Origin of the sequence: Streptomyces sp. NPDC088124 (genome assembly GCF_040685895.1) — a bacterium.
Classification (GTDB): domain Bacteria; phylum Actinomycetota; class Actinomycetes; order Streptomycetales; family Streptomycetaceae; genus Streptomyces.
In genome coordinates this window covers 169,123-283,758 of the sequence record NZ_JBFBJB010000001.1, presented here as the reverse complement: position 1 = coordinate 283,758, position 114,636 = coordinate 169,123, and the positions used below count along the sequence as shown (strand labels likewise).

The following is a 114,636-nucleotide window of genomic DNA, read 5'->3' as shown; positions in this document are numbered from 1 at the left end:
GGCCCCTTTCGGGGCGGGGAGGACCTACCACGGAACAGGAAGCGATTGTCCCACCGGCTGAAGAGAGGGGACTGCCCGCCCTACGGGGGCCGCCGGGCCCCTACGCCCGACGTGTCCGCCGCATTACGCTGTCCCGACCATCGCGCGCACGCGTACGAACCCGTTGGAGAGCGAGCCTCCCTTGGCCTGTGACCTGTGGTTGGTCCCCCTCGTCGATGTGCTGTGCCACAGCCCCGACAATCCCTTCGCCGAAGAGATCGCCGCCTACGACAAGGCGCTCGGCGAAGCCGGGCTGCCGTCCGTTCCCGTCTTCGCCTACATGCCGGGCCTCGCGGGCGATGTCGCCCCGGTCGCCGGCTTCGACTACGACGCGCTGCACTTCCTGCGGCGCGCGTACCTGCTCCAGCTCTGCGGCCTCGCGGTGACGCCGGTCGGTGAACTGGGCGGCGACTACGAGCAGTTGCTGGAGATGTTCGAGTCGACCGCGAAGCAGTCGCACCTCGTCTGGCATTACGACCACGCGGGCGCGTACGTCCCCGTGGACTTCGACACGCCCCTCTCGAACGAGGAACTCCTCTCGGGCGGCGGCCCGTTGGGCTCGTCGCAGGGGCTGCTGCGCGAACTGGAGATCGTCGCCCCGGCGATCGGCATCGACCCGGCCAACCCCCCGTCGCCCCCGACCCCGCCGGACCGCCCCACGTCCCTGGAGGAACCGGCGGCCTCGATCCCCTACGACGACAGCCCGTTCGCCCGGGAGCGCCATGTGTGGCTGGGGCTGCACGCGGCGGCCACCAGGAGCCTGGCCCAAGGCTCCATGATCATCTTCAGCTGACGGGTACTTCGGCTGACCGGCATTCCAGCCGGCCGGTACTTCGGCGGACAGGCGCTCCGGTCCACGGGTTCAGGGGCCGACGAAACCATTCGGCCCCTGAATTCTCCCCTCTGTCGAGTTCTCGACATCCGGCGGACAGAAGTCGCCGGGGCCCCCGGCCCCGGGCATGCTCGGAGCATGGAGCACAAGCGGAAAGACGCGTCGCCCGGGGCCCCCGCAGCGCCCGAAGTGGCGGTCAGGGTCAAACGGGTGTATGAGGACTGGACCCCCGAGGACGGCACCCGGGTGCTGGTGGACCGGCTCTGGCCGCGCGGCCTCAGCAAGGAGGACGCACGGCTCGACGAATGGGCCAAGTCGGCCACCCCGTCGGCCGAGCTCCGCGCCTGGTACCACGAGCGGCTGGAGGAGCGGTACGAGGAGTTCTGCGCCCGCTACGAGGCCGAACTGGCCGAACCCGAGCCCGCGGCAGCCCTGCGGCGGCTCCGGGAGCTGGCCCGCTCCGGCCGCCCGCTCACCCTCCTCACGGCGGCGAAACGCCTGGGCCACACGCACGCGGACCTGCTGGCCCGCCTGGTGGCGGCTCCGTAAGGCGGCTCCGTAGGGCCTGTGGGCCGCGGGCCTACCGCGTCTCGGGCGGCCGCTGCCTGGGCATGTTCGGCCGGGCGCCCGGCGGCAGCGGGAAGCGGCCCAGGTGCGGCACCGGGCCCTCGCCGCGGACCCCGCCCATCGGCATCGACTGCATCACCAGCGGCGCCGGTCCCGAGCGGAACTCGACCATCCAGTCGGCGGTCTCCGCCCGTACCAGCTCCGTCACGTCCTCCGTGAACCGCCGCAGCACCCCGAGGCACCGTTCCGCCGCCTCGCTCGCCGTACCGTCCGTCGGGCCCAGCATCTCCCGTACGCACTCCGACGCCCAGTCGAACTGGAGCGTCTGCAGCCGGCGCTGCACCGCCTGCGCCGTGGCCACCGCCCGCATCCACCCGGACGTCAGCCCGAAGTACCGGTCGCACCCCACGCACGCCGCGCCCAGCAGCAGCGAGATGTACCCCCATCCCGCCGCCCCCGGCAGCACCCCCGTCAGATCCACCAGCGGCAGCGTCGCGCCCGCCGTCACCCCGAGCGCGGTGGCCGCGCGCAGGACGCGGGCGTAGCGGCGTTTGCGCACCCGGTCGGCGAGATACCAGTCGACCGTACGGAGCGCGCCCGTCTCGACCCAGCGGTACAGCTCGTCGAGGCGTTCCGCCGGCTCGCCCCAGTCGCCGAGGGGGAAGGGCCCGCTGATCAGGTCGCCGTACGGGGGGCCGCCCCCGGTGTCGCCGTCGAGGAAGCCGTCCCCGGGGGCCGCGCCCGTGCCCGTACTCGCGCTCCCGCCCGTGGCCGCGTCCGCGCCGGAGGAGGCGCCCTCCTCCCGGGCGGGGCCTCCGCTCTGCATATCCGGCTGGCTCACCGAGGCACTCCTCTACGGTCTGCTGGGCTCTACGCTCTGCTGGGCACTGGATGACACCGAGTGACGCGCATCACCCGCGGTGACGCACCCGCGTGCGTACATACGTGCGGGTATGCGTGCATGCGTACGAGGCGAACGGGACGATCCGCGCATGATGATGTGCTCGCAATTCCTACCGCCGAATGGTGGGCCGCGCGGCCGGAATCCCGGCGATTCCACCCATCTCAGGGGTGTGATCAGGTAGAGGAGCCGTAAGGGACTCACCCGAAAGAGTTGGTCCCGGTGGGGTGGGGCGCGGTGCGCGAGGACCACGTAGGCTCGGCTTACAGGTACATCGTCGTCGAAATGCCATGGAGTGCCCGTGATTCCCGGTGGTGGTCAGCCCAACATGCAGGAGCTGCTCCAGCAGGCCCAGAAGATGCAGCAGGACCTCGCGCGTGCGCAGGAGGAGCTGGCGGCGACCCTGGTCGACGGCCAGGCGGGCGGCGGGCTGGTGAAGGCGACCGTCAACGGCTCCGGTGAGCTGCGCGGCCTCGTCATCGACCCGAAGGCCGTGGACCCGGAGGCTGCGTCTTCCTTGCAGGAGCTTGGCGAGACGCTGGCGGACCTCGTCGTCGCGGCCGTCCACGCGGCGAACGAGAACGCGCAGCAGCTCCAGCAGGAGAAGCTGGGCCCGCTGGCGCAGGGCCTCGGCGGTATGCCGGGTCTGCCCTTCTAAGACTCACCGGTACCAACTAGCGTACGTACTCACGTTTCTCGGCCGTGGCAGGAAAGGCAATCCGTTGTACGAAGGCGTGGTTCAGGACCTCATCGACGAACTGGGCAGGCTGCCCGGCGTCGGTCCCAAGAGCGCGCAGCGGATCGCCTTCCACGTCCTCCAGGCCGAGCCGGCCGACGTCCGCCGCCTCGCGCACGCGCTCCTGGAGGTCAAGGACAAGGTGCGCTTCTGCGCGGTGTGCGGCAACGTCGCCCAGGAGGAGCGCTGCGGGATCTGCCGCGACGCCCGGCGGGACGCGGCGGTGATCTGCGTGGTGGAGGAGCCGAAGGACGTCGTCGCGATCGAGCGCACCCGCGAGTTCCGCGGGAAGTACCACGTACTCGGCGGCGCGATCAGCCCCATCGAGGGCGTCGGCCCCGACGACCTGCGGATCCGTGAACTGCTGGCCCGCCTCGCCGACGGTACGGTCACCGAGCTGATCCTCGCGACCGACCCCAATCTGGAAGGCGAGGCCACGGCGACGTACCTCGCCCGCATGATCAAGCCGATGGGCCTCAGGGTCACACGTCTGGCCAGTGGTCTCCCCGTCGGGGGCGACCTGGAATATGCCGACGAGGTCACGCTCGGGCGTGCCTTCGAGGGGAGACGACTTCTCGATGTCTGACGCAACGCTGCACGCCGTTGACCAGGATCCGGACGACTTCGCGGTCCAGATCGCCGACCAGATCGAGAGCTTCATCGTCGCCGTCACGGAAGTGGCGAAGGGCGACGAGCCGGACAGCGCCGTGCCCTTCCTCCTCCTGGAGTTCTCGCAGCTGATGCTGGCCGGCGGCCGGCTGGGCGCGCACGAGGACATCCTTCCCGACGAGCGGTACGAACCGGACCTGGGCCCCGAGCCGGACGTCGACGAGCTGCGCGAGCGCTTCGCGGTGATCCTGGAGCCGATCGACGTCTACTCCGAGGTCTTCGACCCGTACGAGCCGCGCAAGGCGCCGGTGCCGCACCGTATCTCCGACGACATCGCCGACGTGGTCACGGACCTCCGCCACGGCCTGGCCCACTACCGCGCGGGCCGCACCACCGAGGCGCTGTGGTGGTGGCAGTTCTCGTACTTCTCCAACTGGGGCTCCACCGCCTCCGCCACCCTCCGCGCCCTCCAGTCCCTGGTCGCCCACGTCCGCCTGGACCAGCCCCTCCCGGCGCTGGACGGCCTCGACACGGACCAGGACCTCACCGAAGCGGCGGAGGACGTCCTCGCGGAGGAGGCGGGCCGCGTCATGGCGGAGGAGATCGCGGGCCCCCTGGGGCTCCGTACGGTACGCACGGTCAGGTGACAGACCCCGCCCGGACCTTTCCACGGAACACGCCCCCTCCACACGGAGGGGGCGTTCTGCGTATCGGTGCCGTCGGTGCCGTCGGTGCCCTTCGGTGGATCCACCCGGTCCGTACCGGCGTCGCCGCAGGTCGTCCCGGGGCTTGAGCCCCGGGCTCCGGGCCTCGGGTTCCGAGCCCCTTCCCAAGGATTGGGCGGTTGAGGGAAACCCCACCACCCTCCCTCAACCCTCCACTGACGAGCGAATATGACTATCTGTGTTCGGGTTGCGTCAGAGCGTGGTGAGCGTTTAGGTTCGCCACGTAAAGCGGCTCCGGCGGTGCGCCAACACCAATCCGGAGCCTGACCAGCAGATCGAAAGAGAGTCGATCGTGGCTTACACCAACTCTAGTGCTGCCCTGCCAGCGGCCGCGCACCCCTTCGCCAATCCCGGTTACGGCAAGCGCTCCGCGCCCGACCAACGCCCGCGCGGCGAAGCCGACTTCGCACATCTGCGCACGAGGGAAGCGGCGATTGCCGCATACATCGATCGCCTGCCCGAGGGTTCAGCCATCGGCTACAAGGCGCTCGCCGCGAACGTCGCGGACTACGGTCAGCAGGCGTGCGGCAAGGCACTGCGCTTCCTCTCGGACGCGGGTCATCTGCGCCGGGTCAAGGAGCACTTGGCGTTGGAGGACAGCAGCTTCCGCTGGGTGACGCACACGTACTTCTCCCGCACGGCCAGGGACGACGAGTGGTGGAAGGCGTACGTCACCGGTCTGCGCGGGATCGACCTGACCGAGTTGGAGCGGCGGTTGCGGGAGGGGGCGGGGGCTGATCCGGCGCCGGGAGCGCATCAGGATTCCCGCGCGGCGGAGCAGCCGGTACGCGACGCGGAGCCGACGCCCCCGACACCCGACCCCGCGCCCGAGCCCTCTCCAAATGTCGAGCCCGCGCCCGCCTCGGTCGCGTACCGCACCCTCGCGCGCCTCGGCCGTACAGAGCCCCGTATGACCCTGTCCGCCGCCGAGTGCGCCGCGCTCGAAGCGCTGGCCGCCGAGTGGCTGGCGCGTGGGGCCACGCCGGACCACATCACCCGATCTCTGACCGCCGGGCTTCCGCATCCGCTGCACAGCCCCGGAGCGATCGCCCGTACCCGACTGGAGAGCAAAATGCCCCCTGAGCCGAGCAACACCAGCGCACCGGCGCGCATCACGCGTGCGCTGATGGCCTGCATCAGCTGTGAGAACGACGAGTCGACCGCGCTGCTGATCCGGGGCGTCTGCGTCGACTGCCAGGACGAGATGGCGGCGTACGACGCGGCCGAGGAGACGGGCCTGGTCATCGACGCGATCCCGGACACCTTCCGCGCGATCCCCGCCCAGGTCGACGTGGCCCGCCGCGCCGACGAACTGCGTGCCGCCGCCGGCCTGAAGGCCCGGCCGATTCCCGAGCCGGTCCACAGCGAGTACGTCCGTGCCCGGGCCACGACGGCCGGCAGCGGCGGAGGCACGTCGGCTCGGGCGGGCGCATGAGCCTGCGCGAGACCCTGGCCAAGGCACCATGGAGGGGAGGAGGCGACACCATGACCCCCAGGACCGCTGACTGGCCCGAGCCGCAGATGTCGATCGAGGAGTTCGAAGAGCTTGCCCGCCGAGCGCCAGAGATGGTGCGGCTGGAGTTCATCAATGGAAAGGTGCAGGTCAAGGCGGTGCCGGACGGTAACCACGACGAGATCGTCAAATGGCTGCAGAAGATGTGCATGCAGTTCCGGCCCGAGCTGTGGCTCTACGGAGAGCGAGGGCTGAAGGTCGAGTCGTACCGCAGCGGACGGGCCCGTCCGGACGGCGTGCTCGCCCCTGACGATTCGTTCGTCGGTGCCGGGGAATGGGCCGATCCGGACCGTGTCCTGATGGTGGTCGAGGTCACGTCCCACGACCATGATGCCGTCAGGCGCGATCATGTCGAGAAGCCGGACGGCTATGCCACCGCCCGCATTCCCGTCTACCTCCTGGTGGACCGCGACGCCTGCTCCGTGACCGTCCACGCCGAGCCCGAGAACGGCGTCTACCGGGCCGTCACCACGCGCCCCTTCGGAGCTGTCGTCGAACTTCCCGACCCGGTCGGCATCACGCTCGAAACGGAGAAGCTCAAGGATTACGCGGAGTGAGAGCGGATCCGGCACCGCGCGCATGACGCGTGACGTGGGCCACGTTGCCGCGTGTCACCGGCGAACGGGGGCATGCTTCCTCACCGAGCGGCCGTGAATGCCTCGGTGATCACGGAGTGAGCGGGACATCTCACGATGTGATATATCCGGGCCGTCCTGCGGCCGCTCGTTAAACTGAGCCGACAGCTGTGCTGTGCCGCGACGCGCGGCGCAGCAGCGATGGACTGAGCGAGGAGCGCACGTGGGCCTTGTCGTGCAGAAGTACGGAGGCTCCTCCGTAGCCGATGCCGAGGGCATCAAGCGGGTCGCCAAGAGGGTCGTCGACGCCAAGAAGAACGGCCACCAAGTGGTCGTCGTGGTGTCGGCGATGGGTGACACGACGGACGAGTTGATCGATCTCGCCGGGCAGGTATCCCCGATCCCTGCCGGGCGTGAGTTCGACATGCTGCTGACCGCCGGAGAGCGGATCTCCATGGCCCTGCTGGCGATGGCGATCAAAAACCTGGGTCACGAGGCCCAGTCGTTCACCGGCAGCCAGGCAGGCGTCATCACCGACTCGGTCCACAACAAAGCGCGCATCATCGATGTCACGCCGGGCCGGATCCGGACCGCCGTCGACGAGGGCAACATCGCCATCGTCGCCGGGTTCCAGGGGGTGTCCCAGGACAAGAAGGACATCACCACCCTGGGCCGGGGCGGCTCGGACACCACCGCCGTCGCGCTCGCCGCGGCGCTGGACGCCGAGGTGTGCGAGATCTACACCGATGTGGACGGTGTCTTCACCGCCGACCCCCGGGTCGTCGCGAAGGCCCGGAAGATCGACTGGATCTCCTTCGGGGACATGCTGGAGCTGGCCAGCTCCGGTTCCAAGGTGCTGCTGCACCGCTGCGTCGAGTACGCGCGCCGATACAACATCCCGATCCATGTCCGCTCCTCCTTCTCGGGGCTTCAGGGCACATGGGTCAGCAACGAACCGCAAGGGGACCGCACGGTGGAGCAGGCCATCATCTCCGGTGTCGCTCATGACACCTCCGAGGCGAAGATCACGGTCGTGGGCGTCCCCGACAGGCCCGGCGAGGCGGCGACGATCTTCCGCGTCATCGCGGACAACGAGATCAACCTCGACATGGTGGTGCAGAACGTCTCCGCCGCGTCGACCGGGCTGACCGACATCTCGTTCACGCTGCCGAAGACCGAGGGCCGCAAGGCCATCGACGCGCTGGAGAAGACGAAGGAGAAGATCGGCTTCGACTCGCTGCGCTACGACGACCAGATCGGCAAGGTCTCGCTCGTCGGCGCCGGGATGAAGACCAACCCGGGCGTCACCGCCGGGTTCTTCGAAGCGCTCTCCAATGTGGGGGTCAACATCGAGCTGATCTCGACATCCGAGATCCGGATCTCGGTCGTCATGCGGGAGGAGTCGGTCGTGGACGCCGTACGCGCCGTGCACACCGCCTTCGGCCTCGACAGCGACTCCGACGAGGCCGTGGTCTACGGCGGCACCGGGCGATGAACGGGCGGCCGACGCTCGCGGTCGTGGGAGCGACCGGGGCCGTCGGCGCCGTCATGCTCCAGATCCTGTCGCAGCACGCCGACGTCTGGGGCGACATCCGGCTGCTCGCCTCACCCCGTACGGGCGGCCGCGAGCTGTCCGTACGGGGCCGCGCCGTCGAGGTCGTCCCGCTCTCCGAGGAGGCCCTGGACGGCGTCGACGTCGCGGTGTTCCTCGTCCCTGACGACGTGTCCGCGAAGTGGGCACCCGTCGCCGCCGCCAAGGGCGCCGTCGTGGTGGACCGGTCGGCCGCCTTCCGGATGGACTCCGACGTACCGCTGGTCGTTCCTGAGGTGAACCCGGGCGCCGTCCGGACCCGGCCGCGCTCCATCATCGCGGGGCCCGGCTGCGCCACGCTCACGATGATCGTCGCGGTGGGCGCGCTGCACGCCGAGTTCGGCCTGCGGGAGCTGGTCGTCTCCTCGTACCAGGCGGTCAGCGCCGAGGGGCGGAGCGGTGTCGACGCCCTGCGCGACCAGCTCTCCCTGGTCGCCGGTACGGAACTGGGCACCCACCCCGGTGACGTACGGCGCGCCGTCGGCGATGCCACCGGTCCATTTCCCGCGCCGCTGGCCCTCAACGTCGTGCCGTGGGCCGGCTCCCCGGACCCGGCGGGCGACGGCTGGTCCTCGGAGGAGGCGGCGATCCGGGACGAGACCCGGAAGATCCTGAACCTGCCCGCGCTGCGGGTCGCGGCGACCTGCGTCCGCGTCCCCGTCATCACCGGGCACTCCCTCTCCGTACACGCGCGCTTCGAGCAGGAGGTCACGGTCGGCCGGGCGCACGAGATCCTCGCGACCTCGCCCGGCGTGGTGCTCTTCGACAACCCGGGGACGGGTGATTTCCCCACCCCCGCCGATGTCGTGGGGACGGACCCGACCTGGGTGGGGCGCGTACGGCGCTCGCTCGACGACCCCAGGGCACTGGAGCTGTTCGTCTGCGGCGACAACCTGCGCAAGGGCGCGGCGCTGAACACCGCCCAGATCGCCGAGACCGTCGCCGCCGAGCTGAAGAAGCGGTAGCGGCGGCCGGCCGGGCGGGGAAGCGGTAGCGGCGGGCCGGCCGGACCCATGGGGCGGTAGCGGCGGCAGTGGTGGCTGATCGGTCGTAGTCGGCGCAAATCAGTGGGCCGAGACGCGTCAAACCTTTGTAGGATCTGTGAACGCCCCATGGGCAGGCTGACCGGCTATGCCTCTTGAACTGGGGCGTTGTCATGTCCGACGATACTCATCCCACCTCTCCGTGAGTCTCCGCGCGAACGTCGCGCGAACACTGCAACCGCCGGATGGCTGGGAAGCGTCTCTGTGGTCGCCCCCATGAGGTGCTGCGGAATCGGGGCATAGGGGGAGATCGGGTACGCATGAGGGTATTCAGTGCAGCGTCAAATGGGGCGGCGTGCGCGTACAACCCTGACGGGGGGAAGCGTGTCCAACAGGCGTGGCAGCAGAGGTTCTCGACATCACGGCGGTTGTCCCGGTGCGCGGCACGGCAGTGCGTCCGCACCGGCGGACCCGCACGCCCGGCGGCATGCCGGTGATCGCCCCCATGCCGGCCGCCCGGCCCACCCGTATCCCCTCCCAGCGCGAGGGCGCTGAGGAGGCGATGGCGGCGGGTACCACCGTCGACCATCTCACCGAGACCTACCGCGCCCACTACCGGTCGCTGCTCGGTCTCGCCGCCCTGCTGCTCGACGACACGGCCTCCTGCGAGGACGTCGTCCAGGAGGCCTTCATCCGGGTCCACTCCGCGCGCAACCGGGTGCGGGAGCCGGAGAAGACGCTGGCGTACCTGCGCCAGACCGTGGTGAACCTCTCCCGCTCCGCGCTGCGCCGCCGCATACTCGGGCTGAAGCTGCTCTCGAAGCCGATGCCCGACATGGCGAGCGCGGAGGAGGGGGCGTACGACCTGCTGGAGCGGGACGCGCTGATCAAGGCGATGCGCGGACTGCAGCGCAGGCAGCGTGAGGTGCTCTCCCTGCGCTACTTCGCCGATATGACCGAGGCGCAGGTCGCCGAGACGCTCGGGATATCGCTGGGCTCGGTCAAGGCGTACGGCTCGCGCGGGATCGCGGCGCTGCGCGTCGCGATGGAGGCGTCGGGATGAGCGCGTGGCGCAAGGACCGGAGCGCCGCCGGGCGTGAGCACGGACCGGCGGGCGAACCGGACCATGGACAGGAGCGTGTACGGGGGCGGGAGAAGGATGGGCGGGGAACCCCCGACGTGCCGTTGAACGACCTGACTGGAAACGGAACTGTGAGCAACGGGCCGGAGAACGAGCTGAGCGGCCGCGCTGACGGAGAGGGCGCCGAGGCCGCCGCGGAGCAGGCGAAGGCCGGCGCGGCGGGCGCGGCCGAGGAGGCCGGGACGGCCGAGAAGGCCGACGAGGCCGAGGAGCCCGACGATGCGGGCCGCGCCACGGGTGACGCCCGGGATGCACGGGACGCGGGCGACGCGCGTGAGTTGCGTGAGGCGAGCGGTGTCCGTGATCTACGGGATGCCCGTGACCTGCGTGACGCCGCGAACCGGCGCCCCGACGGCGACCTGACGACGAAACTGCACGCGGATCTGCACGCGGATCCGGGTGCGGATCCGAGCGGGGATCTGAGCGGCGACCCCGCCGGGGCCCTGGACGGCGACGAGTTGGCGCTGCGCCGGCTCATGCACGGGGCCGTGGCGGACCTGCGGCCGTCCGACGGCGCGCTGGACCACCTGCGCAAGGCGGTTCCCGTCCGGCGGGCCAGGAAGCGGCAGGCCGTCGTGGGCATGGCCGCCGCCGCGCTGCTCCTCGGCACGGCGGTGCCCGCCTTCGTGCACGTCACGAACACCAGCACGGTCGCGGACGACCAGGCCATCTCCGCCGGCCATGGCGAGGAGTCGCGGAGCGGCGCGGACGCCGACAAGACCGACAAGGACAAGAAGCAGAACCCGGACGGTCCCTCGGACAAGGTGTCCGCCGACGAGGACGAGCCCGACAAGAAGGAGCGGCCGGACGCGGAGGCGACCGGCACGGCCGACGGCGGCAAGGGCGGTGCGGCCGAGAACACCGGTGGCTCCGGTGAGGTCACCTCCTCGCAGGTCTGCAGCGCCGGCCAGCTCGGCGGGGCCAGCGCCGAGGTGGGCACGGCCGACGCCACGGGCAAGGTGTACGGCACGTTCCGCGTCGCCAACGTCTCGTTCTCGCCGTGTACGGTCACCGGCCGCGGCACGATCGGCCTCGGGACCGTCGGCGCGGCCGACTCCGCCAAGGTCAGCCAGTCGGTGCACTTCGCGGGCGACGCGGCGACCGGGCTGCCGGACCCCTCCCAGGAGCTGCCGACGCTGACCCTGCCGCCGAGCGGCGCGTACCTGGTGAAGTTCGCCTGGGTGCCCTCGGAGACCTGCCCGACGGTGAACCCCTCACCCGATCCCTCACCGACCGGTGACACCTCGGCGGGCGCGACCACCGGCGCCACGACCGGCACCGGAGAGACCGGCACGGACAACGGCGGAACCGGCACGGAATCCCAGCTCCTCACCGACGGCACCACCGAGGACGGCAGCGTCTCCGTCTCCTACACCGCACCGGCGGGCGCCCCGAACGTACAGGCCACGATCCCCAACGCCTGCGCGGGAACCGTCTACTGGACGGGCGTGCTCAGCGGCTCGTAGGGCGTTGCACCACCTGATCGCGCGGTGGCGGCGGTCAGGCCCGGTGGTCAGGCCAGCAGCCGGCCAAGCGGTCAGGCCGGACGGTCAGGCCGCGGTGCCCAGGCCCAGCGCCTCGTCCTTGGCGGTCTCCACCTCACGCCGGGCCAGCCGGAACCACATGAAGACCACGAACCCGGCGAACACGAACCACTCGCCGGTGTACCCCAGGTTCTGGAACGCCTTCAGATCGAGCCCGGTGTTCTGCGGCGCGGCGGCGGGCACGGGCAGCAGCCCGTCCGACGCCTGGCCCACGGTGACCCACGCGTCGTACACCCCGTACGGCACGAGGTTGACCAGCGAGGCCGCGCTGATCATGCCGAGCTGTCCCTGCGGCAGCCCGCCGCCCGCCCGCACCCCGTCGGAGCCGACCGCCTCGGAGGCCTGGAGCGACCCGGTCACCGTGACCTCGCCGGCCGGCGGCGCGGGGGGCTTCTCACCGCCGGCGAGCCAGCCGCGGACGACGGGCAGCGCCTGGCCGTCGTCGGTACGGAGCATGGTCAGGACATACGAACCGGTCCTGCCGTCCAGCTCCCGGTCCGGCACCACGAACTGATCCGCGTACCGCCCCGTCGCCGTGACATGGCGCCCCGAGGTCTCCTGGTCGACCGGCAGCAGCGACGCCACCGCCACCGCGGGGCGCTTCCCGGGATCGGGCTTCTCCTCGGCCGCCCGGTGCGTGTCCACCCGGTCCTCGAAGCGCCCGAGCTGCCACATTCCCATGAAGATACAAAAGGGGATCGCCAGGACGACGAAGACGTTGATCCCCCACCACCGCGGAGTCACCAGGAACCGGTACACCCCTCCACGGTACGGAACGCCGCCGCGCCCACGGCTCCCGGGGCCCGCTTTACCCCCGATCCGGGCAGTCGGCTACGCCATGCCCAGGTGCCTCCTCGCGAAGTCCAGTTCCAGCCGCACCTGCTTGATCCGCTCCTCCACCACCAGCGACCCGTGCCCCGCGTCGTACCGGTACACCTCATGGACCGCGTCGCGCGCCGCCAGCCGGTCCACGTAGTTCTCCACCTGACGGATCGGGCAGCGCGGGTCGTTCACCCCCGCCGAGATGTAGACCGGGGCCCGCACCGCGTCGACGTACGTCAGCGGGGACGATGCCTCGAAGCGCTCCGGGACCTCCTCCGGCGTACCGCCCAGCAGGGTGCGGTCCATCGCCTTCAGGGCCTCCATCTCGTCGTGATACGCCGTCACGTAATCCGCGACCGGTACGGCGGCGAGCCCCACCGCCCAGGCGTCCGGCTGGGTGCCGAGGCCGAGCAGGGTCAGATAGCCGCCCCACGAGCCGCCCGCGAGGACCAGCCGCGCCGGGTCGGCCAGCCCGGAGTCCACCGCCCACGCGCGCACCGCCGCGATGTCCTCCAGCTCGATCAGCCCGACCCGGTGCTTGAGCGCGTCCGTCCACTCCCGCCCGTACCCCGTCGACCCGCGGTAGTTGACCCGGACCACCGCGAAGCCGTGGTCGACCCAGGCGGCCGGGCCCGCGGCGAACGCGTCGCTGTCGTGCCAGGTCGGGCCGCCGTGGATCTCGAAGACCGTCGGGAAGGGGCCCTCGCCCGCCGGGCGCTGCACCAGCGCGTGGACCCGGCCGCCGGGGCCCTCCGCCCACACGTCCTCCACCGGCACCGAGGCGGGCGCCGCTCTGCCCGGCGGGTCCAGGACCACCCCGCCCGCCGTGGACCGCACCTCCGGCGGTGTGGCGGCCGACGACCACAGATACTCCACACTGCCGTCGGGCCGCGCCGTCGCCCCCGAGACCGTCCCGGCCGGCGTCTCCACCTGGATCAGCGCACTTTTGACGAAGTCATAACGCCACAGCTCGTCCCGGGCCTCGAAGCTGTGCGCGACGAGCAGCCCCGAGCCGTCCGGATACCACTCGGCGTGCACGTCGCCCGGCAGCTCGATCGCGAGATCCGTCTCCTCGCCCGTCAGCGGATCCCAGACGATCGGCTCCCAGCGGCCCCGCCGCTGATGGCCGACGAGCAGCCGGCTGTCCCCGGCCACCGGGGCGAAGCCCAGCACGTCGAGGCCCAGCTCGCGCGTGCCTCCCTCGGTGTCGTCCAGCTCGGCCACCACCGAGCCGTCCAGCCGCAGCACCCGCACCGCCGAGTGCATCGCGTCCCCGTGCTCGGTGTGCTCGATCGCGAGCAGCGTCCCGTCGTGCGACAGATCGGCGACCCCGGCCGACTCCCGGTGACGGTAGATCTCCACCGGCGCCTCGCCCGGCCGTACGACATGGAGTGTCGAGCCGTCCTCGTCGGTCGAGCGCCCCACGACCGCCGTCCCGTCCCGCCCCAGCGCCAGACCGGCGGGGTAGGAGGGACCGAGCCCCGGCGTCGCGGGCTCGTCGGGCCCCGCCGCCGGCTCCGCGCCGGCCGCCGCCCCGGCCTCCCGCGTGCCGGAGAACGGCTGGCGCATCCAGACCCCGAACTCGTCCCCGTCCGTGTCCGAGAACCACCAGATCCACTCGCCGTCGAGCGAGAGCACCCCGTCCGTCGTCCCGTTCGGCCGGTCCGTCACCTGGCGCTGCGCGCCGGTCGCGCGGTCCCACGCGTACAACTCGTACGTCCCCGTCGCGTTCGACACGAACAGCGCCCGCTCCGGCGCGTCCTCCGCCCAGTCGGGCAGGGAGACCCGGGGCGCCCGGAAGCGCTTCTCCCACTCCGGCATGGAGTCCAGCGTCGAGTCCGGCTGCGAGCCGTTGATCTCAGTCATGACCCCATTCTGCGCTCGCCCGCTGACATCCCGTCGAGATCCCCCTCAGCCTGTGGAAAACCGACCTGTGGACAACTCGACAACTCCCGGATTCCGGATGAGGAGGAGCGGCGGGGCGTATGAGGCGCGTATGGGGCGCGTATGAGGTGTCGCATGAGGTGTGAGGGGCATGTGTGACGGGAATCTCTTCGTGGAGAGGTGCTCTCGTCCCGGAGCGCCTCAGCGGGCATGCGCGCGGACCGGAGTGTTCCGCGGAACGGTGTGACACCGGGCGCCCGCGGATCGAAGGCAGATCGATCGAAGGGGGACAGACAGGCGATGGCTGTTTCACCAGCGCTCCGAGCCGAGCGCTCGCGCATCCATGACGAACTCCTCGCCGAGCACACCCTCATGCGCCGGGGCGCCGCCCTGGTCACCGCGTCGTTCTCGGCGCTCGCGGACGGCCGGCCCGTCGATGTGCGGACGCTGGTCGGCACCTCCCGGTGGCTGCTGGAGTTCGTCCGCGGCCAGCGCGCGAGCGAGGTCGAGCTGCTCTGGCCGGTGCTGCGCGGACTCTTCCCCGGGCCCGTCGCGGAGCTGACGGGCAAGGTCGCCCAGCGCGAGGCGCTCGAAGCCGAACTGCACACCCTGGCCCGCGCGGTCGACACCATATCGGCCCGTGAGGTGACCGGTGGGAGCGGCGAGGTCCTGGTGGTCGTGGGCGAGGCGGCGATGACGGGGCTGCCCTCCGCCATCCGGATCCAGTCGATCCTGAACCGGAACCTCGACGAGGAGGAGCCGTTGCTGCTCGACCTGTTCCCCCGGGTGCCGGACCGCGATGTCGCCCGGCTGCGGAGCGCGATCGTCCACGGAGCCCCGCGCACGGGGCCGCATCTCGTGTTCGGCCTGCTGGAGGACCCCGACCGGGTCCCGGGGCACACGGCGCTGCTGGGGAATTTCCCGGCGTCGGTGCGCTGGCTGCGCCGGGTGTTCCTGACGCGGTACCGCTCCACCAAGCGGGCGCTCGGAGTGCCTTCTCTGTGACCACCCGCACAGACACCCGTGCTCACGTCTTCACACGTGTCCGTGCGAGGGTGATCCTGGCCTTGTTGCCTGTGCGGTTGATACGGAATACTTCTACAGCGCTGTAGATGTTGCGGCGACACGGCGGCAGAACGGCCGCGGACGTTCCCGGGAGAGAGCAGACCTGATGTTCGGCTTGAGCGAACTGGCCGTGATCCTCATCATCATCGCCGTGGTGGTCGGGGTGAAGAAACTCCCCGAGCTGGCACGCTCCGCGGGCAAGGCCGCCCGCATCCTCAAGAGCGAGACGAAAGCGCTCAAGGAGGAGGGAAAGGAAGCTGACACCGCCGGTGCCGCGGGCGCCACGCACCAGGGCGAGTCCCCGGGCGGGCCCCGGAACGACGGTCAGGACGGCTCGCAGGGCGGTCGCCGTATCGTGACCGGCACCATCGTCGAGCCGAACGAACCTCCGAAGCACCCCGAGGAGCCCTCGAAGCGCCTCTGAAGCGGCCTCCGCCCCTCGCGGGAGCCGTCAAGAGCCCGTCAAAAGGCGTTAAGTACCCGTCAAGAGCCCCGGAAGGGCCCCCGGCCCGGCGGCCGGGTGAGCCCCCTGCCCGGCATGCTCCCGTGCGCGGCGGCCCCGTTCCGCCTGAGACCTCTCCCCGGAGGGAGCCCCTAGACTGAGCCGTTGGGCTCGGACGAGGGGGGATCGGGCACGCGACGAGCACGGGACGAAGACGCGGACCGGGCACGCGACGGAGACGCGGGCGGACGGCTCGCGTGGGACAGGAGAGCGATCGTGACGGCAGGTGTCGGCGGCTTCGGGGATCCTTCCGCCGAGGTGCTGGCGGACGCCGCCGCCGCGTTCGGGCTGCTGGCCTCGTCGGCACGGCTGCACATCGTATGGGTGCTGGCGCAGGGCGAGAGCGACGTCACCGGGCTCGCCGAGCGGGTCGGCGGCGCGCTGCCCGCCGTCAGCCAGCACCTCACCAAGCTGAAGCTCGCCGGTCTCGTACGGTCGCGCAGGGAGGGCCGGCGGCAGGTCTACTTCGTCGACGACCCCGATGTCGTCACCGTCGTACGGCTGATGGTCGGGCAGCTCACCGACCGCGCGGCGCTCGCGCCGGGGCCGCGGCGCATCAGCGACGTCGGCGCCTGAGACCGCCGTGTCCGAGTCCGTGGTGCCGGGGCCCGCGGCCTGGGGCGCCCCGGCGGTCACGGACCCGGCCGATCACCGGGACCCGGCGGGCCCGCCCACCTCCCTCCAGGTGCTGCGGGGGCTCGGCAGCGGACCGCGTGGACTGACCGAGGCCGAGGCCGAGGAGCGGCTGATCCGGTACGGCGAGAACGCCGTGCCCGAGTGGCGCACGCCCTCCTGGCCGCGCCTCTTCGTGCGGAGCCTGCGGGACCCGTTCACGGCCGTGCTGCTCTGCCTCGGTCTGGTCTCCGCGACGGTCGCCGCCTGGGGCACCGCCCTCGTGATCCTCTCGCTCGTCGCCGTGAGCTGTCTGCTGCGCTCCTCCGGCGAGCACCGCGCCGACCGCTCCATGGCCGCGCTGCGGGACCTGGTGGCCACCACGGCCACCGTACTGCGGCGCACCGACCACGCCATCGGCGCGACCGGCGCGACCGGCGCGACCGGCACGGACGGCGCGACCGGCACGGACGGCCCGCGGCCGGTGCCCCGGGAGATCCCGGTCGACCAGCTCGTGCCCGGCGATGTGATCCGCCTCGGCCCCGGCGACCTGGTGCCCGCCGACGTACGGCTGCTGCGGGCCAGCGGTCTGACCGTCCATCAGGCGCCGCTGACGGGGGAGTCGGCCCCGGTCGCCAAGTACGCCGTGGACGCGCCCGGCGCGGGGCCCGGTGGCGCGGGCGGTCACCTCGGGGCGTTCGGGGGGCGCCTGGGCGGGCTCGGGGGGCACCTGGGGGTGTTCGGGGAGCCGCAACTCTGCTTCCAGGGCAGCAGCGTGGCCTCCGGGAGCGGTACGGCCGTCGTCGTCGCGACCGGTGGCCGTACCCGGTGGGGCGCGGCGCGCAGCCGCCCGGGACGGCGCCCCGCCAGCGCCTTCGACCGCTCGGTGCACGGGATCTCCTGGGTGCTGATCCGGTTCATGCTGCTGACCCCGCCACTGGTCCTGATGGCCAACGCCGCGCTGCGCGGCCGGGGTCTGGAGACGCTGCCGTTCGCCGTGGCGGTGGCGGTCGGGCTGACACCGGAGATGTTGCCGGTCATCGTCACCACGGCGCTCGCCCGGGGCGCGTCGCTCCTCGCGCGCGACCACAGCGTCATCGTCAAACGGCTGCCCGCGCTGCACGACCTGGGCGCCGTCGACGTCCTGTTCCTCGACAAGACGGGCACCCTCACCCAGGACCGCCCGGTCCTCCACCGGGCGACGGACCCCCGGGGCGACCCCGACCCGGAGGTACTGCACTGGGCAGCCGTCAACGCCTGGTGGACGCTGCAACTGGCCGATCTGCCCGCCCCCGACGCGCTCGACGAGGCGATCCTGGACGCCGCGGAGACGACGGCGGAGGAGGGCGGCGACGGCGGTTCCGCGACGTACGGCGAGGGCGGTCCCGCGGGGTACGAGGGGGTCGCGGCCCTGCCGTTCGATCCCGTACGCCGGCTCTCCACCGCGGTCGTACGGCGCCCCGGGCGCCTGGGCAGCCACACCCTCGTCGTCAAGGGTGCCGTCGCCGACGTACTCCAGCGGTGTGTGCTCGACGACGACGAGCGCGGGCGCCTCACCGCCCTCGCCGCCCGTGAGGCGGACCGCGGGCTGCGGCTGCTGGCGGTCGCCACCGCCGAGCGGCCGGCCCGGCGCCGTGACTACACCCCGGCCGACGAACGCGGTCTCGACTTCCGCGGGTTCGTGGCGCTCCGCGACGCGCTCGCCCCGACGGCCGCCGACGCGCTGGAGGTCTTCGCGGCCCGCGGCGTCACGGTCAAGATCCTCACCGGCGACCACCCGGGAACGGCGGCGCGCGCCTGTCAGGACCTCGGGGTCCCGCTGGGGACGTCCGGCGAGGTGGTCACCGCCGACCGCGTCGACGCCCTCACCGACGCCGAACTCGTTGAAGTCGCCCGGCGCACCACCGTCTTCGCGCGCTGCACGCCCGAGCACAAGGCCCGTATCGTCGCCGCCGTGCGCGCCGGCGGCCACACCACCGGCTTCCTCGGTGACGGCGTCAACGACCTGCCCGCCCTGCACGCCGCCGACGTGGGGATATGCCCGCGCGACGCCGTCGATGTCGTGCGCGAGTGCAGCGATGTCGTCCTGGCGAAGAAGGACCTCACCGCGATCGACCACGCGATCAGCGCCGGGCGCCACTCCAGCGGCAACATCGCGACGTATCTGCGGATCACGCTCTCCTCGAACCTCGGCAACGTCATCGCGATGCTCGTCGCGGGCCTGCTGCTGCCCTTTCTGCCGATGCTCCCGGCGCAGGTCCTCGTGCAGAACCTCTGCTTCGACGCGGCGCAGCTCGCCTTCGCGTACGACCGGCCGGGGCCCGGGGCGCTGCGCAGGCCGACGGAGCTGCGGTCCCGCGCGTTCCTCCGGTTCATCACCGGCTTCGGGCTGATCAACGCCACCGCCGACCTGGCGACGTTCGCGGTGCTCGCGCTCGCCCTGCGCACGGCGGTGGACGAGAGCGGTCAGGCGGCCTTCCACTCGGGGTGGTTCACGGAGAACCTGCTCACCCAGGCGCTGGTGATGCTTCTGCTGCGGGCGAGCGCCCGGAGCGGGGGAGGAGGGGGCCGGGGCGCGCCGAGTCCCGTCCGCTGGGCCGCCGCCGGGCTCGCCGCGACCGGGCTGCTGCTGCCGCTCTCGCCGCTCGGCCCGGCCCTCGGGATGTTGCCGCTGCCCGCGCCGTACTACCTCCTGCTCGCCGCGGTCCTCGCGCTGTACGCGGTGGGGCTGGCGGTGGCGAGGGGACGCCATGAGCGGCGTCATGAGGGTCGTCCCGGTCAGCCGTAGGAGAGGTTCGAGCAGGGGTCGTCGTCGGCGGAACGGGCGTCGTCGGCCACGGCGGACGGTACGGAGCCGACGCCGGGGCCCGAGGCCGGGTCGGAGCCCGGATCGGACGCGGAGGTTCCGGTTCCGTCACCGGTTCCGCCGGTTCCCCCGGTGCCGCCGGTCCCGTCGGCCGGGGCGTCCGCGTACGACGTGCCGAGGACGACATCGATGCCCGAGGTGGTGGACACGGGCGTGACCGCCGCCCCCGGGAAGAGCCGAGCGACGGTCCTGGCCCGGTCCTCCAGGCCGGTGCCGTACTCGATCACCGTGGTGGTGCGGTCCTGGCTGCTCGCGGTCGCGGTGCCGGTGACGGTGAAGTCGTGCTCCGTCAGCGCACGGGAGGCCCGCGCGGCCAGCCCGGTGACCGTGGTGCCGTTGTAGACGGCGACGCTGATGCCGCCGCCGGAGACCTCGCCGGTGGCGCTCGGCGAGGGGGAGGCCGAGGGGGAGACCGAGGGGGAGGCGGTGACCTCCTTGGTCCCGCCGTCTTTCGTGCCATCGGCGTTCTTGCCGCTGGCGTCCTTGCCGTCGACCGTACGGTCGGCCTTGAGCGCCGCCCACAGTTCGGAGGCGTCCGGCTCGACGATCGCGACGCGCGCGCCCTCGTACCGCCAGGGGATGGTGACGAACTTGGTGTTGTGCAGGTCGATGTCCTTGAGCGACATCATGAAGCTGATCAGTTTGTCGGCCGAGCCGAGGCCCGGGTCGACGGTCATGGACCGCGTCGCGGCGTTCGCGAGCGGCAGCAGCTTGGTGGGGGTGAGGCCGTCGCTCTTCACCTTCTTGAGCAGGGCGGCGACGAAGGCCTGTTGGCGCTTGATGCGGCCGATGTCGGAGCCGTCGCCTATGCCGTGCCGGATCCGTACGTAGTCCAGCGCCTGCTGACCGGAGACGGTCTGGGCGCCCTGGGTGAAGAGGCGCTTGCCGCGGGTGGTGCGGCCGGGGCTGAGATCCTGCTGGTAGATGTCCTGCGGCAGACACACCTGGACCCCGCCGACGACCTCGGTCAGCTTCGCGAAACCCTTGAAGTCGACGACGACGGTGTGATCGACACGCAGCCCGGTGAGGTGCTCGACGGTGTTCTGGGTGCAGGCGGGGTTGCCCTTGGCGCTCTGCCCCACGGAGAAGGCCGCGTTGAACATGGTGTTGACCTGAGTCTTCGTCCAGGTGCCGTCGGGCAGTTGGCAGGGCGGGATGTCGAGGAGCGTGTCGCGCGGTACGGAGACGGCGACCGCGTGCTTCTGGTCGGCGTAGATGTGCAGCAGGAACGCGGTGTCGGAGCGGCCGATGTCGTCCTTGTCGCCACCGCCCAGCGAGCGGTTCCCCTCCGTGCGCGCGTCCGAGCCGATGACCAGGACGTTCTGGCCCTTGGAGGTGGACGCGGGCCGGTTGTCGGAGAGGCCGCCCGCGCTGAAGGTCCTGATGTTCCCGCTGAGTTTGAGATAGACCCAGCCGACTCCGGCGGAGGCGAGCACCAGCAGGGACAGGGCTATGACGAACGAGGTGCGCAGTCTTCCGCCCTGCTTGCGCCGCCGGGAGCGGGTGGGGGCGGCGCGGCGGCTGCCGCCCGGGGATGCCGTGTGCCGACTGCTGCCTGCCATATGCGCGCCCTCATCATCCTCTGGCCGGCCTCTTGGTTGTACAGTTGCGCAATGTAGCAACTTTAGTGAGAGGTGCGGGCCGCGGGTGCGTGGGTGACGCGGGGCCGGCCGGTACGGGATCGGACGAGAGGAAGGCGGGGCGGAATGTTGCGTAACGGTTTGGAGCCTTGGCACCTGCTCATCGTGGCCATCGTGATCATCGTCGTGTTCGGTTCGAAGAAGCTGCCGGACACCGCGCGGGCCGTGGGCAAGTCCCTGCGCATCCTCAAGAGCGAGACCAAGGCGATGAAGGAGGAGGGCGGCACGGGAGTGGACGGTGCTGTCGCCTCGCCCGTCACGCCTTCCACTCCCTCCTCTCCGTCCCCCTCTTCCTCCCCCTCTCCCTCCCCTTCTTCCTCTGTCTCCCCTTCCTCCCCTGCCTCTTCGGGCCGCTGACGGGACCGGCCGGCCGGTCCCGTCAGGTCTTCAGGGGCTGGCCAGGTCGAAGCCGTACCGCAGGGGCTCGCCCTGTACGCGCGGATCGCGCCGGTAGACGAAGAGCGCGTCCACCTGTGCGCCGCCCGAGGGGCCGTCGAGTTCGCAGGGGTACGTCACCTGCACCACGGACGGCCGGTCGGCGACCCGCATCCGTACCCCGTTCGCGGGTCCTCCGTCGAGGACCGCGATCTCCCATTCCGTACTGCCGCGATCATTCATGCCAACACTTTAAAGGTTGCGCAATCTTTGAACCATGGGGCACGGGGTGCGCTCCGGAGCACGCGGAGGAGCGTACGTACACCGGACGGCACGCACGCCGAAGCGCGCGTATGCCGGAGGGCGGCCGCCGGTGCCGGTGGCCGCCCTCCGAAGTGTTCCGCATCCTGCCGCCGGGAGCTACAGGGTCCGCTCCAGCCGGTCCGCCATCAGCTTGATGAAGCGTGACGGATCGGCGAGTTCGCCGCCGTCCGCGAGGAGCGCCATCCCGTAGACCAGTTCGGCCGCCTCGGCGAGACCGGAATCCGAGGGCGAATCGGCGTGGGACTTGCGCAGGCCGGCGACCAGCGGGTGCGTCGGGTTGAGTTCGAGGATCCGCTTGATGCGCGGCACGTCCTGGCCCATGGCGCGGTACATGTTCTCCAGCGCCGGGGTCACGTCGAAGGTGTCCCCGACGATGCAGGCGGGCGACACCGTGAGCCGCGAGGAGAGCCGTACCTCCTTCACCTGCTCGCTCAGCTGCGAGGACATCCAGGTCAGCAGCGCGGCGAAGTCCTGCTGCCGCTTCTCGCGCTCGGCCTCGACCTCCTTCTTCTCCTCCTCGGTGTCGAGGTCGACCTCGCCCTTGGCGATCGACTGCAGCGGCTTGCCGTCGAACTCGGGGACGGACTGGACCCACACCTCGTCGACGGGGTCGGTGAGGAGCAGCACTTCGAACCCCTTGGCGCGCAGCGCCTCCATGTGCGGCGAGTTCTCGATCGCCGTACGGGACTCGCCCGTCATGTAGAAGATGTGCTGCTGCCCCTCCTTCATGCGCTCCACGTACTGCTTGAGGGTGGTCACCCCGTCGTCATCGTGGGTCGAGGCGAACGACGAGACGCCGAGAATGGCGTCGCGGTTCTCGAAGTCGCTGAGCAGCCCTTCCTTGAGGACCCGGCCGAATTCCTTCCAGAACGTCGCGTAGGACTCCGGACGGTCGGCCATCATCTCCTTCACCGTCGACAGCACCTTCTTGACCAGGCGCCGGTGCATCAATTGGATCTGCCGGTCCTGCTGGAGGATCTCGCGCGACACATTGAGCGAGAGGTCCTGCGCGTCGACCACGCCCTTGACGAAACGCAGATAATCGGGCATCAGCGCTTCACAGTTGTCCATGATGAAGACGCGCTTCACATAGAGCTGGACTCCGCGCTTGCTCCCCTGGGTGAACAGGTCCTGTGGTGCGTGCGACGGGAGGAAGAGCAGCGCCTGGTATTCGAAGGTGCCTTCCGCCTGCATGCGGATGGTTTCGAGCGGGTCGGTCCAGTCGTGGCTGACGTGCTTGTACAGCTCGCTGTACTCCTCGTCGGTCACCTCGGTCCTGGAGCGGGCCCACAGCGCCTTCATCGAGTTGATCGTCTCGGGTTCGGGCGTCGCGTCGGAGGCGGCAGCGCTGTCAGTGGCGTCAGCGGCGTCTGCGGCGTCGGCGCCCTCGGAGCCGGTCGTGTCAGCCGCGTCGGCGGTGGCCGGCTTCGCCTCGGCGGCCATGCGGATCGGCCAGGTGATGAAGTCCGAGTAGCGCTTGACGATCTCCTTGATCTTCCACGCGGAGGTGTAGTCGAAGAGCTGGTCCTCGGAGTCCTCCGGCTTCAGCCGCAGCGTGACCGCCGTGCCGCGCGGCGCCTCGTCGACCGTGTCGACCGTGTACGTGCCCTCACCCGTGGACTGCCAGCGCGTCCCCTTGCTCTCGCCCGCGCGCCGGGTCAGCAGGGTGACCTCGTCGGCCACCATGAAGCTGGAGTAGAAGCCGACGCCGAACTGGCCGATGAGTTCCTCGGAGGCCGCCGCGTCCTGCGCCTCCTTCGCTTCCTTCAGCTCCTTGAGGAACTTCGCCGTGCCGGAATTCGCGATGGTTCCGATGAGCTCCACGACGTCGTCATGCGACATTCCGATGCCGTTGTCACGTACAGTCAGCGTGCGCTGTTCCTTGTCGACCTCGATGTCGATATGAAGGTCGGACACGTCTTCTTGGAGTTCGTTACGGAGGGCTTCCAGCCGCAATTTGTCCAGCGCGTCGGAGGCGTTGGAGACCAGCTCGCGAAGGAAAACATCCTTGTTCGAGTAGATCGAATGGATCATCATCTGGAGGAGCTGGCGTGCTTCCACCTGAAACTCGAACGTCTCGGTCGTCATATCCAAGGATTCCTTTCCTCGCTCAATTCGGGGGCATCAATACCGTCAATACGTGGAGCCGTATTGCGTGGAGCCGCCCTCCATCGTATCCAGGCCGTGCCCGCGCCAACCGGCGATCCGCGCAGCGCGTAAGAGAGCCGTCAAGCCGGTGGCCGGCGCCGTATGGACACCGTCAACGGATGACAGAAGCCCCGAACAAGGAGGTTTCCTCAGGACGTCCGTTCCCCTCGTACCTCACCCGTACCGAACCTCATTCAGGAGCCCACGATGGCCGATCTGGCCTTCGTCGTCGCCACGGTCGCGGTCTTCGCGCTGGTGGCCCTCGTCGCCAAGGGGGTGACGAAGCTGTGACCGCCGAGAACGTCGTCGGCCTGGTCGTGGCCGTCGCCCTGCTGGGATATCTCGTCCTCGCCCTGCTGTTCCCGGAGAGGTTCTGAGCCCCGCCATGAGTCCTGTCCTCGCCGGTGCGCTCCAGTTGCTCGCGCTGATCGTGGCGCTGGGGCTGGCGTACCGCCCGCTCGGTGACCACATGGCCCGCGTCTACTCCCCGGACCCCTCCGCCGGTCGGGGGACCGGCCGCCATCTGCGGGTCGAGAAGTGGATCTACCGGGCCATCGGCGCCAACCCCGACACCGAGATGCGCTGGACCGCCTATCTGCGCGGTGTCCTCGCCTTCTCGGCGGTGAGCGTCCTCTTCCTCTACCTGCTCCAGCGCGTCCAGGGCGGACTGCCCGGCTCGCTCGGCTTCTCCTCGATCGACCCGGACCAGGCGTTCAACACGGCCGCGTCGTTCGTCTCGAACACCAACTGGCAGTCGTACTACGGCGAGCAGTCCATGGGCCCGGTCGTCCAGACCGGCGGGCTCGCCGTGCAGAACTTCCTCTCCGCCGCCGTCGGCATGGCCGTCGCGGTGGCGCTCGTACGGGGCTTCGCCCGCTCCCGTACCGGCGAACTGGGCAACTTCTGGGCCGACCTGGTGCGGGGCACCGTACGGATCCTGCTGCCGATCTCCGTCATCGGCGCCGTCGTCCTCGTCGCCTGCGGCGCGATCCAGAACTTCGCCGGCATCCACGAGGTCGGACAGTTCCTCGGCGGACCCCAGCAGTGGAACGGCGGTGCGGTCGCCTCCCAGGAGGCCATCAAGGAACTGGGGACCAATGGCGGCGGCTACTTCAACGCCAACTCCGCGCACCCCTTCGAGAACCCCAACGGCATCTCCAACCTCTTCGAGATCTTCCTCATCCTGCTCATCCCGTTCGCCATGACCCGGACCTTCGGCAGGATGGTCGGTTCCGTCAAGCAGGGGTACGCGATCCTCGCCACGATGGTGGTGATCTGGCTCGGCTTCACCGCACTGATGATGTGGACCGAGTTCCACCACGGCGCGCCCGCGTTCGACATCGCGGGCGGCGCGCTGGAGGGCAAGGAGACCCGGTTCGGCGTCGGCGGCTCCTCGATCTGGGCGGTCGCCACCACTCTCACCTCGACCGGCGCGGTCAACTCCTTCCTCTCCTCCTTCACCGGATTCGGTGGCGGGATCGCGCTGCTGGGCATGCAGCTCGGCGAGATCGCGCCCGGCGGGGTCGGTTCCGGTCTGTACGGGATCCTGATCATGGCCGTCATCGCGGTGTTCCTCGCCGGTCTGATGGTCGGACGTACGCCCGAGTACCTGGGCAAGAAGATCGGCACCCGCGAGATCAAGTTCGCCGCGTGCTACATCCTCGTCACCCCGGCGCTGGTGCTCTGCTTCACGGCCGTCGCGATGGCGCTGCCCACCCCGGTCCACTCGCTGACCAACTCGGGGCCGCACGGCTTCTCCGAGATCCTGTACGCCTACACCTCGGCCGGGAACAACAACGGCTCGGCCTTCGCCGGGCTCAACGCGGACACCCAGTGGTTCAACACGAGCCTCGGCATCGTGATGCTGCTCGGCCGCTTCGTCCCGATGGTGTTCGTCCTCGCGCTGGCGGGATCGCTGGCCGAGCAGCGGCCGATCCCCTCGACGGCGGGCACCCTGCGTACGGACAAACCGCTGTTCACGGGCGTGCTCGCCGGCACGATCCTGATCGTCACCGGGCTGACCTACTTCCCCGCGCTGGCGCTGGGGCCGCTGGCCGAAGGGCTGGCGTCATGACCATTCGTACGCGCAGGGAGAAGCAAGAAGGCACGATGTCCAGTCCCACCACCCCCACCTCCACCCCGGCCTCGGCTCCGCACAGCGATCTCTCCACCGGACGGGTCGGCGTCGGGTTCTTCGACCCCGGACAGCTGCTCAGGTCCCTCCCGGACGCGCTCAGGAAGCTCGATCCACGGGTGATGATCAAATCCCCGGTGATGTTCGTGGTCGAGGCCGGCTCGGTCCTGACGACCGCGCTGGCGATCCTGGATCCGGGCGACTGGTTCGGCTGGGCGATCACCGCGTGGCTCTGGCTGACCGTGGTCTTCGCCAATCTGGCGGAGGCGGTCGCCGAGGGCCGTGGCAAGGCGCAGGCCGACACACTGCGCCGGGCCAAGACGGACACGGTCGCGCGCCGGCTCACCGGCAGCGGTCCCGAGGCGGGCGAGGAGCGGGTCCCCGGCACGGAACTGCGCATCGGCGACCGGGTGGTCTGCGAGGCGGGCGACATCATCCCCGGCGACGGCGATGTGACCGAGGGCGTCGCCTCCGTGGACGAGTCCGCGATCACCGGCGAGTCGGCCCCCGTCATCCGCGAGTCGGGCGGCGACCGCTCGGCCGTCACCGGCGGTACGAAGGTGCTCTCCGACCGGATCGTCGTCCGGATCACGACCAGGCCCGGCGAGACGTTCATCGACCGGATGATCGCCCTGGTCGAAGGCGCGGCCCGGCAGAAGACCCCCAACGAGATCGCGCTGAACATCCTCCTCGCGTCCCTCACGATCGTCTTCCTGCTGGCAGTGGTCACCCTCCAGCCGTTCGCCACGTACGCCCACGCCGAGCAGTCGATGATCGTACTGACGGCTCTGCTGGTCTGCCTGATCCCGACGACCATCGGCGCCCTGCTCTCCGCGATCGGCATCGCCGGGATGGACCGCCTCGTCCAGCGCAATGTGCTGGCCATGTCGGGGCGGGCGGTGGAGGCGGCGGGTGACGTGTCCACGCTGCTGCTCGACAAGACCGGCACGATCACGCTCGGCAACCGGCAGGCCGCCGAGCTGGTCCCCGTACGCGGCACGGACCCGGCGGAGCTGGCCGACGCGGCCCAGCTCTCCTCCCTGGCCGACGAGACGCCCGAGGGCCGCTCCGTCGTCGTCCTCGCCAAGGAGCGGTACGGGCTGCGCGAGCGCCACCAGGGCGAACTGGCCGGCGCCACCTGGATCGCCTTCACGGCGCAGACCCGGATGTCGGGCGTCGACATCACGGAGGACGGTGCCGCGCGCAAGGTACGCAAGGGCGCGGCCGGTTCGGTGACCGCCTGGGTCATCGAGCGCGGCGGCCAGGTCTCCGGGGACACCCGCGAACTGACCGACGCGATCTCCCAGGCGGGCGGCACGCCGCTGCTCGTGGCCGTCGAGGACGGCGCGGGCGCGCGGGTGCTGGGCGTCATCCACCTCAAGGACGTCGTCAAGGACGGCATGCGCGAGCGCTTCGACGAACTGCGCCGCATGGGCATCAGGACCGTCATGATCACCGGGGACAATCCGCTGACCGCGAAGGCGATCGCGGACGAGGCGGGCGTGGACGACTTCCTCGCCGAGGCCACCCCCGAGGACAAGATGGCCCTGATCAAGCGGGAACAGGCGGGCGGCAAGCTCGTCGCGATGACGGGCGACGGCACGAACGACGCGCCCGCGCTCGCCCAGGCGGACGTCGGCGTGGCCATGAACACCGGCACCTCGGCCGCCAAGGAGGCCGGGAACATGGTGGACCTGGACTCGAACCCGACCAAGCTGATCGAGATCGTGGAGATCGGCAAGCAGCTCCTGATCACGCGGGGCGCGCTGACGACGTTCTCCATCGCCAATGACGTCGCGAAGTACTTCGCGATCATTCCGGCGATGTTCGCGGTCGTCTACCCGGGCCTGGACAAGCTCAACATCATGCGGCTGTCGTCCCCCGAGTCGGCGATCCTCTCGGCGGTCGTCTTCAACGCGCTGATCATCATCGCCCTCGTACCGCTGGCGCTGCGGGGCGTACGGTACCGGCCGACCAGCGCGGACCGGATGCTCCGGCGCAACCTCGGGATCTACGGCCTCGGCGGCCTCGTCGCCCCCTTCATCGGCATCAAGATCATCGACCTGCTCATCTCCCTCGTCCCCGGGATCGGCTGACCGTCATGAACATCTCCGTACGCAACACCGCGCGCCTGCTGGGGGCCGGGCTGCGCGCCCTGCTCGTCCTGACCGTGGTCTGCGGGGTCGTCTACCCGCTGGCCGTCACCGGAGTCGCCCAGGGCCTCTTCCCCCACCGGGCCAACGGCTCGGAGATCACCTCCGGCGGCAAGGTCGTCGGCTCGGAACTGATCGGCCAGAGCTACCTCCTGCCGAAGAAGAACCCCTCCGACGCCTCGGAACAGCCCCGCCCCGACCTGCGGTGGTTCCAGCCGCGCCCGTCCCGGGGCCTGGGCACGAACACCGTCAACACCCAGTACAAATTGCTGCTCTCGGGCGCGACGAACCGTTCCGGCGACAACAAGGAACTCATCGCCTGGGTGACGGCCGCCAAGGCCGCCGTCATCAGGGACAACTCCACCCCGGGCCACCCGGTCGCCCCCGACGCCGTCCCCCCGGACGCGGTCACCTCCTCGGGCTCGGGCCTCGACCCCGACATCTCCCCGGAGTACGCCCGCCTCCAGATCAACCGCGTCGCGGAACGCAACCACCTTCCCGTCGACCGGGTACGCGCCCTGGTGGACGCCCATACGACGGGGCGGACGCTGGGCTTCATCGGGGAGCCGCACGTCAACGTCCTGGAGCTCAACATCGGGCTGAGGGCCCTCGGTGGCGCCGACCGGTGACCGCGCTTGCCGTGCCGCGGGTCCAGACGTACAGTTTCTTGTACGTGAGAGAGGGATTGCTTGTGAAGACCATGACGTATTCCGAGTCCCGCGCGCGGTATGCCGAGGTACTCAACTCCGTCAATGACGACCGTGAAGAGGTTGTCATCACCCGGGCTGGACACGACCCCGTCGTCATAGTCTCCCTTGAGGACTACGAGTCCCTGAAGGAGACCGCGTATCTGTTGCGGAGTCCCGCCAACGCCCGGCGCCTGCTCGCGTCCATCGACGAGCTGGAGAGCGGTGGCGGTACGGTGCGTGAGCTGACGACGGACGACCAGGGCCGCGCGTGAAGATCACCTTCTCCTCCCGGGCGTGGGAGGACTATCTGTGGTGGCAGCTTCAGGACCGGAAGATCCTCAAGCGCATCAATACGCTCATCACCGACATCGCCCGGAACGGCAACGAGGGGATCGGCAAACCGGAACCGCTCAAGCACGGGTTCCAGGGCTACTGGTCGCGCCGCATCAACGACGAGCACCGGCTGATCTACAAGGCCACCGAAGACGGGGTTCTGATCGCGCAGTGCCGTTACCACTACGAGAGCTGACACCACCTGAGGCTGCCGTGGCGCGGGGCGCGAGGTGTTCCCGCGTCCCGCGCCAGTCCCGCTAGCGCATCCGGCGCTCACCGCGATGCCTCGTACGCCTCGCGGACGGGCGAAGGGATCCGCCCGTGGTCGTTGACGAGATAGCCGTTCGCGCGGGCCCAGCGGCGTACCGCCTCGTCCTTCGGCCGGTGAACGCCCGTGCCGCCCGAGGCGACCCCTTCCAGCCGGTCCGCCGCATCATGGAAGAAGGCGGACAGGGACGGGTATGCCCCTTCCGCGGGGAAGGATCCTTCGCTCCAGGACCCGACGCTTCCGGTGCGAGTGCTCAGGAACCTCCCGTAGAAGCCGTCGCGTTCGGCAGCGAACGGCACCCATTCCCGGCGCCAGGACGGGTGGCCGGGGTCCTCGGACGGTTCCATTTCCTCCATGGCGACCTTGTGGAGGTAGACCCGCTCGATGTCCGTGAGGCCGAGAAGGAGCCCGCCGCCGGGGACGACTCCCTGGCACCCCAGCGCCACCAGACTTACCCGGGCATCAGGCTGCCTGCCGGCATCGATGTCGTTCGCGAGGAGCCACTGCCGCATATCCCTCGGCAGTTCCAGGCCCATACGCCTTTCGGCTTCGGCGACAGCAGTGGGGCACCCCGGGCCACCCAGCGCAGCGAAAACTCCAGGGGCGTGCTGCTCAAGCCGGGCGGTCACCCGGGCCCACGCCTGCCGGACGTCTCCTGCCTCGTCTTTCGGTATTTCTCCTCCGGCAATCCCTAGAGCAGGTGGTCGGCCTTGCCGGCCTTGATGTCGCGGATGAGGGTGGCGAGGGCTTCGCGGGGTCGGTGAGGTAGGTGTCCTCCTGGCCCGCGACGGCGATGTAGGCGTTGCCGCTGGGGTCGGTGCCGATACGGAAGCAGTTGTTGCCTTCCCCGCAGAACGGGTCTTCCCAGGTGATCTTGTTCATCGTGTTCCCCTCATAGCTCTCGGACGAGGTTGTGGATGAAATCCGGCGAGGCGCTTGCTGACAGGCATTCCTTGTTCATCCACTCCAAGTGGGCCCGGTACTTGGCGAGATGTGGCTCGGTGTGCAGGAAGTCCGGACCGTGGGCCGAATCCACCTGCGCGGTGTCGAGTTGGGGCACGGCTCCCTCCGCGTAGAGCAGGGCATGTCCCGCGCCGGGGAAACTGCCGCGTTCGAAGGGCACTATGCGGATCGTGATGTTCTCCTTCTCGGACGCTGTGATCAGCACGTTGAGCTGATTCCGTGCTGCCTCACGACCGCCGAAACGCATGCGCAGCGCCGCTTCGTGTACGTAACCCACGAAGCCGGGTGGCTGTTCCCGGTCCAGTACCTGCTGCCGTTCCATGCGGTGGGCTACGCGGAGTTCGACTTCGAGGCGCGAGAGCGCCGGGAGGACCGCCGCGAAGATGCTGCGGGCGTAATCCTCGGTCTGGAGCAGACCGGGCACATGAGCGGTTCCGTGGGTCTACTCGGCCGCCGTGCTGGGCGATCCGGAGCCGGCACGAGACGATGATCAGTACCGCATCGCGACGCTGCGCAACTACCGCAGCCTGATGCCGCTGGCCCACGACGCCCGCAAAGCGATGTTCGAACTCAAAGCGGCGGACGGCGCGCTCGGCAGTACGCAGAAGTATGTGCAGACCTGTTACCGGGAGTTCCGGGAGCTGGCCGAGAACGTCATCACGCTCGCGAAGGAGCGGAAAGCGGCCGAAGGGGCTGCCGACTGAGCTTCCGACGGCCTGACCGGTCCGGTATGGCGCCGCCTTCGTGCACAACCCCCTCAGGCCCGCTGCCGCCGACGCCGGTACAGGGCCGCCAGGATCACGACCACCACCGCTCCGCCCGCGCCCGCCGCCCACAGGACGGGGCTCCGGTAGAGCGGGGCGGGGGACGCGTCGAGCGGGATGGCGGCGGTGTCGTTGCCGGGGGTGCGGTCGTAGGGGTTGTGCGTGCGGATGGTGCCGCGCGCGCCGGGGACCTGGCGGTCGATGCGGATGCGGAAGTCGATCGTGGTCGTCCCGTCCTCGTGCCGCGCGTCGAGGAAGCTGACCTGGCCGATGTCGCAGACGAACGCTCCGCCGGGCTTCTCCGGCCGCTGGCACGCCCAGGCGCTGCCGTCGTTCTCGAAGACGTACGGGATGGAGGTGACGGTGGTGCCCTCCGGCGGGACGACCTCGAAGCCGCCCTGCGTCTCGGTGTCGGCCGGCCGGCCGGGGCCGTGGTCGCGTACTCCGAGCCGTACCTTCACCGTGTCGCCGACCCGGCCCCGGACGGGGGACGTGACCGGCTCGTAGTCGGCCTGCACCGTGGTCTCGACGCGGATGTCGGTGCTGCCGTTCGTGAGGCCACGCGGGGTGGCCGTCCGGGTCAGCGTCAGCGGGGTGTCCGTGCCGCGCGTGGTGAGACCGTCGAGATCGCCGGGCTTCCGCGGATCGGACGACCAGCTGTAGGAGAGCGTGCCCATCAGCTTCCCGGGGGCGGAGGTGTAGCTGACCGGGGAGGTGAGGCGGTACGCGGAGCCCGGCGCGGCCCGGGTGGGGAACGTGCACCACGCCGAGGTGAACGCGGCGTCGAAGGAGCAGTTGCGGGGGTGCGAGGTCAGCCGCAGACCGTCCCGCGCCGTGATGTGCAGGGCGACGCCGTCCTCCGTGGTGAACCGGCTGTGGTTGGCGAACCTGGGGGTGAGTGGTGCCGGCTTGCCCGGTTCCAGGCCCTTGACCGCCTTCTCCTTCTCGGGCGTGTGGAGCGTGGGGCCGCCTACGGTCATGCGGGTCGTGCCGGTGACCGGGGACGCGTTCTCTGCGGTGGCGGTGTACGTCACCGTCCCGCTGTCGCCGGGCCGTACGCCGTCGACGCCGTGGAGGGTGAAGGGCGCGTTGGCCTCCCCGTCGCCGTTCTGCACGTCGCCGTAGGCGCAGGTGAACACGGGGCCGCCGCCGGTGCAGTTCCCGTAACCGCCCTTCACCGCCCGCCCGACGCCCGCCAGCCCCGACGTGTCCACGACGACCTTGACGTCGCGGGCCGGGCCGCCGTCGCTCGGCAGGACGGCGACGGGGACGACAAAGTCATCGTTCTCGGCCCCGGCGCCCTCGTCGGCGTTGTACGCGCGGAACGTCGCGGGGGCTTCGAGACGCAGCGCGACCTCGCGGGAGCCGTCGGCCGCCGCGGGCACCGACGCCGCGGCGAGCACGGTGGCGAGAGCCGCCGCGAAGGCGGCCGGGCGTCGGGTGATCCGTATGTGTCCGGGCATGCGGGCACTATGCCAGTAGGGGGACGGGGGTGGCATCGACCGCCGGCTCTCTTGGCCGGATCTCCGCGAGCGGTTGTGGGCTACGGGGTGTGCGGCGCCGGCCTGCTCCTTGACCAGTTCGTAGGAACGTACGCGGTCGGCGAGCGCGTACACGGGCGTGACCAGCATCAGTTCGTCCGCGCCGGTCGCCTCGGCCGGCTCCGTCAGTCGGCCCGCGACCGGTGATCGGGCCGGCCCCCGGCCGGCGTGCCGACCTGCTCCGTCAGCATGAGCGGTGTGCGGTTGGGCGCCATGCCCCCTCCGGACCCGAGGCGGATCGACGAGGTCGACGCGGCCGTGTGCGCGGTGAGCACGACGGGCGGGAAGGCGCCGATCGCGGGGGAGTGGTGGTGCTCGGCGTACCGGAGTCTGCGGTAACCGAGGCGATCGAGGTGTCCGGCGAAGGCGGCGGTGTCGCGCAGGGCGTCCGCGGCGCCGGCGCCGGCCTGGACCATCGCGACTTCCAGAGCGGAGAGAGGCACATTGGTCATACGGTCAGCATAGGAAGCAAAGCCCCACCATCATCGGTACGTTGACGGATTGCGGTGAGGGCCCAGACTTGCCGCGATGGCCCCATTACCGGTCGATCGGCTCATATGCTCGGACGATGACCGAACGGGAGAACACGCAGGGGTATGGCCAGGGCCTGTTGACGGGCCGGGTCGCGATGATCACGGGAGCGTCCAGCGGGATCGGCGCGGCTGCCGCCGCGCTCTTCGCGCGGGAGGGCGCGGCGGTCGTCATGACGGCGCGCCGCGCCGACCGGCTGGAGGCGCTGGAGGAGGAGATCACCGCCGCGGGCGGCCGCGCACTGGCCGTTCCCGGCGATGTCACCGACCCGGACGACGTGCGGCGGGTGGTCGAGGCGGCCGTGGAACGGTTCGGCGGCCTCGACTGCGCCTTCAACAACGCCGGCTACGCCACCATCGAAACGTCCCTGCACGAGACGGACGACGAGGTGTTCGACCGCACGATGGACGTCAACGTGCGCGGCGTCTGGAACTGCATGAAGCATCAACTGCCGGTGATGCTGGCCTCGGGCAGGGGCGGCTCCATCGTCAACACCAGCAGCACGGCGGGCCGTTACGCCACCGGCGCCTCCGTGCCGTACGTAGCCTCCAAGCACGCGATCCTCGGCATCACGCGGGCCGCCGCGGCCGAGTACGGGGGACAGGGAGTACGGGTCAACGCGCTGGTCGTCGGCACCACGCGCAGCGAGATGATCGACGGGGCGGTACGCCAGGTCCCGGCGCTGGAGCAGGCGTTCATCGCCCCGCAGATCCAGAAGCGCATGGCGGAGCCGCGCGAGATCGCGGAGGCCGCGGTCTGGCTGTGCAGCGACCGCTCCTCGTTCGTCACGGGTACGGCGATGCCCGTCGACGGCGGGATCTCGGCGCAGGCGAAGGCGGGCTGACCCGGGCCGACGATAGTCAGGGCGCCCCCCGCCGGTCCGCGGCGGTCAGGGGGTGGCCGCCCGGTTGTTCCGTACCGTGAGGCGCAGCGCCGAGCCGGCCGCGTCGAACGCGCCGCCCGCCACGGCCGCCCGCTGAGCCCCGACGACCCTCTGGGTGAACCGAACCTGCGGCCCATGCTGGACGGCAGCGGCTGGCAACTGGACTGCTACGAGGACGCCCACGCCTACTTCCCGGCCCGAGCGGTCCGCGTCCCCTGACGGGAACCGGCCACCGCTACGCCTTGGCCGAACCGGGCTGGACCGTAGGGATCCGGTGCGTGAAGAACAGCGCGACGAGGGCGCTGAGCGCGAGGACGGCGAGTGCGGCGCGCAGCCCGTCGAGTCTTGCTGCCGCGTTCGCGTCGAGCGCGGCGGAGGTCACCTCCGGGCTCGCTCCGGCGTCCTTGAGGGCGGTCTTGAGCTGCGCGTCCGACAGGAACGGCACGCCGCTCCGGAGCTGGGCGTTCGCCTGGGTCTTGACCTCGGACGGGACCGCCGGATTCTCTTCGATGCTGGTCAGGAACGACGTGGTCAGTGTGGCGATCAGGATCGACCCGGCGAGGGCCGTACCGATCGAGGCCCCGAGGTTGGTGACGGAGTTCTGGACGCCGCCGACCTCCGCGCTCTGCTCGTCCGGCACCGCGGAGACGGTGACCGAGCCGAGCTGGGAGGCCAGCGCGCCCATGCCGAGACCGATCAGCAGCAGCGGGATCGTGACGATCTCCGCGCCCGCGTTCGCGTCGAGCGCCGCCATCAGGACCACCGCCCCCGCGAACATGGCGAGCACCCCGAGCCGCACCACCCGCCGCGGCGAGACGTCCGGGAGAAGCCGCGGGATCAGGATCGCGGCCGCCAGCAGCGTCAGCGAGAGCGGCAGAATGCGCGCGCCGGTATCGAGCGCGGAGAGGCCGAGCGCCACCGACAGATAGAGCGGTACGACGAAGAACACGCCCATCTGCACGAGGTACTGGAAGAAGAACATCGTCAGGCCGCCGGTGAGCTGCTTGTTCTCCATCAGCGCCGGGTCGACGAGCGGCTCCCTGCCCCGTACGACGAGCCGCGCCTCCCAGCGGAGGAAGGCCCAGAGCAGGAACAGCCCCGCCAGCATCAGCCACACGACCGGCGACACCCCCAGCCACGACGGCGCGTCGGGCTTCGGCCGGAACCACCCCCACTGGTCCGAACGCAGCACGCCGAACACGAAGATCCCGAGCCCCAGGGCGGAGAGCACGACCCCGACGAGATCGATCCGCGGGCGCCTGCCGGGCACCGCGTCGGCGACCCGCCGGGCGAGCACCAGGATGCCGAGCACGAGCACGACCTCACCGGCGAACACCCAGCGCCAGGAGAAGTACGTCGTCGCCACACCCCCGATGAGCGGCCCCACCGCGATCGCGACCGCCCCGGCGGCGGCGACGAGTCCGTACGCGCCGGGGCGGCGTTCCACGGCGAAGTTCCCGGCGACGAGCGCCACGATCGCGGGCAGGATCAGCGACGCCCCGACCCCCTCCAGGAGCGCCCAGCCGACCAGCAGCACCGGGAGGTTCGGGGCGAGCGCCGTCGTCAGCGACCCGCACCCGTAGACGGCACAGCCGATCATGAAGGCCCGCTTGCGGCCGATCAGAGCGCCCACCTTGCCGCCGGGGATCATGAGCATCGCCATCACGAGCGTGTACGCGGTGATCGCGCCCTGGATTCCGGTCACGGTGCTGCCCACGTCCTCGGCCACCGTCGCGATCGACACGTTCATGACGGAGCTGTCGAGCGCCATCAGGAACTGGCCCGCCGCGAGCGTCAGCAGGACCGTCCGCGCCGATGCCGAACTCCCGCGCGTGTCCGCTTCGGCGGTCACTGCCGTACTGTCGATCGGTCGGCGGGCGGGGTGCCGTCGGCATCCAGGAATTCCCGGATCGCGAAGCCGACCAGCGTGAGCACCGCCGTCCACACCACGACCACCATGGTCGGGTAGGTCCAGGTGAACAGCACGATCGCAGCGACGACCAGGATGGCGACGCCGATCCAGCGCTTGAAGCGGTGCACGAACCGTCCGACCGCACCCAGGCGAAGCCCCGCGGACTCCGCCACGTCACGCAGCGCGGTGATGCTCCTGCGGCAGCCCGTACGGATGCGAACGGCGACACGGGACGGACCGGCGAGGAACGCGCCGAGGGCGGTGAAGAGGGCGACGGCGCCGAGCGCCCGCACACCGGCCCGCAGGAACTTGATCAGCGCGTCGTACACGGCTCCGGCAGCGGGCTGGGACGTACCGGGAGGCAGATGGCCGAGGTAGACGTCGCGTACGACGGTGAGGGCGATACCGAGAACCAGCATGGCGACGAACACCGCCAGCGCGACGCCGATCAGGGCGTGCCGGCGGTTGACCGCCATGAACACCCCGGCGGCCGCGATCAGCAGGGCGATGACGGGCAGCCAGCCGCCGAGGATCTGCAGCACGCGCAGGTACGCCTTGATCTTGCCGACATCCTTCGACTCGAACACGACGAAGCTCGTGTGGACCGTCGGGATCTTCGCGGCGGGCCCGAAGCCCGCGCTGACCAGCCGGTCCTTGACGCGGGCGATGATCGGGCCCACGTCGATGGTGACCTGGTTGTTCTTCAGCGAGACCGCGCTGTTGGCCTGCCCGGTCAGTGCCTTGTCGAGCGCGGCGTGCGCCCGGCGGTTGCCCTTCACCCAGACGGTCTGGAAGGCGCTGCTGGTGACCACCCGCTCCACCGTGCCGCTGATCAGCTGTTTGAGCCCCTGCTTGATCGGCCCGTCCAGACTGTTCAGCAGCTTCGCCGCCCGGGGCGGGACGCCCTTCTGCGCAGCCGCCGTCGATAGTTCTTTGACCAGCGCGTCCACGTTGATCTGCGCCAGGACCACGTCGGTGACCCGGTTGGTGACCGCCTTCTGCACATCGGGGTCCTTGGCCAGCGGCCCGACGGTGGCGATGTAGCGGTCGGTGTCCCGCACGATGCTGTTCGCCCACACCGCCACGACGGACAGCAGGGACAGCAGCGCGGCGAGGAGGATCAACAGAACCGAGCCGAACGAGCGCAACGGATGCCGGCCCGCGCTCCGCGGCGGCCCGCCCTTCTCCAGGGCATGGAGCCGGCGCCGCAGTTCGTCCAGTTCGCCGCGCTCCGGGTCCGAGAGGCGACCGTCGCCGTTGTCGCTCATGACCACAAGAAGATCGCCATGGCCGGGAACGCGCGACCGGGGCGAAGCACTCGTGTGAACGTCCCGGGCTGCGCAGGGCACCGGCCGATACCGAGAAGGGAGAAAGGGTTACGAAGTCCCCGTGGGCCGCCGGCCCACTCCGCCCCAGCTCACCGACCGGCCGGCGCGAGGCGGTCGATACTGAGACGGAGGTGGGGTTCCCTGGGGACGGGTGGCTCTCCGGGGTGGTGACAACTACACCAGCCCCAGGATCACGCGGACGCGCTCTTCCACGCGCCGCGTCTCGCTCGGAGCCAACAGGCCGAGGCGCCGCCGAACCCTGGGTTTGTCGACAGTGTGCAGGTCGGCGCAGTTCACGTACGACTCGTCGTACTCGGTCCTCCCGCAGTCCGGACCGATCGGAACGTGGGTGGAGACGGGGCCCGAGGTCCCGGTGATCACGGCGACAGTGACCGCTGACAGTGGTTCCGCGACGCGGTTCACCGTGAGGACGAGAACCGGATGCGGGCCGAGGGGGCTGGGGAGAGCGCAACCCCATACCTCGCCCCGCAGGGCGGAGCCGATATTCACCATTCGGGCTCGTCCGCCGCCGCTGGCTCGTCCGCGGTCGCGGGCAGAACGCCCGCGGGGGTCGGAGCCTGGGCGCCCTGGTAGAACTCGCGGATGTCGCGGGAGGCGGCAACCTCGGCTGCCTCGCGGGAGAGCAGCCGAAGCCCCTCGCGCAGGGCATCGGACAGCGAGTGCAGCTTGAGGGTCTGCATCACCTGCTGCAGGTACTCAAGCTCGTCCGGGCGCGGCCGCACCTGAGCCACGTTCGTCGCACCGCCCCCGCCTTGCTTCGGACGGGCCGCGTCGCATTCTCGTGTCTCCTTTGGTCAAGCGCTCTGAACCGACGACTCAGGCGGCAGCCGGCAGGCGTGCCTCGGGCAGTCGGCAGTCCCGGCAGTGTCGTACGGGTTCCGGTGCGCGAAAGGCGCGCTCGCAACCGTCGCAGGTCTGGAAGGGCAGCATGACGGGGCGCCCGGTGTCCTCCGGGAGAGGCGGTGGGGGAGGTACGGGCAGCGGCTGCTCCCGCAGGCGGAAGGCCAGGACGCGGGCCGGGCGGGCCCGGAAGCGGTCGGGGAGTCCCGTGGTGAGCAGTTCGGTGATCTCGCGTGCTCCGACCCCGGCGGCCAGCCACTCGGAGACGGCAGGTGCCAGCTGCGCGGCCTCGCGCGCGGACAGGACGAGGCGGGGATCGACGCGGCGCAGCGTCGACAGTACGGCGACTGCCTGCGGGTCGGCGTCGGCGAGCGCTGCCGGTCCCTCCGGGGCGTCCGAAGCGGGAGCGGGCGCCGCCTCCGTGGCGGGCGCCGAAAGTAACGGCGCATCCTCGGCGGCGGGCCGCTTGCGCGGCCGGGGCGGCTTCGGCGACCCGTCCGACCCGACCGGGTTGTCCGGACCGTCGGGGCCGTAGGTTCCGTCGCTGCCGGGGACGTCGTAGAAGAACGTCCGGGTACGGATCTGCCCGGCGGCCAGACGTTCGCGGCGGCGCTCCAGGTATCCGGCCGCTTCGAGCTCCCTGAGGGCCCGGGAGATCAGGATCTCGCCCTCGTCGAAGTGCTCGCACAGGGCGGTGATGCTCACGGGGGCGCCGTCGGGCAGGGAGAGGATGTACGTTGCGACACCGACCGTGACCGCGCTGCCGCGCCGTTGTGCGAGGGCGTTGGAGATCACGGTGAAGTCGGCGGAGAGGCGGGTGCGGACGTGGAGCACACCGGAGGTGGAGCTCCGGCGGCGGCGCGCAGGGGAGCGTTAGACTGCGAATCAGCCATGGGGAAGGTGCTACTTCCTGAGTGGTCAGGCCCTCGATCGGGATTGCCGTCCCGGCCGGGGGCCGAAGTCTGTGTGCGGTTGTCGCCGCGAACGTAACCGCTCGTATCCCGCACCCGCAAGCCGGTCACTCGGACGAGTGACGCGGGCCGTTGCGGCCGGGGAGGGTGGGTGGGGGGTAGTTCTTTTCCCCGGTTCTTTGGGGAGGTCAGCGGCGTGCCGGGCCCTCGCGGACAGGGGGCCGGTGAGCCCGGGACGCGGACGGCAACCGGAGCCCGGCAGCCTCAGGGACGGTGGTGCCCGCCCTTCAACTCCCCTATGAAGACGGTCCAGGTGGCGGCTTCGAAGCACAGCGCCGGACCGTGCGGGACCTTGCTGTCACGGACGGGGACGACGGCCTCTTGGAATCCGTTGGCCACCTCCACGCAGTCGCCACCCGCCTGATTTCTGTAGCTGCTCCTGCGCCAGGCGGCGCCGTTCAGTTCGGGACGGGAGATTCGCGCCACGGTCGTTGCCCCTCCATGGTGGACCGGATCATGTCGAGCGACATGAGAGGGGGTAGCGCTGCTGCCCGCAGCCGATCGTAAATCACCTTGTAACGACTGAAACTGGTCGGTTCTTCGATGAGTCGGCCGTAGTCCGAGCCTTCCGTGTAGGCCACTTCCAAGCCGTCCGGCAGGGTCAGGATCGTCAGCGAGCCACCCATCGCCTCGTGTCCGCCTTGGTCGAACGGCAGTACCTGCACGGTGATGTGGCGTTCCGGTCCCACGCGGAGAAGTCGCGCCAACTGCGCCGGCGGTTCCCGTTTCCGTGGCGGCCGGGGCTCTTCGGGGCGAGACGGCAGCACACCCGGCCAGGCGTCACAACGACGTCGAGAGCAGGCTGTCCTGACCGTGTGTGACATGCCGCGTGCGGCGTGATGGGCTCTTCGGGCTGGTCGGCCGCGTCACTCTGTGCGGGTTGATCACGGCCGCGTCAGGAGCTCGTGTGTACAGATCAGGTGACGGGGCGGGCACTGGATCCGCGGCACGAGATGAGCGGGAACGCAGAGGCCGAGGCTTTGAGGGGCCGGTGCGGAGGTTTGCCTGTGGCGAAAGGTGAGCGGCGGCCCGACAAGGGAATGGTGGACCGGTCGGAAGGGCTCGGTGAGCGGCTGCTGGGGTGCTGCTGGACCGGGCGCACGAGATGCCGCCGCAGTTGGTCGCCCCGCTGATCGCGGAAGAGGTGGTCAGGGTCGGTGGCCGCGACGTCTCGATCCTGCTGCAGGACTACGGCCAACTGGTGCTGGTGCCGTTACCGGGTCGGCGGCTGGTGGTCGGCGAGCCCGAGCTGATTGATGACTCTCCCGCCGGTGCGGCCTTCCTGTACGCGACCGTCGCCGAGGTGCCGCAGGCCGACGGCATCCGGATGTATCTGCCGCTGCTGGACGGCAGCGACCAGGTGGGCGTGATGGCCCTCACTCTGGACACCGTCGATGACGACGACCGGCGGCTGTTGCGCAGGCTCGCCGGCCTGGACGCCGCCACGATGGCGACCGTCGCCGTCGGGGCCTACCGGCACGCCCGACGTGCCGACATCGGCCTGTCCGAGATCTACGCGTTCATGGACCGGGCCATCTCCGAGCAGTTCGGGCCCGACCACTTCGTCACCGCGCAGATGATGCGTCTGGACATCGCGACGGGCCACCTGCAGTGGGTCAACGCCGGTCACCCCGCACCACTGCTGATCCGCAACCATCAGGTCGTCCAGCAGTTGGCAGGCCCGACCATCTTGCCCGTCGGGTTCGGCGGTGAAGATCCCCAGATCAGCCAGCTGACGCTCCAACGCGGCGACCGAGTGCTGTGCTTCACCGATGGCCTGGTCAAGGAGCACGAAGCCGGCGAAGAGCAGTTCGGCGAGGAACAGCTCATCCACTGGGTCAACCGCATCGAACACGGAGAGAGAGGAGTACGAGCGGTGGTGCGCTCACTCTCCCACGCCCTGAAGCGGCAACGGGCGGCCGCACCAGCGACGACGCGACCCTCTTCCTGATCGAATGGCGCGGGGGCACCGCCGACCACCTCGCCGTCCTGGAGTGAGCCGACAGCCGCACCACCATGCACCGAGCCGACGGCCCGTAGTTGCTGGGACAGTCGCCTCACCGACCACGGCGGGTGCGAACCCGGGCGCGAATCCATCCGTGACGACACGCCTGCCCCGGCCGGACCGCCGCAGCGGAGCATCTCCAGCGCGACGGCACTTCCACTCCGGCCGCTACGAGTCGTCCGGACCTCGCGAGAGCGGCCTGGTTCGGCCGGTGGCGGTCTCCGCGGGGCCGCGTAAGGAGGTGCTGCCGGTGTCGTGTCCGCCCTCGGATTCCCAGACCCTTTCCCGGGTCGAGTCCCATGCGGCGGCCTCGACGGCGATGCGGAAGAGCTCGGCCTCTTGGATCAGGCCGCTCGCGGTGAGTTCTCGCGCCGGGTCCGTGGCTGTGGTCATCAGCCGGGCGGCCGTGACGGCGTCGGTCTCGGGGGGGATCACCAGCAGGTCCCAGCGGCCGGCGGTGTAGGAGAGCAGCAGCAGTTCGTGCGGGTCCTGCTCGGCCTTGAACCAGCCGACCTTCACCACATGGCCCTGGACGGGAACTTTGCGGGGGATGACCCCCCAGAACGTGGGGTTCACGGTGACGCGGGTGATCCGCCCCCACAGCGGGTCCAAAACGGCGGTGAGCGCGGGCAGTTCGGCTGTCAGGTCGCGGGAGCGTGGCCACCATGCGCCGTCGATCAGGGCGGGGGCCGAGCCGGGCGGCGCCAGCTGCAGCCGGAGAGGTGGCGGTGAAGAACGGGAGGTCCGCTCTTCGGCCGCGGGCTCGTAGAACATGGTTACGGTCATCACGCGGACCCTGCTCCGGGCCGACCGGAACCGGCCCGGTGTCGTCAATCGCCGGGGACGGCACCGGCACCGAAGCCGGTGTACGAAGTACCTCGGTCTCTTCAGACTACTCCTGGCCGGGGTCCGCTGAACGGCTGCCGTGGCGTGAGTTCCACAGCGTGCCGGTCGCCCGTTGCCCGCCGTCGGCGGATGGCGCGACGTCCGGCGCGCCGGGAGCGTCGGACGTAGGCGATGGCCACGTCGGCCGCGAGAACCACGACGCCGTTGATCAGCAGATATCCCAGGCCCTCGGCTGCCAGGCCGATGCTCCCCAGGGCAACGGCCACGAGGACGAGAAGAGCACCATCGCCTGCCTTGGACCGGACCGGGTTGGACGGGGCGCGGTCGCTCAGCGGCGCGCGAGTTGGCGTTCGCCCTTCGCGCGTGGCTGGTAGGTCATGCCGTAGTGCTGGAAGATCGCCTTCTCCTGTTGGGCGGGCAGGATGTCGTCCGTGCCGATCGAAGGAGCCTTTCCCACCGCCACGTCATGGTCGCGCCACTCACGGATATCGGCTGTCCGGATCACGCCCTCTCCCTTCCGTGCGAGGCGCCCTCACGAGGCACGGGCCAACGGCTCCGGCGCAAACACGCCGGAGCCGCCCTTCCGGGCGGTTGCACGTGAGAGTGAACCAACCCATAACCAACGATACTGCGGTCCGTGCGGCCCGGACGTGTGCTCCCGGCCGGCCCCTTGACGGTTCGGATCGCGGCGGTGGTGGACATGGCGATCGCCGCTGTCGTCCTCGCGTCGCTACCGTCGTTCTCGCGATGACGCCGACACGCACACGCACACGCGCCCGGACCTGGAGCGGAGCGGCGCCCACCCGCACGGATGACACCCCGCCGTTCCGCCAGGGCGTTCACGAGATGATCGACGACCTTGTCGAATGCGACCTCGGCCTCTTCGCAGCGGTACCGAGCCCGGGGGCCGGTGTCCAGCGGAACCACGGAGTGCCGTCAGCACGTCGGCGGGCCTTGGCCAGCGCGATCCGCTGCGGCCGCGCCACCAGGTCGTAGGTGAGTCGGCGGGCGACATCGCGCGGTTTCATGGGCCGCGCTTCGTCAAGCCGTCGCTGAACCCATTCCGGGCTGAGCTCGACACCGCGCTGGCCGAGGAACGCGTCCCGGACCCGACCGGTGAGTTCGTCCACCCGACGGGCATTGGTGGCGAGCACCCGCAGTTCGGCGAGGGGCAAGGGATCACCCGCCCACCTCAGGTCGTGCTCGGCGGGCAACGGCGCTCCGGTCGTGCTTTGCGTCGCGGGCAGGGAGGACAGGAACGCGTCCACCGTCATGTCGGGCAGCTCCGCGGCGAAGCGGTCGGCCACTTCCTCGATCGGTAGCAGTCCGTCGACCTGTTCCACGAGCCAGGACCACAGGCGGCGCCACGCTCCGACGGAATGGTTTCGCAGCACCACTCCGCGTTAGGCACCAGCCACGTCGATGCCACTGGTCACGGGATCGGTGGTCAGGAAGTCGCCGAAAGCGAGCACATGGCCGATGTCGCGGGTGAAATATCGGACGGGATGTGTGGCGACCATACGAGCCAGAAGTTGAATCGTCTGTCGTCGTGTTGCCGAGCGGGAGCCTGCTTCGGCCGGTGCACCGGGCTCGTACATGAGGTTCGCCGGCCACGCCCCGTCAGGATGCTCACCGCCCACGCACACGCACAGCCGGTTCCCGAAAGAGGCCACCGTGCGCAAGTTGGTGATGGACGTGTCCATCGACGGCACGGAGGCAGCCGCTCTCGGCGTCATGAGCCAGGGCGAACTGCACTCCCTCGCGCTCTCGCTCTTCCTGCCGCGCGCCGCCGTGCCGGACAGCCCCTTCGGGTTCGTCGTCATCGACGACCCGGTGCAGTCCATGGATCCCGCCAAGGTCCACGGCCTCGCGAAGGTGCTGCATGACCTTGGGCAGACCCGGCAGGTCGTGGTCTTCACCCACGACACGCGGCTCCAGCGGGCCTTCACCAACCAGGAATTCCCGGTGACCGTACTGGAGGTGGAGCGGCAGGGCGGGTCCGCGGTGACTGTGCGGCGGGTGACCGATCCGGTCGGCCAGGCCCTGGCCGACGCCCGCGCACTCATCCGCACGCCGAACCTCCCGCCCGTCGCGATGACCCATGTACTGCCCAGCCTCTGCCGCACAGTCCTCGAACGCGTCTTCTTCGAGGCCGCGTGGCTGCGGCTGCACCGGGCGGGGATGGCCGAACACGAGGCGGAGAAGACCGTCGCGGGGGCCGTCACGCTGATGGACATCGCCGCCCTGGGGCTCTTCGGAGACCCGTCGAAGAGGGCCAGTGGCCTCTACCGCGAGCTGCGCAGGCGGTGCGGACCCGGGGCGGTGGACCTCATCCGGCAGTGCCAGGAGGGTGCCCACCCGTCGGGCACCTCGATGCCGGACCCCCACCGGTTCGTGGACGACATCAAGGCCGTCGCCCTGACGGTACGCAAGCCCGAGGAGGGGCCGTGAACCAGACGATTCGCCAGCTGCTCGACACCGCCGACCTGCTCCTCACAGACACCGGCGAGCCCGCCGCGTCCGCTGCTGCCGCGACCGGACCCGCCGCGTCCGCTGCTGCCGCGGCGAGCCGGTGCCGAGGCGCCGTCTTCGCCCTCCGTACCGCGCTGGAGAGCGCGGTCGCCGACCGCCTCACCGTCCACCGGGCCCCGCGCGCGATACGGGAGGGCACCCAGCGCGCCGAGTTCCTCTGGCTCCGCGGTTGCGCGGAGGCCGGCACGGCCCGCCGGGCGAAGGCCGTGTGGAGCCAGCTCTGCCTGGGATGCCACTGCCACCAGTACGAGATCGGTCCCACGGAGGACCAGGTCCGCGCGTGGCGTACCGAAGTCGCGGCGGTTGTCGCCCTGCTGGCCCACTGATCGGCGTTCGGCCCCGTACCCCCGGTTCCGCCGGGCGGAGAGAGCGCGGGCACTGACCGGCAGCGCCGAGAAAGGCGCTGCCAGAAGGAGACACACGTGAGAACGGCACCCCGAAGGCGGTTATCGCCGCCGTCCACCCGGAGCGGAACGAGGAGCGGCACCATGACGCCCCGTACGTCCAAGCGAACCCTGTACCGGCTCAGGAGCGTGCCTCCCACCACCGACACGATGTTCTACGCCCTGGACGCCGACCAGCTGGACAGGGTCCACGCGGGTGCAGACGTCGTCGAGAACCTCGGTGTACCGGCGGTCCTGGTCACCGGCAGCTTCGAGCAGCCCGTCGCGAGCTGGTGCGACGAGATCTTCCGTACGACGGGAATCGAGGTGTCGCGGCCGGTCAACCGCTCGGCCGGCCTGCTGATGCTCGCCGTCGACGGAGAGGTGTACGCCATCGGATACGACCAGGGCTTCCGCCTGGTGCCCGACCGCCTGAAGGACCACCGATTCGGGCTGAGCTTCGCGTCCCGCCGGGTGGACCCCGCCAAGATCCGGGACCTGGTGTCGCACACCCCCGGCGGAGGGCGCACCGACATCACCCTGATCCCGGGCGGGGCCTCGGTGTGGAGCCTGGGCATCGTCGAGCACGCCCCGATCGTGCGCCGCCTCGGCGGTCAGCTGGACGACATCCCGCTCACCATTTCCCGGGACGATCCGGGGAAGATCACCAGCGCCGAGGGCGGTGCCGGCCTGCGCATGCGGCTCGGTGTGGAGGACGCCGACTTGATCGCCGACATCCGTGCGATCGCCCGTGTGCTGCGTGCTCCTCGTACAGCAGCCGGCACGGCGTGACCAGGCCCTGGAGCTGATCGCCGACGCATGGGCGGAGACCGAGCGGACCTGGCTGGCCAACCTCGTGTCCATCGTCCGCAACCTGAACGCCGAGATCCTGCTTCTCGTTGCTGGACGAACCCGGAGCATTCCTGGATCAGCCCGACCGCCTGGCGGTGGCCACCTGTGTCCTGGGGGCAGTCCGGCTGGCCCTCCGTGACAGATCCACCACGAACAGCCTCCCGCGCATGAGAATTCCACCCGATCAGACCACACGCGCGCAGAGGCTGCCCGCCGCCCGCCGCTCGCCGTACTCGGGAGGGAAGCCCCATATGGTCCCGCTGTCGCGGCTTTCCCGGTAGACCCGCGGTAGCACCCCCACCACTGCACCCGCCGAGAACTCCACGACCTGCGGACTCCCACCCCGGTCCTTCGCCTCACCGGTCACCGCCAGAGCCACCACCACAATGCGGTCGGTCCCGGGAACCCGGACCATGGCTACGAGCGAATCGAATGGACGACTACCCGTTCGGGCGCCGGCACGGGCCCGATCCGCACTGGATGAGGGGTCTGCGATGAAAGATTTCGCCGCGGCCAAGTGGGGCTATGTGACGCGCAGAATCGACGACCGGGACGCGACCGTGCCCGGTGGGTCGGTTCGCGAACCGCAGCTCGGGGATCTTGTGGTTGCCACCGTGGCCCACTTGGGCGAGCTCGACCATCTGGAGGATGTCCATGGTCGGCGCGTGCGTCTCTACCGGGGCGACATTGTGGTGGGTGCATACGGCAACCGGTATGCCACGGACTTCTACGAGGGTTACCTGCCGACCGGGCCCCATGTGCATCTGCTGACGGCGGGCGGCCTTGTGGGAACGGTCGCCTCGGCGCATACGCGACGGCTGCCACCGACCGAGTTGAAGGTGATCGGCACGCTGAACGACCGCTCCGGGATGCCACTGTCGCTGGAACACTATGCGCGGACGCCGTCGCCGCACACGGCGCCGGAGTGGGGCACTCTGGTCGTGCTCGGCTCGTCGATGAACGCGGGCAAGACCACGACGGCGTCGGCCGTGGTGAGCGGCTGGACGAGAGCCGGACTGGCTGCCGGTGCGGGCAAGGTCACCGGTTCCGGCAGCGGCAAGGACCGCTGGACGTACATCGACGCGGGCGCCAGCACCGTGGCCGAATTCCTCGACTTCGGCATGTCTTCCACGTTCGGCTATCCGGTCGAGCGGCTGCAAACCACGATGATCGCCATCCGCGATGCCCTGGTCGACGACGGTGCGGACGCAGTCGTCCTGGAGATCGCCGACGGGCTGCTGCAGTCCGAGACACGGGCGCTTGCCGAGTGCCTGCCCGGATTCGCCCACGGTGTCGTACTGGCGGCGGCCAACGCGCTGGACGCGGTGGCCGGGGTGACGATTCTGCAGGGACTGGGGGTCCCGGTCCGCACGGTGAGTGGCCTGGTCACCGCCAGCCCCCTTGCCTCGCAGGAAGCACACGCGGCCACGGGACTGCCGGTCCTGTCCCCGCCACAACTGGCCAACGGCGCGGCCGTGGACCTGGTGCGTGCACCGGTCCGGCAGACCGTCGCCACGGCGGGACCCATCGCCGACGCTGCTGTCCGGGGATGATGCCCCGTGATCCCGGCGATCGTCTACATACCTGACGGACGTCCCTGGCCCGGGCAGTTGAGTGAAGCCGCCCTGGACGTCCTTGAGCTGCGGCCGACCGAATTGGTGCTGCCCGAGGCCACGGTCCGTGACGAGCGCGGCGGGCGGCTGTTCAACGGCTCCACGTTGATGTTCGACCCCGCGGCCGGTGGCGGCCCCCTGGCTGACGCCGTCGCAGACCGGCAGGCCCGAGCTTTCGGCGTGACCAACACGGCCTTCCACGTCCAGCGTGCCCTGCGGTTCGCTTCAGCCCTGCTCGGCCACCCTCTCCCTCGCCTGCTGGTCAGAATCGGGATGCACAACCAGCCCCGCCGCTGGCACGGAGGGCATTACCGGCTTCCCAGGCCGTCACTCACGGACGAGCCCGCCACTCTCAGCTGTGCGGGGGAGGTCCATCTGGGGGGCGGCGCCGGATTCCTCCCGCTACCAGATGGCAGCCGGTATTTCCACGCCCCCGCACACAACGCCGCGATCATCTGTCACGAGGTCGGCCATCATCTGTGCCGGCACACCGCGGACTTCCGGCTCAACCGGCTGCGTCCCCCGGCGCAGCAGACCAACCGGAAGATCGCCCTGGACGAGGGCACAGCGGATGTCCTCACGGCCATCCTGCTGGGCACCTCGGACATCTACGGCTGGCACCGTGGGACCATCGCCGAGTGGGACCCGCGGCGCCGCAAACTGCAGCCTCAGTGGACCATGGCGCACTTCTTGGGCGGGCGGGACCAGGACCCGCACGCCGACGGCACCGTGTGGGCATCGGCATGCTGGTCCGCTCGTGAGAGGGTCGTCGCCACGGGTGCCGACGCGGCGCGCTTCGATGCGGCGCTGCTGCGCGGCATGGACTCGGCCGGAGCCGATGCCGCCCGGCTGACCAAGGAAGCCCTGAGCCGGCGCCGCCAGTTCTCCCGGCTGCTGTCCGCGATCACGCGTGCCGACCCCGGACTCGCGCCGGTGGTGCTGACCGCCATGGCCGAGCACGGCATACGCCCCGGCGCGAGCAACGCGGCTCTGGAAGGCGCCGCCCGCGCGGACCTGATCGGGGAGGTGGGCAGATGAGGGCCCACCGAGCCGATGTGGGAATGATGCGATACCTGTGGCGATTCCGTTGCTACGGTCGCCCGCACCTGGGCACGCTCGTGCTCGGCGTGGGACTGCGCATCGGAGAACTGATCGCCGACCTGGCGGCACCCTGGCCGCTGGCGCTGGTCATCGACAACGTACTCAAGGGCCGGACCAGCGGCCCACTGGCCTGGCTCACGGGCATCGTGGGCTCGTCCCCGCTGGCCATGCTCAGCGTAGCCGCCGCCGCACTGCTGCTGATCACCCTCGCCTCGGGGACGTTCGACTACCTCGGGGACCGTGTGATGAACAGTGCCGGAGAGCGGATCACCGCGGAGATCCGCACGGATGTCTTCGCCCACATGCAACGGCTCCCCATGAGCTACCACGACCGGCAGGCCGTCGGGGAACTGACCAGCCGCATCGCGATCGACACCAGCCGGATCCAGGACGCTCTGGTCGACCTGTTCTCCACACTTCTGCCCGGACTCCTGGCCCTCGCGGGCTACGCCACCGTCATCCTCTCCGTTGACTGGCGCCTGGGGTTGATCGCGATCGGGGGCGCCCCGCTGATATTCCTCACGGCCGCCCGCTACACCCGGTTGACCCGCCAGACGGAACGGCGGCAGCGCGCCGCCGAAGGACACCTCGCCACCTTCGTCACCGAATCCCTTCAAGGCATCCGCACCATCCACGCCTTCGGCCGCCAGGACCTGCACGACGCACATTTCGCCAACAGCAACAGCACCACCCTCGACGCCGGCCTGCGCAGCGTCGAACTGCGGGCCCGATTCACTCCACTGCTCGAAGCCGCCGCCGCGGTGGCCACCGCGACACTGCTGTGGGCGGGCGGCCTCGGTGTTGTGAACCACTGGTGGACCGTCGGGCTGCTGGTCGTGGTGACCAGCTACCTCAAGGACATGATCAAGCCCATGCGATCGATGTCCCGCCTTTCGATCACCTTCCCCCAGGGCGCGGCCTCCGCGGAACGCGTCGCCGCCATCCTCGACCAGCCGCCCCCGCCCCCGACACCACACCGGCGCCTGCCCGACCGCGCCACCGGCCGGATCGACCTGCGCGACATCACCCTCGACTACGGCCGCGGCCCCGTCCTGAACCACTTCGACCTCACCGTCCACCCCGGCGAACACCTCGCGCTGCTCGGACCCAACGGCTCCGGCAAATCCACCGTGCTCTCCCTCATCGCCGGGCTCTACCCGCCCACCGGTGGCCGCCTGCTCCTCGACGGACTTCCTCTCGCCGACATCCCCGCCATCTGGCGGCACCGCCAGATCGCAGTCGTGCTGCAGGACACCTTCCTGTTCTCCGGCACCATCGCCGACAACATCCGCTACGCCCGACCCGACGCCGGCCCGCACGAGGTCGCCAGGGCGGCGGAGGCAGCCCTGGTCACCGAGTTCACCGAACGCCTGCCTGATGGCCTGGGCACCCGGCTCGCCGACCGAGGCGCCGGACTCTCCGGCGGCCAGCGCCAACGCGTCGGCATCGCCCGCGCACTGCTTGCCGACGCCCCCGTTGTGCTGCTCGACGAGCCCACCACGGGACTGGACAACGCCGCCGAAGAACTCGTCGTCCGCGCGCTCGGCCGCCTGGTCGAGAGCCGAACAGTGGTCATGACCACCCACCGGCCGGCCCTCACCCGCCTCGCCACCCGCACCATCCATCTCGACGACGGCATCCTGCGGACGTGCCCCGGTCCGGCCTCGGCCTCGGCCCGGCGGGAGGCTGTACGAGCGCCCCGGCGGGCCGCCTGACGGGTCCAGTCCCTGAGGGACGCGGTGATTGCTGTATTTTCTGCCGGCAAACGCGTCAGAGGGCCTATCGGATCTCTCCGATAGGCCCTCTGACCTGTGTCGGGGTGGCGGGATTTGAACCCACGACCTCTTCGTCCCGAATGAGGTTCGGGCGTGATCACCACCGGGCGGTTTGCCGTTTTGCCTGTTCAGGCCGTTGGCGTGGAGTGTTCTCGGACAGTCCGGGAGGGTTCCCGGGAGCGATCCGGCTCCCAGACGGCTCCCAGAGAGAGTCATCACTCGGACGCGTCGCTTTGATACCGAGGCTATGCCCGTGGTGTGGTCGACGGCGGTACCCCGAGCTGTGTGGGATGCGATCAGCCTTGGCGCACGCCTCGCCTGTAAGTCGGACCTCTGGAGCGAGTGTCACGTAAAGTGCGGAGCTGTCGCACGCTGGCCTATCTGTGAATCAGGGACACCGATGACCCAGCAGCTCTGGACGAGTCAGAGACATCACACCGCCATCGGTCGTGTCAGCCTGTCGCTCCCCGCTCGTCGTGCCGTTGGCGACCTTCAGCTGGAACCAGCCACGGGGGTACTCGATTACGGGTGTGGACGTGGCGGCGACGTACGGGCATTTCGGCACCTCGGCCTCGACGCCACAGGATGGGACCCGGTGCATTTCCCGGACGGGCTCCGCGAGGCGGCTGAGGTGGTCCTGCTCACGTATGTCCTGAACGTCATCGAGGATCCCGCTGAACGACGAGACACACTACTGAGTGCCTGGAAACTCACGAAGTCCGTGCTCGTGGTGTCCGCACGGTTGAGGTGGGAGCGCAACCAGATCAAAGGCAGGGAGTACGGCGACGGCATTCTCACACAGCGCCGCACCTTCCAGCACCTCTACGCTGCCGGCGAGCTCCGCGATTACATCGAGGAGGCAACCGGCGTCCGCTGCGTGTCGGCGGCACCGGGCATCGTCTACGCCTTCAAGGACGAGGCGGCGCGCTTGAGCTACCTCGCCCGCCAGGTCGCCCCGGACGGGGGCTGGCTGGCCTCTGAGGACACGGCCTCGGCGATCATCTCCGTCGTCGCTCATCTCGAACAGCGGGGCCGGATGCCTCAACTTGAGGAAATGCCGCAGCCCACCATCCGACTGCTTGGCCACCTGCGCCCCGGTGAACTGAAGCGCCTCGCCGAGCAGGAAGCGGACCCCGTCAAGGTGGAACGGAGCGCCGAACGCGGAGCCCTCGATACGCTGCTCTTCCTCGCCCTGGAACTGTTCCACGGCCGAGGCCCCGTGAGCAGTCTGCCCCTGCCTGTACAGCTGGACATCCGGGCGTTCTTCCCCTCATACACCGAGGCGTGCCAGCGAGCCGATCGCCTGCTGTTCAAGCTGCGCGACGATGCCTACATCCGCCGAGCGATGAACGGATCGATCGCTGGCAAGTTCACGGCGACCGCCTTGTACGTTCACCGCCGGGCACTCCACCGGATCCCGACCGTGCTGCGTTTGTACGAGCAGTGCGCGAGCGTCGCTGCCGGCCGCCCCGGGGAGTGGTCTGTCGTCAAACTCCGCCACCAGGGCCGTGGTATCAGCTGGCTCGACTATCCCGAGTTCGACTCGGATCCCCACCCGCGTATCGCGGCCTCGTACGCCGTCGACCTGAAGACCCTCAAGTCCTCCTTCACTTCGTATGCGGACTCCACCAACCGTCCCTTGCTGCACCGCAAACACGAGTTCCTTGCCGAGGATGATCCCGATGTGCCCAAGTACCGGCGGCTCACTGACGCCGAGGTACGCGTCGGCCTGTACGACAGCCCGCACCTGATCGGCACGGAAGTAGGCTGGGAACGCGAACTCGTACGCTGTGACCGGGAGTTGCGAGGCCACCGGCTCGTACGGCGCACCACCAGCACTTGAGCATCGCACCGGCTCTCGGCATGGAGCGATTGTCAGTGCCGTGTGTCACGCTGCACCCATGACCACTCCCCAGGCGGAGGGCCCTTGCCTGCCCTCATATCGCACGCTGTCGGCCCTCGCGCTGTCCGAGCCGGAGGACCACGTCCGTGAACTCACCGACTGGGTGGAGCACGCCTCCGCCGTCAATGGAGCCCCCGGGGCGCAGAACAGCTGGGACACGGCCTACAAGTGGCTGCGCCTCGCTCAGGGCCTGCGGACGGTGACGTTCGACATGTCGTACGACGACGGCGGCATGTGCTCGGCGGGCCTTGACTTCGACGCCGTCTGGACCGAGATGATGGAGGAGTGGCAGCAGCACCAGATCCGTCTCGGCTACCTGCGCGCGGCGCTCGAAGGATTCGTCCGGTTGCTGTACCCGGACACGGTGGAGCCGGGGCTGGCCGTAGAGACCGCCGAGCAGCAGCTGCACCAACACGTCGGTGCCTGGCCTGTACACGCTCACGCGGTCGCCGACCATCTGCGGACACACGCACCGGACGGCACATCGGCCGTCGGCATGTCGGTGGCGGCAGCGGTGACTCAGGCGATGGCCCTGCACGAGATGGCCGTCCGGGGATCCGCTCACGTCCCCGAGCCGGACAGCGACGAGGATGGGAAGGTCTTTCCTACAGGGCACGCCGAGGTCTGCGCGGTCAAGGAAGCCTGCACGATGCTGATGCTGGCGATGCAGCTGCTCCTGGCGGCAGCGGTGAAGGAGGACCGCGTCGCTGACTTCGACGACAAGTACCTCCTCGACGGCATGTGGATTCCCGACGCCTCAGGCGGCAGCCGCTGGGTAGACGGAGAGATGCCCTACGGCGAGTACCTCGCCGTTCTGCACCTGCAGCCCGGCGAGCCGCCCGAGCTCTGATTCCGCCACCTGCAGTGACCCACGGCGGCACTGTCGGCAGCCCTGGAGCCAATCGGCGGGTGGGCCCGAAGCGATGTCTTCGGGCCCACCCGCCGTGGCCTGCTCGGCACGTATCAGGTCATGCACCAGCCGGAGTCGCATGCCCCCTCGTCCTCACCGGTGTCGACTTCCCCCGGGTTCTCGTCGGGAATGGCTTGAGCGAGCGGGACCCCGTACCGCGTGAGATACACGGCATCCCGTCCGAGTGCGGCCCGCCGTCGGTTGATCGTTTCCTCCAGTCGGACCGACTGAGAGAACAACTCCGGCTCGTGCCGACGCTGGTGGCGCCAGGCGTCGACGGTACGGAAGGGGCAGAAGAAGCAGGAGCTCTTGGGCGGCACAGGCAGGCCGGCCTCGGCGATGACGCGCTCGCAGTCGTCCCGGCGCAGCCCGAGGTCGAGGAGGGGGTATTCGATGACCTCGTAGGTTTCCCGCCGCCGGCGGTTGGCGCGATGGATTTCGTCGAGCGATATGCCAATGGCCACTTCCGCCGGGTCGTCGGCGGTGGCGCCGTGCTCCCGCAGCCATCGCCCGACTACCTTGATCTTGAAGTCGGCTGTGCAGTTGCGGCGGCCGGGTGCGCCGTTGGCCATGCGGACCGGGATGGGAATCGACCGGGTGTCCGGCCGGTTTAGCCGCTGCATGAGCGTTTCCGTGGCCCCGTCGCGGCGGCGTCGCTTGAGCTCGTGGATGTCCAGTCCCACACGTGTCGCGTATGGGATAGCGATGTCGCGAACGTACGCGAGGGTCGCCGGGTGCTCGCTGTCGTCGCCGACGTTGGCGAACAGGAAGGTGCGGAAGTCGATCTCCCCCTGAGCGGCCAGCACGAGAAGGGCTGTGCTCTGGACACCGCCTCCGTAGGAGACGACCTTCATCGGGCGGTCACCTGACTGGTGAGCGGCTCGGTCGATGACGGCCTGTGGGCCGGTTTCCGTTGTGTTGTCGTGGGGGGCTCCGGGTGTGCGTGACAAGATCGCCATGTGAGAGACAGTATGGATAGAATTTTAGGAAATCAAGTGTTTCTCTCGCAGCTGTCGGCGAACACTGCTATGCGGGCGGCGCTGCGTTCTCTTGGGAGTCCGCCCCAATTCGGAACGGAAGGCGAGCTAAGGCCGTGGCTCGATGATGACGGAGTGTCCCTCCGCCAGGACTGCTGTCAGGAACTCTGCCGCAGCAGTCTGTTCCGCACTGGTGAATGTCCGAGCTGGGGGCAGCGCTTTGCGTGACGGCTGCGAGATGGTTGCTCGTTGCTTGCGGCCACGTGGTTTCTGCGGGGCGCGGTGGCCCGCGCTTAGGAGCTCGACCTCGGACAGGAGGATGGTGCGCTGCCGCTGTTGCGCATCATTCAGGATGCTCGACAAGAGCCAGAGAGGCGAGCCGGAGAGGACCAGGTCGGCCTCGGCGATCTGCCGACGGTTGCGCCATCGGGAGATTGTCTGCGCGTCTCTGTCGAGGACGCGGGCCACCTCCTGGATGCCGAGGACGACAGGCAGGTCCTGCTCCTCCTGGACGTCGTAGCCACAGGGGATGCTGGCCTTGTAGGACGTCAGCCGGTCTTGCGCCACCTGGCGGTCGCCGACACCGTCGAGCTGCAACACCGTCACTAGCAGCCAGTACGGGTTGCCGGACGCAATCAGGTCAGGTGCAGCGAGGGCGCCCTCTGTCCGCCATTTCTGCGATGTCTGGCGCTCCACTCGATAGAGGGAGGCGATTTCGGCATGGCCCAGCAGGAACGGGACCCGCACCTGTGCCATGAGGGGGCCTTCCCATCACCTTCGTCTCCGTGGGGTGGCGATGAGCGGGGGAGTTGCTCCGCCGCTCTACGCCGTGCACGCAGATCTTAGGCGTGCTCCCGTCCTGGCCGCAGCTCCCACGAGCCCACCTCGGTGTAATAGCGGCCGAAGTGCTGCAGCCAGGACGCGAGTGTCTCGGTCGTCCTCCGTGCCTGGTCTTCTGGGTCTCCTGTCCGGTCCACGATGGCCTTCTGGAGCTCGATGTTGCCGAGGCGCTCGCCGACGAGCAGCTTGTGGAGTTCTGGGATGGCGTGCAGCCGAACTTCGACTGCCGAGTTGAAGTCGTGCTCCGCCAAACCTGCCGGGACATCGAGCATGGCAAGGTCCTGGATGATGCCGGCCTCAACCGGCGAGGTGAATCGTGTTCGCCCGCTGTAGAGCGCGAACACGTTCTCCGGGCGCCTCGTCTCTGGGTACCAGAGAGAGGCGGGTTCGCCCTCGGCCGGGGGCGTGATGCGTTCTTCCTTCAGCAGTTCTGCCTGCTGCCGAACGAGGGCGGCCACCAGGGGCGTGGCCGCTGTCGAGCGGGCGTCGAACTGACTGAGGACGCGCTGCACTTCAGGATGCGTGACGGGTACATCCAGCAAGAGCTCCACGTTGGCGTTGGGGACTCGGCCGGTGGCCTTGCCGGTCAGGTTCGCGGATCCGACCAGGCATCGGTCGTCGGCGACGTAGATCTTGGCATGCAGCGACGGGCAGAGCATGATCTGCACGCGTTCGTCCCGCTCCGCCGCCTCGACGATCTCGGGGTCGGAGACTCCGGCGGCTACTTCCGCCGGAGTCCAGCGCGTGACGCATTCGATCTTCTCCACCGAGGTCGGCACCGAGGCGAGAGTCTCCTCGAAGACGGCCTTCTTGATGAAGGGCGCCACGAGGATCACTCGCGTGGTGGCGCCCTTCATCAGGTCGGCTATCTGCTGCCAGACGTGGTCCGGCTGTGTCACTCGTCATCGCTCCCGTCTTCGATGAAGTCGCGGGCGTAGCGGCCCCAGTCGCGCCGGGCGTCCGAGATCCTGGCGCGGTCCCGCTTGTTGGGGATCTCATCCTCCATACGGGCCCAGGAGAAGACGAGGAGTTTGAAGGTGTCGGAGGCACGGGCGAGGCGTTGGCGGAGTTCGGCCTCGCTCGCGTCTTCGGACACGTCTTCAAGGACGGTCATCAGCTCGCTGTGCAGGGGGTGTTCGGTGTTGAAGATCACCTGCAGCATGCCGGCCATGAGGTCGATGTTGAAGAATGCCGTGGAGTCCTGCGGGCTGGAGATCCAGCGGACACGCCAGTCTTTCTCCAAAGCCTCGTCGACCATGGACTGGGCGGTGTCCTCGTCGAGGTGATGCCGCTCGGTGAGCGCCGCGAACTGCTCCTGGCGCTTGTCGTTCTCGGTGGCTTCCTCTGCCAGGCGGTCGGTCGTTCCAGTGTGACCGTCCTCCTGCCGGCGCTTCACCGCGTCCGTGGCCTTGGACGTGACGACGTCGTCGTGGCGCTTCTTGCCTCCCCGGTTGCCCAGCGTGTGCTGCTTCAGCTTCCGCCGCATTTTGGGCAGGAGGTTCTTCTCCAGGTAGAGCGCGAGATCGATCAAGGGTAGGCGCGGGTCGCCGAATTCTGCGATGCGGTCCTTGAACGCCTTGGGCGTCTCGTCCCCCTCGGCCTCGGCCGTCCAGTCGAAGTGGGCGAGAGACGAGAAGACCGTGGCGGTCTGCTTGTTGTTCGTGACGCCGAAGATGTCGTCGAGCTCCGGGGGGAATTCCACCTCAATGCCCCACCAGCGCTCGGCGGGGTCGTACCCGATGGCCCACTTGGAATCGAGGTCGAGTTCGCGCCCCTGCCGGACCACGGAAATCCCGATGTTCCGTCGAGCATGCTGGCCCCACGGGTGGAAACCGGCGTCGCGGTTGGGGTTCGCATTGTCGGGCCACGGGTGGCCTTCGACGTCGGCGCGGCGGGCCTCGGGCCGGGCGATGGATGCCCGTACCTTCACGTTGTGCTTCGTCCCGTCGACCGTGATCGGGAAGTAGGCGACCCCGGGTTCCTTCTCGTTGCCCATGTCGAAGGGTTCGAACATGGGCTTGTTCCCGAACGGGGGCGGCGTCCCGGTTGAGTCCATGAGGTACAGGGGGTCGTTGGGTTCGGCGAAGTACGCCCCGTTGTCTCCTTCGAGGACCTTTCCTTCGCGGACCGGCGCCATCTTGATCTCCACCCTGCCATCGTGGAGGTAGTGCCGGTACACACGGCCGATCAGCTCGGCAGTGTTCCGCAGGGTGGCGCCGGCGCCGTGCCATTTGACCCGGTCAAGGTCCGACCAGACCACGAGCGTGCCGGTGGTGCCCAGGGGTGCTTCGCTGAGGTCGCTCCAGTGCTCCGGCACGGGGCGGTGTACGGGCGGGGGGACGTCGTCGAGTCCGCCGTTGATCTCCTCGAGATCGAGGTAGGTGTACATGGCGTTCGGGGACCCATTGGTCCAGGACCAGACCTCGACCTTGGTGCACTGGGACATGCTGGAGTTGGGCAGCCCCATGCCGAAGCGTCCGATGCGGTTGCGGTCGCCACCGAGGCCGTCGCCGTACTTCAGGGCGCGCCGCAGGAGTTCGGCGTCCATGCCCTTGCCGTTGTCGAGGACAGCTATGGCGTCCACACGGTGTCTCGTCTGGGTGGCGCCGTGCACCGGGCTCTCACAAGCGAAGACCTGTACCAGTGTGGCTTCCGCGTCGATGCTGTTGTCGATCAGCTCGGCGAGCGCGTAGGCGGTGTTCTTGTAGCCGCTGTCGCGCATTGCCTTGACGGTCAGCGAAGGGCTGACGATCCGGTATTTGCTTCCCTCGTCGGTCACGCGGTCTCCCATACGTCTTCCCAATTGGTGAATGCCTCGGCCACGTCTCCGAACCCGGGAAGCTCCGGGTCGACGACGGTGACGATCTCGCAGGTGGCGGTTCCGCCGGCCTTGGGGCCGCGGATGACCCGGCCGACCATCTGGCTGTACAGGACCAGCGACTTGGTCGGTCGGGCGATGACGGCAGCACTGGCCGCCGGGGCATCGAAGCCTGTGGTCAGGACCCCGAAGTTGCACAGAATCATGGGGCGTCGGCCGGCGCCCTTGAAGCGTCTGATGGCATCGTTCCGGTGCCGGGGCGAGGACTCGCCGGTGACGAAGTCGGCGTCGAGGCCGAGCGCCGACAGGACGGCGGCGATCAGGCGGCAATGGTCAACGGAGGCCGCGAACACCAGGATCCTGCGGTGCTGGCGTTCCAGCAGCTCCAGCACCGTCTGGACGACCTTGAGGTTCCACTGCTCGTCGCTGGCCAACGACGCGATGATGTCCGACGGGATGTCGAACGACCTCGCGAGCAGTTGCTGATCGCGCGCGGACAGATGCAGGCCGGCTTCGGAGGCGACGGTCTTCATGATGGGCTTGGCCAGGTAACCCTGTTCGATGAGGGCGGTGACCGGGTTGCTGTATCCGTCGATCTGCAGCATGACCTTCTGGCGGGCGAAGAAGTCCGACAGTCGTTCATCTTGCGTGACGTCCGCCCAGGTCCGGCCGGGGGTGGCCGTCAGGCCCAGCAAGCTGGCATCGGGGCGGATGGTGAGGGCGTCCACCACTCGCTGGTAGGTCGGCGCGATGATCTGATGAGCCTCGTCGAAGACTGTGAGAGTGCTGCGCGATGCGAGTTTGCGGAGAAGCTCCGGATCGCTCTTGTCCGCGGAGACGGCCTTCTCCAGCCCCAGGATGACAAGGCCGTCTGTCAGCGCCTCCACATCGGTGGGCGCCTCGCCCCACATCCGGACGACCGCAATCGGACGGTCGCCGAGCTTGGACCACGCGCGCTCGAACTCCGCAGCCGCCTGCTCCAGCAGTTCCTGCCCACGCGCCAGCCAGACCACGAGGGTGGGCTCGTGCTGCCGCAGATGGTCGGCGATCAGGTTCATTCCGGTCCGGGTCTTGCCAACGCCTGTCGGCAGGTGAAGGACAACCCGCCGCGGTCCGTCGTACAGCAACTCCTTTACGCGTGCGGCTGCGCGCCGTTGGTGGGGGAACAACCCATACTCGGGTTCGGAGTCTTGCCGAAAGAGCGGGGGCAGCGCAGGCGCCCTGTCGATGCTGAAGCCGAAGAACTCCAGCAGCTCCCGCTGTTGCTCACTCGCCCACTTCAGATCGTCCAGGGAGACCAGGGCATCGGTGCCCGCACCGCCCGCCCCAAGACGTTGGGCAAGCTCTGTCTGCTTGTCGGCGGGCAGGAGCCGCAGCAGCTCCTCGCGGTCCGTCTGATCGGACACGAGCTTCTCGGCGTCCACCGCCACGGCAGCGACTGCTCGGAGCCGCTCATCGCCGGCGCTTCCGCCGTCGATGAGGTCGAGCAGAGCGCACATGTGCTTGCCGAGCCGCTCGCGGATGTACGGCATGGGAGCGCTGTCCAGCACGGCTTGGAAGGACAGGCCGGGCGACCACGCTGTCATCGATTCACCACCCCTGCGGAACAGGGGAGATTCCCCTGATGTCTGAATGACCGTCAACTTGCGCGGCCCGCACCTCAGTTCTGTGCATGCAGAGCTGCCCGCAACTCTGAGTCGCCCCAAAGTTACAGTGCCCGATCACCATAAACCCACGCACTGACAGTCAGATCTAAGCGATTGATATTCGCAGCTCAGGGGCACTGATGAGGTGCGGTAGGCCCCGTAGGAGATCGCGTGCTGCCTCTGTGTCCATGCCCTTCCCGATATCGGTTGCAGGCACTCAAGTAATAGGGAACGTTAGTTCGAGTTACAGTTTGCGCTCTGGTCTGAGTGTTGGTTTCGCGGACTGATCGATCTCGATCGCTACGATCACGACTCACTCCTGGTGCTGCCCCGGTGCGCACGTCCGGGTTCCACCAGGAGTAGATTGTGTGCGGTGCTGAGCGAGACGAGGTGGGGCGTGAGGGATGAGTCTGATGGGTCGGTTTCGGCGTATCTCGACTACAATGCGACGGCGCCAATTCGGCCCGAGGCGTTGGCGGCCGTTGTGGACGCCCTGCAGGCCGTCGGTAACGCATCGAGTGTGCATCACCCCGGCCGGGACGCCGCCTATCGTGTAGAGGTCGCTCGTCGGCGCCTTGCTGACCTGCTGAACTGCTCGCCCGGGGAGATCATCTTCACGTCGGGGGCAACCGAAGCGAACAATCTCGCGCTGCGCGCGGCTCATCGCCGCGGTGCCCGGATTGTGACAGGCAGTGCAGAGCACCCTGCGGTGCTGGAGACAGCCCGGGATCTGGCCCAAAACGAGCCGGGATCGCTGACCGTCTTGCCGATGCGGGCGGACGGGCTGGTGGAAACCGTGGCCCTGGAGGAAGAGCTCGGCCGGGGCGACGTCGGTCTCGTCTCCTTGATGGCGGCCAATAATGAAATCGGGGTTCTCACCGACCTCGCGCCGGTCGTCAAGGCGGCGCATGCCGCAGGCGCGCTGGTTCACACGGACGCCACACAGATGATCGGCCGGCTGCCCCTGGACCTTTCCGAAGTGGACGTCGATCTTCTGTCCCTGTCGGCCCACAAGTTCGGCGGCCCCCAAGGCATTGGCGCACTGTTCGTACGACGCGGTACTCCCCTGCCGTTCAGGCCGCTGATCACCGGTGGCGGGCAGGAGAAGGGGTGGAGGGCTGGCACCCTCAACGTGCCTGGGATCGCCGGTGCCGGAGCTGCCGCTGCGGCCGTCAGCCGTGACCTTGTCGACGACGTCGCCCGCGTGACCCAACTGCGCGATCAGCTCGAACGCATGGTGACCACGGCTGTGGACGGATGCTGTATCAACGGGCAACAAGCCTCCCGCCTGCCCGGTGTGGCGAGCATCACCTTTGCGGGTGCCCCGGCTGACGCAGTCATGGCCGCCATGCCGCGCATAGCCGCATCCGACGGAAGCGCCTGCGCCTCGGGAGCCCCAACTCCCAGCCATGTCCTGCTCGCTATGGGGCTGAGCCGGGAGGAAGCGGAGTGCACTGTGCGCTTCTCGCTCGGCTACGCCACAACCGAGGAAGAGATCGCCACAGCCGCCGAGGCGGTGGTGCATGCGGTCCACCAGGTGCGCGCCGCCATGGCAGCGACAGCCGGCCCGGCTGCTCACTGACGTCAGCATTTCCCTTTATCTCTTCGTGCTTTGAGAGGCCCTCGTATGGCAGACAGCAGGCTCGCGGAAGCCGCACATTCCAGCTTCGCGCGCCATGAGACCTTCGCCCCCCGCTTCGGCTGGCTGCATAAGGCGTACATGCAGGTCAAGGAGAATCCGGCAGCTTTCCTTGCTGAAGATGCCCCGGTCCTGCTCGGCGTGGGTAAGAACATGGTCCATGCCATGCGGTACTGGTCAAAGGCGTTCAAGCTCACCCGTGAGCACGCCGACCCGGCGGGTAAGACGAAGGCCCAGTACGCGTCCCCGACTTGGGAAGCGCGGTGGCTGCTCGACGAGAAGGATGGCGCCGATCCCTACCTTGAGGAACCTGGCAGCTTGTGGCTGTTGCACTGGTGGCTCGTGTCGTCGCGGCCGGGCGCCAAATGCTGGGCCCCCGCGTGGTACACGGCGTTTCACCTTGCTCCGTTCTCTCGCTTCACCGTCGCGGATATGACGCAGGTCGTGACGCGGCATGTCAACTTCTCCTTCAGTGATGGACCGGTGGAGGCGTCGATCACCCGGGATGTCGAGTGCCTGACCAAGATGTATGCGCGCACGCCTGTCGAACAGAGCGGTTCCCGCGCCACCTATGAAGACCTCTTGGCCTGCCCTTTCCGTGAGCTGGACTTGCTGACCTCCGTGGGTACCCGGGGCAAGCAGGAGTGGCAGTTCACCACTGGCACGCGCACCTCTCTCCCGGCCCACGTGCTGGTCTATGCGTGCCTCGACTACGCCGCCCGCGACACCCAGGGTTCCGGCTCCATCTCCCTGGCGCGGCTTGCCAACGAGCCCGGAGCGCCCGGCCGGGCCTTCCGGGTCCGCGAGCCTGAGATCGTCGCCGCCCTGGACAAGGTCGCCGTGGGTCGCCCGGAACTCAACAGGGTGGACGCCGTCGGCCAGCGGACCATGTCCTTCTCCAGCGATCCGAGGGCACTCGCCTGGGACATCCTCGACGAGCAGTACGACCACGTCACCCTGCGTCCCGGCTTTCCCACCCGGGACGAATGGAGCGCTCAGTACCCGCAGTTGGCCGAAGCAGAGAAGGCCGAGAAGGCTGAGAAGGCCGAACGCAAGCCCCAGGACCACCAGCTCACGACTCAGGAGATCGCGTGACCACCGCAGCTCTCACGCGGACCTCCCGCACCCCGCAGGACGAGGCAGCCTCTCAGTTCCCGTCCGGAATCGAACTGGTCGGCTCCCAGATGCGGTCGACCAACCTCGAACGCGACGTCGAGGACGAACTGCACGGACCGTATGTCGGCGCGAAGGCAGTTGACGTACTAGAGCGCATCGCCAACGCGGTCAGTGACCTGCGGCGTCCCCGCGCGTGGTCCTTCACCGGACCCTACGGCTCCGGGAAGTCCACGCTGGCTAACCTGATCGAAGCGCTTCTCGGCCGCGACGAGGACCGCCACGTCGAGGCTCACCGGATCCTTGCGGACACCAGCCCAGCCCTTGCGGAGCGTCTCGCCACGGCTCGGGCTGAGCGGACGGCAACCGGGTTCCTCGGAGCCGTGGCCACCGCGCGGCGTGAACCGCTGGTCGAAACTGTGACCCGTGCGCTGGAGACCGCGGCAAAGCGCCGCTGGGGCAAGCGCATCCCGAAGAATATCGCCGCAGCACTCGCGGCCTGCGAAGACCCGACGACGACCGGGCCGAAGACGAAGCAGGTCATGGCTGCCATCAAGGCCCTGACCGACAATCAGCAGCCGCTCCTGCTGATCATCGACGAGTTCGGCAAGACCCTCGAACACCTTGCCGGACACAACGAATTCTCCGGCGCCGAGCACGATCTTTTCCTCCTGCAGGAGCTCGCCGAGCACAGCGCCGGGCCCAACGGCCTGCCCGTCTTCCTGGTTACCCTGCAGCACCTGTCGTTCATGGACTACGCGTCACGGTCCAGTGAGCTCAAAATCCGCGAATGGGCAAAGATCCAGGGCCGCTTCGAGGACGTCACCTTCGTCCCGCACCACGGCGACTCCCTGCAGCTCCTGCGCCGGCGTCTCGACCACTCCGCGGTCGACGCAGCGGGCCAGGACCTTATCGGCGCGTCGGCCCAGGCATCAGCCCTCGCGTGGAAGAACCACGGTCTGAACGTCCTTACCGAGCTGTCCAGCGACGACTTCGCCGGCCTCTACCCGTTGCACCCACTGACGGCGATCGCTGCGCCGATCCTGGCGGCGCAAATCGGCCAGCACGACCGCAGCCTGTCGGGCTTCCTCAACAGCGGAGAGCCCAATACCGTCCGCGACTCGCTGGCCGCACACTCCCGGCCGGATGCCGAACTCGCCAGCACAGTGCAGCTGCCACAGCTGTACGACTACTTCCTCAACTCCGGCCGGACCTCGCTGCTCGCGGCCTCCAACGCCGGCCGCTGGATCGAAGTCGACGCGCGCATCAAGGAAGCCAACGGACTGCCCGACGCCGACCAGGCGCTGCTGAAGACCATCGGCGTTCTGAACCTCATTGACGCCGACGGCGCGCTCAGCGCTACCAGCGAGATGATCCACCTCGCGCTCCACGACCCCACCGATCTGACCGACGCGGGCGCTTTCGCCCGCCTTGAGGAGCAGCTCGCCGACCTCGTCCGCCGCGGCTTTCTCGTCCACCGGGAGTTCAGCGGTGAGTATCGCGTCTGGCAGGGCACAGACTTCGACATCGACGCCCGCCTGAAGGAGATCATCAGCCACCTCGACGATGCCTCCATCGTCCAGCGCCTTGGCGCACACCTCCCCAGTGCCGTGGTCGCCGGCCGCCACAGCCAGGTCACCGGGATGATGCGGGTGTTCCTCACCGCCGTCAGCGGCCCAGAGACTCGCGAAATCCAGGCGCCGGACGAGCTGAAGGACCCGGCCGACGGCCTCCTCGTCTTCCACCTCGGCCCCCGGGACCAGCTGCCCACCGTCAACTCGACGCTGCCGGTGATCCTCGGAACAACCACCCACCCCGACGTGGTACTCAACTCCGCCACGCACCTCATCGCCCTGAAAGAGCTGCTCGAAGACAAGGAACTCGATCACGTCGCCCGGCGCGAGGTCACCGACCGCGCCGTCCAGGCGGAGGCCGAGCTGCGGGAGGTCATCCAGGCGGCCTTCTACCCGCCGGCCCAGGACACCACCTGGGACCTGTGGAACGCCGGACTCGCCCCGGGGACGGACCCCGACAGCTCGAGCCTGCCGGCCCGCAGCCTCAGCGGCCTGGTCTCCCTGGCCTGCGAGAGCGTCTACCCGCGCACTCCGCACATTCGCAACGAGATGCTCGGACGGCACTCACTCACCAGCAACGCCGCCCGTGCCCGCAGCGATGTGCTGGACGCGATGCTCACTCGCTCCGGCGAGCAGTACCTGGGCTTCGACGCGACGGCCGGAAGATACGGTCCGGAGCGGGCCATCTACAGCGGCGCGCTGGCCTACCTCGGCCTGCACCGGGCCAACGGCACAATCCAGGCAGAGAATTCCCCCAACAGCCTGCTGCCGTACGGCTTCTCCGCTCCAGGCGAGGGCCATGAGCACGCCCAGCACGTCTGGGAGGCGCTGCAGGAGGCGCTGGACGCAGCAACCCGGCGTACCAGCCTCGACCACGTCATCCGGGTCCTGATGAGCCCGCCCTACGGGGTGAAGGCCGGTATCTGGCCGCTGCTGGTCGTCACCGCCCTGGTGATCCGCCGACACGATGTCGCCCTCTTCGAAGAAGGCTCCTACCTGCCCCGGCTGACGCCGGACGTCGTCGACCGCATCCTCGTCGCCCCTGCCCGTTTCGACGTGAAATACACGCCAGTCGGGCAGGGCCAGCGCGCCAGCGTGATCAAGAAGCTCCTGGTGTCCTTGAAGGTCGAACCGCCACGGTCACAGGCACTGCGCAACCCCGATCTGCTCTCCGTAGCCAGGGCGCTCCTCGAACGCGTCATGGTCTTGAACAGCTACGCTCGCAAGACTAAGCGCATCTCTCCGGATGCACTCGCCGTGCGCAACGCCCTGGCAAACTCCCAGGATCCGGACGACCTGCTCTTCCGGGCTCTGCCCAAGGCGCTGGGCCTCGCCCCCATCGAAGCCGGCACCCGCGCCAACGCGGCAGCCGCCACGGAGTACGCCGACAGGCTGACCGCAGCGGCAGACGAGATCACTGGAATCGAACGCACGCTGCGGGAAGAAGTGGCCGCGGTTCTCGCCGAAGAGTTCCGTCTGCCCACGACTCTTCCCGAGCTGCGGTCGACACTGGTTGCTCGGCTGAGTGGCTTCGCCACGGTGTCACTGAACCCGGAGCTGCGGGGCTTCGTCGACTTCGTGCTCAGCGAAAGCCTTGCTGACGAGGACTGGCTCGACCCGATCGTCGTCCGCCTCACCAACAAGGCCCTCGGAGACTGGGACGACCGGGACGCAGGCATGTTCCCTCGCCTTGCACGCGAGATGTCTGCATCCCTCGACCGCGTTGCCCACCTCTACCAAGACAGCAGCGACATCCGCGAGCCGGAAGTAAATCTGGAGACGCGGCTGTTGACTTTGACGGACAAGACAGGAGCGGAACGACGGACGCTGATCTACGTGCCAGAACAGTCCCGAGGCCAGGCTGACCAGCTCGCGGCCGACGTGCTGCAGCGGGCTGAGCAGGCCCTCGGACCCGATGGCGCACGGATCCTGCTCGCCGCTCTCGCACAACGCGTTGCCGACGGGCCGCCTGTCACAGCAACTGAAACGAAGGAGGGGGCATGACGGATCCAGTCACCCAGGAGAAGGTTCGCCACGTCCTGGGTATCTCAGGCGGCAAGGACTCGTCGGCGCTTGCCATCTACATGCGCGATCGCGTGCCGGAGATGGAGTACTTCTTCTGCGACACCGGTGCTGAACTTCCAGAGACGTACGAGTACCTCAACCGGCTGGAAGCGGCCCTCGGTAAGCCCATCGAGCGACTCAACGCCGACCGGGACTTCGATCATTGGATGGAGGTCTACCAGGGCACCCTGCCCAGCCCGCAGATGCGCTGGTGCACCAAGAACCTCAAGATCAAGCCGCTGGAGGAATGGGTCGGCGACGACAAGGTCATCTCATACGTCGCGATCCGGGCTGACGAGAACCGCCTCGGCTACGTCAGCACCAAGCCGAACATCGATGCCGTCTTCCCCTTCCGCGAGGATGGGATCGACAAGGACGGCGTGATGCGCATCCTCGATGAAGCCGGCATTGGACTCCCCGGCTATTACGAGTGGCGCACGCGTTCGGGCTGCTACTTCTGCTTCTTCCAGCGCAAGCACGAGTGGGTCGGCCTCAAGGAGCGCCACCCCGACCTGTACGACAAGGCCGTCGAGTACGAGGACAAGGTCCGGTTCCGCCACACGGCCATGAAGGGCCGCAACTACACCTGGTCACAGGGTGAGTCGCTCCCAGAGCTCATAGAGCGCAAGGACGAGATCGAGGCCAAGCACCAGGCGGCCCTGGACCGCGCGGCCAAGCGCATCAAGCCCAACCGCCCCTTGCTAGAGGTCCTTTCCGACGCGCTCGACTCAGACGACGACGAGGCTGGCTGCTCCGTCTGCCACCTCTGACGCGCAACCACACACGCGGCCCCAGCAGCTCGAGCTGGGGCCGCTGCTATTTTCCCGACTTCCAATCACGCTTGTCCCGCTTGCGGTTGTGACCTCACCCAGACTCTGTCCCTGACGTCTCGAAGGAACGCAGCGCACTCGCCACGACAAGTCGATTGTTTCTGCACTGGAGTGACGCAAAGTCACATGTGGGGCATGATGGGCGTATGGCGCTCCTGCTACCTCTGCCGACCACTCGTATGCCACAATGAGTGACGACTCGCTCACAAGTGCGGAACAGTGATGGAGGGAAACCGGGATATGCATACTGGCAAGTATTTGATGCGGCATGGACGCCACCTTCTTAGTTCCTCAGTGAGCCCAGTCGTGGGCCCTATGTTCCTTCGCATCCGAGCGTATATCGCTGGGGTTGCCCGAGGTCTGGCGCCTTTTCGGTAGTGTTGCGCGCGGCCTTGGAGAGCTTGTCGGGTTCGAGGGATCGATCTGTTTCCTCGGTACTGTCATCGCGCTTCGCGACATCAACTACACGATTGTTGAGCCGAAATGCAGGTCGCGGGTCCCTTCCGCGGTGATGCCGCATATGATCTCGAACCTGCTGAACGAAAAAGGGAATACGCATGCCTACGCAGGCCAAGGAAATATTCGAGGCGCAGAGCAAGAGTGTCCGCGAGCTGCTGTCTGACAATGGCCTGGGCCTCTACCTGCCGCCCTACCAACGTCCGTACGGCTGGGGTAAAGACAAGGTCGAGAAGTTGCTCGACGACACACTGCACGGTCTCAAGAATCTAGGTAAGGCGCCGGACAGCTTCACCTTCTTGGGGACCGTCATCACCATCCATGATGTCAACCACGTCACGGTGAAGCCAATTGTCAAGTCCGAGGTCCCGTCCAAGGTCCTTACCGTAATCGATGGGCAGCAGCGTTTGTCGAGCCTGTTGATCCTGCTGGTTGGTCTGCATAACCTGATTCGTCAGCGTGCATGGAAGGTCTTCAAGGGGAAGACGCCGGATCCGACCGACGCTGCTCGGACTCACCTCTACTCGGAAACGAGTGACATCCTGCAGATGCTCGGGGCAGCGTTCTACGAGCGAAAGAACTTCGGAAGTACGCCGATCTACCCGCGCCTCATTCGAGCCTTCGATGATCAGTGGGCCAGAGATGAGAAGTTCAAGAAGTATGAGTCGCCGATCGCTAACCTGATCTACCAGTACTCATTGCTAGTCGACAGCGAGCCGGCAAATTCTAATCCCACGGACTTCAAGCCGACGGCGCGACAGAACGCGGGTGACGGCGAAGGCGACCTCATCAAGAGGTACAGCGAGATCCGTGCAGGGTTGACCAAGCTGTCGCAGCGAAAGTCCATCGAGGAGCTGGAGGATCTGCCGCCGCTAGCAACCCTTGCCACCAACATCGAGTTCCAGCGCGCGCTCTTCAATCACGAACTCGACTCCGAACTCTGCACGTGGCTGGGAGAGTTGCAAGACGAGCCCGGGGCCGAGCTGATGCGACTCGTCATGTTTGCCGCCTACGGCTTGAACCGCATCGCTCTGACGGTTGTCCAAGGCAAGGACGAGGACTACGCCTTCACGATCTTCGAGTCGTTGAATACCACGGGCGAGCCTCTGACCGCCTTCGAAACCTTCCTCCCTCGGGTGGTGATGGCAGAGAAGATTCAGGACTACCAGGACTCGGACGCACACGAATACATGAAGGCGGTTCAGGGCTACCTGGACCGTTTTGCCGTCGGAGACAGGCTTCAGAACGCCACGCGAGACCTGCTGGTCACTTTCGCGCTGGCAGAGACTGGAGAGAAGCTCTCCAAGCGCCTCCCGGATCAGCGGGTCTACATGCGCGATACCTTTGAGCGCCACAAAGACTCGGCTGATGACCGAATCGCGTACCTGCGCCATCTACGTGACACTGCGGCCTTTATTGGGAATGCCTGGGAACCCGCGAATAATTCGCCTCGCTCGCTACCCGGGCTAGAGGCGACTGCCATGACGGACACGGTGAAATTGTGTCTGGCCTTCCTCAATTCACTCAAACATACGATTGTCATCGCGCCGCTCGTGCGCTTCTATTCCGAGGCTGTCCACGCGGACGAAGGGGAAGCGAGGGCCGAGCGCATCGCCGAATTCGAGAAGGCCATCAAGGCAATCACTGCCTTCACGGTCTTCTGGCGAGCGACCCGCCGCGGCACGGGCAACATCGACAGCCAGTACCGGGCGGTCATGGCCGGAATGGAATCACAAACAGGCATTGCGCCCCTCGCCCGGCAGTGGGCGGAGCCCGATGCGACGAAGCCTGATCCGATTGTCGACGCCGAGGCGCTAAAGAAGGAACTTTCGGCACGCTTGTCGGGCCCTAAGGGTGGCGTCCCGAACTTGGCGTCGTTCCTGGCAGATGCTTCCGCACTGCCGCTCTACAAAATTAGCCCCCCGCTGGCTCGGTTCCTTCTTCTGGCTGCATATCACGACACGATTGAAGACCCGGAGAATCCGGGACTGATCATCCAAGGTAAGACGGGGGTCGCTCCGTGCTTCACCGCGGACGGTTGGGAGGACGAGACACACCTCACGATCGAACACATCGCACCACAGTCGGCCACGGATGGGTGGGATAAGGAGTTCTACAGCGAGAAGGAGACCGTCCACAAGCTGGGTAATCTGGTCCTGGCACCAGGAGCTGCCAACACATCCCTCAGCTCGCGGCCTTGGGCCGAGAAGAAGGTCCTGTACACGGCACTCGGTGCCCCGACGGCCGACGACGCCAAGTCAATCCTCAACGGTTCTGGCTTCACGTTCGCGCAGACGACTGAAGACCTAGCGGCCATGTCGCGCTACCTCCCGCACCTGCGCGCACTGGGTCTGTGTGAGGACAAGTGGAATCCGACGTTCATGGATCAGCGTGCTGACGTCCTCCTGCGTCTGGCCTACACACGACTCAAGGGGTGGCTCGGCCTGGAGCTGTCTGAGTCCAGCAGTGATCCGGTGGTCAAGGTCGACGATGGGCAGATCGACGAGAGTGAGGATGCCGCGGGCACGGTTGGACCGGCGTGACGTCACGGGCGGCTGGGTGGCGGAATGAGATTTGATCGATGATGTCTGATTGCGCCAAAAGGCGATGGCTTTAGACGGCGAGTCTGAGGGCCATGAGGTCGGCCAAGGTGAGGTGGATGGTGGCTTTGGAACTGGCGCAAGCGCCTCGTAGTTGCGGTCGAGGCGGCGGTAGAGCATGCCTCATCTATTTTGCTGAGCCGATACTGCTGGCGCCGCAAATCGAAGACCGCGAATACTTGGCTGCCATCCGGGAGAATTCGATCTACCTCGCCACGCTCCAGCTGTATCGGACAGTAAAGGACCTGCCCTGAAACAGGGTTCAGTTACGGCAGCGGCCTTCGTGCTGCATTTACCAGCGATGTCGCAATGCTGAGGTGAGCTGTGCTGAGAGCGGACTGAGGCATATGGGGAGTTGATCTTTGGCGGAACGATTCTCTGGGATCGCTTCCAGATTCCGGTATTTGCTGGCCGCAAGTGAAGACGACAGTAGTTCGGAGTTCTCTGGCCACCAGCTCACCGCTTCGACCCTCGCCAAGCCCGCCGGGCCCGACTCGGTTCTAGGCCGAAGCGCCGCCCGTGCAGCCCAGGGTGCGTGCTATGGATCGTGGCCGAGTGCGACGCCGCGCCCAAGAACGAGAAGGGCACCGTCCTGCCCGCGAGCGCTTGTACCACTTACACGTCAAGGCATGGCTGGTCGCATGGGACGCAGGAGCCCTTGGCATAGGAAGGACAGCCCATTAACTCTTAGTGACGGGCCTTCTGGGAGCAGGGGCACAGTCCGTACTCTGGCCGTATTGCTCCAATCAGCGAGGGGATCTCGACATGGGTGAGAGCTTGATGCTGGGGGACCGGCTCCGGGTGGCACGTAAGACGCGGGGGTTGTCCGCCGCGCAGCTTGCCCAGCGGGTCGCGGTCTCCGCCAGCCTGATCCAGAAGCTGGAGTCGGGCGCACGAAAGGCGACGCCGAGCCTGATATTGGCTCTGGCGCGGGCACTGCACTTCGGCCCGGATGTGCTGACCGGTCAGCCGTACTACGGGGCCCCGGAGGCCGAGGACGGTGTCCACGCCGTTATCCCGGAGCTGCGGCGCATCATGCTGTGCTTCGATACGCCCGATGAGTTGGAGACCCGCCCGCGAGCTCTGCCGGTCCTGGCCTCCGAGGTTGACCAGATCGCGGCTCTCCGGCGTGACGCACGGTATGTGCCGATGGGCCCGCTGCTGCCCGCGGTGATCACGGAGCTGTCCCACGTGGCTCTCGGCTCGCGTGGTGACGAACAGCAGAAGGCTTTCTGGCACCTGGCCCGCGCCTACCGCGCGGTCAACAGCCTCGCCCACAAGATGGGGCACCACGACCTCGGCAACACGGCGTTGGAGCGGGTGCGGTGGGCCGCTGACCGAAGCGGTGATCCGCTCATGCAGGTCACGGCCGCCTTCCTGGTGGCGGGGGCGATGCTGCGCCAGGGTGCGACCGAGTCGGCCCGCCGCAAGCTCAAGGGGCTGCGCGGGGAGCTGGAGAGGCTCCAGCCGGAGCGCTCGTACACCGACGACACGCTGTCGGTCGACGGGGCACTCCTGCTGAAGCTCGCGGTGGTCGAATCGCGGGAGAACAACCCCGACGGAGCGGAAGAGCTCCTGAGGGAGGCCACGCAGGTCGCGCGCATGGCGGGTAACCGGGACAGCCTCGCCTACGAGATGAGCTTCGGACCGACGAACATCAGGATTCACATGGTGCACGCCCTGATCGACACCGGTGACAGCGAGCAGGCCCTGGCTCGGCTCGCCGAATGGGGCCAAGGCGGAGCCGAGTGGGCGCCGCCGGCTGCGACGGTTGGCGAGCGATCCAGCCACCACCACATCGATGTGGCGTCCGCGCGTCTCGCGGAAGGCGACCGCGGCGGCGCGTTCGTCGAGCTGAAGCAGGCACGGAGGATTGCTCCGAACCACACCCGATTCCACCCATCAGTACGCGAAACCGCCGGCTCCTTGCTGCGTATGGACGCGCACCCGTCCGCCGAGTTGTCGGCGTTCGGTGCCTGGGCAGGTGTCGCGTAGCACAACCCATTCTTGCAAGAGTGGAGTTGGCTTGATTCGGGTGCGGACAGTTTGTCCGCGCACACCTGCCTTGAGACTGGAATGGTCCTCTCACACCCAGTTGTGAGGGGGCCTTTCCTATGCCGGACGCGATCCCGGCCGCACGGATGCCGAGGTGGATGCCCGCGGGCAGGGAGCCGGAGCTGTGTCCCGCCGGCAGGTGGTGGGATGCCATTCGTGCGCCTGAACATGTAGGGCGCCAGGCCGTAACGCTCATCGAGGAGCAAGGACGGCCCGTCGGGCCGGTCATTCTCGACGACGGCGGCCGTGAGCCGCGGATGTACTTCCTGACGCCACTCGGCACCGCGGCGCGGTGGGACGAACCGGGAACGGTGGCGCTGGGGCTGAGCTGCCACGTAGTTGTTCCGCAGGCAGATCGCACCGCAGGCCCGGGACTGTACTGGTACCGGCTGCCGGCCGGGCCTCGCGCCCTCAACCCGCCCGATGGGCTGCACCGTGCCCTGGTCAACGCGCGCAGAGAGCGCGAAGGCCCCCTCTAGAACTTGCTCTGCGGCCCGGGGCCCACCGATCCCGGCGCCGGATCACCGTGCTCGGTTGCCGCAGGGCAGCCAAGTGCCGCTCCGCCCGGAACTCCCCGAGTGGAGCGGTCCCCGCCGGCCCCCGGCGGACGCAAGGGGGCGTTCCGGTACATCCAGTACACAGAGAGGATCAGCCATGCCTCAAGCCAGGCGAGAGAAGAACGACCACTTGATCTACGCGGACGTCGTGGACTCCAAGTCCAAGGCGGGCGTGTGGATGGGCGAGCGCGCCTCCTTCCAGGAAAACCAGGGCCGCATCATCGAAGCACTCAAGGAGGGGACCGACTGGGTCGAACTGAAGGACGCGATCATGGTCATAGGCAGCGACCCGGCCGGGATCACGGTCATCGTGCCGAACCCCACACTGCCCGGCGTGATCGTCCTCTCCGACGGCGGATCGCCGGCCACGTCCGCGAAGCTGCAGGCCGCCGCTGAGGAGAAGGTCCGGACTGTCATGGGCGAACTCGGTATCGCCGAAGAGGAAACGGCGGCCTGACCACCATGGCCGTCCCCCGGATGCTGTGGGGGAAGTACTTCCAGTACGAGCGGGACGGGGAAGCGGTTCTCCTCGACCCAGTCGCACTGGACAGTGTGTTCATCGACCCCGGCGAGGTCCACGACCTCGCCGGGGTCCCCCCGACCGCGACTCATGAAGCCCTCGCAGGGCTCGGCTTCACCCCCGGCGGCCCCGTGGCCGATCGGCGCGAAGCGCTCCGTAACCGTCTTCGACTCCTCGGTCTTGACCGAGCCCCCAGCCGCATCAGCGGTCTGCGCGTGGTTCTCACCAACCGCTGCAACATGGCCTGCACCTACTGCTTCGTCGATACGAACACTGGCGAGCCGGACATGACGGAGGAAGAGCTCGATGAGGGGCTGGAGTTCCTGTTCGAGCAGAACGCCGGGCAGGAGGAGGTGTCCATACAGTGGTTCGGTGGTGAGCCGACCATTCGGTTTGACCTCATGCGGTACGGCGACCAGCTCGCCGACATCCTCGCCGACCGCTATGACGTGGCGAGAGTGCGCCGCACGGTGGTCACCAACGGCGCCCGCCTGACGGACGAGGCTCTCGACCACTTCGTCGCGTACGAGTACGGCGTCGGCATCTCCATCGACGGCCCGCCGGGCATCAACTCCGCTCACCGCCTTCTGCTCGGCGGGCAGCCCGCGGACGACCGGATTCGCCGTAACATCGCCCGGTTCACCGAAGCCGAGGGCCTGCACGTGGGCTGCAACCTCACGCCGACGGCCGCGAACATCGGCCGCCTGGCCGAGACCGTCCGGTGGATCATCGACGATCTCGGTCTGGGCTTCATCTACGTCAACACGCCCATACCGACCTCGGGCCGATGGCAGGTCGAAGGCGTTGACCTGGCCCGTGAGCTGTACGAGGCCCGTATGGCCGCTCTGGGACGGGGCGGAATGCTGTTCTCCGTGCTGGACCGCGCCTACCAGGCTCTGGATACCCGGCGTCCGATGCTGTTCGACCACATGCAAGGCGATCGCAGTCTGAACGCCGCCCTGCTCCCCGGAAACCTGGTGAGCCTCTGCGACATCAACTTCACCGAGCCGTCGTTCTTGCACACTCTCGACGAGCTACGAGCCGACCCCGGCCTGCTGGCCGGCGTGGCGAAGAAGGTCGCGCCCATCCCCGAGTGCGGGGACTGCCCGGCCCTCGCCGTCTGCGGCGGACCGGCGCGCAACGAGCAGGCCCTCATCGGTGGCAGCACCCCGGATCCTGAGATGTGCGCCTTCTACACGAGCACCGTGGAGATCGCGGTGTGGGACCACACGGGGGTGCAATGAACACCGATGTCCGTACGGCGCTGATCTCTACGGCCGGCCACTGCAAGGTGGCCTGTGGGTTCTGTTTCCGGGCTGACCGCGCCCATGGCTTCCTCAGCATGACGACCTACACCCGCGCTCTGTCGCGGCTGAAGGAGACGGGCGTGGAGGGGATCTGTCTGACCGGCGGGGAACCGACCCACCACCCGCAGCTCAGGCAGCTCGTTCGACTGGCCCATCAGTTCGGCATGTCGGTGTCGATGGTGACATCGGCTCGTACAGTCACCGAGGTCATCAACCTCTTCGAGGTGTCGCCTCTGCTGGCTAATGTGAGTGTCTCCGCCGATTCGCGGGGCGCGATGCTGCTGGGGCGCACCAACCGTACGGCGGCATCGGGCATCGCGACCTTGCGCGCCATCAGCACCGAGATCAAGATCCTTCACGTCACCTGCTGGCGTCTGGGAGACGACGAGTGCCGGGACCTGGCCGACCTCGTGTCCGAGTCAGGGGTGGAGATCCAGTTCAGCCCTGTCGTCCTGGATGAGTGTGCCCTACGCAGGGACAGCAGGTCAGTGCAGGACTATCTGGCGCAGCAGCGCCTCGACGCCAACGTTCTGGGCCGCTACTTCACTCTGTCCGACCGGTACCGGACGTATCTCGGGGAGCTGCGGGATCTGCAGCTTCCCGCCGCCGGAGCCGAGCGGTGGCCGTGCCGCTCGGCGACCGCGTATGTATCCGCCGACGGTCAGATACGGCGCTGCCCCTACGGCCAGGCGTCAGTCAGCGTTGACGCGCCCCGTGCCGCCATCAAACAGTTCCTGACCGCTCCGCCGCAGGACCGGGTGACCCCGGACTGCGCGGCCATCTGCCGCTCCCCGGCCACGTGCGACGACCAGAGTGCGTCGTGCTCGGCGCCGGCGCGAGGGCGGCACGACCACACAACCCAATGGACCGCTCCATGACGATCAGCACACCCGACGACTTCATCCAGCGGTGGCGGCAGCCGCCGAACTTTCCGATCGACATCCTCTTCGACTACACGTTTCTGCCCGCCGTCGATGTCCTCGACCTCCTTCGGAAAGACCCGGAGGTCCGGTTCACGATCCTGGGCGACGAGGACTGGCAGGTGCGTATGGACCGCACCGCCGCGTTTCGTACCGCGCCGGTGGAGGAGATCGTCACCTGGCCGTTCCGGCTGGTGCACTTCAACCTCAGCCGCTTCTACGCCGATCTCCTGGACGGCTTCCAGGAAGAGGTCATGATCCCCTGGCGCGCCCAGCTGTCCGCCCGAGGATTCACCTGGCAGCGCCTGGCGCCCATCTTGTTCCTGTCCACAGAGGGCGCGGCCTCGACGTACCACAACGACAACTCCCACGGCCTGGTCTGGCAGGTCCATGGCATCAAGACCTTCCATAGTTACCAGGACCCGGACAAGCACCTTCCGGCCGAAGCGGCGGTCATCGGCGAGACCACCGGCGAGGATCCGCCCGATCACGATGCGGCCGACCGTCAATCCGTCACCATGCGGCCCGGAGAGCAGCTCTGGAGCCACGCGCTGACACCGCACTGGGTCACCACCGAGTCGGCGCTCGCGATGAGCGTCACCCTGTCTCACGGCGGGCTGTGCCACCAGGGTCACTTCTCCGAGAGGGAGCTGGCGCTGCGGGCCTACTGGGACAAAAACCCGAGCGAGGCGTGGACACATGACCTGCGCAATGTCCGCTACTGAGACCGCGTCCCACGACACGAGGCGCTGGCCCGTGTCGTGGGACGCACCCCACAGCCGGCTACGGAGTGAGCCGGTTGGGCCCGCGGAAGAGGAAGGTGGCCTCGCGGATGGAGTCCAGGCCGAGCAGCACCATCAACACCCGTCCGAGGCCCATGCCGAGCCCGCCGTGCGGCGGGCATCCGTACCGGAACGCGTTGAAGTAGTCCCGCATCGGCTCGGGGCTCATGTCCTTCTCAGCGGCCTGCTTCAGCAGCACGTCGTAGCGGTGCTCACGCTGGGCGCCGGTGGTGACCTCCAGTCCCTTCCACAGCAGGTCGAAACTCAGGGTCACGCCCGGGTCGGCGGCCGACCGCATGTGGTAGAAGGGCCGAATGCCGACCGGGTAGTGCGTGATGAACACGAAGTCATGCCCGGTGGCCTTCTTGATGTGAGCGGAGATGTTCCGCTCGCCCTCCGGGTCCAGGTCCTCCTTGGCCTCCTGAGGGTCCCAGCCGCCCTTGCGCAGGATTTCGTGCGCCTCGGCCATGGTGATGCGCGGGAAGGGTGTGGTGGGGACGGTGACCTCGACGCCGAAGAGTTCGTTGATCGCCTGCCCGTGCGTGTCGGCGACCTGGGTGATCGCGTGGGCGAGCATCTGTTCCTCGAACGCCATGACCTCCTCGACGTCGTCGATCCAGGCCAGCTCCACGTCGACTCCCGTGAACTCGGTGGCGTGCCGGGAGGTGAACGACGGCTCGGCGCGGAAGACCGGTCCGATCTCGAAGACCTTGTCGATCCCGGCCGAGATCGCCATCTGCTTGTAGAACTGGGGCGATTGAGCCAGGTAGGCGCTACGGTCGAAGTAGCCGAGTTCGAAGACCTCCGCGCCGGACTCCGAGGCGGTGCCCATGAGCTTGGGGGTGTGCATCTCCGTGGCGCCTTGCGCGTAGGCGTACTCGCGCATCCCCTGCTCCAGGGTGGTCTGCACGGCGAACATCAACTGGGTGGCGGGACGTCGGCGCACGTCCAGGAACCGCCAGTCCAACCGTTGCTCCAGGCCGGTGTGCTCGTCGATCGGCAGCGGGGCGGCGGCCAGGTTCAGGATCTCGACCGCTGCGGGGACGATCTCCAGGCCGCCCAGGTTCACCTGTGCGGCGTCGACGACGCGGCCGGTGATACGGACGGCGGACTCGGGGGTGAGGGATTCGAGCTGGGCTTCCAGCGGCCCGTCGTCGCGCTTGTGGGTCACCTGCACCAGGCCGGTGCCGTCCCGCACGATGACGAACTGCATCTTGCGCTGCAGGCGCAGGGTGTTCACCCACCCGCAGACGGAGACGGTACGGCCCACGTGTTCTCGCAGGTCGGAGACGTGTACGCGGCTGTGGATCATTTCGGTCCTCCGGAGGACGTCGTCATGATCCCTTGGGAGTGCGGGCGAGAAGGGCAACTCGCGGTACCACCGCACTTTCGCCGCCACAGAGTGACGGCCTCATTCGAGCCCGGTGACGGGGGCCGGCCGGCGGGGCATTGGACCACCAGATGGGGTCGTTCCTCCCCGCGCTCGGGAGGGTCTTCACCTCGGGGCGCGAGACCGCCTTCCCAGCTTCCGGCGGTTCTCTCGGCTCGCGTGATCCCTGGCTACTCATCTCCGTCAGCGCGTTGCCCGGAAGGATACGGACACCGCGAGCCCGTCCGCAATCGGGAAACGCGCGACGACCGTAGCGCGCTTTCCTCCCGAGGCCGCGAGCCAGCCGGTCCGTACGAGTTCGAATTGCGGGGCCAGGAAGGCAGGAGCACGACGCCCGGCGGCACGGCGGTCACGCGGCCGAGAACGGACAAGGCGGTGAGAAAGGATGAGAGCGCCGCGACTTCTTGACACTCACCCGGCGAGGGGCGACGAGCCCTTGCGGCGGGCGCTCGATGACGCCGCTATGGGGCGGTGGGAGGGTCCGCGCGACCTGCTGACCTCGACCGGGCCGGACTGGGATCGCCGGATCTTCCGTCTCCAGGTTCTCGCCGAAGCCGGGGCGCGGCTCAGGTGCGCCGACACCTGGGCGAAAGCTGAGCCGCGCTCCCCGCACGCCCTCGCGCTGCTCGCGAATGTGCAGGCCCTGCGCGCGATGATCGCCGGACGCGACAGCGGCCGGACGCTGATGGAGGACGCCTGGGCTACGTGCCGCGCCGCGCTGAACGTATGGCCGCAGGATGTCGCTCCACTGGTCGTCATGCTCGCGCTGCTCCGTACGCACGCCCCCAATCGGAACACGCTCGACCGTGTGTGGGAGGAGATCAAGCAGCGTGACCCCTGGAACCGGGAGGCACATCATGAGGTGGTCACCTACCTGCTCTCCGGCCACCACGGCGCGCAGGGTGAGGCGGCGTGGTGGGCTGACGAGCAGGCATCCATCGCCCCCAGAGGGCTGCCCATCGCGGTCCTGCCCCTCGTCGTCCTCGCGGAAGCGCACCGGTCCCGCCAGGAACAGGACCCGAAAGCCTACGGGCTGACAATCCACCCCTGGATCGAGTGTCCGCAGGTCGACCCGGTGCTGGAGCGTTGGTGGCGTTACCGCGCACCGCGTCCGCATGCCTGTTTCGCCGATGACGCCAACTATCTCGCTCACGCGCTGTCGTTCGCGAACCGCCACCAGGAGGCCCTGGAGGTCTTCGACGCGATCGGTTCCTACGCCACGCGGGTTCCCTGGTCCTACTGCGGCCAGGCCAACGAACTGTTCCTGCGGCACCGCGCCTGGGCCTACAGCCCGCCGCGGCGTCGGCATCACTGAGCACTCGACACACCCTCCGACCGTACGAAGGACGGCACCCCTATGCCTCTTGACGTCTCCCGCGTCTCCGACGAGGAACGCCTCAAGCAACTCGGCTACCAGCAGACGCTCTCCCGCTCGATGTCCGGCCGCGCCAACTTCGGCGTCAGCTTCACGATCATCTCCATCCTGTCCGGCTGCATGACGCTGTACGGCTACGGCATGAACACCGGCGGGCCCGCGGTGATCATGTGGGGCTGGCTGTTCGTCGGCCTGATGACGCTGTTCGTGGGCCTGTCGATGGCCGAGGTCTGCTCCTCCTACCCGACCAGCGCGGGCCTGTACTTCTGGGCGCACCGCATGGCCCCCCAGCGCACGGCGGCGGCCTGGGCGTGGTTCACCGGCTGGTTCAACACGCTCGGGCAGATAGCGGTCACCGCGGGCATCGACTTCGGTGCCGCGAACTTCCTCAACGCCCTTCTCGAACTCCAATTCGGCTTTGCCGTCACGCCCGGTCACACGATCACGCTGTTCGGGATCATCCTCGTCCTGCACGGCGTCCTGAACACCTTCGGCGTGCACATCGTCGCCTTCCTCAACGAGGTGTCCATCTGGTGGCACATCCTGGGCGTCGTCGTGATCTGCGGCGCCCTGGTCCTCGTCCCGGATCACCACCAGTCGACGCGCTTCGTGTTCGGCGAGTTCGTCAACAACACCGGCTTCTCGTCCAGCGTCTACGTGGTGCTGATCGGGCTGCTGATGGCGCAGTACACCTTCACCGGCTACGACGCCTCGGCCCACATGACGGAAGAGACCATCGACGCCTCCACCGCCGGCCCCCAGGGCATCGTCCGCTCGATCCTTGTCTCCCTCGTAGCCGGGTTCGTCCTCCTCTTCGGGTTCACGTACGCCATCCAGTCCTACGAAGGAGCCCTCGAATCAGGCACCGGCGTGCCCCCGGCACAGATCCTCATGGACACCCTCGGCACAGTGGCCGGCAAGTGGCTGCTGCTCGTGATCATCGTCGCCCAGCTCTTCTGCGGGATGGCGTCCGTGACCGCCAACTCCCGCATGATCTACGCGTTCTCCCGTGACGGCGCTCTGCCCTTCTCCTCGACGTGGCACAAGCTCAACCCCGCCACGCGTACTCCCACCAACGCCGTCTGGCTCGCCACGGGCGGCGCCTTCGCCCTCGGCCTGCCCTACCTGTGGAACAGCACCGCCTACGCGGCCGTTACCTCCATCGCGACCATCGGCCTCTACATCGCGTACGTGATTCCCACGTTTCTCCGGCTGCGCCAGGGGGACCGGTTCGAGCGCGGCCCCTGGCACCTCGGTTCCTGGTCCACCATCGTCGGCACGATCGCCGTCATGTGGGTCTTGGTGATCACAGTGCTGTTCATGCTGCCGCAGAGCGCACCAGTCACGGCGAAGACCTTCAACTACGCCCCGATCGCGGTCGGCGTCGTGGTCGCCTTCTGTGGAATCTGGTGGCTCGCGTCGGCCCGCAAGTGGTTCCTCAACCCCACCCATCCCCGCAATTCCCGGCCAGACCGCGAACGTACACGCAGGCGGGAAGCCGCTCGCCCGTAGGGCGCGGCGCCGTCGAGCTCTCGACGAAGCACGGCTGGGGCTGCGGCCCCAGCCGCGCACCTGGCACTGGGCCTGACTCACGTCGTGAGACAGGAGGTCCTGGAGCGGCTCACGCCCAGCTTGTCCGCGCTGTCAGATCGCCATTGACCGACTTGACGTCGTGCGCGGCCGATCTTGCTGGGTGACGCGGGGCGAGTGGCTTTGTCCACGAGAACGGGCAGCAGATGTTCACCACTTCGGGAGGCACCAGGATCTGGTGCTGTTTGATTGCGGCGGTTCCGGAGAGTGACGTGCTGCCCCTGTTAGTCGGCTAGAAGAGGCCGGCGCGCATGTGGTGCGTGAGGTTCTCCAGGATCTCGCGCAGCCACGGGCTGCGGACGGCCGGAAGCCGGACCAGGGTGTGCCGGAGCACTTCCGGGTCGGCCCGGAACAGGCGACCGGGGCGCGGCGCGGGCGGGTCGAAGTCGTCGCGGAGGGTACCGGCGGGCAGGGTCCCCGACGCGGGGACGGGCAGCTCCGGCCCGGGAAAGGCCAGCCACAGCCACACCCCGAACGGCAGCGGTACCAGGTACGGCGCCGGGTCGGCCGGGGCCCAGGTCTCCCCTGTTTGAGGATGGGACGGCACGAGGAGGATGGAGGTGTCTTCGCTGGAGGCCGGCAGTCCAGGTCCCGCCAGGACGGCACAACGCGCCCGCGGGCCCGCGGGCAACAGGGCGTCGAGCGCGCGTTGGAAGACCTGCCCGACCAAGCCGCCCGGGACCATCACCGGGTGGCCCTCTGAAGCCGCCAGCAGGTGGGCGAGCGCCCGGCCGGCCGCCGCCTCCCACTGCGGGCTCCACGACCACCAGTAGTTCGACCAGTGGCCTGCCGCCGTCCGCCCCCAGGTGGCGATCGGCTCGAACAGGGGTGTGCCCTTGCCTTCCGCCATCAGCTCGGACCAGGAAAGCGGCGCGGCGTCGGCGCCGTCGACGGGAAGGCGGCGTACGGCGTTCGGGGTGAGCCACAGCGCCTGCCAGAGCGAGCAGTCGTCGATCCGGCTCGCCACGGGCAGGTAACACTGCGCGCAGGCCACGTTGGGTCCGTCGGCACCGTCAAGGCCGCAGCAGTAGCCGCCTCCGCGATTTCCCGGGATCAGCATCGTGCCGCTGGCATCGCCCGGCGCGATGACGATCGCGCCGGGCGCGCCGTCGGAAAGGGCATACACCGGAGCGTAGACACCGCGGGCGGCCGCCTCGTCCGGCCGGATCTCCTCCCACCCCCGCCACGGTGGCCCCCAGGGCTCCGGGTCCACCGCGAACGTGCCCGACTCCATGAGCACCGGGAGCTGGATCCCGTTCCCGTACTTCTGATGAGCGTGGGCCGGCAGCGCGACCTGGGACAACGGGACGGTCAGCCTGCCCCCACAGCCGGCGCACACGAAAACGAACAAACATCCTCCGTAAGGGAACAGAAGCATCGTCACAGCTCAGCGACGGACCAGCCAACACGTTTTTCTTCCGCTGCACGAGACCGTGCAACATCACGGTGTGCAGCGTCACCGTTCGAATCCTCGGTACGCGGGGTGCCTCCCGAAGTGGTGAACATCTGCTGCCCGTTCTTGTGGACGAAGCCAGGGCGAGATTCCTCAATACGTTCCACATGGGCTGTTCGAGCCTGTGCAGGCGTACCTCGGTGAGGTTCTTGCCTCCTGAGAGTCGACGTCGGCGAAAGGCTGACCGGGTATTGCCGACGAACTGACGTAGGGGCGCCCACGCAGGCCCGAGACAGCGAGGCTTGGCGGGGCGTCGGTCCCGTGCGGAGCGAGATCGTTCAGGGAGTTCCGGCGCGCTTGTAGCCGACCCACAATCGGCCGCCGGCCTGTCCGAGCACCTCCTCCACGACGGCCACAAGGGGCTCGACTCTCCCGCTCAGTACCTCTTGCAGGCCGTGACGGAGGCGCGTGCTGAGCCCTGGCGCGGTCGTCTTAAGACGGCGCGCCAGCCACTTCCCCCCACCACCCCACGAACCGCCGACGGCCAACGCCAGCTCACCGGTCCGTCGGACCAGTTCGGTCGCGACGAAGAGACGCTCGCTCTGGTCGGTGCTTCCCGCGAGGTCGTCCAGGAGGTCGGTGATCGCGTAGCGGCGGTCGTCGATCTCTTCCGCCGACTCCGGGGGCGGTCCCGAGGCGGTCAGCCTCCGGGCTTCCGCGGCGATGCGTGCTCCAAGTCCGTCGGTGTCGAAGAGCAGCAGCCCGTCGGCACACATCCACAGCAGCGGTGACCGGCGCCTGCGTAGTTCCCGTTCGACGTAGGCGTGCCACGTCGCTTCGGTGTGTACGAACATCTCCACCGGCCAGTCGGCGTACTGGACGCTCGCGCGGTACGGGGCCGGGGCTCCGTGGAGCAGCACCACGATGTCGAGGTCAGACATGGCTGTGCGGCGGCCTGTCACCACGCTGCCTCCCAGGAGGGCGGCTCGCGCGTCAGGGTGATGTTCCTCTACGACGGCGCGTGCGGACTCGATCGCATCCATGGAGCAACTATCAGCATTGGCCGCGTCGCGCGCACATCCTTTCTCGGTTCGACCGTGATGTCTCGGGTTCCATATCGCAGTTCGCCGGGGGCAGACAGCAAAGAGCCACGAATGACTGGCCAACGTTGCAGTGGCATGTCAACGTGGACGACGTTCCTTCACAGCACCAGGTCATAGAGGTGATTGCCGGAGACCGCGGCGTCCCCTGGAGCCCGGATTTCCCACCACCTTTGAGGTCCTTCGGCTGCCTGCCTGGCTGTTCGCCCCGGGCCAGGACACGCTCGTGATGGATCGGTTCTCCGCCGACGATGTGCACCTGGTCGTTGACGACCGCGCGGACGTGCACGTCCGTTCGAAGAACCGTAAAAGACTTCCAACCTTTGGAGGCGTACCTGCATTCCGACATTCCGTTCGGCCCGCCTGCCCCGGCCGGCGCCCCGCCCGCGTACTGGGTCGGTCCCCGGCACTTGGCCGGTGATGACGGGCGTCTGTACGAGGCTGTGGCCGATACGCTCGCCGATCTGGACTGGACGAGTCTGACGATCGTCCGCGGGCGCCAGGAGCCGGACGAGGCGGCGGAGGCCCGTCAGGTCCTACGCAGCACCGTCCTTCACATCAGTCCCGACTCGCTGCGGTGGGCGCAGTGGGTCTTGCCGGACGAGCCGTTCCACCTGGGGAATCTGCCGATTGCCTGGCAGGTGTCCGCTCGCGCGGAGCCGAGCAGCCCGCTCGCGCGGTGGTCGGCCTACTTCACTCCTGATGTGCCCGGCGAGGTCCTCTCCACCTTCCTCGCCGCACTCGACGCCCGCGATCAGCCCACCGTGCCGCTCGGTGGCCCCGAGCTGGTCCTCGACGCGGTCGCGGCGCACGGTTGGCCGCGTGACACCGGTCAGCCCGGTGCGGGTGCGGTGGATCCGACGTTCGCCTCGCACGTCCGCCTCGGTGAAGTGCCGCCCCTCATCCAGGATGGTGACCCACTGGCCCTTGTGGCTGAGGCGGACGACGCGGTCCTGGCCGGTTGGCAGGCGTGGTCCGAGCCGATGCTCGGCGCTGGATACCTGTGGGCGGCTTCGTTCAGCCCGGGCGTGCCGCACGACCTCGTCGCCGCCTTCGCCGGTGGCCTCTGTTCCCGCGCACCGGTCCTGCGCCGGGTGCTGCCGGAGAGCACACGCGATCGGCTCCTGCGCGCCCCAGCCCACTGAAGGCCATCCAACGCGTGAGCCGGGCCGCCCGAGGGGAGGCCCGGCTTTGCGATGTGTCCTGTCCGGAGGCGCATCCCGGGCCGCTCAGCCCAACCGGCGATCGTCGGTGTGTTGCGTGGGCTCCCGGTCAGCGTCGCCGGTTGGGATCGATCACGGTACTCAGCGAGGGCAGGGCGCTGGACACCGAGGACTCTTTGCGCCGGTTGCCTCGGGCGGGTGTGTCGTGGCGGGTTTCGGTCAGGGCGGGCAGATGGGCGCCGCGCCGCAGGCGCCAGACAAGGACGTCACTGATGGAGGTGACGGTGCCCAGCTCGCGCCGCCGGGCGGCTTCGGTCAGCAGAGCCGCCGGATCGTGACCGGCTCTGCGGGCTTCATCGAGAGTGGCTGCCAGGGCGGGCCAGCCGGCTTCGGCCTGGACCCGTGTGGCCAGGGCCGGCAGCACGTGGTGGATAAGGTCGGCTTGCCGCTGCCGGACGCGCGGGGCCAGATGCTGGCCCCGATAGCGGAGGGCGGCCATAGGTTCACCCGCGGCGGCTCGGTAGGCGGCGCGCAGGTGTCCAGCGGCTTGTCGGGCGGCGGCGGCCTGCTGGCCGTGGTGCCTTTTGGCATGCCAGTTCGCCGCGGCGATGGCGAGGAAGAAGGCCATGTCGATGAGCATGGCGGTGGTGGCGCCGTCTTCCCCGCGACCGAGGGCGGGACCGCTGTGGATGAGATCGCGGGCCGCTTGGCGCAGGGCGCGGTCGTGCCCGCGTACGGCCTTCACGTGGGAGCGGCTGGCCCGCTCGAACCCGGTCGCAGCCTCCCGGAATTCGGCGCGGGTGTGGGCGGCGGAGGTCTTGGCGAGCGCGTCCAGGATCTCCCCCGCCGCAGCGATCTGGGCCGCTGCCGCACCGTCGTCGCCCTGGTCGATGATCAGGAGGGCCTGCCAGGCGGCGGCGGAGGCCCGGCGCCGCGCGAACGCGGGACCGGTCACATCCGGCAGGGTGGGTTGTTCCGGCCGGGTGCTGTCCCCCGACGGGGCAGCCTCCGCGGGACGTGCCCAGCGTTCGCGGACGCGGGGCAGGGACAGATCGGGTGCGAGCGTGGAACCGGCGTAGAAGACCGGCTCACCGTCCTTGTTGCGGTCGACGGGGAGAGCGACCTTGTAGCCGAGGAGGTCGCCGGAGGGCGCGACGCGCTTGCGAATCAGCAGCCCGGCTGCGGCCAACCGGTCGAAGAACTCCTCCTCGCTCGTCGCGCCGGCCACCGCGCACCGTACAGACTCCCGCAACTCCTCGCGAGCAGGTCGTGACCTGCCCTCGCGTTCGGCCTTGTGCCGCTCGGCACTGGTGGACCGCTTGGCCGCGGTGCCGTCCCCGGATGCGACCTGGTGCAGGCCGAGTTCTTTCTCGATCAGCCGGCACTCTGCTTGGGCGCGCTTGCCGGAGCGGTGGTGGTCCGGGCGGCGGCCGTCCTCGCGGACCAGGGTGGCGATGATGTGGATGTGGTCGTCGGCGTGCCGGACAGCGGCCCAGCGGCAGCCGGCGCCGTCGCCGGGATCGATGCCGGTGGCGGCGACCGTACGGCGGGCAATGTCGCCCCACTGCTCGTCGGACAGGATCGGGTCGTCGGGGGCGGCGCGTACGGAGCAGTGCCAGACGTGTTGGTCGGGACGATGGCCCGCGTCAAGCAGCGACAGAGGCTGGTCGAGGAGGTGCTGGAGGTCTTTCTTCGTCACCGAGGGGTCGCGACCGGGATCGGGGGCCATGCCGTCGAAGGAAGCGACCAGGTGCGGGTCGATGTGCTCCTCGTGGGTGCCCTTGCCGTACAGGTAGTGCAGGAGCCCGAGCGTACGGCTGCCCTGCTGATGGATCCGGGGGATCAAGCCGCCTGCGCCTCCTGTCGGTCGGTGATCCTGTCGGCCGCCCGTTGCACGGCTCGCGCGGCGCGTTGCAGGTCGGTGAGGGCGGCGGCGAAATGCGGCGCGTCGGCGCCGGAGTTGAGAGCCTTGACGGCCTGGTTGACGTTGCTGCCTGCCCAGCCGAGCTGACGGCGCACGCCGAACAGGGCGGTCAGGATGTCCCGTTCAGTCGCGATCATCGCCGCGGTGCGGGACTGGTCACGGGCGGCGGCCAGGGCGGAGTGGGCCAGGAAGCCTGCCACGCTCATGCCGACGTGGTCGGCGCCGGACTGGATGATGTCGAGTTCTTGCCCGTTGAGGCGGACGCTGTGCGCGGGGCGCTGCTTCTTGTCGCGCGGACGCGACTTCCCCTTCCCGGCTTTGCGCGGGCGGCTGGCCTTGCCCGACTGCGATCCGCCCTCGGTCGCAGCCTCCCCGTCCGACGCCCCCTGGCGCCGGACGGGCCCCGCCACCCCTGGGGCGGGGTCGGGTTCGGGCGCTCCCCCTGCGGGGGAGTGTCCGAACCTCCAACTTGCTCTCGTTGGGGCGGGGTTGGTGATCTTCGTCTGGGCGTGGTGCAGTTCGTGGTGGGAGTCGTGCATCGAGCGGCCTTCCTTGAGTGCTGGAGGTAGGTGTGGTCTCAGTACGGCTGGTCGGCGGGCCTGGTCCCCAGGTCGGCTTTGACGCTGCGGACGACTTCTCCGGCGATGTCGCTGCCGACGCTGTGGCCGTCCGCGCGTACGGCCTCCTCCAGCAGGTCACGGGAGAGGCGCCCGGTCTCGTGGTGGAGGCGCTTTGCGTACGTGGTGAGCAGGTCCGGTGTCGCCCGTGGCTTTCGGCCAGGGCGATTCGACTTCGCCCGTGCGGCCTTGCCCGGATCGACGTGCGGCGCTGCCTCGCCCGGTTCCGGTTCCGGGCCGACAGCGGTACGGGCGGGCTGTAGCGGGCGGTCCCCGGGCAGAGGGCGGGCTACCCGGTCGGGGGCGTCACCGCCCGTGACGTTGGAGAGTGGGCCGCCCGGAGCTTCCGCCCGCGTCGCCACCGCGGCTCGCGGGCGGGCAGTCGCGGCGCTGCCCGTCGAGCCCGCGTCCGGACGGGGCCAACGGGCAGGCAGGGAGACGGAGGCCAGGGCGAGAGCCTGCTGGCGGGTGGCGAGCTTGCGCAGCAGCAGCTCGTCCTGGCGCTCGTCACGGTCGACGTCGGCCCGCTCCAGTGCCTGGTGCAGACGGCTGGTGAGGCGCCGCCCGCGCCGCTTGGCGCGCCGCTCCGGCGTCATGGCCTCCGCCTGGAGTATCAGGGTGACGGCCCGGTCGAGAGCGCGCTCGCGGATGATCCGGGCAGCGTCCGCGTCCCGGTCGGCGATCGAGAGCCGGGCCAGCAGCCGTTCGCGTGATTGCCGGGCGAGGACGGCGGCGAAGCCGCGGGAGTCGGCGTGCGGGCTGCGGTGGCGTAGTTCGATGCCCATGGCCAGGTGCCACAGCATCGCCGCCAGGAACGGGCCGACGAAGGCCCGCACGGTTCCGCCCACTGGCCCGGACTCGGCATAGGCGGGCAGGATCTGCACGGCCGTGATCACCCAGGTGAGGGTGCCCGGCAGGCCGGGCGCCTGCTTCGGGCCGTTGAGGTTCTGCCGGGCGAGCAGAGCGGTGGCGAACAGGGCGAGCTCGGCGGCGGCGAACATCGCCGCGCGCTCGACGGTGCCGCCCATGTCCAGGTAGTCGGCAGCGAACCGCCAACTGGTGTCCGCGCTGTAGGCGGTGCAGCCGATCGCGGCGACGGCGGCGACCCGGACCGCGGCAGTGCCATGGCGCGGCCCTTCGGTGTCGCGCTTACGGGCGCGCTGCCACAGCCATCCAGCGGTCAAGGCGAGGGCGACGAGCACGATTACCGCTGCCGCGGTCGGGGTGATCCAGTGAGCGAGGGACGCTGCGGTTGTCTCTGCGGCACTTGTGGGCACGATGTCGCCGGAAGTCATGCAGGGGCTCTCCAAAGGCTCGCGCGAGCGGGGCATGCCGGTGCGCGGGCGGGGTGCGGTGAGGGTGGGAAGGGGTACGCGCGGCTGATGTCAGGAGGCGGGCGCGTTACGGCGTCGATCGGGACCGGTGAGGACGACGCGCTCGGTCATCTCGGCCAGGCGTGAGGCGACGCGGTCGCCGAGCGCGGTGCGCAGCTCGGCTGTGGGGAGGTTGGTGGTGATGAGGGTGGGGAGCATGTGCTCGTACCGGTGGTTGATCAGCCGGTAGGTCAGCTCCTCGGTCCACTCGCTGGTCTTGGCCGCGCCGAGGTCGTCCAGGAGCAGCAGCGGGCAGCGGGCCAGCGTCCGCAGGTCCCGTTCGCCGTCGTGGCCGGCGCGGGGGCGAAGCCGCGCGTGCAGGTCGGCCGAGGTGGTGGCCTCCCAGCGCAGACGGACGCCCCGGGTGAGGAGGGCGCGGACGGCGCCGTACGCCTGATGGGTCTTGCCCGTGCCGGTGGGACCGGCGATCAGCAGCGACGGACCCTCGGCGATGCCGGGTCCGCTGGGACCGGGGCGTCCAGCTCGGGCGATTTGGTCGGCCCAAGTGGTGATCCGCGGGTGATCGGCCAGGGCGCGACGGTAGCGGGCGGGGACACGGGCGTCCGCGAGTTCCAGGGCTGTGACGGGCTCAGCCGGTGGCTCCTCCGCCATGACATCGGGGGCGATGCCCCGGCCGGCCAGGATTGTGGTGAGCCGGTCGGTAAGCGGACCGACTGGGCGGGGCTCTCGTGCGAGGGTGGCGGTCAGAGCTGATCTCCGTACGCGGCGACGACGTCGGTGGGGTTCGTCCACGCCCGGTGGGTGGCGGGCGCGACCGCGGAGGCGGCGTTCATGACCTCGTGGACGAGGCTGGGCAGGACGCTCGGGGACAGCCCCTTGGCGCGATGGCGTTGGAGGGCGGCTCGTAGAGGGGCGGGGGCGATGCCCTCCTCGAGCAGCTTGCGCACCTGTCCGCCCAGTTGGTTGAGGAAGGCGTCCGGCGGGCGGTGGTTGCACGCCGCGACGTACTCGCCAAGGAGCTGCTTGGCCGAGACGGTGTCGGGCGCGGGGGCGCTCGCGCCCCCCGGAGGGATACTTCCTAGATCCATGATCCTAGGTCCTAGATCCGGGCGGTGAGGCTTCACCGACGGCTCCGGGTGTTCTGCGTGAGCCCTCACGGAGGACTCCATGAAACTGTCCTGACCTGCGGATTCTCCATTGACGCGCCGATTTGGCGCAGTCTCGCGCGCAGCCTGTGCGTCCTCATGGAATCCTCCGTGAGGCGGCAGGGAGGGCTCCGTGACGCTGACCCTCGCGGTGTTCGGAGGGTCTCCGGCCGAGGCGCTGTGATGAGGGCAGGCAGGGAGGCGGCTCTTGCTCGGCCGGTTGATCTTCTGATGCAGGTGCCAGGTCACGATATGCAAGTAGCGCTTCTCGTCCGGGCTCTTGTAGCGGCAGATCAGTCCGGCGTCAGCCAGCTGGGCGAGGTCCGTCTCGACATCGGACGGGGTGTGCTCCGGCCGCAGGACCCACAGCTGGCCCGCGATGATCGCGGCGTGGTCGCGGTGCCGGCCTTGGTCGTCGGCCTGGGTGAGCAGGCCGAGGAAGGTCCGCTCCGCGGCCAGGGAGACGGCGGCCAGGGACTCGGAGACGAAGGCTTCGGGCTTGATGGTGCGGATTCGTGCCAAGAGGGGCGGTTCCTCACTCGGTTGCAGGTGGGCGGGCGCCCACGGATCACCGTCGATCGTGGCGGTACGGGCGTCAGGGGGACCGGTCGACGACGCGTGGCGCGCTGATAGCCGCTCGCGCTCCCCGGGGGGTGTCGTCAACACAGCCACACCCAGGCCGCGCAAGTCCAGCCCAATCCCGCGAAATCTCTTACGGCAGAAAGGTTGCCGAAAAGACAGGCGGTAAAAGGCGGTCTCAAAATTGTAGGGCACGATCGGCGGCTGGCGAAATAGTTGCCCCGGATGCCGAGCCAGAAGCATCACAGTGGGAAGCCGTTGACGTGTCGCCGACGGGGAAGCTACAACACAACACCCCACGTCAGAACACCCTTGGAGGGTCGTCGATGGCCCGTCTCGACCTTCTCGAACCACTGCGCGGGGAGCCACGCGAGCGCAATATAGACCACGATCGCCGGTTACCCAAACCGGCGAACCGGACCTTCAATTGAAGTTATGCCCACACGTTCATCGGAAATCGGCCCGGCAGTAATAGGGGCCGCCCGATCCATCGAAATCCTCCGCAGTGAAATCGTCCTTTCGCAACGCCGGTCGGCCTGTCGCGTGACCGCTCCCGGCCACCCGATGTCCAACACCACGTTGTCCCGCGTCGAACCCGTCCAACGACGCTGCGACCTCGACGACCTCGTCGTGATCGCCGACGCCCTCCTCATCTCGCCTCTCGTGCTCCCGCAGAGGCCGACCGCCACGTGACGAGTGCCGTCCAGCGACACCGACCGAGCAGTCCCCCAACGAGTGAGGACCCGCCCTTCTTGCGCGACTCCGAGATACCGCCCGCCCTCGTGCGCCACCTTCCTGCCAACGAGGGTGGCGCCCCTTTGCCCCGTCTCTACCGCCCAGAGGAGATCGCCGAAGCCCTCGGCTGCTCCGCCTGGTGGGTCAAGGACCGTGCCCGGCGCCGACTCATCCCGCACACCCGCGTCGGTCGCTCCTACCGCTTCACCGCCCCACACCTCGCCGAGATCATCCGCCTCCACGAAGAGCGTCCGAAACGATTCCTCAGCGCCGCGCCGGCCGACCCAGCGGTAACAGGTCCTCCCGCTGCCCGAACTCGTTCCACCCAGTCTTCTCGGCCGACTACGGCCGCGACGACGGCGCGTCTGCGGGCCCGGCCACCGCGCCGCACCCAGTACGAGCCCGTCGTGTAGCGCGCCCGCGCCCAGCCACGATCCAAGAGCGGACAGAAAGAGAGAAGTTGGGCTTCGCGGAGAAGCGTGGGAACTACTGGCGCGGCCGGTACAAGACGGCGCCCGGCAAGCACCTCACGGTCATCGACGACAACGGCAAGGCCATCCGCTTCGCCACCAAAGGCGAGGCCCAGCGCGCCGCGAGCGAGGCGGAGAACAAATACCGGCGAGGTGACTGGCGCGACCCGGCACTCGGGCAGGAGACCTTCGGCGAGTACGCGAACCGCTGGTACGAGGCCCAGGACCTCGCCGCCTCGACCATGCAGAACTACAAGCGCCACATTGAGGAGCACCTGCTCCCCGACTTCGAGGACAAGGCGCTCGCCGGCATCCTTCGCACGGATGTCGACCTCTGGGAGAAGAAGGAGAAGGCCGTCTACGCGGCCTCCAGCGTCAAAACCTGGCGCTCGACGCTCCACCTGATCTTCGAGGACGCGATCGACGAGGGCCTGATCACGTCCAACCCGGCCACCAGGCGGCGCGGACGCGGCAAGCGCGCCGGCCGCTCCCGCAACCGCGGCCCGGAGAAGGTCGTCACCGACCCGCTCGGCATCCTGCTGACCGCCGAACGCGCCGCTCTCCTCTCCGGCCGCGACGACGAGTTCGTCGCCGTGGTCCTCAAGGGATACACCGGCATGCGCTGGGGTGAAATCGTCGGCCTGGAGACGGAGTTCGCCCGTTCCGGCTCCGTGCGCGTCGAGTGGCAGCTGTACGAACTCGACACCGGCGAATTGGTGCGCTGCCCGCCCAAGGACGACAGCTACCGCACCATCTACGCGATGGACTGGCTTTCAGCCCTGGTCGCCAACCATGTCGCCCGCACGAAGCCGACACCCTGCCCATGCCACGGCAAGACCTACGTCTTCCGGGGACAGGGCGCTGCCCGCACTGGCGGTCACCAAGGCGCGAAACTCGTCGACGTCGCGCGCCGCGCCGAAGTCTCCACCGGCACGGTGTCCAACGTCCTCAACCACCCCGACCGCGTCACGGAGGCCAAGAGGGCGCGGGTGACGCAGGCCATCGCGGACCTGGGGTTCGTACGGGGCGGCGCGGTGCCGCAGCACGCCGCCCACTGGCGCCGAAACGGCTTCGCGACATGGCTGTTCACCCCGGCGGTCTCGGGCTGGTACCCGAAGAAGGCGCCGCAGGAGGCCCGCCCCGTACCTCTGCTCGGCGAGCCGTGGCCCGGGGTCCCGGCCCGAGGACGCGGCGCCGGCGACCGGGCCGACGCCTGCTGGCTCCCGATCGCCAGGGGCCTCACACCCCACGGCCTCCGCCACACCCATCGGACCGTGATGGAGGACCTCGGCACGGAGAAGGTGCTCATGGACGAGCGCATGGGCCACATCGATGGTTCGGTCTCAGCACGCTACGCCCATGTCACCCCTGGCATGCGCAAGCGCCTCATGGCCGGGCTGACCGAGCAGTGGGAGACGGCGCTCGACGCCCGGCTTGCGATGCACCCCACGTCACCGGTGCGCGTACTCAACGAGCTTCTGCAATCGCGCAGAGTGGCTCTCCACAGCGTTGTCTAGACGCGGTTGGGCCTCTGCCGCCGGACGGGGTGAGTCCGGCAGCAGAGGCCCAGGCCACGATCCTGCCCTACTTCTGGGGGCTGACGCCTCGTTCCAGAGCTCCGGCGCCGATGAGTGCGATGCCTGTCTCGTCGTGGCCGGTCAGTGAGAGGGCCACACCGGCGGTGAAGCAGGCCGCGGACAGCCCGATCGTGGCCCAGGCGAGGGCGTTCTGTGAGCGCGGGCGCTCTGCGGGGGTCTCGTCCCGGGTAGGAGGCTCGGTGGGCGGCGTTCCGTGCGGATGCGAGTCATCCGAGTGGTCGTTGGTAGTGGGCATGGCGAACCTTCATTTCTGGGGCGTGCGGCAGCACGCGGCGAATGTGTGAAGCGACTATGAATTGGTGGGGAGTTAGCCATGCAAGTCCGTTGGTCGTGTCCGGCGGCACCCCGGGGCACGGAGGAGACCGCACTCTGCCGCGAGCTGATTCGAGCCTTCGCGAATGTGCCTACAGTCGCTGCGGTGCCCGTTGAGGGTGTGCTGTTCGCCGTCCTGTTTCGTGGCTTCTGACCTGCGGGTTTGAGAGTGCGGTCCTTGGAGTAGTCGTGCGACGCCGCTATGAACATGGACTTTCGCGGTCGCTTGAATTGGTCTGGCCGGGCCGCTAAAGCCGACAGCCGCACACTGCTGTCTCGTGCACGTTCGCGCCCTACCCGCCCGGAGCTAAGCCGCGCAACCGGCGTGAGCCACCTCAGTTGACCTCGGTCAAGGCCAGGGGGCAGCCGGTCGATGGGCCCTACCCGGACGCGGCCGAGCGCACCGCCCTGGTGGGCGGAATGAGAGCTGGCCTTCACGGGCACGCACCCGGCGAACTCCTCTGCGCGTGGGCGGGTGCGTGTGACCCTTGAGCGCTGATGGCTCGCGAGGGCAGCGTCAACCCAAGGCGAACAGCGCTCTCCGGCAGTTAGGGCGAATACCCAGTAACGCGGCCAACAGATCTGGCTCAATGGGCGCATGGAGATTGGCGAGCACTGGGCATACCGCGCGCGGCCGAAGGATCTGGGCATCCCGGTTCGCCAGGTAGAGGTCGTTCGAGTGGGTGGCCCTGGCAGATCCGGCTGGATCCACGTGCGGTTTCTCGAAGGTGACGCTGCTGGCCTGCAGGAGTGGGTCAGTTCCGGTTCACTCGTCGCACCGTGGGCGGATGCCGATACCTTCCGTAAGGACGACGAAGCGGAATTGGTACTGGTGGAGTCCTCTCGGCACGTCCGGGGCAGCACGGAGTTCGAGGCCGCCCGCATGATCCTCGGCTTCGTCCGCCCGAAGAACAGGCTGCGACTGCGCCGAACGGTGGCGGACGCAGGCGTTCTGGAGCTGAACCGCCTTGATGAAACCGCGCTGCTCATCGGCGTGGACGCCGCCGAACTCCGCCGCGACGCCGCAGTGTACGAGAACCGCCACGGCATGTGCCTGGCCGGGTGGTCGGTCACTGAGCGCATCGCCCACCAGGTGGCCGGACGCCTCGCCGACGAGATCCTTCCAGAGGTGGACCGCAAGCAGCAGGACATCGAGCAGGAGCGTGCCCAGCCCTCCTGGTACTCCTACAGTCGGCGTGACGAGCGCAAGTTGGACGCGGATGCGGCAGTCCTTCGAACCATCCGAGCGTGGTGCGGCCAGGACAAGGCTGACCGCTACGACGAGTTGGTTGCGCTACGCGCCGAGGTCATCCGGCTCGGAGAGTTGGTCGAGAAGGCGGTCAAGGCCCTACGCGACCGCGGCCACGGCGTCATCGCCTCCACCATTGAGCGCGACCTGGGCGTCCATATCTCCAGCCTTGATCCTGACGTGCGTCGATGAGACCGCGCCACGGATCTGGCTCCGCCTTGGTTGGTGCCGGCTGAGCAGTGGGCTTCGTCTCCTTCTCCGGCCGGTGTGGGTGCCAGCCGTCAAGGAACGGCCGCAATTGATCTCCCGTCGGCTCCGCACGGAAGTTGAGAGAAGCCAAGCCCTTGCCGCTGAGGGTGGGGTCGAGCCGGTCGGCCTCCGCCTTCCCCCAAGCCGACCACTCTCGCAGCCTCTCGGCTTCGAGGGCGTCTTCCGACGCCGCGGCGGCTTCATCCAGAGCGGCGCAGAACATCCGGATCTCCCCTGCGGCCTGCCACTGCTCAAGGGCCGTGCCGAAGCGCTCGGCCCGTACCGCGTGAATCGCCTTGATCGAAGCCACGCTGACGGCGGCCTCCCACTCCCGCCGCTCCCGCTCCTCTCGCTCCGCTTCCAGGCGCCGGCGCTCGGCCTCCTGACGCTCCCGCTCCTCTCGCAGCCGCTGTTGCTCCGCCTCACGTTCCAGCCGAGCCTGTTCCTGTTCCTCAGCACGGGCCTTCAGCGCCCGCAAGACTGAACCGATCTGGTCCTCCAGCGGCTTCTTGGCGGTGTCGGCCCACTCCTTCTTCCAGCCGTAGCTGTAGCCCGATTGCTGACTGACCAGCAGCTCCAGTTCGCCGGACGGCTCGAACTTCTGGGCCGGGGTGACACGCTGCCAGTCGTACGTACGGCGGCCCGGCTGCTTGGGGACGTACCGGACCGGCTTCTGCCGTTCACGGAAGCTGACCTCGTACGTCCTGCCGTGGACGGTGAGCAGCGGCCTCGGCTGCCTGCGCTTCTTCGACACCGCGATCTCGCCGTGGCGTGCGAGGGCTTCCTCGGCGAGGAGCCGGAGCAGCGAGAGCACCCGGGGGAGGACCTCCTCCGAGATCTCGAAGGCGCTGTGGTCCGCGCTGACTGCCTCGATCACGTCCCCGACGTCGGTGATCACACGGCTGCGCGCCAGCCGGATCCGGTTCCACTCGGTCTCGTCCTCGCCGGTCACCCGGAGCAGGCCGAGGAAGAAGTCCCCCTTCGCCCGTCCGCTGTACTTCAGGCTGTATCCCTCGGGGGCACACTGCCGGGCCGCGTCGAACGCCCTGCGGTAGCGGGCTCGCTCCTCGTCGCTGGGGTTCGGGATCCGGAGGAACCGCCCGGCCTGCTGTACCTCCGCGATCAAGGCGGTTCCGATTTCCGCCGGCGACGGCTGGGGGACCTTGGGGGCGCGCTTCGACGCCGGCTTCGTCGTGGACGGGGCTGTGTCTTGCTTCTGTGGCGGAGGGGCCGGTCGTGCTGGTTGGTCGGAACCTGTTGGCCGCTGCTTGCGCTGAGCTGGTTCCGGCCGGTCCGGGTGATGGCCGTGTTCCAGGTAGAAGCGTCCCGCGTCCGTGATCTCCGCCTGCCACTTCCCATCCTGTTTGGGCATGATGATCAGGCGCCGCTCCTTGAGCGCGCGGGCGGTGAGAGCGAACTCGGGGCTGTCCGACGTCACGGGGTCGGCTCCGTCCCCGATGCGGGTGAGGAGTGCGAGCTGCCGGTCATTTAACGGAGACCAAGGGTGCATGGCGATCGTCGTACCGTCTGCGGGTACTTCGAGACAAGCTGTACTGGGCTACTTGCCAGCCCTCGACGGTGCCAGTCGTGTTGAGGGGCATCCAGTTCGGACCGAGCGGCTGGCTGAGCGCACTGCCATCGCCTCTACGAGGCGTCTGTTGACCATCTTCAGATCAACATGGGGGTTCACGAGCTCAACGGGGAGAACGCGTCAGTGCGCGCTGCCTCTAGCACCCCGGTCTGACAATCGCGGCCCGAGACCAGGTGATTCCGGTCGTTCACTGGTTGCGACGTGAGCTGTTGGCTGTGTGCTTCGGCGGACTGCGGCGTACGGCCTGCCTCGTCACTGGACGTTGACTCGGCGGTCTGTGATAGCGGTCTTTGGCGCGATTTCACCGATCATAACCAGACCGAGCTCCATCTGGCCTGAGGCTTTGGCAGGGCGCGGGGGCGCTGTCGGAAATAGCCCATGCGGAGGAGATTCGGGTGAACGAGGAAGAGGAGCTCATCACGGCAGTGGAAGCACTGCTGTCGGATCCACGTACGGATCCGGGTGTCGAAGTTGAGACCGTGGGACAGGCCGCTCGCGCAGTGAGGCTCCTCGAAGAGGGACTTCAGAATGGGCCCGGCGTCTTCCGGTTGATGGCTGAGGGAGGGCAGAAGGGGGCCGAGACCCTGTCATCGGACCGGCTCCAGGTCCTGTCTGAGATGGTGCAGAACGCCGATGACATGGGGGCCTCCCAAGTCCGATTCATCTGGCGTCCCGAGGAGTTGTTGATCGCTCACGATGGTAAGGGCGTACGCCTGGCCGACATCCTGTTGCTCGGCCTGCCGTGGCTCAGCGGGAAGAGCTCCGACGCGGAGGCCACGGGACGATTCGGTATCGGACTGGCTACTTTGCGAGCCCTGGCGACCACCTGGGAGGTGCACTGTCATCCCTTCCACGTGAGGTTCGCAGACCTGTCGATTCGGTCGGTTGAGCCGCTGGTGGTTCCTGAACAACTCGTGGGGCCCAAATGGACGGTCTTCCGAATCCCTCTTGACCCCGACGTACTGTCCGCCTCCGAGCTCTTCGACTGGTTCGAGACCTGGAACGACAGCTCCTTGCTCTTCCTCCGGCACGTGAGGCGAGTCGAAGCCCGCAGGGACGGTCCCGCTGAGCAAGGAGCCGAGGACGAGACGCCGCCGGTGATGCTCAAGCTGAGCTGGACGGAGATCGACCGGCGAAGGCTTCGTATCGATGGTGAGGAAGCGAATGTCCGGGTGCGTGAGGCCCGGACGACCAGTGGGGCACTGTGGCGGGTCTACGACGCACACGTCGCGCCGCATGGCACGAGTACCCGTCGGCACAAGGCGGTGGGAGCCTCCATGCCGGTCGCGGTCGCACTGCCCGTGCATGGACCCGAGGTGGGGAGTGTGCATGCTGGGCTACCGGTGGCTGAGTTGAGAGCCGCAGCCCGTGTACACGCTCAGTTCGACCCCGTGGTCAGCCGTGAAGGATTTGCTGCCAGCCGATGGAACGAGGACCTTGTCCCACTCGTCGCGGATCTCTGGGCTGCTGCCGCCCTCGATGTACTCAGCGACGTCGAACCTTCGGCTTGGCACCTCGTTCCGCTACCTTCGCCCTCCGACCCCTCGTCGCCCTCCCGGCTCCAGGACAGTATCCGTGCGGCGTTGGTCGACCGTTCCCGCACATGGTTGGCGTCCCGGATCTCCCTGCCGTGCTCGAACGGGACCACGAAGCCACTCGCACTGCTCGCAGTCGAGGAGCCGCAACTGTCGGGGGTGCTGGATGACGAGGACATTGCCCGGCTAGCCGGGCTACCGAGTACATTTCCGCGACGCGCCCGCGACGGTGCGCAGTATTGGCGCGCAGTCCTGACGGACTGGCGCTCCGAGGGCACCACCGAACTCTCCGGCGAGGTTCAGGTGAAAGACGCGCTCAGCTCACTCGCCGACACCGAGTACGACATTGAGCAGACCATCCATCTCACAGCGGTCGCAATCGACGAGAACCTCGATTTCCTACTGCGCATCCGGCCGTGCGTCATCACAGCCGATGGCCGGCGTCTGCGGCCGACGGCACTCGACGTCGCGTTCGCGGAGCCGCAGGACGCCGAACCACGTGGCAGCAACCCGCTGGACACGCTGGGTATCGTCGTGGACCTCGACGCCGGTTACGCGCAGAACTCGCAGTGGTCCCGACGTGTTCTCGACTGGCTGCGGAAACAGGGCTGTCTCGTACGGCGTGACGACACTGCGGCCGTACTGAGCCGAATCGAACGGATGGGCCGCGGTGGTAGACGAATCGGAGGCGACACGGGGTGCGGTGTCGATCAACTCGTTGCTATCCAGGCGGCCTTGGGCGAGGTACCGAGGAAGGTGCGAGAGCGACTCGGTCCCGGAATCGGAAGCGCCATACTCCTCGATGGGTACGAGCACGACTCCGACGGCAACGAAAAGCCTTGCAAGGTGCCGCCAGCACATGCCTACCTTTCCCAGACGCTGGAGAGCACTGACGGAGATCGTTTCGCTGTCGCTGCAGGAAAGACTCCTGGCATCAAATGGGTGCAGCGCTCCTACTCACGCACCCTGTTGTCGCAAGCACAGTGCGGGCTGAGCCGTACGGCCTTTCTGCGTCTCCTCGGAGTTGCGGACGTACCCAGGCTCAAGGAGCTACAGCCGAGCGGGGCGACCAAGAAGTACGAGGCGGACTTCCGCATCGGTCTGTCCGGGGCCTGCTGGATGTCGCCAGCTGCACGCACGACAGAACTGCGCCGATTGGGTGCAGACTACACATTGGACGACCGCAGCAGTGCGGACTTGGACGCCGTGGTGCAACACATCATCGCCGAGCAGATCCCTCAGGAGCGCAGGCGTCGTACAGCGGCCTTGCTACAGACGCTTGGCAGGCCCGGCATGATCACCTCCTCCGAACACGCGGACGTACAGGCGGCTGAGGCACGCCGCCGATGGATCCAGCGCGGCCAGACGGCGGCCCTCTGGGTTTGGCGGCTCCGGGAGACCGCCTGGCTTGAGGACACCAGCGGCAAACTTCGCACTCCGGCGCAGGTGCACTTGTGTACGCGCGACGCGCAGGCGCTCTATGGCCAGGACGACCCGGGGTACCTGCACCCTGCGATCCAAGAGACCACGTCCAACCGTGTCGATGTCCTGGCTGCTCTCGGAGTGAATGGGAACCCCGACGTTCCCCAGCTGATCAATCGATTGCGGAAACTTCGAAAGCGCTCTGGGGCTCCTGGCGCGGTGGACGACCGTCTCAAAGCCGAGGTCTATCTCGTCTATCGGGCTCTGGCAGGGCGGCTGAAGAGTGAGCCGGCGGGCACGTCCCGCAGCGAACTTCGGAAAGTTCGGGATGCCTTCAGCGGCACAGATTTTGTGCTCACCGACCAGGGCTGGCTGAGGGCGGGCGACTGCTTCCGTGGCCCCACAATCCTCCGCGGCTTCCGCCCCTTCACCATCCCTGACCCCGAGTTGAACCCGCTCTGGGATGCTCTCTGGATCGAGGAGCCGAAACCCGAGGACCTCGCTGATGTGTTGAAGGAGATCACCCAGTCCGGCACTCAGCTCCAGGCGGACCAGCAGCGCGTGATGCTGGAGGCGCTGAGGTCCCTCGCCGACACCATTACTTCGACCGATGGCCCCATCTCTCTTGGCCTGCGTTCCAAGCTGCGCTGGCTGCCGCTGCGCACCACCCTCGGCTGGACGCAGGAACGGCCCGTCTACGCGGTAGACCACCCTGCCATCGCGCGTACGCTCGGCGAGCACCTGCACGTTTGGCAGCCGGGCGGAGATCTCCAGCAATTCAACGACCTGTTGAGTGTCCTCAAGGTACACAAGCTGGAGGCATCGGCAGCGTGTGTCGTCGCCCCGGACCGGGCAAGTCCTGATAGGCAGTTGACTGAGGACTTCCGTTGGGCCGTGGCCAGCCTGCAGGATACTCTCGTTCGGGATGAGCCAGCCGCTGCCGAGGCATTCACGGACTGGTCCTGGCTGGCGGAGCTTGAGGTACGGGTCTTGCCGGGGCTGCGGATCCGGCTGAACCAGGGCGAGGACCATGAGGTGATCGAGGTCCCGGTCGATGCACACGTCGATCGGGAAGCCAAGGCGCTCTTCGTCAGTAGCCCCGAGGCGCTAAGGACCAAGCCAGGAGGAGGGCTGGCCGTGGCCTCCCTCTTCTCCGCGGAGCGCATTCATGTTGGCCACCGCTGGCGCGATCTCTGGGACATCGACTGGCAGCAGGACGGTCCCGTTACTCCGCTCGTCCCGTCTGGCCAGCAAGATCATGAAGACCGCGAGCGTTTGGCGACGCAGTTGCGGGAGCGGGAACTGTCACAGCCGTCGGGCCCCACGGTTCCTGCCCAGCCGAGCGGTCCGGCGAAGCCGCCAACAGGAGCGCTGTCACCTCGGTCCATCCCTGCTCCTCCGTCTATTCCCATGCCTTCCGGCGTAGGGTCCCCACCCACCCCTCCGTCGGCTGAGCCTCGCAAGCTGGTCTCCTTGGCTGAACTGCAGGCGCGTACTCCGCAGGCCACTCGTACTGCGTTCTCGCCGCAGCCTCGCTCTGCGTCCTCCGCGAGAAGCCGGCGTGCCGCCTCGCTGCCGCAACCGCGTAAGGGCGGGGCCGCGCCCAACGAGCGTTCTGGCCTACTCGGCTACCAGGACCGAGACAAAGAGAAGACAGTTCTGGCACTGCTTGTCGAGATTCTGAGCGCGAGCGGACGGACCCTGGAAGACCAGCGAGGTCTTCAAGGACTGGGAGCTGACGCTGTCGACTCAACAGGTCACTTCTACGAGATCAAGGCTCATGGCGGGGCGGAGCCGGCCGATGTTTCTCTCACTAGCGCAGAACTCACGCGTGCGCTTGCTGAGGGAGGTAACTACTCGCTCGTCATCGCGTCGAACCTGGAAGAGGGTAGAGGTACCCCAACACTGCGGATCATCACCGATCCGTTGCGCTTCTTCGAGGTCGAATCCATGGCTGACGTGAAACTGAAGGGCGTACGCGACGCGGATGCCAACGCGACAGTGTGGCGATGGCCGGATGCTGGGGCGTAAGACATCTGCCCCGTGATCGCAGGAGGACCGCCGAGCTTGGTGCATGATCGAGCAGCCTTGGCTACGGGGTGATGGGAGCCGTTGGGGAGTCGGGAAATGAAGTCGGCTCCCAAACGGCTCCCAAAGGAGCCCCCGGAACCACTCAGGGGCCCGACCCGCTAAGCGGATCAGGCCCCTGACCTGGTGTTTCAGCTGTCGGGGTGGCGGGATTTGAACCCACGACCTCTTCGTCCCGAACGAAGCGCGCTGCCAAGCTGCGCTACACCCCGATGTCGCCGTTGCCCTGGCGACATCGATTACTTTAGCCCACCGCTGGCCGGAGGCGAAATCCGGTTTGGCGGGCCCGGAGGAGCCCCTCGGGCCCGCTCGGCCGAGCCCGCCCGGTCCTGGCCCTGGCCCTGGCCTGGTCAGCCTCGGGCGGCCGTCAGGGTCAGCAGCGTCGCTTCCGGGGGGCAGGCGAAGCGGACGGGGGTGTAGCGGCTGGCGCCGCAGCCCGCGGAGACGTGGAGGTACGCGGTGTGGTCCGGCGTGCGGTGGGTGGAGAGGCCCTTGACGCGGTCCGTGTCCAGGTCACAGTTGGTGACCAGCGCGCCGTAGAAGGGGATGCAGACCTGGCCGCCGTGGGTGTGGCCCGCGAGGATCAGGGGGTAGCCGTCGGCCGTGAAGGCGTCCAGGGCGCGCAGGTACGGGGCGTGGACCACGCCGATCGACAGGTCCGCGTCCGGGGCGGGGCCGCCCGCGACGCGCTCGTACCTGTCCCGCTTGATGTGCGGGTCGTCGACGCCGGTGAAGGCGATCTCGTGGCCGTCGATCTTCAGCCGGCCGCGGGCGTTGTTCAGGCCCACCCAGCCCGCCTCGTCGAAGGCGTCGCGCATCGGCTCCCACGGGATGTGCACGGCCGCGACGGCCGGAGCGTTGCCGTTCAGACCATGGCGGCCCTGGGCCTTCTCCAGGAGGTAGCGGGCCGGGTTGCGAAGCTTCGGGCCGTAGTAGTCGTTCGAGCCGAAGACGTACACCCCCGGGTACTCCATCAGCGGGCCCAGCGCGTCCAGCAGCTCCGGCACGCCCTCCGGGTCGGAGAGGTTGTCGCCGGTGTTCACGACGAAGTCGGGGCGCAGCCCGGCCAGCGACTGGAGCCAGCGCTGCTTCTTGCGCTGTCCGCTCACCATGTGGATGTCGGAGACCTGGAGGACGCGAAGATCGCGCATGCCGCGCGGCAGCACCGGTACGGAGATTCTCCGCAGCCGGAAGGAGCGGGCTTCGAATCCGGCGGCGTAGGCGAGGCCGGCCGCCCCGACAGCTGCGATACCGGCGGTGACTTTCAGGGGAACCCCGTAGCGTGCGCGCATGCGCCCATGGTCGCAGACGCGCCGGGTGCGAGTGATCCACGGGGCGGTTATCCACAGGCGGGGAAATCCGCGGGCGGCCGCCTCGGCACACCTGCCACACTTGGCCCCATGACCAGCCTTAAGTCCAGACTGAAGGAAGACCTCACCGAGGCCATCAGGGCGCGGGACGAGCTCCGCTCGGCCACGCTCCGGCTCACCCTCACCGCGATCACCAAGGCGGAGGTCTCGGGCACGTCGGCGCGCGAGCTCTCCGACGACGAGGTGCAGAAGGTGATCGCGAAGGAGGCGAAGAAGCGCCGCGAGGCGGCCGAGGCGTTCGCCCAGGGCGGCCGTGCGGAGCAGGCCGAGCGCGAGAAGGCCGAGGGCGCGCTGCTCGACGCGTATCTGCCGAAGCAGCTCACCGACGAGGAGCTGGCCGGGATCGTCGCGCAGGCCGTCGCCGAGGCGAAGGCCGCGGGTGCCGAGGGGCCGCGGGCGATGGGCGCGGTCATGAAGATCGTCAACCCGAAGGTGGCCGGTCTCGCCGACGGCGGCCGGGTGGCGGCCCTCGTGAAGCAGTCGCTCGCCGGCTAGATCCGGATCGGTCCCGCCGGCGGTCCCGGCCGGGCCGGGACCGACCCCGGCAGCCAGGGCTGATCTGTCGTAACGTGCGAGGGGCGGGCCGGGCCGGGGTCCATTCCGTCCGGGCCGATCCGCGGGCCGCGGCCGATCCGGCCGGGGTCCATCCGTCGGGGCTGATCCGCGGGCCGAGGCCCACCCACCCCGCCAGGGTCCATCCGTCGGGGCTGATCCGCGGGCCGGGGGCGATCCCGGTGGGGCTGATCCGTCGGCCGGGACCGACCCGGCCGGAGCGTCGCCGATTCCGGCAGATCCGCCGCCGGTCGCCCGCCGTCGGCCGCGTACAGCGCGGGACCGCGCCGGGCGGCGCGCGTCAGCCGTCCGGAACGCGCCGGAGGGTGGCCCGCCTGTGTGCGGGCCACCCTCCGGTCGGTTACGCGGTCACAAGCGCGTCGGGGCGGTTACGGGAAGGCCCCGCCGCCGCCGTTCCCGTTGCCGCCGCCGTTACGGCCGCCGCCGAAGAAATCGAAGCCGCCACCCGGCTTCCCGTCGCCCGAGCCGCCGTTGTCACCGTTTCCGTTACCGCCGTTCCCATTACCGCCGTTGTCGGAGCCGCCGTTGCCGTCGCCCGGGTTGTCCCGGTCTCGGTCCCGGCCCTTCTCCTTGTCCTTCGGCGCGTCCGGGATGTCGACGGTGTTGAAGGTCGGCGCCTCCTTGCCCTCCAGCGCCCCGGTGACCGCGTCCTTCCAGATCGGCCCCGGCACCTGACCACCGAACACCTTGTCGTGGTACTCGCCGCCGATGGTGATGTTCTCCATCTCGACCTGCTGGGAGGGACTGCCGACCCAGACCGCGCCGGACAGGTTCGGGGTGTAGCCGACGAACCAGGCGTTCTTCCTGAGGTCCGTCGTACCCGTCTTGCCCGCGTTGTCGCGGCTGGTCAGACCGGCCGACTCACCGGTACCGGAGTCGACCACACCCTTGAGCAGGGTGTTGATCGTGTCGGCGGTCTTCTCGCTCATCGCCCGCGAGCAGCTCGTCTTCGGAACCTTGAGGCTGTCGCCCCCCGCCGTCTTGATGGAGGAGATGGCGATCGGCGTGCAGTACGTGCCACGGTTCGCGTAGGCGGCGTACGCGCTGGCCATCCGCAGCGGCGAGATGCCCTGCGAGCCCAGGGTCAGGGCGGACGGCGACTCGGGGAGCTTCTTGCCGTCACCCTGGACGACGCCCAGCTTGGAGATCGTCTCCGTCACCGGGCAGAGTCCGATTTGCCCTATCATCTGCACGAAGTAGGTGTTGACCGAGAGGGCCATCGCCTCCTTCAGCGGGTACGGACCGACCTCGGACTCGTTCTCGTTCTCGGCCGTGTCGCCGCCGGTGTTGACCCACGGCTTGCCGCTGCACGTCTGGATCGAGGCCGGGTACGGCATCTCGTACGGCGACGGGTACGACTGCGTCGGCGGGACCCCGCGCTCGATCGCCGCCGTCGCGAGGAACGGCTTGAACGTCGAACCGGTCGGGAAGCCGTAGTTCGAGCCGCCCATCCCGTGGTCGACCGAGAGGTTGATCTGGGTCTCGTTCTTCCCGAAGCCGTACGGCTTGGACTGGCCCATGCCCAGGATCTTGCCGGTGCCCGGCTCGACCAGGGTCACGGCCGTCGCGACCTTGTCGCTCTTGTTGACGTGGCTCTTGATCGACGCCTGCACCGAGGACTGGGCCTGCGGGTCCAGCGTCGTACGGATCGTCAGGCCACCCTGGCTCCAGACCTTGGCGCGCTCCTCGCGGCTCTTGCCGAACACCGGGTTGGTCAGGAAGACCTCGCGCACGTAGTCGCAGAAGAAGCCCGCCCCGCTGACCGCCGTGATGCAGCCGTTCTTCGGGCGGCTGACCTTCAGCTCGATCGGCGCGGCCTTGGCGCGGTCCGCCTCCGCCGCCGAGATGTCGCCGACGGTGGCCATCCGCTGGAGGACGGTGTTGCGCCGCTTGGTCGCCTCTTCCTCGTCGTTGATCGGGTCGTAACGGGTCGGCGACTGGACGGTGCCCGCGAGCAGGGCCGCCTCTTCCAGCTTCAGGTCCTTGGCGGACTTGGAGAAGTAGCGCTGCGACGCCGCCTCGATCCCGTACGCCGACTGCCCGAAATACGTGATGTTCAGGTAGTTCTCAAGGATCTTCTTCTTGCCCAGCTCCTCCTCGACCTGGATCGCGTACTTCAGCTCCTGGATCTTGCGGCCCAGGGTCTGCTGGGTGGCCTGCGCGACCTTGTCCGGGTCGTCGCCGGCCTCCTCGACGAACACGTTCTTCACGTACTGCTGCGTCAGGGTCGAGGCGCCCTCCGCGACGCCGCCCGACTGCGCGTTGCGATTGACCGCGCGCAGTACACCCTTGAGGTCGACGGCCCCGTGCTCGTAGAAGCGCGAGTCCTCGATCGCGACGATCGCCTTCTGCATGTACGGGGAGATCTGCTTGAGCGGCACGACGGTGCGGTCGCGGAAATAGACGGTGGCGATGCGGCCACCCTGGGCGTCCAGGATCGTGGTGCGCTGACTCAGCGGCGGAGTCTTGAGGTTGGCGGGGATTTCGTCGAACCCCTCGACCGTTCCCTTCGCCGCGAGTCCCAGCGCGCCGAAGGCCGGCAGCGCGATTCCGGCGAGGACCGCTCCCGCCAGCACACTGACACCGAGGAACTTGGCGGCCTGCTGGGTCCCGGTCAGACCCCCGCCCGAGCGCTTCTTTGGCATGAGGGCAGCCTACGTTCTCAATCGCCGGACACGCGTCAAGGCTCTGGCCTAAGCTGTCCCCAACTGTCACAGCAGTGCGGTCATGCATCAAGGCCCCTCGATGAACTTCCCGTGAACCCGAAACGTGAGAAGTGATGTCCGAATCACCCCGATACGCCATCGGACGTCCGTTGTGACTCGACTGAAATAACCCGACTCTTTTGGATTGTTCCTTTATGCCCTGGGGTCACTCCCCTGGGTGATCTGCCGCGTACGCATAGTCCGTTCGGGCCATTCAAGATTGGGCCCGAAGGGGGTGTTGCGCTGTGCCCGCCTTCCGTAACGTCCTCAACTGGCAACGGTGAATATGCCGCTGCCGCCGTGGGGGAGCCTCGATTCGGGAGAGGACGGCGCCGGCATGGGCTGGGTAACCGACTGGAGTGCGCAGGCAGCTTGCCGCACTACCGATCCAGATGAACTGTTCGTACAGGGTGCGGCGCAGAACAGGGCCAAGGCGGTGTGCACCGGATGCCCGGTGCGGACCGAGTGCCTGGCGGACGCGCTGGACAACCGCGTCGAGTTCGGCGTGTGGGGCGGAATGACGGAGCGGGAGCGCCGCGCGTTGCTGCGCAGGCGTCCGACCGTCACTTCATGGCGCCGACTGCTGGAAACGGCGCGTACGGAGTACGAGCGCAGCGCGGGCCTGCTGCCCGTGGGCTTGGAGGATGACGAGACGTACGAGACGTACGCGGCGGTCGGGTAGATCCCTGGCCGTCCCGGTGCTGGGGCGGATGCGTTTCGGTCCCACCGATATCGAAACGGACTCCGCCCTGGCCGGGAGCGCCGGGCGTGGCGTGGACGGGCGACCGTGAGGAACACGATGCCTCGCGTCGCGGATTGTGGGGGCCATACATCCCCGTGGCCCCGCACGTTCGTCTGCGTAATCCCGGCTACTGCTCCAACTGCAGCAGCTACAGAGCTATTGCTACGGATACGGTTGCAATTCGGCGATAGCTGCAGCTCAGCGGCAGCTCCAAAGCTTCGACGGCATTCCTGTCCCGCGTCTCAAGGTCTCAAGAAGTCTCAAGCAGCACGCACATGTGTATGCGTATGCGTATACGCGGGTATGGCGCGGCTCGATCAGTCGCGCCGTCGGCGTGTCCCCGTGTCTTCGGGGCGTGACTCCGAGGCGAGGCGCTCACGGAGAGGCGAGGCGCTCGCCGATCATCCTGAGTCCCGCCAGGTCGTGCACATCTCCTGGCAGGGCTCCCACCTCGACCACCGCCACCTCGGGGTGGAGCGCGGTGAAGCGGTCACGCGTGCGCTGTTCGCGTGCGAGAACCTGCATGCGCTCGGCGTGCAGATACAGCAGACCGGCCGTGAGCTGTTCCACAGTTGTGACAGAAGGAGTCGCCTCCGTCGCGGCGGAAACGGACATACCTGTCGGAATGTCCCGGGGGGTCTCCGGCGTCTCGGTGCTCTCCGGGGGGGCCGGGGGCACCGGGGTCTCTGATGTCTGTGGAGCCCGCGGCGTCACCGGGCTGTCTGACGTGTCTGGGGTCTTCTCGGTCTGGTCCGCGTCGGCGGCTGACTCGGCGGCTGGCTTGGCGGCTACGGGGGGCTCGACGGCTTCATGAAGCCCGTGTGGCTCGGACGCTTCGGGAGAGGAGCTGTCCGGGGTGGTAGCGCCACTGCGAGCATTCCCCCGTATCTGATCCACCATGCGCCCCTCCTCAAGATTTTCTGCCGCCGCGCGCGCCCGCTCCGCCGACAGCCGGGCCGCCCCGCTCCCGTGGACCCGGTTGAGGACCAGCCCCGCCAGCGGCATCTCCTCGGCGGCCAGCCGTTCCACGAAGTACGCGGCCTCCCGCAGCGCGTCCCGCTCCGGCGCCGCCACCACCAGAAAGGCCGTGCCCGGCGCCTGGAGCAGCCGGTATGTCGCGTCCGCGCGGGTGCGGAAGCCGCCGAACATCGTGTCCATCGCCGTCACGAACGTCTGTACGTCGCGCAGGAACTGACCGCCCAGCAGCTTTCCCAGCGTCCCGGTCATCATCGACATACCGACATTGAGGAATTTCATCCCGGCCCGGCCGCCCATCTTCGCGGGGGCCATCAGCAGCCGGATGAACTTCCCGTCGAGGAAGGACCCGAGCCGCTTCGGCGCGTCCAGGAAATCCAGCGCGGAGCGCGACGGAGGGGTGTCGACGACGATCAGGTCCCAGGAGTCGCGGGCCCTCAACTGGCCCAGCTTCTCCATCGCCATGTACTCCTGCGTGCCCGCGAAACCGGCCGACAGGGACTGGTAGAACGGGTTCTCCAGAATGGCGCGGGCCCGGTCCGCGTCCGCGTGCGCCTCGACGATCTCGTCGAAGGTCCGCTTCATGTCGAGCATCATCGCGTGCAGCTCACCGGGCCCCTCGACGCCCTTGACCTGCCGCGGAGTGTTGTCCAGCGAGTCGATCCCCATGGACTGGGCCAGCCGGCGCGCCGGGTCGATGGTCAGGACGACGACCTTGCGGCCGCGCTCCGCCGCCCGTACACCGAGGGCCGCCGCGGTCGTCGTCTTGCCGACCCCGCCGGAGCCGCAGCACACGATGATGCGTGTCTCCCGGTCGTCGAGCAGCGGATCGATGTCGAGCGGGGCGGCCGCGGAGTCCAGCGTCATGCGAAGACCTCACCAAGTTCCCGTAGCTCTCCCGCCAGCCGGTAGAGACCGGCGAGGTCCATCCCCTCCCCGATGAGGGGAAGCTCGTACGCCGGCAGCCCCAGCTTGGCGAGCACGGCCCGCTGTTCGCGCTCCAGTTCCACGCGCTGGGCGTGCTCGGCGGCCTGTTCGAGGAGCGGCCCGACCAGCTTCGTGGGCGCGGGCACGCCGGCCGCGGCCAGTGTCCTGGCCACCTCCTTGCGGCGGTCGCCCGCCGCGGCGCGTACGGCCGCCTCGTCCAGGAGGTGCGGGCGCACCATGTTCACGATCACCTTGCCGACCCGCAGCTCGGCGCCCTTCAGCTCGGCGATGCCGTCCGCGGTCTCCTGGACCGGCATCTCCTCCAGCAGCGTCACCAGATGCACCGCCGTCTCCGGCGACTTCAGGACCCGCATCACCGCCTGCGCCTGATTGTGTATCGGGCCTATCTTCGCCAGCCCCGCCACCTCGTCGTTCACATTGAGGAAGCGGGTGATGCGGCCCGTGGGCGGCGCGTCCATCACGACGTAGTCGTAAGTGAAACGTCCCTGCTTGTCCCGTCGGCGTACGGCCTCGCACGCCTTGCCGGTCAGCAGCACGTCCCGGACTCCCGGGGCGATCGTCGTCGCGAAGTCGATCGCGCCGATCTTCTTGAGCGCCCGCCCCGCGCTGCCGAGCTTGTAGAACATCTGGAGATAGTCGAGGAGGGCGCGCTCGGCGTCGATGGCCAGCGCGTACACCTCACCGCCGCCCGAGGCGACGGCGATCTTCCGTTCCTCGTAGGGAAGGGCTTCCGTCTCGAAGAGCTGTGCGATGCCCTGTCTGCCCTCGACCTCGACGAGAAGGGTGCGCTTGCCCTCGGTCGCGAGGGCGAGCGCGAGGGCGGCGGCGACCGTCGTCTTACCGGTACCGCCCTTGCCGCTGACGACCTGGAGCCTGCTCACGTATTCGAGCCTAACCAGTAAGGCCGCGGGCTACGCACGAGGCTGCCACCCGGTACGACTACAGTCGCCCCATGACCAAGTGGGAATACGCGACCGTGCCCCTTCTCGTGCACGCGACCAAGCAGATTCTGGACACCTGGGGCGAGGACGGCTGGGAGCTCGTCCAGGTCGTTCCCGGGCCGAACAACCCCGAGCAGTTGGTGGCCTACCTGAAGCGGGAGAAGGGCGCATGAGCGGCACCGTCGACGCCGCCCTCGCCGGGCTGGGGCTGACGCTGCCCGAGGTCGTACCGCCGCTGGCCGCCTACCAGCCGGCCGTACGGTCGGGCGCGTACGTCTACACCTCGGGCCAGATCCCGATGGTGGACGGCAAGCTTCCGGTCACCGGCAAGGTGGGCGCCGAGGTCACCGCGGAGGAGGCCAAGGAGCTGGCCCGCACCTGCGCGCTGAACGCCCTCGCCGCCGTGAAGTCCGTCGTCGGCGACCTGGACCGGATCGCGCGCGTGGTGAAGGTCACCGGCTTCGTCGCCTCGGCCGCGGACTTCACCGGCCAGCCGGGCGTCGTCAACGGCGCGAGCGAGCTGCTGGGCCAGGTCCTCGGCGACAAGGGCGTGCACGCGCGCAGCGCCGTCGGCGTGGCGGTGCTGCCGCTGGACGCGCCGGTCGAGGTCGAGATCCAGGTGGAACTGATCCAGGACTGAGCGTGGAGCCGGCCCTGGACCGAGCTGGAACCTGGGACCGAGCAAGGGCCTGGACCGAGCAAGGACCTGGCCACGGGCCGGTCCCGGGTGGTCCCGCCTCCTGACCCCGAGAGGTCCCGTTCGGTACGTGCGGTACGGCACGTACGGGGCGGGGCCTCTCCGCGTACGCGAGGGGCGACGCGTGACCGGGTGCCTCTCGAACATCCTCCCGCCAGCGCATAGCATCCGGCCATGTCCAATGGTCAGTGGTACCCGCCCGAATGGCCCGAGCGGATCCGTGCCCTCGCCACCGGTGAGATCACCGCGGTGACTCCCCGGCGGGCCGCGACGGTGATGCTCCTGCGCGACGATCCCGGCGGCCCCGGCGTCCCCGGCGGTCCCGCCGTCCACATGCTGCGGCGCCGCGCCTCGATGGCCTTCGCCGCGGGTGCGTACGCGTATCCGGGCGGCGGAGTCGACCCCAGGGACGACGACCGCCTCGTCCGCTGGGCCGGGCCCGGCCGCGACGTATGGGCGCGGCGGCTCGGCGTGGACCCGGCGTCGGCGCAGGCCATCGTCTGCGCGGCGGTACGCGAGACGTACGAGGAGGCGGGCGTCCTGCTCGCGGGGGAGACCGCGGACACCGTCGTCGGTGACATCGGAGCCGCAGTCGACGGGGGAGACAACACCCTTGGCGCCGACGCCGACGCCGACGCCGACGCCGACGCCGACGCGGACCGCGGTGCCGCTCGCGACGCCGACCGGGACGGCTGGGAGGCCGACCGCGCCGCCCTCGTCGACCGGGAGCTCTCCTTCGCCGAATTCCTGGACCGGCGCGGGCTGGTCCTGCGCAGCGATCTGCTCGGCGCGTGGGCCCGCTGGATCACCCCGGAGTTCGAGCCGCGCCGCTACGACACCTGGTTCTTCGTGGCCTCCCTGCCGTCGGGGCAGCGCACCAGGAACGCCTCGACCGAGGCCGACCGTACGGTGTGGATCAGGCCGTCCGAGGCGACGGAGGCGTACGACAAGGGGGAGCTGCTGATGATGCCACCGACCATCGCGACGCTCCGTCAGCTCCAGCCGTACGGTACGGCCGCCGACGCGCTCGCCGCGGCCGCGGGGCGCGATCTGACGCCCGTACTCGCCACGGCCCGATGGGAGGACGGGGAACTGGTCCTGAGCTGGCCGGGGCACGACGAGTTCACCAAGCGCGTCGACCGGGCGCCCGCGTACGACTCGAACGGCCCCGGCCCGGACGCCCCCGGCTCGAACCCTCCCGGCCCGGACACCCGCGGCGAGCAGCACCCGGCCGGAGGCCCCCGATGAGCGACGCGGCGCTTCTCCCCGGCCAGCCACGCGGCGGGGTGCTCTCCGGCCCCGCCACCGCCCGCGCCGTGAACGTCCTCGCCCCGAACCCCTCCCCGATGACGCTCGACGGCACCAACACCTGGATCGTCTCGGAGCCCGGCTCGGACCTGGCGGTCGTGATCGACCCGGGGCCGCTGGACGACACCCACCTCAAGGCGGTCATCAGCGCCGCCGAGCGGGCCGGGAAGCGGGTCGCGCTGACCCTGCTCACCCACGGCCACCCGGACCACGCGGAGGGCGCGGCGCGCTTCGCCGCCCTGACCCGTACCGACGTCCGCGCCCTGGATCCGGCCCTGCGGCTCGGGGACGAGGGGCTGGCGGCCGGGGACGTCGTCACCACCGGCGGGCTGGAGCTGCGGGTCGTGCCCACCCCCGGCCACACCTCCGACTCGCTCTGCTTCCATCTGCCGGCCGACCGCGCGGTATTGACGGGAGACACGGTCCTGGGGCGCGGTACGACGCTCGTCGCGCACCCGGACGGCAGGCTCGGCGACTATCTCGACTCGCTGCGCAGGCTGCGCTCGCTCACGGTCGACGACGGTGTGGACACGGTCCTGCCGGGCCACGGCCCGGTCCTCGACGACGCGCAGGGCGCCGTCGAGTTCTATCTCGCCCACCGGGCCAACCGGCTCGCCCAGATCGAGACCGCGGTCGAGAACGGCCACCGCACCCCCGCGGAGGTCGTGGCGCACGTGTACGCGGAGGTGGACCGCTCCCTGTGGCCCGCCGCCGAGCTGTCCGTACGCGCACAGCTCGACTATCTGCGCGAACACGGCCTTATCCCGGAGTAGCGGGCCCCGGGGCACGCACCATGGGCATGCGGAAGGGCCCCGCCAGGATGGCGGGGCCCTTCCATTGAGCTTCAGCTCCTCAGCTCATCGGCAGCGGCTCTGTCGGTCAGCGGCTCTGCCGCCCAGCAGCCCTGTCGCTCTGTCCGTCGTTCAGCGCGAACGCTTCGCGAGGCGCTCCACGTCCAGCAGGATCACCGCGCGGGCCTCCAGCCGGAGCCAGCCGCGCTGGGCGAAGTCCGCGAGCGCCTTGTTCACCGTCTCGCGCGAGGCGCCGACGAGCTGGGCCAGCTCTTCCTGGGTCAGGTCGTGGACGACGTGGATGCCCTCCTCCGACTGCACGCCGAAGCGGCGCGACAGGTCGAGGAGCGCCCGCGCCACGCGGCCGGGAACGTCGGAGAAGACCAGGTCGGACATCTGGTCGTTCGTCTTGCGCAGCCGTCGCGCGACGGCGCGCAGCAGCGCCGTGGCCACCTCGGGGCGGGCGTTCAGCCAGGGCTGGAGGTCGCCGTGGCCCAGGCCGAGGAGCTTGACCTCGGTGAGCGCGGTCGCGGTCGCGGTGCGCGGGCCCGGGTCGAAGAGGGACAGCTCGCCGATCAGCTCGCCGGGGCCGAGCACCGCCAGCATGTTCTCCCGGCCGTCGGGGGACGTCCGGTGGAGCTTGACCTTGCCTTCGGTGACCACGTAGAGGCGGTCGCCGGGGTCGCCCTCGTGGAACAGCGCGTCACCGCGCGCCAGCGTCGCTTCACTCATCGAGGCGCGGAGCTCCGCCGCCTGCTCGTCATCGAGCGCCGCGAAGAGCGGGGCACGCCGCAGAACGTCGTCCACGTGTTCTCTCCTTGTCGACCTGCTCAGGGAACCATGGTCCCCACCTGCTCAGGGGACCGTGGTCCCCATGATGCCGTACGTGCTGCTTCTTCTCGGGTGGCTCGGCATCCCGGGCATTCTCCGCCCTTCGCCGAGATCCGTTTGTTCGAATCAGCTGTTCGAAACCGTGCGATCAGTCACAAGTTTGACGTACGTGCGTCCCGCGCCGTGCCCGGAGGGCCGATTCGGGTGGTGATCCGCCATGGCCGGGGCGGATGTCAGTGGCGGGCTTTACGCTGGCCGGGTGTCCAACTCGCCGGTGACAGCGCAGGCCAAGGGGGCTGGAAGAGTGTCCGCGGAGCGTAATTCCGCTGTGGGCGAACAGCCTTCGGCGAAACCGAAAAGAGCCGCAAAAGGTACAAAAAGCAAGGCGTCGTCCGCCGCGTCCGGGGCGAAGGCCAAGCCGGAATCGCGGCTGGCGATGGTCCGCCGGGCCCGCCGGATCAACCGTGAGCTGGCCGAGGTCTATCCGTACGCCCATCCCGAGCTGGATTTCCGGAACCCGTTCGAACTGCTGGTCGCGACGGTTCTGTCGGCCCAGACGACCGACCTCCGGGTCAACCAGACGACGCCCGCGCTCTTCGCGAAGTACCCGACACCCGAGGACATGGCCGCGGCCGTGCCGGAGGAGCTGGAGGAGGTCATCCGGCCGACGGGCTTCTTCCGCGCCAAGACCAAGTCGCTGATAGGGCTCTCCACGGCCCTCCGGGACCGGTTCGACGGCGAGGTGCCGGGCCGGCTGGCCGATCTGGTGACGCTGCCGGGCGTCGGCCGCAAGACCGCCAACGTCGTACTCGGCAACGCGTTCGGTGTCCCCGGACTGACCGTGGACACGCACTTCGGCCGGCTCGTCCGGCGCTGGAAGTGGACGGAGCAGGAGGACCCGGAGAAGGTCGAGGCGGAGATCGCCGAGATCTTCCCCAAGAGCGAGTGGACGATGCTCTCGCACCGCGTGATCTTCCACGGGCGCCGGGTCTGCCACTCCCGTAGGCCCGCGTGCGGCGCCTGTCCGATCGCGCCGCTCTGCCCCTCGTACGGGGAGGGCGAGACCGATCCGGAGAAGGCGCGCAAGCTGCTCAAGTACGAGTTGGGCGGCTACCCGGGCCAGCGCCTGAGCCCGCCCGCCGACTACCCCGGCCGACCGGCGCCTCCCGCCCCTCCGGCGGCGCGCGATTGAGCAGGTGGAGAAGGCGCGCCGTATGGGGCCGTATGAAGGTGCGGGGTGCGGCGGGCCGGGGCGGCCGGGTGGAACACACGATCGAGTGGAGTCGGATGGGGGCGGAACGATCCGGTCGATGGTCGGCGTTGTACGACGGGGGTGCTCATGACGCGCGCTAGAGAGACCTACAGCAGCGGGACCCACGGCAGAGGGACCTACGACGGCGGGACGCACGGCAGCGGGACCTACGACGCCGGGGCCCACGGCAGCGGGACCTACGACCCGTCGGCGGACGACATCGCCGTGACCGCCGACGGGCTGCCCGCATGGCTGGCGCCGGTCGCCGGCGCCGCGAGTAACCTCCAGGGCGAGCAGCTCAGCCGTTTCCTGCCGCCCGAGAGCGGCGCCGGCCGCCAGTCCGCCGTGCTGATCCTCTTCGGCGAGGGTGACCGGGGGCCGGAGCTGCTGCTCATGGAACGGGCCAGCAGCCTGCGCTCGCACGCGGGACAGCCCGCGTTCCCCGGTGGCGCCCTCGACCCCGAGGACGGCGATCCGGCCACCACGGGCCCGCTGCGCGCGGCCCTGCGGGAGGCCCAGGAGGAGACCGGCCTCGATCCGGCGGGCGTCCAGCTCTTCGGCGTGCTGCCCAGGCTCTACATCCCCGTGAGCGGCTTCGTGGTGACGCCCGTCCTCGGCTGGTGGCGGGTGCCGACCCCGGTCGGAGTCGTCGACCCGGCGGAGACGGCCCGCGTCTTCACGGTCCCCGTGGAGGCGCTGAC

At 68.8% G+C, this 114,636-nt stretch carries 100 protein-coding genes, 1 tRNA gene and 3 pseudogenes (1 of these 104 only partly in view); 60 read left to right on the top strand and 44 right to left on the bottom strand.

Features of this window, described 5'->3' with window-relative positions:
- Positions 1–181 precede the first annotated feature (181 nt).
- Both AB0P17_RS01245 and AB0P17_RS01240 read left to right on the top strand, forming a co-directional pair.
- Positions 182–832 carry a hypothetical protein gene (locus AB0P17_RS01245; protein WP_365806444.1) on the top strand — a complete coding sequence of 217 codons (651 nt, stop codon included), beginning with the start codon at positions 182–184 and terminating at the stop codon, positions 830–832.
- A gap of 177 nt (positions 833–1,009) precedes the next feature.
- Positions 1,010–1,420 (top strand): DUF488 family protein, encoded by a 411-nt coding sequence (locus AB0P17_RS01240; RefSeq protein ID WP_365806442.1) that lies wholly within the window; start codon positions 1,010–1,012, stop codon positions 1,418–1,420.
- A 31-nt stretch (positions 1,421–1,451) separates the two neighbouring features.
- Here the strand turns inward: AB0P17_RS01240 and AB0P17_RS01235 are convergent, their stop codons facing one another.
- Positions 1,452–2,279 (bottom strand): SLATT domain-containing protein, encoded by an 828-nt coding sequence (locus AB0P17_RS01235; RefSeq protein WP_365806441.1) that lies wholly within the window; start codon positions 2,277–2,279, stop codon positions 1,452–1,454.
- 361 nt (positions 2,280–2,640) lie between these two features.
- On the opposite strand from AB0P17_RS01235, the gene AB0P17_RS01230 reads away from it, so the two are divergent.
- From AB0P17_RS01230 to AB0P17_RS01190, 9 genes are all read left to right on the top strand, one after another.
- Complete coding sequence (locus tag AB0P17_RS01230) at positions 2,641–2,997, top strand: YbaB/EbfC family nucleoid-associated protein (protein ID WP_365806439.1); 357 nt, start codon at positions 2,641–2,643, stop codon at positions 2,995–2,997.
- Positions 2,998–3,061: 64 nt separating this feature from the next.
- The gene (gene recR, locus AB0P17_RS01225) at positions 3,062–3,661 is read left to right on the top strand and encodes a recombination mediator RecR (RefSeq protein ID WP_365806437.1); all 600 of its coding nucleotides are present in this window, start codon (positions 3,062–3,064) and stop codon (positions 3,659–3,661) included.
- Entirely contained in the window at positions 3,654–4,331 is a 678-nt protein-coding gene (locus AB0P17_RS01220; RefSeq protein ID WP_365806436.1) for a DUF5063 domain-containing protein, read from the top strand. Before recR ends, AB0P17_RS01220 begins: the two co-directional genes overlap by 8 nt.
- Positions 4,332–4,701: 370 nt before the next feature.
- Positions 4,702–5,844: a hypothetical protein gene (locus AB0P17_RS01215; RefSeq protein WP_365806434.1), complete on the top strand. Its 1,143-nt coding sequence runs from the start codon at positions 4,702–4,704 to the stop codon at positions 5,842–5,844.
- 50 nt (positions 5,845–5,894) lie between these two features.
- On the top strand, positions 5,895–6,479 hold the full coding sequence (locus AB0P17_RS01210; RefSeq protein ID WP_365806433.1) for a Uma2 family endonuclease: 585 nt from the start codon (positions 5,895–5,897) through the stop codon (positions 6,477–6,479).
- 241 nt (positions 6,480–6,720) lie between these two features.
- Complete coding sequence (locus AB0P17_RS01205) at positions 6,721–7,992, top strand: aspartate kinase (protein WP_365806431.1); 1,272 nt, start codon at positions 6,721–6,723, stop codon at positions 7,990–7,992.
- On the top strand, positions 7,989–9,053 hold the full coding sequence (locus tag AB0P17_RS01200) for an aspartate-semialdehyde dehydrogenase (RefSeq protein WP_365806429.1): 1,065 nt from the start codon (positions 7,989–7,991) through the stop codon (positions 9,051–9,053). Before AB0P17_RS01205 ends, AB0P17_RS01200 begins: the two co-directional genes overlap by 4 nt.
- Positions 9,054–9,558: 505 nt before the next feature.
- Positions 9,559–10,134: a SigE family RNA polymerase sigma factor gene (locus AB0P17_RS01195; RefSeq protein ID WP_365806497.1), complete on the top strand. Its 576-nt coding sequence runs from the start codon at positions 9,559–9,561 to the stop codon at positions 10,132–10,134.
- Positions 10,131–11,678: a hypothetical protein gene (locus tag AB0P17_RS01190; RefSeq protein ID WP_365806427.1), complete on the top strand. Its 1,548-nt coding sequence runs from the start codon at positions 10,131–10,133 to the stop codon at positions 11,676–11,678. The genes AB0P17_RS01195 and AB0P17_RS01190 overlap by 4 nt, the downstream gene beginning before the upstream one ends.
- An 84-nt stretch (positions 11,679–11,762) precedes the next feature.
- Here AB0P17_RS01190 and AB0P17_RS01185 read toward each other — a convergent pair whose 3' ends face one another.
- Both AB0P17_RS01185 and AB0P17_RS01180 read right to left on the bottom strand, forming a co-directional pair.
- Entirely contained in the window at positions 11,763–12,515 is a 753-nt protein-coding gene (locus tag AB0P17_RS01185) for an SURF1 family protein (RefSeq protein WP_365806426.1), read from the bottom strand.
- 72 nt (positions 12,516–12,587) lie between these two features.
- The gene (locus AB0P17_RS01180; RefSeq protein WP_365806425.1) at positions 12,588–14,444 is read right to left on the bottom strand and encodes a prolyl oligopeptidase family serine peptidase; all 1,857 of its coding nucleotides are present in this window, start codon (positions 14,442–14,444) and stop codon (positions 12,588–12,590) included.
- 318 nt (positions 14,445–14,762) lie between these two features.
- Between AB0P17_RS01180 and AB0P17_RS01175 the strand changes: the two genes are divergently transcribed.
- The 4 genes from AB0P17_RS01175 (at position 14,763) to mgtA (ending at position 19,429) form a co-directional block, all read left to right on the top strand.
- Positions 14,763–15,467, top strand: a complete 705-nt coding sequence (locus tag AB0P17_RS01175) for a hemerythrin domain-containing protein (RefSeq protein ID WP_365806423.1) — start codon at positions 14,763–14,765, stop codon at positions 15,465–15,467.
- 166 nt (positions 15,468–15,633) lie between these two features.
- A complete protein-coding gene (locus AB0P17_RS01170) occupies positions 15,634–15,951 on the top strand; it encodes a twin-arginine translocase TatA/TatE family subunit (protein WP_365806421.1) in 318 nt (105 codons plus the stop codon).
- A 294-nt stretch (positions 15,952–16,245) separates the two neighbouring features.
- Positions 16,246–16,605: a metalloregulator ArsR/SmtB family transcription factor gene (locus AB0P17_RS01165; RefSeq protein ID WP_329824143.1), complete on the top strand. Its 360-nt coding sequence runs from the start codon at positions 16,246–16,248 to the stop codon at positions 16,603–16,605.
- Positions 16,606–16,612: 7 nt separating this feature from the next.
- On the top strand, positions 16,613–19,429 hold the full coding sequence (mgtA, locus tag AB0P17_RS01160; protein WP_365806419.1) for a magnesium-translocating P-type ATPase: 2,817 nt from the start codon (positions 16,613–16,615) through the stop codon (positions 19,427–19,429).
- On the opposite strand, the gene AB0P17_RS01155 is transcribed toward mgtA, so the two are convergent.
- A complete protein-coding gene (locus tag AB0P17_RS01155) occupies positions 19,420–21,069 on the bottom strand; it encodes an LCP family protein (protein WP_365806417.1) in 1,650 nt (549 codons plus the stop codon). The genes mgtA and AB0P17_RS01155 overlap by 10 nt on opposite strands.
- Before the next feature lie 144 nt (positions 21,070–21,213).
- Between AB0P17_RS01155 and tatA the strand changes: the two genes are divergently transcribed.
- Entirely contained in the window at positions 21,214–21,504 is a 291-nt protein-coding gene (tatA, locus tag AB0P17_RS01150; protein ID WP_365806416.1) for a Sec-independent protein translocase subunit TatA, read from the top strand.
- Positions 21,505–21,534: 30 nt separating this feature from the next.
- Here tatA and AB0P17_RS01145 read toward each other — a convergent pair whose 3' ends face one another.
- The gene (locus tag AB0P17_RS01145) at positions 21,535–21,765 is read right to left on the bottom strand and encodes a hypothetical protein (RefSeq protein ID WP_365806414.1); all 231 of its coding nucleotides are present in this window, start codon (positions 21,763–21,765) and stop codon (positions 21,535–21,537) included.
- 177 nt (positions 21,766–21,942) lie between these two features.
- Complete coding sequence (htpG, locus tag AB0P17_RS01140; protein WP_365806412.1) at positions 21,943–23,934, bottom strand: molecular chaperone HtpG; 1,992 nt, start codon at positions 23,932–23,934, stop codon at positions 21,943–21,945.
- Positions 23,935–24,281: 347 nt separating this feature from the next.
- On the opposite strand from htpG, the gene kdpF reads away from it, so the two are divergent.
- The 6 genes from kdpF to AB0P17_RS01110 all read left to right on the top strand — a co-directional run bounded on the left by kdpF (position 24,282) and on the right by AB0P17_RS01110 (position 29,499).
- The gene (kdpF, locus tag AB0P17_RS01135) at positions 24,282–24,371 is read left to right on the top strand and encodes a K(+)-transporting ATPase subunit F (protein ID WP_037817630.1); all 90 of its coding nucleotides are present in this window, start codon (positions 24,282–24,284) and stop codon (positions 24,369–24,371) included.
- Between the two features lie 8 nt (positions 24,372–24,379).
- Positions 24,380–26,068 carry a potassium-transporting ATPase subunit KdpA gene (gene kdpA / locus AB0P17_RS01130; protein WP_365806410.1) on the top strand — a complete coding sequence of 563 codons (1,689 nt, stop codon included), beginning with the start codon at positions 24,380–24,382 and terminating at the stop codon, positions 26,066–26,068.
- Positions 26,069–26,103: 35 nt separating this feature from the next.
- On the top strand, positions 26,104–28,224 hold the full coding sequence (kdpB, locus tag AB0P17_RS01125; protein WP_365806408.1) for a potassium-transporting ATPase subunit KdpB: 2,121 nt from the start codon (positions 26,104–26,106) through the stop codon (positions 28,222–28,224).
- Positions 28,225–28,229: 5 nt separating this feature from the next.
- The gene (locus AB0P17_RS01120) at positions 28,230–28,910 is read left to right on the top strand and encodes a potassium-transporting ATPase subunit C (RefSeq protein ID WP_365806406.1); all 681 of its coding nucleotides are present in this window, start codon (positions 28,230–28,232) and stop codon (positions 28,908–28,910) included.
- Between the two features lie 62 nt (positions 28,911–28,972).
- Positions 28,973–29,242, top strand: a complete 270-nt coding sequence (locus AB0P17_RS01115) for a type II toxin-antitoxin system prevent-host-death family antitoxin (RefSeq protein WP_365806404.1) — start codon at positions 28,973–28,975, stop codon at positions 29,240–29,242.
- Positions 29,239–29,499: a Txe/YoeB family addiction module toxin gene (locus AB0P17_RS01110; protein WP_153178759.1), complete on the top strand. Its 261-nt coding sequence runs from the start codon at positions 29,239–29,241 to the stop codon at positions 29,497–29,499. Before AB0P17_RS01115 ends, AB0P17_RS01110 begins: the two co-directional genes overlap by 4 nt.
- Before the next feature lie 77 nt (positions 29,500–29,576).
- Here the strand turns inward: AB0P17_RS01110 and AB0P17_RS01105 are convergent, their stop codons facing one another.
- The 3 genes and pseudogenes from AB0P17_RS01105 to AB0P17_RS01095 form a co-directional block, all read right to left on the bottom strand.
- Positions 29,577–30,200: a histone-like nucleoid-structuring protein Lsr2 gene (locus tag AB0P17_RS01105; protein WP_365806403.1), complete on the bottom strand. Its 624-nt coding sequence runs from the start codon at positions 30,198–30,200 to the stop codon at positions 29,577–29,579.
- Between the two features lie 62 nt (positions 30,201–30,262).
- Positions 30,263–30,453 (bottom strand): annotated as a pseudogene (locus tag AB0P17_RS01100) (hypothetical protein).
- Positions 30,454–30,463: 10 nt separating this feature from the next.
- Positions 30,464–30,958 carry a DUF5753 domain-containing protein gene (locus tag AB0P17_RS01095; RefSeq protein ID WP_365806401.1) on the bottom strand — a complete coding sequence of 165 codons (495 nt, stop codon included), beginning with the start codon at positions 30,956–30,958 and terminating at the stop codon, positions 30,464–30,466.
- Between the two features lie 31 nt (positions 30,959–30,989).
- Here AB0P17_RS01095 and AB0P17_RS01090 point away from each other — a divergent pair, with 31 nt between their 5' ends.
- Positions 30,990–31,238, top strand: coding sequence for a hypothetical protein (locus AB0P17_RS01090; RefSeq protein ID WP_365806400.1), 249 nt, complete (start codon positions 30,990–30,992; stop codon positions 31,236–31,238).
- Between the two features lie 53 nt (positions 31,239–31,291).
- On the opposite strand, the gene AB0P17_RS01085 is transcribed toward AB0P17_RS01090, so the two are convergent.
- On the bottom strand, positions 31,292–32,761 hold the full coding sequence (locus AB0P17_RS01085) for a hypothetical protein (protein WP_365806398.1): 1,470 nt from the start codon (positions 32,759–32,761) through the stop codon (positions 31,292–31,294).
- A gap of 239 nt (positions 32,762–33,000) precedes the next feature.
- Positions 33,001–33,291 (bottom strand): annotated as a pseudogene (locus tag AB0P17_RS01080) (LLM class flavin-dependent oxidoreductase); the annotation flags it as partial.
- A gap of 116 nt (positions 33,292–33,407) precedes the next feature.
- Here AB0P17_RS01080 and AB0P17_RS01075 point away from each other — a divergent pair.
- A complete protein-coding gene (locus AB0P17_RS01075; RefSeq protein WP_365806397.1) occupies positions 33,408–34,214 on the top strand; it encodes a glucose 1-dehydrogenase in 807 nt (268 codons plus the stop codon).
- A 274-nt stretch (positions 34,215–34,488) separates the two neighbouring features.
- Here the strand turns inward: AB0P17_RS01075 and AB0P17_RS01070 are convergent, their stop codons facing one another.
- The 7 genes from AB0P17_RS01070 to AB0P17_RS01040 form a co-directional block, all read right to left on the bottom strand.
- A complete protein-coding gene (locus AB0P17_RS01070) occupies positions 34,489–36,105 on the bottom strand; it encodes an MFS transporter (protein ID WP_365806395.1) in 1,617 nt (538 codons plus the stop codon).
- Positions 36,102–37,433, bottom strand: coding sequence for a hypothetical protein (locus tag AB0P17_RS01065; RefSeq protein ID WP_365806393.1), 1,332 nt, complete (start codon positions 37,431–37,433; stop codon positions 36,102–36,104). The genes AB0P17_RS01070 and AB0P17_RS01065 overlap by 4 nt, the downstream gene beginning before the upstream one ends.
- A 234-nt stretch (positions 37,434–37,667) precedes the next feature.
- Positions 37,668–38,006, bottom strand: coding sequence for a type II toxin-antitoxin system PemK/MazF family toxin (locus tag AB0P17_RS01060; RefSeq protein WP_365806391.1), 339 nt, complete (start codon positions 38,004–38,006; stop codon positions 37,668–37,670).
- Entirely contained in the window at positions 38,000–38,245 is a 246-nt protein-coding gene (locus AB0P17_RS01055) for a hypothetical protein (protein WP_365806389.1), read from the bottom strand. The genes AB0P17_RS01060 and AB0P17_RS01055 overlap by 7 nt, the downstream gene beginning before the upstream one ends.
- An 85-nt stretch (positions 38,246–38,330) precedes the next feature.
- Entirely contained in the window at positions 38,331–39,188 is an 858-nt protein-coding gene (locus AB0P17_RS01050) for a hypothetical protein (RefSeq protein ID WP_365806387.1), read from the bottom strand.
- Between the two features lie 341 nt (positions 39,189–39,529).
- On the bottom strand, positions 39,530–39,751 hold the full coding sequence (locus tag AB0P17_RS01045) for a DUF397 domain-containing protein (protein ID WP_365806385.1): 222 nt from the start codon (positions 39,749–39,751) through the stop codon (positions 39,530–39,532).
- Positions 39,724–40,014 carry a Scr1 family TA system antitoxin-like transcriptional regulator gene (locus AB0P17_RS01040; RefSeq protein ID WP_365806383.1) on the bottom strand — a complete coding sequence of 97 codons (291 nt, stop codon included), beginning with the start codon at positions 40,012–40,014 and terminating at the stop codon, positions 39,724–39,726. Before AB0P17_RS01040 ends, AB0P17_RS01045 begins: the two co-directional genes overlap by 28 nt.
- 351 nt (positions 40,015–40,365) lie before the next feature.
- Between AB0P17_RS01040 and AB0P17_RS01035 the strand changes: the two are divergent.
- Positions 40,366–41,323 (top strand): annotated as a pseudogene (locus tag AB0P17_RS01035) (PP2C family protein-serine/threonine phosphatase).
- A 175-nt stretch (positions 41,324–41,498) separates the two neighbouring features.
- Here AB0P17_RS01035 and AB0P17_RS01030 read toward each other — a convergent pair.
- The 5 genes from AB0P17_RS01030 to AB0P17_RS01010 form a co-directional block, all read right to left on the bottom strand.
- Positions 41,499–42,116, bottom strand: coding sequence for a DUF5994 family protein (locus AB0P17_RS01030; RefSeq protein ID WP_365806381.1), 618 nt, complete (start codon positions 42,114–42,116; stop codon positions 41,499–41,501).
- Positions 42,117–42,217: 101 nt separating this feature from the next.
- Positions 42,218–42,442: a hypothetical protein gene (locus AB0P17_RS01025; RefSeq protein WP_365806380.1), complete on the bottom strand. Its 225-nt coding sequence runs from the start codon at positions 42,440–42,442 to the stop codon at positions 42,218–42,220.
- 62 nt (positions 42,443–42,504) lie between these two features.
- Positions 42,505–42,681, bottom strand: coding sequence for a hypothetical protein (locus AB0P17_RS01020; protein WP_365806378.1), 177 nt, complete (start codon positions 42,679–42,681; stop codon positions 42,505–42,507).
- A gap of 334 nt (positions 42,682–43,015) precedes the next feature.
- Positions 43,016–43,519, bottom strand: a complete 504-nt coding sequence (locus tag AB0P17_RS01015) for a hypothetical protein (RefSeq protein WP_365806376.1) — start codon at positions 43,517–43,519, stop codon at positions 43,016–43,018.
- 60 nt (positions 43,520–43,579) lie between these two features.
- Positions 43,580–43,879, bottom strand: coding sequence for a hypothetical protein (locus tag AB0P17_RS01010; protein ID WP_365806374.1), 300 nt, complete (start codon positions 43,877–43,879; stop codon positions 43,580–43,582).
- Between AB0P17_RS01010 and AB0P17_RS01005 the strand changes: the two genes are divergently transcribed.
- From AB0P17_RS01005 to AB0P17_RS00970, 8 genes are all read left to right on the top strand, one after another.
- Complete coding sequence (locus tag AB0P17_RS01005) at positions 43,851–44,627, top strand: hypothetical protein (protein ID WP_365806372.1); 777 nt, start codon at positions 43,851–43,853, stop codon at positions 44,625–44,627. The genes AB0P17_RS01010 and AB0P17_RS01005 overlap by 29 nt on opposite strands.
- On the top strand, positions 44,624–45,034 hold the full coding sequence (locus tag AB0P17_RS01000) for a hypothetical protein (RefSeq protein WP_365806370.1): 411 nt from the start codon (positions 44,624–44,626) through the stop codon (positions 45,032–45,034). Before AB0P17_RS01005 ends, AB0P17_RS01000 begins: the two co-directional genes overlap by 4 nt.
- A 162-nt stretch (positions 45,035–45,196) precedes the next feature.
- Positions 45,197–45,883, top strand: a complete 687-nt coding sequence (locus AB0P17_RS00995) for a DUF6119 family protein (RefSeq protein ID WP_365806368.1) — start codon at positions 45,197–45,199, stop codon at positions 45,881–45,883.
- Positions 45,884–46,437: 554 nt separating this feature from the next.
- Complete coding sequence (locus AB0P17_RS00990; RefSeq protein WP_365806366.1) at positions 46,438–47,496, top strand: DUF1611 domain-containing protein; 1,059 nt, start codon at positions 46,438–46,440, stop codon at positions 47,494–47,496.
- A 6-nt stretch (positions 47,497–47,502) separates the two neighbouring features.
- Entirely contained in the window at positions 47,503–48,594 is a 1,092-nt protein-coding gene (locus AB0P17_RS00985; protein ID WP_365806364.1) for a hypothetical protein, read from the top strand.
- 89 nt (positions 48,595–48,683) lie between these two features.
- Positions 48,684–50,372, top strand: coding sequence for an ABC transporter ATP-binding protein (locus AB0P17_RS00980; RefSeq protein WP_365806362.1), 1,689 nt, complete (start codon positions 48,684–48,686; stop codon positions 50,370–50,372).
- Between the two features lie 460 nt (positions 50,373–50,832).
- Positions 50,833–52,275, top strand: a complete 1,443-nt coding sequence (locus AB0P17_RS00975) for a DNA phosphorothioation-associated putative methyltransferase (protein ID WP_365806360.1) — start codon at positions 50,833–50,835, stop codon at positions 52,273–52,275.
- Between the two features lie 58 nt (positions 52,276–52,333).
- Positions 52,334–53,185, top strand: coding sequence for a hypothetical protein (locus tag AB0P17_RS00970; RefSeq protein ID WP_365806358.1), 852 nt, complete (start codon positions 52,334–52,336; stop codon positions 53,183–53,185).
- 113 nt (positions 53,186–53,298) lie between these two features.
- Here AB0P17_RS00970 and AB0P17_RS00965 read toward each other — a convergent pair whose 3' ends face one another.
- From AB0P17_RS00965 to AB0P17_RS00945, 5 genes are all read right to left on the bottom strand, one after another.
- Entirely contained in the window at positions 53,299–54,099 is an 801-nt protein-coding gene (locus AB0P17_RS00965) for a phosphoadenosine phosphosulfate reductase (RefSeq protein ID WP_365806356.1), read from the bottom strand.
- A gap of 231 nt (positions 54,100–54,330) precedes the next feature.
- A complete protein-coding gene (locus AB0P17_RS00960) occupies positions 54,331–54,978 on the bottom strand; it encodes a hypothetical protein (protein WP_365806354.1) in 648 nt (215 codons plus the stop codon).
- Positions 54,979–55,064: 86 nt separating this feature from the next.
- Complete coding sequence (locus tag AB0P17_RS00955; RefSeq protein WP_365806352.1) at positions 55,065–55,961, bottom strand: phospholipase D family protein; 897 nt, start codon at positions 55,959–55,961, stop codon at positions 55,065–55,067.
- A complete protein-coding gene (locus AB0P17_RS00950) occupies positions 55,958–57,841 on the bottom strand; it encodes an ATP-binding protein (protein WP_365806351.1) in 1,884 nt (627 codons plus the stop codon). The genes AB0P17_RS00955 and AB0P17_RS00950 overlap by 4 nt, the downstream gene beginning before the upstream one ends.
- Positions 57,838–59,466 (bottom strand): DEAD/DEAH box helicase family protein, encoded by a 1,629-nt coding sequence (locus AB0P17_RS00945; RefSeq protein ID WP_365806349.1) that lies wholly within the window; start codon positions 59,464–59,466, stop codon positions 57,838–57,840. Before AB0P17_RS00945 ends, AB0P17_RS00950 begins: the two co-directional genes overlap by 4 nt.
- A 433-nt stretch (positions 59,467–59,899) precedes the next feature.
- Between AB0P17_RS00945 and AB0P17_RS00940 the strand changes: the two genes are divergently transcribed.
- The 11 genes from AB0P17_RS00940 (at position 59,900) to AB0P17_RS00890 (ending at position 75,886) form a co-directional block, all read left to right on the top strand.
- On the top strand, positions 59,900–61,108 hold the full coding sequence (locus tag AB0P17_RS00940; RefSeq protein ID WP_365806347.1) for a cysteine desulfurase family protein: 1,209 nt from the start codon (positions 59,900–59,902) through the stop codon (positions 61,106–61,108).
- Between the two features lie 45 nt (positions 61,109–61,153).
- Entirely contained in the window at positions 61,154–62,260 is a 1,107-nt protein-coding gene (locus tag AB0P17_RS00935; RefSeq protein ID WP_365806345.1) for a DUF4007 family protein, read from the top strand.
- On the top strand, positions 62,257–65,856 hold the full coding sequence (locus AB0P17_RS00930) for an ATP-binding protein (protein WP_365806343.1): 3,600 nt from the start codon (positions 62,257–62,259) through the stop codon (positions 65,854–65,856). The genes AB0P17_RS00935 and AB0P17_RS00930 overlap by 4 nt, the downstream gene beginning before the upstream one ends.
- Positions 65,853–66,686 (top strand): phosphoadenosine phosphosulfate reductase family protein, encoded by an 834-nt coding sequence (locus AB0P17_RS00925; protein ID WP_054243595.1) that lies wholly within the window; start codon positions 65,853–65,855, stop codon positions 66,684–66,686. The genes AB0P17_RS00930 and AB0P17_RS00925 overlap by 4 nt, the downstream gene beginning before the upstream one ends.
- Before the next feature lie 617 nt (positions 66,687–67,303).
- A complete protein-coding gene (locus AB0P17_RS00920) occupies positions 67,304–69,745 on the top strand; it encodes a DUF262 domain-containing HNH endonuclease family protein (RefSeq protein WP_365806341.1) in 2,442 nt (813 codons plus the stop codon).
- Positions 69,746–69,861: 116 nt separating this feature from the next.
- Positions 69,862–70,056 carry a hypothetical protein gene (locus tag AB0P17_RS00915; RefSeq protein ID WP_365806340.1) on the top strand — a complete coding sequence of 65 codons (195 nt, stop codon included), beginning with the start codon at positions 69,862–69,864 and terminating at the stop codon, positions 70,054–70,056.
- Positions 70,057–70,567: 511 nt separating this feature from the next.
- Complete coding sequence (locus tag AB0P17_RS00910) at positions 70,568–71,797, top strand: helix-turn-helix transcriptional regulator (protein ID WP_365806338.1); 1,230 nt, start codon at positions 70,568–70,570, stop codon at positions 71,795–71,797.
- Between the two features lie 714 nt (positions 71,798–72,511).
- Entirely contained in the window at positions 72,512–72,871 is a 360-nt protein-coding gene (locus AB0P17_RS00905; RefSeq protein ID WP_365806336.1) for a hypothetical protein, read from the top strand.
- 5 nt (positions 72,872–72,876) lie between these two features.
- A complete protein-coding gene (locus AB0P17_RS00900) occupies positions 72,877–74,178 on the top strand; it encodes a radical SAM protein (RefSeq protein ID WP_365806334.1) in 1,302 nt (433 codons plus the stop codon).
- A complete protein-coding gene (locus tag AB0P17_RS00895; RefSeq protein ID WP_365806332.1) occupies positions 74,175–75,119 on the top strand; it encodes a radical SAM protein in 945 nt (314 codons plus the stop codon). Before AB0P17_RS00900 ends, AB0P17_RS00895 begins: the two co-directional genes overlap by 4 nt.
- Entirely contained in the window at positions 75,116–75,886 is a 771-nt protein-coding gene (locus tag AB0P17_RS00890; protein ID WP_365806330.1) for a hypothetical protein, read from the top strand. The genes AB0P17_RS00895 and AB0P17_RS00890 overlap by 4 nt, the downstream gene beginning before the upstream one ends.
- A 58-nt stretch (positions 75,887–75,944) precedes the next feature.
- On the opposite strand, the gene aspS is transcribed toward AB0P17_RS00890, so the two are convergent.
- Positions 75,945–77,255, bottom strand: a complete 1,311-nt coding sequence (aspS, locus tag AB0P17_RS00885) for an aspartate--tRNA(Asn) ligase (RefSeq protein ID WP_365806328.1) — start codon at positions 77,253–77,255, stop codon at positions 75,945–75,947.
- A gap of 541 nt (positions 77,256–77,796) precedes the next feature.
- On the opposite strand from aspS, the gene AB0P17_RS00880 reads away from it, so the two are divergent.
- Entirely contained in the window at positions 77,797–78,648 is an 852-nt protein-coding gene (locus AB0P17_RS00880; RefSeq protein WP_365806326.1) for a hypothetical protein, read from the top strand.
- A gap of 42 nt (positions 78,649–78,690) precedes the next feature.
- Entirely contained in the window at positions 78,691–80,220 is a 1,530-nt protein-coding gene (locus AB0P17_RS00875) for an amino acid permease (protein ID WP_365806324.1), read from the top strand.
- A gap of 310 nt (positions 80,221–80,530) precedes the next feature.
- Here the strand turns inward: AB0P17_RS00875 and AB0P17_RS00870 are convergent, their stop codons facing one another.
- Complete coding sequence (locus tag AB0P17_RS00870; RefSeq protein ID WP_365806323.1) at positions 80,531–81,649, bottom strand: hypothetical protein; 1,119 nt, start codon at positions 81,647–81,649, stop codon at positions 80,531–80,533.
- A gap of 380 nt (positions 81,650–82,029) precedes the next feature.
- Positions 82,030–82,734 carry a nucleotidyltransferase domain-containing protein gene (locus tag AB0P17_RS00865; RefSeq protein WP_365806321.1) on the bottom strand — a complete coding sequence of 235 codons (705 nt, stop codon included), beginning with the start codon at positions 82,732–82,734 and terminating at the stop codon, positions 82,030–82,032.
- 380 nt (positions 82,735–83,114) lie between these two features.
- On the opposite strand from AB0P17_RS00865, the gene AB0P17_RS00860 reads away from it, so the two are divergent.
- Positions 83,115–83,936 (top strand): DUF317 domain-containing protein, encoded by an 822-nt coding sequence (locus AB0P17_RS00860; protein WP_365806319.1) that lies wholly within the window; start codon positions 83,115–83,117, stop codon positions 83,934–83,936.
- A 127-nt stretch (positions 83,937–84,063) separates the two neighbouring features.
- Here the strand turns inward: AB0P17_RS00860 and AB0P17_RS00855 are convergent, their stop codons facing one another.
- From AB0P17_RS00855 to AB0P17_RS00835, 5 genes are all read right to left on the bottom strand, one after another.
- Positions 84,064–85,800 (bottom strand): relaxase/mobilization nuclease domain-containing protein, encoded by a 1,737-nt coding sequence (locus tag AB0P17_RS00855; protein WP_365806317.1) that lies wholly within the window; start codon positions 85,798–85,800, stop codon positions 84,064–84,066.
- Complete coding sequence (locus tag AB0P17_RS00850) at positions 85,797–86,417, bottom strand: mobilization protein (RefSeq protein WP_365806315.1); 621 nt, start codon at positions 86,415–86,417, stop codon at positions 85,797–85,799. The genes AB0P17_RS00855 and AB0P17_RS00850 overlap by 4 nt, the downstream gene beginning before the upstream one ends.
- A gap of 38 nt (positions 86,418–86,455) precedes the next feature.
- The gene (locus AB0P17_RS00845; RefSeq protein WP_365806313.1) at positions 86,456–87,790 is read right to left on the bottom strand and encodes a hypothetical protein; all 1,335 of its coding nucleotides are present in this window, start codon (positions 87,788–87,790) and stop codon (positions 86,456–86,458) included.
- Positions 87,791–87,880: 90 nt separating this feature from the next.
- A complete protein-coding gene (locus AB0P17_RS00840; protein ID WP_365806495.1) occupies positions 87,881–88,576 on the bottom strand; it encodes an ATP-binding protein in 696 nt (231 codons plus the stop codon).
- A complete protein-coding gene (locus AB0P17_RS00835; protein ID WP_365806311.1) occupies positions 88,573–89,496 on the bottom strand; it encodes a hypothetical protein in 924 nt (307 codons plus the stop codon). Before AB0P17_RS00835 ends, AB0P17_RS00840 begins: the two co-directional genes overlap by 4 nt.
- Positions 89,497–90,096: 600 nt before the next feature.
- On the opposite strand from AB0P17_RS00835, the gene AB0P17_RS00830 reads away from it, so the two are divergent.
- The 3 genes from AB0P17_RS00830 (at position 90,097) to AB0P17_RS00820 (ending at position 92,275) form a co-directional block, all read left to right on the top strand.
- A complete protein-coding gene (locus tag AB0P17_RS00830) occupies positions 90,097–90,246 on the top strand; it encodes an XRE family transcriptional regulator (protein WP_365806310.1) in 150 nt (49 codons plus the stop codon).
- 89 nt (positions 90,247–90,335) lie between these two features.
- A complete protein-coding gene (locus AB0P17_RS00825; RefSeq protein WP_365806493.1) occupies positions 90,336–90,701 on the top strand; it encodes a helix-turn-helix domain-containing protein in 366 nt (121 codons plus the stop codon).
- 47 nt (positions 90,702–90,748) lie between these two features.
- On the top strand, positions 90,749–92,275 hold the full coding sequence (locus tag AB0P17_RS00820; RefSeq protein WP_365806308.1) for a LacI family DNA-binding transcriptional regulator: 1,527 nt from the start codon (positions 90,749–90,751) through the stop codon (positions 92,273–92,275).
- Positions 92,276–92,342: 67 nt separating this feature from the next.
- On the opposite strand, the gene AB0P17_RS00815 is transcribed toward AB0P17_RS00820, so the two are convergent.
- Positions 92,343–92,591: a hypothetical protein gene (locus AB0P17_RS00815; protein WP_365806306.1), complete on the bottom strand. Its 249-nt coding sequence runs from the start codon at positions 92,589–92,591 to the stop codon at positions 92,343–92,345.
- A gap of 675 nt (positions 92,592–93,266) precedes the next feature.
- On the opposite strand from AB0P17_RS00815, the gene AB0P17_RS00810 reads away from it, so the two are divergent.
- Entirely contained in the window at positions 93,267–94,109 is an 843-nt protein-coding gene (locus AB0P17_RS00810) for a PE-PGRS family protein (RefSeq protein ID WP_365806304.1), read from the top strand.
- Here AB0P17_RS00810 and AB0P17_RS00805 read toward each other — a convergent pair.
- On the bottom strand, positions 94,039–95,604 hold the full coding sequence (locus tag AB0P17_RS00805) for a PE-PGRS family protein (RefSeq protein WP_365806302.1): 1,566 nt from the start codon (positions 95,602–95,604) through the stop codon (positions 94,039–94,041). The two genes, AB0P17_RS00810 and AB0P17_RS00805, sit on opposite strands and share 71 nt — an antisense overlap.
- 548 nt (positions 95,605–96,152) lie before the next feature.
- Here AB0P17_RS00805 and AB0P17_RS00800 point away from each other — a divergent pair.
- A complete protein-coding gene (locus AB0P17_RS00800) occupies positions 96,153–100,745 on the top strand; it encodes a hypothetical protein (RefSeq protein ID WP_365806301.1) in 4,593 nt (1,530 codons plus the stop codon).
- Positions 100,746–100,940: 195 nt separating this feature from the next.
- On the opposite strand, the gene AB0P17_RS00795 is transcribed toward AB0P17_RS00800, so the two are convergent.
- Positions 100,941–101,014, bottom strand: a tRNA-Pro gene (locus AB0P17_RS00795).
- 138 nt (positions 101,015–101,152) lie between these two features.
- Positions 101,153–102,094: a metallophosphoesterase gene (locus tag AB0P17_RS00790; RefSeq protein ID WP_365806299.1), complete on the bottom strand. Its 942-nt coding sequence runs from the start codon at positions 102,092–102,094 to the stop codon at positions 101,153–101,155.
- A gap of 108 nt (positions 102,095–102,202) precedes the next feature.
- Here AB0P17_RS00790 and AB0P17_RS00785 point away from each other — a divergent pair, with 108 nt between their 5' ends.
- Positions 102,203–102,667: a GatB/YqeY domain-containing protein gene (locus AB0P17_RS00785; RefSeq protein ID WP_365806297.1), complete on the top strand. Its 465-nt coding sequence runs from the start codon at positions 102,203–102,205 to the stop codon at positions 102,665–102,667.
- A gap of 446 nt (positions 102,668–103,113) precedes the next feature.
- On the opposite strand, the gene AB0P17_RS00780 is transcribed toward AB0P17_RS00785, so the two are convergent.
- A complete protein-coding gene (locus AB0P17_RS00780; RefSeq protein WP_365806296.1) occupies positions 103,114–105,390 on the bottom strand; it encodes a transglycosylase domain-containing protein in 2,277 nt (758 codons plus the stop codon).
- A gap of 397 nt (positions 105,391–105,787) precedes the next feature.
- On the opposite strand from AB0P17_RS00780, the gene AB0P17_RS00775 reads away from it, so the two are divergent.
- A complete protein-coding gene (locus tag AB0P17_RS00775) occupies positions 105,788–106,132 on the top strand; it encodes a WhiB family transcriptional regulator (protein ID WP_030353248.1) in 345 nt (114 codons plus the stop codon).
- A 435-nt stretch (positions 106,133–106,567) separates the two neighbouring features.
- On the opposite strand, the gene AB0P17_RS00770 is transcribed toward AB0P17_RS00775, so the two are convergent.
- Both AB0P17_RS00770 and AB0P17_RS00765 read right to left on the bottom strand, forming a co-directional pair.
- Positions 106,568–108,034, bottom strand: coding sequence for an ArsA-related P-loop ATPase (locus AB0P17_RS00770; protein ID WP_365806294.1), 1,467 nt, complete (start codon positions 108,032–108,034; stop codon positions 106,568–106,570).
- Positions 108,031–108,996 carry an ArsA-related P-loop ATPase gene (locus AB0P17_RS00765; RefSeq protein ID WP_365806292.1) on the bottom strand — a complete coding sequence of 322 codons (966 nt, stop codon included), beginning with the start codon at positions 108,994–108,996 and terminating at the stop codon, positions 108,031–108,033. Before AB0P17_RS00765 ends, AB0P17_RS00770 begins: the two co-directional genes overlap by 4 nt.
- A gap of 71 nt (positions 108,997–109,067) precedes the next feature.
- Between AB0P17_RS00765 and AB0P17_RS00760 the strand changes: the two genes are divergently transcribed.
- From AB0P17_RS00760 to AB0P17_RS00745, 4 genes are all read left to right on the top strand, one after another.
- A complete protein-coding gene (locus tag AB0P17_RS00760; protein WP_106965770.1) occupies positions 109,068–109,229 on the top strand; it encodes a DUF4177 domain-containing protein in 162 nt (53 codons plus the stop codon).
- Positions 109,226–109,696, top strand: a complete 471-nt coding sequence (locus AB0P17_RS00755; RefSeq protein ID WP_365806290.1) for a RidA family protein — start codon at positions 109,226–109,228, stop codon at positions 109,694–109,696. Before AB0P17_RS00760 ends, AB0P17_RS00755 begins: the two co-directional genes overlap by 4 nt.
- Positions 109,697–109,927: 231 nt before the next feature.
- Positions 109,928–111,001, top strand: a complete 1,074-nt coding sequence (locus AB0P17_RS00750) for an NUDIX hydrolase (protein ID WP_365806288.1) — start codon at positions 109,928–109,930, stop codon at positions 110,999–111,001.
- Entirely contained in the window at positions 110,998–111,834 is an 837-nt protein-coding gene (locus AB0P17_RS00745) for an MBL fold metallo-hydrolase (protein WP_365806286.1), read from the top strand. Before AB0P17_RS00750 ends, AB0P17_RS00745 begins: the two co-directional genes overlap by 4 nt.
- Before the next feature lie 150 nt (positions 111,835–111,984).
- Here AB0P17_RS00745 and AB0P17_RS00740 read toward each other — a convergent pair whose 3' ends face one another.
- Positions 111,985–112,659 (bottom strand): Crp/Fnr family transcriptional regulator, encoded by a 675-nt coding sequence (locus tag AB0P17_RS00740; RefSeq protein ID WP_015034542.1) that lies wholly within the window; start codon positions 112,657–112,659, stop codon positions 111,985–111,987.
- 352 nt (positions 112,660–113,011) lie between these two features.
- On the opposite strand from AB0P17_RS00740, the gene nth reads away from it, so the two are divergent.
- Positions 113,012–113,875 (top strand): endonuclease III, encoded by an 864-nt coding sequence (gene nth / locus AB0P17_RS00735; RefSeq protein WP_365806284.1) that lies wholly within the window; start codon positions 113,012–113,014, stop codon positions 113,873–113,875.
- A gap of 147 nt (positions 113,876–114,022) precedes the next feature.
- Positions 114,023–114,636 carry the 5' portion of a CoA pyrophosphatase gene (locus AB0P17_RS00730; RefSeq protein ID WP_365806282.1) on the top strand. The gene runs 181 nt beyond the window's last position, so 614 of the gene's 795 nt are visible here — the first part of the coding sequence; its start codon is at positions 114,023–114,025; its stop codon lies off the right edge, out of view.

What these genes read in the sequence shown, in the direction of transcription:
- AB0P17_RS01240 (WP_365806442.1), top strand. Translation starts at nt 1,010, where the DNA reads ATGGAGCACAAGCGGAAAGACGCGTCGCCCGGGGCCCCCGCAGCGCCC.
- AB0P17_RS01220 (WP_365806436.1), top strand. Translation starts at nt 3,654, where the DNA reads ATGTCTGACGCAACGCTGCACGCCGTTGACCAGGATCCGGACGACTTC.
- AB0P17_RS01210 (WP_365806433.1), top strand. Translation starts at nt 5,895, where the DNA reads ATGACCCCCAGGACCGCTGACTGGCCCGAGCCGCAGATGTCGATCGAG.
- AB0P17_RS01200 (WP_365806429.1), top strand. Translation starts at nt 7,989, where the DNA reads ATGAACGGGCGGCCGACGCTCGCGGTCGTGGGAGCGACCGGGGCCGTC.
- AB0P17_RS01195 (WP_365806497.1), top strand. Translation starts at nt 9,559, where the DNA reads ATGCCGGTGATCGCCCCCATGCCGGCCGCCCGGCCCACCCGTATCCCC.
- AB0P17_RS01190 (WP_365806427.1), top strand. Translation starts at nt 10,131, where the DNA reads ATGAGCGCGTGGCGCAAGGACCGGAGCGCCGCCGGGCGTGAGCACGGA.
- AB0P17_RS01180 (WP_365806425.1), bottom strand. Translation starts at nt 14,444, where the DNA reads ATGACTGAGATCAACGGCTCGCAGCCGGACTCGACGCTGGACTCCATG.
- AB0P17_RS01175 (WP_365806423.1), top strand. Translation starts at nt 14,763, where the DNA reads ATGGCTGTTTCACCAGCGCTCCGAGCCGAGCGCTCGCGCATCCATGAC.
- AB0P17_RS01170 (WP_365806421.1), top strand. Translation starts at nt 15,634, where the DNA reads ATGTTCGGCTTGAGCGAACTGGCCGTGATCCTCATCATCATCGCCGTG.
- AB0P17_RS01155 (WP_365806417.1), bottom strand. Translation starts at nt 21,069, where the DNA reads ATGGCAGGCAGCAGTCGGCACACGGCATCCCCGGGCGGCAGCCGCCGC.
- tatA (WP_365806416.1), top strand. Translation starts at nt 21,214, where the DNA reads ATGTTGCGTAACGGTTTGGAGCCTTGGCACCTGCTCATCGTGGCCATC.
- AB0P17_RS01145 (WP_365806414.1), bottom strand. Translation starts at nt 21,765, where the DNA reads ATGAATGATCGCGGCAGTACGGAATGGGAGATCGCGGTCCTCGACGGA.
- htpG (WP_365806412.1), bottom strand. Translation starts at nt 23,934, where the DNA reads ATGACGACCGAGACGTTCGAGTTTCAGGTGGAAGCACGCCAGCTCCTC.
- kdpA (WP_365806410.1), top strand. Translation starts at nt 24,380, where the DNA reads ATGAGTCCTGTCCTCGCCGGTGCGCTCCAGTTGCTCGCGCTGATCGTG.
- kdpB (WP_365806408.1), top strand. Translation starts at nt 26,104, where the DNA reads ATGTCCAGTCCCACCACCCCCACCTCCACCCCGGCCTCGGCTCCGCAC.
- AB0P17_RS01120 (WP_365806406.1), top strand. Translation starts at nt 28,230, where the DNA reads ATGAACATCTCCGTACGCAACACCGCGCGCCTGCTGGGGGCCGGGCTG.
- AB0P17_RS01085 (WP_365806398.1), bottom strand. Translation starts at nt 32,761, where the DNA reads ATGCCCGGACACATACGGATCACCCGACGCCCGGCCGCCTTCGCGGCG.
- AB0P17_RS01075 (WP_365806397.1), top strand. Translation starts at nt 33,408, where the DNA reads ATGACCGAACGGGAGAACACGCAGGGGTATGGCCAGGGCCTGTTGACG.
- AB0P17_RS01065 (WP_365806393.1), bottom strand. Translation starts at nt 37,433, where the DNA reads ATGAGCGACAACGGCGACGGTCGCCTCTCGGACCCGGAGCGCGGCGAA.
- AB0P17_RS01060 (WP_365806391.1), bottom strand. Translation starts at nt 38,006, where the DNA reads ATGGTGAATATCGGCTCCGCCCTGCGGGGCGAGGTATGGGGTTGCGCT.
- AB0P17_RS01030 (WP_365806381.1), bottom strand. Translation starts at nt 42,116, where the DNA reads ATGACCGTAACCATGTTCTACGAGCCCGCGGCCGAAGAGCGGACCTCC.
- AB0P17_RS01010 (WP_365806374.1), bottom strand. Translation starts at nt 43,879, where the DNA reads ATGGACACGTCCATCACCAACTTGCGCACGGTGGCCTCTTTCGGGAAC.
- AB0P17_RS00995 (WP_365806368.1), top strand. Translation starts at nt 45,197, where the DNA reads ATGACGCCCCGTACGTCCAAGCGAACCCTGTACCGGCTCAGGAGCGTG.
- AB0P17_RS00990 (WP_365806366.1), top strand. Translation starts at nt 46,438, where the DNA reads ATGAAAGATTTCGCCGCGGCCAAGTGGGGCTATGTGACGCGCAGAATC.
- AB0P17_RS00975 (WP_365806360.1), top strand. Translation starts at nt 50,833, where the DNA reads ATGACCCAGCAGCTCTGGACGAGTCAGAGACATCACACCGCCATCGGT.
- AB0P17_RS00970 (WP_365806358.1), top strand. Translation starts at nt 52,334, where the DNA reads ATGACCACTCCCCAGGCGGAGGGCCCTTGCCTGCCCTCATATCGCACG.
- AB0P17_RS00965 (WP_365806356.1), bottom strand. Translation starts at nt 54,099, where the DNA reads ATGAAGGTCGTCTCCTACGGAGGCGGTGTCCAGAGCACAGCCCTTCTC.
- AB0P17_RS00960 (WP_365806354.1), bottom strand. Translation starts at nt 54,978, where the DNA reads ATGGCACAGGTGCGGGTCCCGTTCCTGCTGGGCCATGCCGAAATCGCC.
- AB0P17_RS00945 (WP_365806349.1), bottom strand. Translation starts at nt 59,466, where the DNA reads ATGACAGCGTGGTCGCCCGGCCTGTCCTTCCAAGCCGTGCTGGACAGC.
- AB0P17_RS00935 (WP_365806345.1), top strand. Translation starts at nt 61,154, where the DNA reads ATGGCAGACAGCAGGCTCGCGGAAGCCGCACATTCCAGCTTCGCGCGC.
- AB0P17_RS00925 (WP_054243595.1), top strand. Translation starts at nt 65,853, where the DNA reads ATGACGGATCCAGTCACCCAGGAGAAGGTTCGCCACGTCCTGGGTATC.
- AB0P17_RS00920 (WP_365806341.1), top strand. Translation starts at nt 67,304, where the DNA reads ATGCCTACGCAGGCCAAGGAAATATTCGAGGCGCAGAGCAAGAGTGTC.
- AB0P17_RS00915 (WP_365806340.1), top strand. Translation starts at nt 69,862, where the DNA reads ATGGTGGCTTTGGAACTGGCGCAAGCGCCTCGTAGTTGCGGTCGAGGC.
- AB0P17_RS00910 (WP_365806338.1), top strand. Translation starts at nt 70,568, where the DNA reads ATGGGTGAGAGCTTGATGCTGGGGGACCGGCTCCGGGTGGCACGTAAG.
- AB0P17_RS00905 (WP_365806336.1), top strand. Translation starts at nt 72,512, where the DNA reads ATGCCTCAAGCCAGGCGAGAGAAGAACGACCACTTGATCTACGCGGAC.
- AB0P17_RS00900 (WP_365806334.1), top strand. Translation starts at nt 72,877, where the DNA reads ATGGCCGTCCCCCGGATGCTGTGGGGGAAGTACTTCCAGTACGAGCGG.
- AB0P17_RS00895 (WP_365806332.1), top strand. Translation starts at nt 74,175, where the DNA reads ATGAACACCGATGTCCGTACGGCGCTGATCTCTACGGCCGGCCACTGC.
- AB0P17_RS00890 (WP_365806330.1), top strand. Translation starts at nt 75,116, where the DNA reads ATGACGATCAGCACACCCGACGACTTCATCCAGCGGTGGCGGCAGCCG.
- aspS (WP_365806328.1), bottom strand. Translation starts at nt 77,255, where the DNA reads ATGATCCACAGCCGCGTACACGTCTCCGACCTGCGAGAACACGTGGGC.
- AB0P17_RS00880 (WP_365806326.1), top strand. Translation starts at nt 77,797, where the DNA reads ATGGGGCGGTGGGAGGGTCCGCGCGACCTGCTGACCTCGACCGGGCCG.
- AB0P17_RS00875 (WP_365806324.1), top strand. Translation starts at nt 78,691, where the DNA reads ATGCCTCTTGACGTCTCCCGCGTCTCCGACGAGGAACGCCTCAAGCAA.
- AB0P17_RS00865 (WP_365806321.1), bottom strand. Translation starts at nt 82,734, where the DNA reads ATGGATGCGATCGAGTCCGCACGCGCCGTCGTAGAGGAACATCACCCT.
- AB0P17_RS00850 (WP_365806315.1), bottom strand. Translation starts at nt 86,417, where the DNA reads ATGCACGACTCCCACCACGAACTGCACCACGCCCAGACGAAGATCACC.
- AB0P17_RS00845 (WP_365806313.1), bottom strand. Translation starts at nt 87,790, where the DNA reads ATGACTTCCGGCGACATCGTGCCCACAAGTGCCGCAGAGACAACCGCA.
- AB0P17_RS00815 (WP_365806306.1), bottom strand. Translation starts at nt 92,591, where the DNA reads ATGCCCACTACCAACGACCACTCGGATGACTCGCATCCGCACGGAACG.
- AB0P17_RS00810 (WP_365806304.1), top strand. Translation starts at nt 93,267, where the DNA reads ATGGAGATTGGCGAGCACTGGGCATACCGCGCGCGGCCGAAGGATCTG.
- AB0P17_RS00790 (WP_365806299.1), bottom strand. Translation starts at nt 102,094, where the DNA reads ATGCGCGCACGCTACGGGGTTCCCCTGAAAGTCACCGCCGGTATCGCA.
- AB0P17_RS00785 (WP_365806297.1), top strand. Translation starts at nt 102,203, where the DNA reads ATGACCAGCCTTAAGTCCAGACTGAAGGAAGACCTCACCGAGGCCATC.
- AB0P17_RS00780 (WP_365806296.1), bottom strand. Translation starts at nt 105,390, where the DNA reads ATGCCAAAGAAGCGCTCGGGCGGGGGTCTGACCGGGACCCAGCAGGCC.
- AB0P17_RS00775 (WP_030353248.1), top strand. Translation starts at nt 105,788, where the DNA reads ATGGGCTGGGTAACCGACTGGAGTGCGCAGGCAGCTTGCCGCACTACC.
- AB0P17_RS00770 (WP_365806294.1), bottom strand. Translation starts at nt 108,034, where the DNA reads ATGACGCTGGACTCCGCGGCCGCCCCGCTCGACATCGATCCGCTGCTC.
- AB0P17_RS00760 (WP_106965770.1), top strand. Translation starts at nt 109,068, where the DNA reads ATGACCAAGTGGGAATACGCGACCGTGCCCCTTCTCGTGCACGCGACC.
- AB0P17_RS00755 (WP_365806290.1), top strand. Translation starts at nt 109,226, where the DNA reads ATGAGCGGCACCGTCGACGCCGCCCTCGCCGGGCTGGGGCTGACGCTG.
- AB0P17_RS00750 (WP_365806288.1), top strand. Translation starts at nt 109,928, where the DNA reads ATGTCCAATGGTCAGTGGTACCCGCCCGAATGGCCCGAGCGGATCCGT.
- AB0P17_RS00745 (WP_365806286.1), top strand. Translation starts at nt 110,998, where the DNA reads ATGAGCGACGCGGCGCTTCTCCCCGGCCAGCCACGCGGCGGGGTGCTC.